Origin of the sequence: Microcoleus sp. BROC3 (genome assembly GCF_036702515.1) — a bacterium.
In the GTDB taxonomy this organism is placed as follows: Bacteria; Cyanobacteriota; Cyanobacteriia; order Cyanobacteriales; family Microcoleaceae; genus Microcoleus.
The window spans coordinates 1-82,863 of record NZ_JAUBTQ010000035.1; the positions used below are offsets into that span (position 1 = coordinate 1).

General features: G+C 45.2%; 68 protein-coding genes and 1 CRISPR repeat array. Of the genes, 37 read left to right on the top strand and 31 right to left on the bottom strand.

Features of this window, described 5'->3' with window-relative positions:
- The 8 genes from QUB30_RS21425 to QUB30_RS21460 form a co-directional block, all read left to right on the top strand.
- A partial coding sequence (locus QUB30_RS21425) for a response regulator (protein ID WP_333337237.1) occupies positions 1 to 234 on the top strand: 234 nt, incomplete at its 5' end.
- A gap of 138 nt (positions 235 to 372) precedes the next feature.
- The gene (locus QUB30_RS21430) at positions 373 to 1,200 is read left to right on the top strand and encodes a protein-glutamate O-methyltransferase CheR (protein ID WP_333337239.1); all 828 of its coding nucleotides are present in this window, start codon (positions 373 to 375) and stop codon (positions 1,198 to 1,200) included.
- Positions 1,154 to 1,879, top strand: coding sequence for a chemotaxis protein CheB (locus QUB30_RS21435; RefSeq protein WP_333337242.1), 726 nt, complete (start codon positions 1,154 to 1,156; stop codon positions 1,877 to 1,879). Before QUB30_RS21430 ends, QUB30_RS21435 begins: the two co-directional genes overlap by 47 nt.
- Positions 1,880 to 1,886: 7 nt before the next feature.
- The gene (locus tag QUB30_RS21440; RefSeq protein ID WP_333337244.1) at positions 1,887 to 3,989 is read left to right on the top strand and encodes a response regulator; all 2,103 of its coding nucleotides are present in this window, start codon (positions 1,887 to 1,889) and stop codon (positions 3,987 to 3,989) included.
- Positions 3,990 to 4,191: 202 nt separating this feature from the next.
- Positions 4,192 to 5,019, top strand: coding sequence for a type I methionyl aminopeptidase (map, locus tag QUB30_RS21445; RefSeq protein WP_333337246.1), 828 nt, complete (start codon positions 4,192 to 4,194; stop codon positions 5,017 to 5,019).
- A gap of 205 nt (positions 5,020 to 5,224) precedes the next feature.
- Complete coding sequence (locus tag QUB30_RS21450) at positions 5,225 to 5,917, top strand: response regulator transcription factor (protein ID WP_333337248.1); 693 nt, start codon at positions 5,225 to 5,227, stop codon at positions 5,915 to 5,917.
- 595 nt (positions 5,918 to 6,512) lie between these two features.
- Positions 6,513 to 6,872, top strand: a complete 360-nt coding sequence (locus QUB30_RS21455; protein ID WP_333337250.1) for a hypothetical protein — start codon at positions 6,513 to 6,515, stop codon at positions 6,870 to 6,872.
- Between the two features lie 495 nt (positions 6,873 to 7,367).
- The gene (locus tag QUB30_RS21460) at positions 7,368 to 12,554 is read left to right on the top strand and encodes an nSTAND1 domain-containing NTPase (protein WP_333337252.1); all 5,187 of its coding nucleotides are present in this window, start codon (positions 7,368 to 7,370) and stop codon (positions 12,552 to 12,554) included.
- A 71-nt stretch (positions 12,555 to 12,625) separates the two neighbouring features.
- Here the strand turns inward: QUB30_RS21460 and QUB30_RS21465 are convergent, their stop codons facing one another.
- Both QUB30_RS21465 and QUB30_RS21470 read right to left on the bottom strand, forming a co-directional pair.
- On the bottom strand, positions 12,626 to 12,898 hold the full coding sequence (locus tag QUB30_RS21465; RefSeq protein ID WP_332980082.1) for a type II toxin-antitoxin system RelE family toxin: 273 nt from the start codon (positions 12,896 to 12,898) through the stop codon (positions 12,626 to 12,628).
- A complete protein-coding gene (locus tag QUB30_RS21470; protein WP_333337254.1) occupies positions 12,885 to 13,097 on the bottom strand; it encodes a hypothetical protein in 213 nt (70 codons plus the stop codon). The genes QUB30_RS21465 and QUB30_RS21470 overlap by 14 nt, the downstream gene beginning before the upstream one ends.
- Positions 13,098 to 13,324: 227 nt before the next feature.
- Here QUB30_RS21470 and QUB30_RS21475 point away from each other — a divergent pair, with 227 nt between their 5' ends.
- On the top strand, positions 13,325 to 15,598 hold the full coding sequence (locus tag QUB30_RS21475) for an FdhF/YdeP family oxidoreductase (RefSeq protein WP_333337256.1): 2,274 nt from the start codon (positions 13,325 to 13,327) through the stop codon (positions 15,596 to 15,598).
- 29 nt (positions 15,599 to 15,627) lie between these two features.
- On the opposite strand, the gene QUB30_RS21480 is transcribed toward QUB30_RS21475, so the two are convergent.
- The 4 genes from QUB30_RS21480 to QUB30_RS21495 form a co-directional block, all read right to left on the bottom strand.
- A complete protein-coding gene (locus tag QUB30_RS21480) occupies positions 15,628 to 17,232 on the bottom strand; it encodes a M10 family metallopeptidase C-terminal domain-containing protein (RefSeq protein WP_333337258.1) in 1,605 nt (534 codons plus the stop codon).
- 167 nt (positions 17,233 to 17,399) lie between these two features.
- Entirely contained in the window at positions 17,400 to 17,624 is a 225-nt protein-coding gene (locus tag QUB30_RS21485) for a hypothetical protein (RefSeq protein WP_333337260.1), read from the bottom strand.
- Between the two features lie 323 nt (positions 17,625 to 17,947).
- Positions 17,948 to 18,109, bottom strand: coding sequence for a hypothetical protein (locus tag QUB30_RS21490; RefSeq protein WP_333337262.1), 162 nt, complete (start codon positions 18,107 to 18,109; stop codon positions 17,948 to 17,950).
- Between the two features lie 14 nt (positions 18,110 to 18,123).
- Positions 18,124 to 18,495 carry a glycosyltransferase gene (locus QUB30_RS21495; RefSeq protein ID WP_333337264.1) on the bottom strand — a complete coding sequence of 124 codons (372 nt, stop codon included), beginning with the start codon at positions 18,493 to 18,495 and terminating at the stop codon, positions 18,124 to 18,126.
- Between the two features lie 202 nt (positions 18,496 to 18,697).
- On the opposite strand from QUB30_RS21495, the gene QUB30_RS21500 reads away from it, so the two are divergent.
- The 3 genes from QUB30_RS21500 to QUB30_RS21510 all read left to right on the top strand — a co-directional run bounded on the left by QUB30_RS21500 (position 18,698) and on the right by QUB30_RS21510 (position 21,744).
- On the top strand, positions 18,698 to 18,823 hold the full coding sequence (locus QUB30_RS21500; protein ID WP_333337266.1) for a hypothetical protein: 126 nt from the start codon (positions 18,698 to 18,700) through the stop codon (positions 18,821 to 18,823).
- A gap of 91 nt (positions 18,824 to 18,914) precedes the next feature.
- Positions 18,915 to 19,196, top strand: coding sequence for a hypothetical protein (locus tag QUB30_RS21505; RefSeq protein WP_333337268.1), 282 nt, complete (start codon positions 18,915 to 18,917; stop codon positions 19,194 to 19,196).
- Positions 19,197 to 19,242: 46 nt separating this feature from the next.
- Positions 19,243 to 21,744 (top strand): protein kinase domain-containing protein, encoded by a 2,502-nt coding sequence (locus tag QUB30_RS21510; RefSeq protein WP_333337270.1) that lies wholly within the window; start codon positions 19,243 to 19,245, stop codon positions 21,742 to 21,744.
- 222 nt (positions 21,745 to 21,966) lie between these two features.
- Here the strand turns inward: QUB30_RS21510 and QUB30_RS21515 are convergent, their stop codons facing one another.
- On the bottom strand, positions 21,967 to 23,379 hold the full coding sequence (locus QUB30_RS21515; protein WP_333337272.1) for a hypothetical protein: 1,413 nt from the start codon (positions 23,377 to 23,379) through the stop codon (positions 21,967 to 21,969).
- 77 nt (positions 23,380 to 23,456) lie between these two features.
- Between QUB30_RS21515 and QUB30_RS21520 the strand changes: the two genes are divergently transcribed.
- A complete protein-coding gene (locus QUB30_RS21520) occupies positions 23,457 to 24,482 on the top strand; it encodes a hypothetical protein (protein ID WP_333337274.1) in 1,026 nt (341 codons plus the stop codon).
- 613 nt (positions 24,483 to 25,095) lie between these two features.
- On the opposite strand, the gene QUB30_RS21525 is transcribed toward QUB30_RS21520, so the two are convergent.
- Entirely contained in the window at positions 25,096 to 25,419 is a 324-nt protein-coding gene (locus tag QUB30_RS21525; RefSeq protein WP_333337276.1) for a TMEM14 family protein, read from the bottom strand.
- Between the two features lie 126 nt (positions 25,420 to 25,545).
- Here QUB30_RS21525 and QUB30_RS21530 point away from each other — a divergent pair, with 126 nt between their 5' ends.
- The 4 genes from QUB30_RS21530 to QUB30_RS21545 all read left to right on the top strand — a co-directional run bounded on the left by QUB30_RS21530 (position 25,546) and on the right by QUB30_RS21545 (position 29,162).
- On the top strand, positions 25,546 to 26,850 hold the full coding sequence (locus QUB30_RS21530) for an ATP-binding protein (protein WP_333337278.1): 1,305 nt from the start codon (positions 25,546 to 25,548) through the stop codon (positions 26,848 to 26,850).
- A 237-nt stretch (positions 26,851 to 27,087) separates the two neighbouring features.
- Positions 27,088 to 27,534 carry a tellurite resistance TerB family protein gene (locus QUB30_RS21535; RefSeq protein WP_333337347.1) on the top strand — a complete coding sequence of 149 codons (447 nt, stop codon included), beginning with the start codon at positions 27,088 to 27,090 and terminating at the stop codon, positions 27,532 to 27,534.
- A 107-nt stretch (positions 27,535 to 27,641) separates the two neighbouring features.
- On the top strand, positions 27,642 to 28,100 hold the full coding sequence (locus QUB30_RS21540; protein ID WP_445300527.1) for an acyl-CoA thioesterase: 459 nt from the start codon (positions 27,642 to 27,644) through the stop codon (positions 28,098 to 28,100).
- Positions 28,101 to 28,190: 90 nt separating this feature from the next.
- Complete coding sequence (locus QUB30_RS21545) at positions 28,191 to 29,162, top strand: putative 2-dehydropantoate 2-reductase (protein WP_333337280.1); 972 nt, start codon at positions 28,191 to 28,193, stop codon at positions 29,160 to 29,162.
- Positions 29,163 to 29,259: 97 nt separating this feature from the next.
- On the opposite strand, the gene QUB30_RS21550 is transcribed toward QUB30_RS21545, so the two are convergent.
- The 4 genes from QUB30_RS21550 to menA all read right to left on the bottom strand — a co-directional run bounded on the left by QUB30_RS21550 (position 29,260) and on the right by menA (position 33,855).
- On the bottom strand, positions 29,260 to 30,819 hold the full coding sequence (locus QUB30_RS21550) for a 2-succinylbenzoate--CoA ligase (RefSeq protein ID WP_333337281.1): 1,560 nt from the start codon (positions 30,817 to 30,819) through the stop codon (positions 29,260 to 29,262).
- A 69-nt stretch (positions 30,820 to 30,888) separates the two neighbouring features.
- Complete coding sequence (locus tag QUB30_RS21555; protein WP_333337284.1) at positions 30,889 to 32,004, bottom strand: o-succinylbenzoate synthase; 1,116 nt, start codon at positions 32,002 to 32,004, stop codon at positions 30,889 to 30,891.
- Between the two features lie 11 nt (positions 32,005 to 32,015).
- A complete protein-coding gene (gene menH / locus QUB30_RS21560; RefSeq protein WP_333337286.1) occupies positions 32,016 to 32,816 on the bottom strand; it encodes a 2-succinyl-6-hydroxy-2,4-cyclohexadiene-1-carboxylate synthase in 801 nt (266 codons plus the stop codon).
- Positions 32,817 to 32,958: 142 nt separating this feature from the next.
- Positions 32,959 to 33,855, bottom strand: coding sequence for a 2-carboxy-1,4-naphthoquinone phytyltransferase (menA, locus tag QUB30_RS21565; RefSeq protein ID WP_333337288.1), 897 nt, complete (start codon positions 33,853 to 33,855; stop codon positions 32,959 to 32,961).
- A 382-nt stretch (positions 33,856 to 34,237) separates the two neighbouring features.
- Between menA and QUB30_RS21570 the strand changes: the two genes are divergently transcribed.
- Positions 34,238 to 35,671 (top strand): isochorismate synthase, encoded by a 1,434-nt coding sequence (locus QUB30_RS21570; RefSeq protein WP_333337290.1) that lies wholly within the window; start codon positions 34,238 to 34,240, stop codon positions 35,669 to 35,671.
- Positions 35,672 to 35,726: 55 nt separating this feature from the next.
- Here QUB30_RS21570 and QUB30_RS21575 read toward each other — a convergent pair whose 3' ends face one another.
- Positions 35,727 to 36,026: an antibiotic biosynthesis monooxygenase family protein gene (locus QUB30_RS21575; RefSeq protein WP_332980051.1), complete on the bottom strand. Its 300-nt coding sequence runs from the start codon at positions 36,024 to 36,026 to the stop codon at positions 35,727 to 35,729.
- A 73-nt stretch (positions 36,027 to 36,099) separates the two neighbouring features.
- Between QUB30_RS21575 and menD the strand changes: the two genes are divergently transcribed.
- Positions 36,100 to 38,016, top strand: a complete 1,917-nt coding sequence (gene menD, locus QUB30_RS21580) for a 2-succinyl-5-enolpyruvyl-6-hydroxy-3-cyclohexene-1-carboxylic-acid synthase (RefSeq protein ID WP_333337292.1) — start codon at positions 36,100 to 36,102, stop codon at positions 38,014 to 38,016.
- Positions 38,017 to 38,060: 44 nt separating this feature from the next.
- On the opposite strand, the gene grxC is transcribed toward menD, so the two are convergent.
- Positions 38,061 to 38,375: a glutaredoxin 3 gene (gene grxC / locus QUB30_RS21585; RefSeq protein WP_333337350.1), complete on the bottom strand. Its 315-nt coding sequence runs from the start codon at positions 38,373 to 38,375 to the stop codon at positions 38,061 to 38,063.
- Positions 38,376 to 38,639: 264 nt separating this feature from the next.
- Here grxC and QUB30_RS21590 point away from each other — a divergent pair, with 264 nt between their 5' ends.
- Entirely contained in the window at positions 38,640 to 38,855 is a 216-nt protein-coding gene (locus QUB30_RS21590; RefSeq protein WP_190731630.1) for a hypothetical protein, read from the top strand.
- A gap of 174 nt (positions 38,856 to 39,029) precedes the next feature.
- On the opposite strand, the gene QUB30_RS21595 is transcribed toward QUB30_RS21590, so the two are convergent.
- Positions 39,030 to 39,881: a WYL domain-containing protein gene (locus QUB30_RS21595; RefSeq protein WP_333337294.1), complete on the bottom strand. Its 852-nt coding sequence runs from the start codon at positions 39,879 to 39,881 to the stop codon at positions 39,030 to 39,032.
- Positions 39,882 to 40,174: 293 nt separating this feature from the next.
- Here QUB30_RS21595 and QUB30_RS33935 point away from each other — a divergent pair, with 293 nt between their 5' ends.
- The 6 genes from QUB30_RS33935 to cas7d all read left to right on the top strand — a co-directional run bounded on the left by QUB30_RS33935 (position 40,175) and on the right by cas7d (position 45,582).
- Positions 40,175 to 40,279 carry a hypothetical protein gene (locus QUB30_RS33935; protein ID WP_445300528.1) on the top strand — a complete coding sequence of 35 codons (105 nt, stop codon included), beginning with the start codon at positions 40,175 to 40,177 and terminating at the stop codon, positions 40,277 to 40,279.
- A gap of 315 nt (positions 40,280 to 40,594) precedes the next feature.
- Entirely contained in the window at positions 40,595 to 41,107 is a 513-nt protein-coding gene (locus tag QUB30_RS21605) for a hypothetical protein (RefSeq protein WP_333080730.1), read from the top strand.
- Positions 41,100 to 41,360: a DUF433 domain-containing protein gene (locus tag QUB30_RS21610; protein WP_333080731.1), complete on the top strand. Its 261-nt coding sequence runs from the start codon at positions 41,100 to 41,102 to the stop codon at positions 41,358 to 41,360. Before QUB30_RS21605 ends, QUB30_RS21610 begins: the two co-directional genes overlap by 8 nt.
- The gene (locus QUB30_RS21615; RefSeq protein ID WP_333337297.1) at positions 41,357 to 41,737 is read left to right on the top strand and encodes a DUF5615 family PIN-like protein; all 381 of its coding nucleotides are present in this window, start codon (positions 41,357 to 41,359) and stop codon (positions 41,735 to 41,737) included. The genes QUB30_RS21610 and QUB30_RS21615 overlap by 4 nt, the downstream gene beginning before the upstream one ends.
- A gap of 87 nt (positions 41,738 to 41,824) precedes the next feature.
- Positions 41,825 to 44,557, top strand: coding sequence for a CRISPR-associated protein Csc3 (locus tag QUB30_RS21620; RefSeq protein ID WP_333337299.1), 2,733 nt, complete (start codon positions 41,825 to 41,827; stop codon positions 44,555 to 44,557).
- 11 nt (positions 44,558 to 44,568) lie between these two features.
- A complete protein-coding gene (gene cas7d / locus QUB30_RS21625; protein WP_333337301.1) occupies positions 44,569 to 45,582 on the top strand; it encodes a type I-D CRISPR-associated protein Cas7/Csc2 in 1,014 nt (337 codons plus the stop codon).
- Between the two features lie 40 nt (positions 45,583 to 45,622).
- Here cas7d and QUB30_RS21630 read toward each other — a convergent pair whose 3' ends face one another.
- Complete coding sequence (locus QUB30_RS21630) at positions 45,623 to 46,198, bottom strand: Uma2 family endonuclease (RefSeq protein ID WP_333337304.1); 576 nt, start codon at positions 46,196 to 46,198, stop codon at positions 45,623 to 45,625.
- A gap of 52 nt (positions 46,199 to 46,250) precedes the next feature.
- On the opposite strand from QUB30_RS21630, the gene cas5d reads away from it, so the two are divergent.
- The 6 genes from cas5d (at position 46,251) to cas2 (ending at position 52,147) form a co-directional block, all read left to right on the top strand.
- Complete coding sequence (gene cas5d, locus QUB30_RS21635; protein WP_333337306.1) at positions 46,251 to 47,000, top strand: type I-D CRISPR-associated protein Cas5/Csc1; 750 nt, start codon at positions 46,251 to 46,253, stop codon at positions 46,998 to 47,000.
- Positions 46,993 to 49,269: a type I-D CRISPR-associated helicase Cas3' gene (cas3, locus tag QUB30_RS21640; RefSeq protein WP_333337308.1), complete on the top strand. Its 2,277-nt coding sequence runs from the start codon at positions 46,993 to 46,995 to the stop codon at positions 49,267 to 49,269. The genes cas5d and cas3 overlap by 8 nt, the downstream gene beginning before the upstream one ends.
- Positions 49,270 to 49,272: 3 nt before the next feature.
- A complete protein-coding gene (gene cas6, locus QUB30_RS21645; RefSeq protein WP_333337310.1) occupies positions 49,273 to 50,106 on the top strand; it encodes a CRISPR-associated endoribonuclease Cas6 in 834 nt (277 codons plus the stop codon).
- 140 nt (positions 50,107 to 50,246) lie between these two features.
- Entirely contained in the window at positions 50,247 to 50,840 is a 594-nt protein-coding gene (gene cas4 / locus QUB30_RS21650) for a CRISPR-associated protein Cas4 (protein WP_333337312.1), read from the top strand.
- A 27-nt stretch (positions 50,841 to 50,867) separates the two neighbouring features.
- Complete coding sequence (cas1d, locus tag QUB30_RS21655; RefSeq protein WP_333337314.1) at positions 50,868 to 51,869, top strand: type I-D CRISPR-associated endonuclease Cas1d; 1,002 nt, start codon at positions 50,868 to 50,870, stop codon at positions 51,867 to 51,869.
- A 2-nt stretch (positions 51,870 to 51,871) separates the two neighbouring features.
- Positions 51,872 to 52,147, top strand: coding sequence for a CRISPR-associated endonuclease Cas2 (gene cas2, locus QUB30_RS21660; protein WP_333337316.1), 276 nt, complete (start codon positions 51,872 to 51,874; stop codon positions 52,145 to 52,147).
- Between the two features lie 251 nt (positions 52,148 to 52,398).
- A CRISPR array of direct repeats spans positions 52,399 to 60,578; the repeat unit is 37 nt; unit sequence GCCGCAATTAACCTAAATCCCTATCAGGGATTGAAAC.
- 196 nt (positions 60,579 to 60,774) lie between these two features.
- On the opposite strand, the gene QUB30_RS21665 is transcribed toward cas2, so the two are convergent.
- From QUB30_RS21665 to QUB30_RS21695, 7 genes are all read right to left on the bottom strand, one after another.
- Entirely contained in the window at positions 60,775 to 61,815 is a 1,041-nt protein-coding gene (locus QUB30_RS21665) for a tetratricopeptide repeat protein (protein ID WP_333337318.1), read from the bottom strand.
- A 457-nt stretch (positions 61,816 to 62,272) separates the two neighbouring features.
- Positions 62,273 to 63,046, bottom strand: a complete 774-nt coding sequence (locus QUB30_RS21670) for a BMC domain-containing protein (protein ID WP_333337319.1) — start codon at positions 63,044 to 63,046, stop codon at positions 62,273 to 62,275.
- A gap of 204 nt (positions 63,047 to 63,250) precedes the next feature.
- Entirely contained in the window at positions 63,251 to 63,907 is a 657-nt protein-coding gene (locus QUB30_RS21675) for a carbon dioxide concentrating mechanism protein (protein ID WP_333337321.1), read from the bottom strand.
- 406 nt (positions 63,908 to 64,313) lie between these two features.
- Positions 64,314 to 65,951, bottom strand: a complete 1,638-nt coding sequence (locus QUB30_RS21680; protein ID WP_333337323.1) for a ribulose bisphosphate carboxylase small subunit — start codon at positions 65,949 to 65,951, stop codon at positions 64,314 to 64,316.
- Between the two features lie 125 nt (positions 65,952 to 66,076).
- Positions 66,077 to 66,382, bottom strand: a complete 306-nt coding sequence (locus QUB30_RS21685; RefSeq protein ID WP_172186882.1) for a EutN/CcmL family microcompartment protein — start codon at positions 66,380 to 66,382, stop codon at positions 66,077 to 66,079.
- Positions 66,383 to 66,638: 256 nt separating this feature from the next.
- The gene (locus QUB30_RS21690) at positions 66,639 to 66,980 is read right to left on the bottom strand and encodes a carbon dioxide-concentrating mechanism protein CcmK (protein WP_006635058.1); all 342 of its coding nucleotides are present in this window, start codon (positions 66,978 to 66,980) and stop codon (positions 66,639 to 66,641) included.
- A 96-nt stretch (positions 66,981 to 67,076) separates the two neighbouring features.
- On the bottom strand, positions 67,077 to 67,388 hold the full coding sequence (locus tag QUB30_RS21695; RefSeq protein WP_006635059.1) for a carbon dioxide-concentrating mechanism protein CcmK: 312 nt from the start codon (positions 67,386 to 67,388) through the stop codon (positions 67,077 to 67,079).
- A gap of 623 nt (positions 67,389 to 68,011) precedes the next feature.
- Between QUB30_RS21695 and QUB30_RS21700 the strand changes: the two genes are divergently transcribed.
- Positions 68,012 to 69,886: an NAD(P)H-quinone oxidoreductase subunit F gene (locus QUB30_RS21700; RefSeq protein ID WP_333337325.1), complete on the top strand. Its 1,875-nt coding sequence runs from the start codon at positions 68,012 to 68,014 to the stop codon at positions 69,884 to 69,886.
- A 144-nt stretch (positions 69,887 to 70,030) separates the two neighbouring features.
- Here QUB30_RS21700 and QUB30_RS21705 read toward each other — a convergent pair whose 3' ends face one another.
- On the bottom strand, positions 70,031 to 70,606 hold the full coding sequence (locus QUB30_RS21705) for a Uma2 family endonuclease (RefSeq protein WP_333337351.1): 576 nt from the start codon (positions 70,604 to 70,606) through the stop codon (positions 70,031 to 70,033).
- Positions 70,607 to 70,770: 164 nt separating this feature from the next.
- Between QUB30_RS21705 and QUB30_RS21710 the strand changes: the two genes are divergently transcribed.
- The 3 genes from QUB30_RS21710 to QUB30_RS21720 all read left to right on the top strand — a co-directional run bounded on the left by QUB30_RS21710 (position 70,771) and on the right by QUB30_RS21720 (position 73,798).
- Positions 70,771 to 72,285 carry an NADH-quinone oxidoreductase subunit M gene (locus QUB30_RS21710; protein WP_333337327.1) on the top strand — a complete coding sequence of 505 codons (1,515 nt, stop codon included), beginning with the start codon at positions 70,771 to 70,773 and terminating at the stop codon, positions 72,283 to 72,285.
- A gap of 177 nt (positions 72,286 to 72,462) precedes the next feature.
- Complete coding sequence (locus tag QUB30_RS21715; protein WP_333337329.1) at positions 72,463 to 73,629, top strand: CO2 hydration protein; 1,167 nt, start codon at positions 72,463 to 72,465, stop codon at positions 73,627 to 73,629.
- 25 nt (positions 73,630 to 73,654) lie between these two features.
- Positions 73,655 to 73,798 (top strand): hypothetical protein, encoded by a 144-nt coding sequence (locus QUB30_RS21720; protein WP_333337331.1) that lies wholly within the window; start codon positions 73,655 to 73,657, stop codon positions 73,796 to 73,798.
- A gap of 179 nt (positions 73,799 to 73,977) precedes the next feature.
- On the opposite strand, the gene QUB30_RS21725 is transcribed toward QUB30_RS21720, so the two are convergent.
- The 4 genes from QUB30_RS21725 to QUB30_RS21740 form a co-directional block, all read right to left on the bottom strand.
- On the bottom strand, positions 73,978 to 74,697 hold the full coding sequence (locus QUB30_RS21725; protein WP_333337332.1) for a PHP domain-containing protein: 720 nt from the start codon (positions 74,695 to 74,697) through the stop codon (positions 73,978 to 73,980).
- 190 nt (positions 74,698 to 74,887) lie between these two features.
- Entirely contained in the window at positions 74,888 to 77,263 is a 2,376-nt protein-coding gene (locus QUB30_RS21730; protein ID WP_333337334.1) for a bifunctional serine/threonine-protein kinase/ABC transporter substrate-binding protein, read from the bottom strand.
- Positions 77,264 to 77,433: 170 nt separating this feature from the next.
- Positions 77,434 to 78,195 (bottom strand): ZIP family zinc transporter, encoded by a 762-nt coding sequence (locus tag QUB30_RS21735; RefSeq protein WP_333337335.1) that lies wholly within the window; start codon positions 78,193 to 78,195, stop codon positions 77,434 to 77,436.
- Positions 78,196 to 78,621: 426 nt separating this feature from the next.
- A complete protein-coding gene (locus tag QUB30_RS21740) occupies positions 78,622 to 79,860 on the bottom strand; it encodes a HetZ-related protein (protein ID WP_333337336.1) in 1,239 nt (412 codons plus the stop codon).
- 54 nt (positions 79,861 to 79,914) lie between these two features.
- On the opposite strand from QUB30_RS21740, the gene QUB30_RS21745 reads away from it, so the two are divergent.
- A complete protein-coding gene (locus QUB30_RS21745; protein ID WP_333337338.1) occupies positions 79,915 to 80,187 on the top strand; it encodes a hypothetical protein in 273 nt (90 codons plus the stop codon).
- Between the two features lie 189 nt (positions 80,188 to 80,376).
- Here QUB30_RS21745 and dtd read toward each other — a convergent pair whose 3' ends face one another.
- The 3 genes from dtd to QUB30_RS21760 all read right to left on the bottom strand — a co-directional run bounded on the left by dtd (position 80,377) and on the right by QUB30_RS21760 (position 82,721).
- Positions 80,377 to 80,832: a D-aminoacyl-tRNA deacylase gene (dtd, locus tag QUB30_RS21750; RefSeq protein WP_333337341.1), complete on the bottom strand. Its 456-nt coding sequence runs from the start codon at positions 80,830 to 80,832 to the stop codon at positions 80,377 to 80,379.
- Positions 80,833 to 81,009: 177 nt separating this feature from the next.
- Complete coding sequence (locus tag QUB30_RS21755; RefSeq protein ID WP_333337343.1) at positions 81,010 to 82,164, bottom strand: GTP-binding protein; 1,155 nt, start codon at positions 82,162 to 82,164, stop codon at positions 81,010 to 81,012.
- A gap of 125 nt (positions 82,165 to 82,289) precedes the next feature.
- On the bottom strand, positions 82,290 to 82,721 hold the full coding sequence (locus tag QUB30_RS21760) for a glycosyltransferase (RefSeq protein WP_333337345.1): 432 nt from the start codon (positions 82,719 to 82,721) through the stop codon (positions 82,290 to 82,292).
- Positions 82,722 to 82,863: the final 142 nt, after the last annotated feature.

Here is an 82,863-nt window from a genome sequence, read left to right on the forward strand (position 1 = left end):
GACATAAATATTGTGTTGATGGACGTGATGATGCCAGAGATGGACGGTTACGAAACAATGCAAGCAATTCGTAATATTCCTCAATTCGCTTCGCTGCCAATGATTGCTCTTACGGCGAAAGCTATGAAGGGCGATCGGGAAAAATGTATCGAAGCTGGGGCGTCTGACTACATTACCAAACCTGTTGATACGGAACAGTTGCTCTCGCTGCTGCGTGTTTGGCTTTATCGATGAAAGAAGTCATTAGTCATTGGTCATTAGTCATTAGTCATTAGTTAGCAGTTAACAGTCAGCAGTCAACAGTCAGCAGTCAACAGTTAGCAGTCAACAGTTAACAATGCCCCATGCCCAATTCCCACTTACTAATTTAAAATGCCCGAAAGCCATGAACTTGAAACAATCGAAATTCAACTCCTACTAGAGGGGCTATTTCGCTATTACGGATTTGATTTTCGCAATTATGCTCTTGCCTCTCTCAAGCGTCGTATTTGGAACACTATTCGCTCGGAACGGCTCACCACTGTCTCTGGACTTCAAGAAAAGTTACTCCACAATCCTGCCTGCCTAGACCGTTTCCTGCTGGACATTTCTGTTAATGTAACGACGATGTTTCGCGATCCCAGCTTTTACATTAGTTTCAGAAATAAAGTGGTGCCGGTACTGCGTACTTATCCTTTTATTCGGATTTGGCACGCTGGATGTTCAACGGGAGAAGAAGTCTATTCTATGGCTATATTGCTGCAAGAAGAAGGGCTTTATAACCGCTGTCGGATTTACGCTACTGACATGAATGAATTAGTTTTGAAAACTGCAAAAAGTGGTATTTTTCCGCTGAAACAAATGCAAGAATATACGCAACTCTACCACCAAGCAGGGGGCAAAAAAGCATTTTCTGAGTATTACACTGCTGCCTATGAGAATGCTATGTTTGGCTCCTCACTTAAAGATAACATTGTCTTTGCTCACCACAACCTAGCAACGGATACTTCTTTTAATGAATTTAATGTGATTTTGTGCCGCAATGTGCTGATTTATTTCAATTCACAGCTCCAAGAGCGGGTACACAAGCTTTTTTATGAGAGCCTGGGAATGTTTGGAGTTTTAGGATTAGGACATCAGGAGTCTCTGACTTTTACACCTTATGAAAAACACTATGAAGCAATTGAAAGCAGTGATAAACTGTACCGGAGAATTAAATAAAAGAAATTTTGAAATAGTGGTTGTTGGCACGTCTTTGGGAGGGCTACAGGCTCTGACAGTCCTGCTGGCAGATTTACCGCAAAGCTTTCCTTTGCCTGTAGTTATTGTCCAACACCGCCATAAGAGTTCTCAGAATAGGCTTAGTGAGTTTTTACAATACCAAAGCTCTCTCCAAATCACAGAGGCAGAAGACAAAGAGCCGATCGCACCGGGACGGGTTTATTTGGCTCCTGCTGACTATCACTTGCTCATAGAATCGCCCGGAGAGTGGGAGCAGAGCACGTATGAAAAGGACTTGATAGGATGGGGGAGCGCGGCAGTGCAACCAATCCACAATTCAAAATCCCCAATCCTCTGTCGCGGAAGTTTTACATTTGCACTATCAACTGAGGCTCCTGTCTGCCACGCGCGGCCCTCTATCGATGTGCTGTTTGAGTCTGCTGCTGATGCTTTTGGGGAGAAAGTTATTGGCATAATTTTAACGGGAGCTAGTTCTGATGGCAGTGAAGGGCTGGCCAAAATTAAAGCTGAGGGAGGATTGACATTTGTCGAGGAACCGGCTTCGGCTCTATGCCGGACAATGCCCGCGTCCGCGATCGCAAATGTTGAAGTAGACTGGATTTTACCCCTAGCTCAAATCGCTCCGTGTTTAGTCAACTTGCTAAGAATTAAAGATTAAAAAATTTATGAATCTGCAGCGCCCCGATCGAGTAAATGTCCTTTTAGTTGACGATCGCCCAGAAAATTTGGTGGCTCTAGAAGCTATCCTCAACAGCCCCTCTTATAATCTAGTACAAGCAAATTCGGGCGCGGAGGCTCTGAGATGTCTGCTTAATGAAGATTTTGCGGTGATTTTACTTGATGTGCAGATGCCGGGAATGGATGGGTTTGAGACGGCAACATTGATTCGCTCTAGAGATCGATCGCGATCGACTCCGATTATTTTTATCACAGCATTCAGCAGTAATGACACCCATGTTTTTAAAGGTTATTCTCTAGGTGCGGTGGATTACCTCTTCAAACCATTGGAACCGGAAATATTGACATCGAAGGTGCAGGTATTTGTGGAATTGTTCCAAAAAACAGTCGAGGTGAAGCGGCAAGCAACAGAGTTAGCTGCTGTTAATAATGAACTAAGTAAAAGTGAAGAGCGGTTTCGCACTTTGTGTGCTTGTTCGCCGCTGGGAATTTACTTAGCTGACGTGGAAGGCCGCTGTACTTACATGAATCCCCGCTGTCAAGCCATTTCCGGGTTAATTTTGGAGGAAAGTTTGGCGTCAGTTTGGCAGCGGTTGGTTCATCCAGAAGATCGCGATCGCGTAGTAGCAGATTTGTTAGCTTGGATTAAAGAAGGTCAGGAATGTTCAAACGAGTTTCGATTAGCTTATAACGAAAGTGTGCGTTGGATTAACGTGCAGTCGTCGCCAATGTTTTCGGATTTGGGAAAACTGATCGGTCACGTTGGCACGGTTAGAGATGTCACAGACCGCAAGCAAGCAGAGGAAGAGCGGGGCAGGCTAATCCACGAGCAGGTGGCGCGGCAGGAAGCTGAGAGAGCTAACCAGATGAAGGATGAATTTCTCGCCATTCTCTCCCATGAACTCCGTACTCCTTTAAATGCAATTCTCGGCTGGTCTAGGCTGCTTCGTGCCAAAACATTTGACCTAGAAACTATTGATAAAGCCCTAGAAACAATTGAGCGCAATGCTAAATCTCAAGCGCAACTCATTGAAGATATTTTAGAGGTTTCGCGGATTCTGCGCGGAAAACTAAATTTAAATATGCGTCCAATTCAGTTGGAATATGTGATTGAGATGGCAATTGATTCTCTGCGACCGCTAGCTGAGACAAAATCAATTGTAATAGAATGGGAAGGCAGCCAAAATATCGGTAAAGTTCTAGGCGATAGCGATCGCTTGCAGCAAATTGTCGGGAATTTGCTTTCAAATGCGATTAAGTTTACTCCTGAAGAGGGTAAAGTAGAGGTGCGGTTGGAGTTAGTTGGCGACGAGGCCCAAATTCAGATAATTGATAGCGGAATTGGTATTGCTCCTGATTTTCTGCCTTATGTTTTCGATCGCTTCCGCCAAGCTGATAGCAGCACAACTAGGTCTTACGGGGGTTTGGGACTGGGATTGGCGATCGTCCGTCATTTGGTGGAACAGCACGGTGGTAAGGTTGACGCAGAGAATAATCCGGGCGAGGGTGCAAAATTTACGGTTTCTCTGCCAGTTGCTGAGAGAAACGGGCAAGGTGCAGGGGATGATTGGTCCCAACTCAATGACGCGCCAGAGGCCCTCCCAACTCTTGCTAATGTGGAATTGCTGGTGGTGGATGATGATGATGACACGCGGGAGTTTTTAGTTACTTTACTGGAACAGGAAGGAGCTATGGTGCGATCGGCGACATCGGTGGCCGGGGCTCTAGCTGCACTGGAGAGTTATTGGCCGGATGTGCTGCTGAGCGACATTGGAATGCCGCAAGCAGACGGCTATGAATTGATCGCGCGGGTGAGAGAAATGGAAGTGCTGCGGGGTGGAAAGATGCCTGCGATCGCCCTGACGGCCTACGCGAGAGAGGAAGAGCGCCAGCAAGCGCTGGAAGCTGGTTTCCAGATGCACTTATGTAAACCTGTTGAGATAACTCAGTTAATTGCAGGAGTTGCTAACCTCGCAGGAATCATCAGAAATCCAGTGAGGCTAAAACCTGTTGAATCATTCAACTTAGCTCCAAGGGACTCGGCGGTTGAAACCGCGTCCGGTCAAACGAAGTCTGCCTCCGCAGACTAAGATATGAAGGGATTCTCACGCACTCAAAACTATTTCTCTCCCCCCAATCCCGTGCCGATTACTGAGAAAAATATTAAGCTAGCTTAAAGGACAAGCGATCGACAGCTCGGACAAGACAGTCGTTTTGGCCTAAAAAGCCGGATATTTGCCGTTTTTTGCTTTTACCTGCCGTCTAAGTACAAAATTACCTGACAGTCAATACATGAATATTTTTAGCAGTCTGCTTTCTGGGCCAACTCAAGCACCCCAAGTCAAAAAACAGCGTCGAGGCATTGAAATTAAGTCGGAACGCGAAATCGAAATTATGCGGCAAGCAGCGAAAATCGTGGCAACGGTACTCAAAGAAATTTCCCAAATGGTGAAACCGGGAATGACTACTGCTGATTTGGATGCTTATGCCGAAAAACGCATCCGCGAAATGGGTGCAACTCCCAGTTTTAAAGGTTATCACGGTTTCACGGGCTCGATTTGCTCTAGCATTAATAACGAAGTTGTTCACGGCATCCCCAGTCCCAAAAAAGTAATTCGGGCCGGAGATGTTCTTAAAGTAGATACGGGGGCATATTACCAAGGTTTTCACGGCGATTCTTGCATCACGATCGCAGTTGTGGAGGTGACACCAGAATCGGCAAAATTAATTAGAGTTGCAGAAGAAGCTCTCTATAAAGGTATCGAACAAGTGAAGGCAGGAGCGTATTTGCTCGATCTGGCTGGTGCGATCGAAGATCATGTCAAAAGCAACGGTTTTAGCATCGTTGAGGAGTTTACCGGCCACGGTGTCGGGCGAAATTTGCACGAGGAACCGTCGGTTTTCAATTTCCGCACGCGGGAAATGCCGAACGTGAAATTGCGAGCGGGCATGACATTGGCGATCGAACCGATTCTGAATGCGGGTTCTAAGTACACTCGGACGCTTTCTGACAAGTGGACTGCTGTAACCGTTGACAATGCTATGTCGGCTCAGTTTGAACATACTGTGTTGGTGACGGAAACCGGCTATGAAATTTTGACCGATCGTTCAAAAATTTAAGTCGAAGGGTTCAACAATAATGTTGAGTTTTGAGTTTTGAGTTTTGAATTAAAGATTTAATAAGTTTTTAATCGTTAGATCAAAACACAACTCAAAACTCTAGAGTTTAAAAACAATTTTTTAAGTTCCTTCGATGGATGGAGTGACAATAAGACTTAAATGCGGCTAAATTAAAAAATAGTGGTAAAGCGTAAGGGTAACAACTATGTCAGCACGATTATTATTGGTAGATGATGAACCGGGCTTGCGGGAAGCAGTACAAGCTTATTTGGAAGATAGCGATTTTGCGGTTGAGGTTGCCAGTAATGCTCGGGATGGATGGGAACTCTTGCAGCAGACTAATCCCGATTTGGTGATTTCAGACATTATGATGCCGCAGGTGGACGGTTATCAGTTTCTCAAGCAAGTACGGGAAGACCCTCGCTATAAGGCTTTGCCGGTGGTATTTTTGACTGCTAAGGGGATGACTGGCGATCGCATTCAAGGCTATCAAGCAGGCTGCGATGCTTATCTTTCTAAGCCCTTCGATCCCGACGAGTTAGTAGCAATAGTAACCAATTTGCTGGCCCGTCGCGCGGCTGCTAAGGAGACGAGCGAAATTGCTGAAAGTCCCGATATTGCTGCTTTGACAAGCCAAATGGCAAGAATTGAGTCTTTGTTGAGCGGGCGGAGTTCGATCGCCCAAAGTCCTTCGCCGATTAAAATTGATTTGACTCCGCGAGAACAAAGTGTTTTGGATTTGGTTGCTCAAGGTTTGATGAATAAGGAAATTGCCCGCCGCTTGGAAACTAGCGTGCGTAATGTGGAAAAGTACGTCAGCCGTTTGTTTAGCAAGACGGGTACTAACAGCCGTACTGAGTTGGTTCGCTTCGCTCTCGAACACGGCTTGACGAAATAGGAGTCCTCTCGACTTGGCTGGAGGCTCTGCCTCGCCCAGCAGCGTTACCAGGCTCTTCCTGGTAACGAGAATTATGCAACAACTTAGAAATGTTAAGATATAAGTATTGACAGATATTCGGTGGCTGTGGTATGTCACATCAGCTTGCTGGTGGCAGCGCGGGAGTGCCAAAACTGGTGTGCGATCGAACTTCTCACCCACTTTGCTTTGAGTCTGAGATTAACACTCGCAAAGGCTGGGGAATTACTTAACGGGAAAACCTGACTGTTTAAGAGTTTTCACGTAGTAAATAGAAAGGCAAACACTTGACCGGATATGCTCCGTTAAGCAAACTTGCCGCGAAGAGTCACAGATAAGGTTATATCCTGTGGAAAAACAAGCCACTATTAATTAATGAATCTGCTCAAAAACGGATACTTGCGAACTACAGGAGTGGGAAGTAGCCCACAATTTTAGACCATAGTTAAAGCTCTCAGATTCATCTGTGGAGGAAATCTAAGATCTAAAATCTAAAATCGACTGACTGCGCAGGAAAGTAGCCGCAGATGTTGAATGTATAGCAGCACCAAAGTTTAGTTTATACCAGGAGGATAGCATGAGGAAAATCAGGGCGCGACAAACGATAAGTGCCATAGTAGCACTGCCGATCGTACTAATAGCCAATACCACTCAAGCTTTTGCCGCTGATACCGGTCAGAAAATAGATCCAATTAAGAAAGTTTCGGATTTTGGCGATGAGCTTGATTTTGATATTGGCGCACCAACAACAATCAGCATTGAAGAAAGCGAGGATTGGGATGAACCTGATTTTGCAGCTACTTTAGATATGGAGATTAGTAAATTTATGACAAATAATCTTCAAGCTGTAATTGATGAGCCGCCGCCGATAGTTTATCTCAGTGCGGCCAGGGGCCAGTCAACCCGGGAATGCCGGATTTCTGGAATATGCGAATAACTGAATCGGATTTGTTGTGCGATTTTGGCGATGGCTGGGAGTCCCGCAAACAAAGACTCTTTGGCTGGCTAGAATTGGACCAATTATCAAAATTTCAGTAAAATCCGGTTGATTTTGCTGGGAATATGCGAATAACAGAGTATGTATTTTTTTGGGTATGCTTTAATGCGATCGGCTAAAATAATAAGTATGCAGGCTGAAATAAACTTAACTAATTGATAGTTCCCAGTGATTGGAAATCGCCCACAAGGGCAGAAATAAAATTAATCATGTGATTGTTCGCTGTGATTAGCAAACGTAAAAACGGGTAAAAGTAAACTTAAAGCAACCGTCAAAACGGTTAGGACGTTCTTAATTGCACTTTCCCCTGCCGTCGATTCCTTCCATCCGTTACACCCGTTACATCCGTTACATCCGTTAAAAAATCCGTTGCCGAACTTCCTTTTTTCGGCAGTTGACAGCACCTATTCTGAGAAACTTTTTCAAATATTAATTATGATTAATTCGCATTGCCAGCAAGACACCGCAGCACAGCAAAACAAAAGTTCGCTGCAAACTCTCTCCCGCACTCTGAGAATGTCTCAGGGGCAATTTTCGCTGATTTTGGTACGGTGCAATTACAGTGCGATGAAAGAGCAAACTGCGCGGCAATTGCGGGAAGAGTCTGGGATCGAGATTCGAGAAATTGTCCTCCCGGCATCGGTTAAAACTCTTTACACGACGATAGAAACCGAACTTTCCGGCAGCCACCCGTCAGCTTTAATGGTGTTTGGATTGGAATCGGTAATTGCGATAGATCGGGTGCTGACTTCTACCAACTACGTGAGGGAAGAATTTCGGAATAATTTTCCCTTCCCGGTGGTGCTGTGGGTGACAGACAAAATCTTAAAAAAACTGATTCGGTTAGTAACAGATATCGAGACTTGGACGACCACTGTTGAATTTGTGATCGGCCCAGACGACTTGGTGGATTTCCTGGGCAAAAGTGCCGATCGCATTTTTTCCAACATTTTAGAAAGCGGTAATTGGCGTTTAACTAATTCTGCCATTCTCGGAGCCAATTCTTTGAGTGAATTAGAGTCAGCTAGCCAAGACTTGCAAACTTGCAACATCAGATTAGAACCAGCTATTGAAGCGAGTTTGCAATTTATTCGCGGTCGGCACGAATATGCTTGTCACCGTATCCCGGCTGCTCTGGAATTGTATCAAAAAAGTCTTAACTTTTGGAAGTATCAAGTACCATTTATTGGAACTAAAACAGAATTTAGCGATTTGTTATTTACCGTTCACCCGGCACCGGTATTAGTGGGAATTCTGCTATTCCACATCGGGCTTTGCTACCGCTTTCAAGCAGAACGAAACCGCAGCGGCAACCGTCCTTACTGGACAGAAGCTAAGAATTATTTTCAGGAATGTATTGATGTTTTAGAAGGCGCTGGACAGTCGGATGCCGTTGGTATATTTATTAATCAACTAGGCGAAGTATTGCAGCATTTAGAAGATTGGGATGCACTCTGGAATTTAGCTATCAAAGCTCGGAGGTTACATGAAAATATGGAAAATTCAGCAGTTAATTTGGCTCAAGATTACGGCTTTTTGGCTAGAGTAGCCTTAGAGCAGAAGAATTGGCAAGGAGCGAAAGAATGGGCTTTAGTCGCTCTAGACGTTCTCAACTCGAATTTAGAAGCGATCGCACAGGGAACGCCTGTAAAGTCGCAGCATCAAGGCTTGTATCTGTTAATTTTAGCAGAGGCCCAGAGTCAGTTGGGTGAGGTGCAGGAGGCGATCGCGCATTTAGAGCTTGCTCGCTCGGAAACCGAACCTTGCTACAACCCGCAACTGTATTTACGGGTTTTAGAAATGCTGCGATCGCTCTATTTTCAGCGGGGAGAATATCTCGAAGCATTTCAAATTAAGCAAGATTATCGAGCGGTGGAACACACCTATCGGTTCCGAGCTTTTATTGGAGCCGGAAAGTTGCAGCCGCACAGAGAAGCGATTAATTCCGTTGCCGAAACTATTGTCGGCGCTGCTATTATTGCTGACGAAATTACGGCTTCCGGCAGAGAACAAGACCTCAATCGCTTGATATATAGAATGAACAATACCCCAGACAAACTGACAGTAATTTACGGTCAGTCTGGAGTTGGTAAAAGTTCAATTGTCACCGGGGGATTAGTACCGGCTCTCAAACAAAAAAAAATAGAAATGCGCACTGTTTTGCCGATAGTGCTGCAAGTTTACAACAACTGGCCGCGGGAATTGACCAGACAGTTATCTGCTGGTAAAGCTGAAATATTCGAGCCGGAAATTTCCGAAGCAGTAACAGTAGATTTTCCCGTAGATTTTCCAGTAGAAGCAGGCACAGCCACGGGAAATCTTATTTCGGGATTACACGGTGGCTCGACTGGGAATAATCAGGATCAAAGGGAGCAGTCACAGCCAGTAAAATTAATCATACAGCAACAGGCGATCGAATACGAAAACATTATCAAAGAGCTGCAAAGAAATTCCGAACATTTAGTGACTGTTCTGATATTTGACCAATTTGAAGAATTTTTTTTCGTGTGGAAAGAGCCAGCGGAAAGACAAATATTTTTTGATTTTTTGCGGGAATGCTTGAAAATAAAATATTTAAAAGTCGTCCTGTGTTTGCGGGAAGATTACCTGCACTATTTGCTGGAATTTTCCCGACCCAAAAACCAGACAGGATTCGTTAAAAATGATATTTTGGAGGACATTCTCAGCAAAAACATTCTGTTTTATTTGGGAAATTTTTCGCTGGGCGATGCGCGATCGGTAATTCGCACTTTAACTGAGCGAGCGCAGTTTTACTTAGAACCGGAGCTGATCGAAGAATTAGTCAAAGATTTAGCTGGAGAATTGGGAGAAGTCCGCCCGATCGAACTACAACTTGTCGGCGCTCAACTGCAACAAGAGAACATTAGAACTTTAACTCAATATCAGGAACTTGGCAACAATCCGCAACAAAAATTAGTCGAAAGGTTTCTCGAAGAAGTAATCAAAGATTGCGGGCCGGAAAATGAAGTGGCCGCGCGCCGAGTTTTGTATTTGCTGACAGATGAAGATGAAATACGTCCCCTAAAAACTCGCGCCGAATTAGCCTCTAATTTAGCGACATTTGCTGAAGCTGACAAATTAGATTTAGTATTAGAACTGTTAGTAAACTCTGGTTTAGTTTTTCGCTGGACAGAACTGCCAGCAGAGCTTTATCAGCTCGTTCACGATTATTTAGTTAGCTTCATTCGCCAGCAGCAAGAATTAGATAAAAAGGCAGAATTTGAGGAACTGCGAAAGCAAAACCAAATTAACCGAGATGAAATTGAACAAATTCGCAAAGACAGAGAGCAAGATGCTTTGCTGTCGGAAGCTAGAGACAAACAGTACCAAGCGGAAGCTCAACTTTACCAAACTCGGAGATGGCAATTGCAGGCGGCGGTTGTAGGAGTGCTTGTACTCGCAGGTGTTTCGGGGATGGCATTCGAGCAAGCAAAATTAGCAGAAAGCGCACGGCAGGAAGCAGAAACCAGTCGGACTGATGCCCTAAATTCGGCGTCGGAAGCTTTGGTGCTTTCTAATGAAAAAAACCAATTAGGAGTGTTGGGAAATAGTATCAAAATTGGTCGTGATTCTCTGAAAAGTACAGCGCTGCCTGCGGACACTAAAACTCAAATTGCAGAAAGACTCAGACAAGCAGTTTCCGGGGTGCAAGAACGCAACCGTTTCGACCAGCACAGCAAGTTTGTTTTGGATGTGAGTGTCAGTCCAGACGGCAATTCAGTTGCTTCGGCAAGTGCTGACAAAACTGTTAAATTGTGGAGCAAAGAAGGTAAGTTATTAAAAACTTTCAATCATCCCGATAGCGTGACGAGTGTTAGTTTTAGTCCCGATGGGAAAACGATCGCTACTGGTTGTGCCGATCGCACAATTAGAATTTGGCAAGTAGATAACGACAAAAGTGCGATTGGCATTTTATCCGGCCACCGCGATATCGTCACCAGCGTCAGTTTCAGTCCCGACGGCAAAACCCTAGCTTCCGCCAGTCACGACAACACCGTCAAAATCTGGAACCTTGCGAACAAAAAATTGCTGCAAACCTTAACCGGACACAAAGACTGGGTGCTCGGCGTCAGTTTCAGTCCCGACGGGCAAACAATTGCCTCAGCAAGTGTTGACAAAACTGTAAAACTTTGGAACCGAGAAAGTAAAACCCAGAAATTTAAAATTAATCCCAAAACATTAACCAAGCATTCTGGCATTGTTTACAGCGTTAAGTTCAGTCCAAACAGTCGAGAACTCGTCTCAGCAAGTGCCGACACCACAGCCAAAGTTTGGAACCGAAATGGTGAGGAAATCAGAACTCTCAAAGGACACAACGACGAAGTTGTCAGCGCGAGTTTCAGTCGCGATGGCGAAAAAATTGTCACCGGCAGTGCAGACGATACGGTGAAAGTTTGGAGTCGCAGCGGCACTTTGCTCAACACTTTTCGAGGACATCAAGACGACGTGAGGGCAGTGAGTTTCAGCGGCGACGGCACTATTGCTTCCGCAAGTAAGGACAAAATAGTGAAACTTTGGCAACCAGACAGCACTCCGCTGAATAAGATTTTATCGGGACACGGAGACTGGGTTTACAAAGTCAGTTTTAGTGCTGATGGCAAAACAATTGCTTCTGCTAGCGGGGACAAAACAGTGAGACTTTGGCACACTGACGGCAGTTTATTCAAAACCTTAGAAGGTCACAAGGATTCTGTTACCTGGGTGAGCATTTCGCCTGATGATAAAATTGTTGCTTCGGCCAGCGATGACAAAACGGTGAAAGTCTGGAATTTAAACGGGAAACTGTTAGATACTCTCAGCCACAGCGGCATTGTCAGAAGCGTGAGTTTTAGTCCAGACGGAAAGATAATTGCCGCCGCCAATGCCGATCGCAAATTGTACCTCTGGCGCTGGAACGGTGCTAAAGCAACTTTGCTTGCAAAACTCGATCACACCAATCCAGTAATTAGCGTTAGCTTCAGTCCCGACGGCAAAACTATTGCTACTGCTACCGCTGCTGAGGACAATGCAAGCGGAAAGAAAAAGGCTTTTGAAATTACCGGAGAAAAGAGAGTTTACCTCTGGCAATTTAACGGTTCGTCGGCGAAAATTCTGAAAACTCTCGACCACCGGGACAGCGTTAAAAATGTTAGTTTCAGTCCCGACGGGAAGACTATTGCTGCTGCTTGCGCTGACAAAAAAGTTTACTTGTGGGGGTTTGATGGAAAGGTGGCGAATTTAACTGAAAAACTCGACCACACCGATACTGTAGAAAGCGTGAGTTTTAGTCCCGACGGCAAATTGATTGCGGCGGCGAGTGGGGGAAATACTGTTAAACTGTGGGATTTTGACGGCAAGAAGGCGCTGCTATCGAAGACTTTGGAGTCGAGCGATCGCGTGTTGAGCGTTACTTTTAGTTCTGACAGCAAAACTCTGGCTTTTGCTAGTAGGGATAGGACTGTAATTCTGTTGCCTGTGGAGAATTTGGAACTAAATAATATCATTGCTCGCAGTTGCGAGTGGTTGGGAGATTATTTGCAGAATGACCCGAATGTTGCTGAGGGCGATCGGCTGCTTTGTCTTGGATTTGGGAAACAGGCGTTAAATAAGGGGAAGCGGTGAAATTGACAGCGGTAAGTTGCGGGCTGCACACCCTACATAATTATATTTTGCTAATTCTAATCAACATAATTTTATGGAAAAATTCTGTATATGTCTCGGCGGTGCGCTACTCGCTGACAAATTAAAGTTTTTGTCGGTGCATCAACTGTGAGTCCAATACGGTAGTCACCAACACGAATTTTATATTTATCTGGATAACCTTTCATTTTTTCCAGATATCCTAATGCAAAGGGATTGTCTGATTCTAAGAATTGAAAAACTATAGGTTCTATCCTACTTCTAATTTCAGCAGGTAAAGCAGCTAGTTCTTTGAGGAACCGATTTGTATATTCAACTTGCCACATTATTTTGTTTGATTGAGTTATAATACTTTAGTGCTTGTTCTTTTGATAATCTCTCATCACCTTCAGTTTCTTCTATAAGTTTAGTCAGACCATAGTTTTCCAAAATCTCCTCGATTTTCTCAAATTGTTCAAGGGGGATTTGAACAGCAATCGGCTGCTGATTTTCGTCGATTACATAACTTTTATGTAGTTCTAGCATTTTGTAGTCTTTATATCTGAGTATATAAATTATTATAATAGATACATTTTTTTTGTCAAGAGGCCATCGCGTCTGCCTGTCGAGTTGCTCAACCGATAGGTTAAACAAATCTATCTACTGGCTAATTGTGTTGGCAGTAAAATTGCGCTAAAATTCGACTGACAAGCTTAACCTTTTTGGCAATTCCCCACCGAATTAACCAGCAATCAAAACCCGAGGTAAACCGCATGGAAACCAATTCCCAAAATGTCCAACCAATCCCGCCCTTCAACGAGACAAACGAGGAAACACCAGAGATAGGTGGCGGTTTGCCCGTAATAGAATATTGGGCAGAACATACATTGTCCCCGGAAGGGCCGAAACTTTGGAAAACTTTGCTGCACAAAAGTGCTTGTTTGTCCTGTTCTTGGGGTACTGGCGGGCAGAAAGGAGGTTTTACAAATGAAGAGGGCGAAAAACTTCAGCGGTGCATGAAAAGCGTCGAAGCAATCTCCGCTGAAATCAAGCCCGCTATCTCAACTCAATTTTTTGAAAAGTATAGTATTGCAGAACTTCAGCAATTAACTTCAATGGAAGCCGACAGGTTGGGAAGGCTGAGTTTTCCGATGATTTTGCGGGCTGGTTCATCTCATTACGATCGCATTTCTTGGCAAGAAGTTTATCAAATTGCCGAAGCTGCGTTTCGCAAAACCCCCGAACGAGTCGCATCCTACAGTTCCGGTCGCTCTTCCAACGAAGCGGCTTTTCTGCTGCAATTGATGATGCGGGCGATGGGTTCCAATAACTTAGCAGATTGTTCCGATCTCTGCCACGCTCCCTCGACAACCGGCTTAAGCGAAATGTTTGCCACCCGCACTTCGGTAGTGAGTCTAGAAAACTTGAAGCAAGCAGATTGCGTCGTGCTCGCGGGCAGCAATTCTTCCTACAACCATCCCCGCTTGATGAACGAATTGATTAAAATTCGCGACAAAGGCGGTAAAATAATTGTAATCAATCCGGTGAGGGAAATCGGGTTAGTCAAGTTTGGTTCTCCGGCATTTCCTGTCAAGTCGCTCATCCCCGGTTCCGATATTTCATCGCTCTACTTGCAACCAATTCCCGGTAGCGATACGGCGCTATTTGTCGGAATTCAAAAGTCTGTAATCGAACAAGGATTGCTGGACGAAAAATACTTGCAAGCCTATACAGAAGGCTGGGAAGCAGTAGTCCAGCACGCCCGCGAAACCGATTGGGAAACTATTACTAAAACCTGCGGAGTTTCCCAAGCAGAAATTGAGGCAGCAGCCAAAATCATCGGCACTTCAAAGCGAGTTGTATTCGGTTGGGCGATGGGAATTACCCAACACGGTAACGGTGTAGATAACGTTTTCAGCATCGCCAATACAGCCTTGATGACAGGAAATGTCGGCAAAGAAGGGGCGGGATTAATGCCAGTCAGAGGACACTCAAACGTCCAAGGATTCGGCTCTATGGGCGTCACTGTCAAGCTGAAAAAAGAAATTCAACAAGCTTTAGAAAAGTTATTGAATCGTCCCCTCAGCTCTGTTAAGGGTTACGAAACTCGATCGCTCATTGAAGCAGCAGATGCAGGCAAAGTCGATACGCTGATCTGTCTCGGCGGCAACTTGTATGGGGCAAATCCAGATTCAAATCAGGCAAAAGGGGCTTTAGGTAAAATTGAAACTATTATTTACCTCGCAACTAAACCGAATTTAGGGCATTTTAGCGGATTGGCAAAACACAATACCATTGTGATTCCTGTACTGAATCGCTTTGAAAATCCCCATAAAACAACGGTGGAATCTGGCAATAATTTTGTGCGTTTAAATGATGAGGGCGAAACTCATCTCCAAAATTCGGATTTGATTCCTGAAGTTTATTTTTTGACCGAATTAGCCAGCAGAATTCACGGCGATTTTCCCGTTGATTGGCGCAAACTTCAAGACACAAAATACGTTCGGCAATTGATTGCGCAAACGATTCCCGGCTATGAAAAAATAGCGACAATTGATGAAACCCAAGAGGAATTTACCATCGGCGGTCGCATTTTTACAGAACCTAAGTTCCCTACAGAGTCTGGGAAAGCGAAGATGTTTGTCGCGCCTTTACCTAAGCTGAAATTACCGGAAGCGAAAGAGTTTGGAGTATCGGAATCAACACAGGGTATTGTTGTGGCATTGATGACGGGACGCAGCTATTCTCAGCATAATACTGTCGTCTACAAAATTGATGACAAATACCGGGGAATGCCGCACCGCAACTGCATTTTGATGAACCGCGCGGATGCAGAAAGCGCGGGTTTGCAAGAACATCAGCGCGTGACGGTGCAGGGAAATGTTGGCAAAATGGAAAATGTCGAGGTGATTTACGGGGCGGTTCGTGAGGGTGCTGCTTTGATGTTTTATCCGGAAGTTAATGTGATTTTTCACCCGGAGATTGAAAAGCGATCGGGCACGCCTGCTTACAAGCGCGTACCTGCTTTTGTTTATGCGGAAAGGTAAAAACAGAATACTACAGATACCTGCTTTCTTCAAGAATTGGGGGATGTAAACAACGTACTTGAAGTAATTAAAAAATCAGATTGCCCGATCGAACTTAACGCTATTCCCGGTAACAGCGCCAAGACTTGTCCGGTGCTGCCGATCCGAATTTCAGTATCGTTGCCTGAAGGTACGATCGACAGTTGCTCGAATCTCAAACCATCAACTAACACTAACAAATCCACACCATCAGCAAAATCAACAATCGTATCGGTACCCCCACCCAGCTCCAACACAATGCCATCGATACCGACACCGGTGATAATAGTATCGTTTCCCCGACCGCCCCGCAGCAAATCCGCCCCGCCCCCGCCAGTTAACACATCCATGCCTTTGTCGCCGTAAATATAGTCACCGCCTTCGCCACCGTCCAAACTATCGCTTTGCCGCCCCCCACTAACCGTGTCGTTCCCCGCACTGCCTAGAATACTGTTAGCTAATTCATTTCCAAGTACCTGGTCCTTCCCGGGCGAACCTACCAGATTTTCGATATCCGCGCCAAAAGCAATGTACGTGCCAAAGGTTTCAGTTGTATAAACCCGATCTCGATCGGCACCTAGCGCCACCTGCGAAGGTTGTAAATAGTAGCCCAGATATCCCAGAGCGCTCTTTGCCGTCAGCGGCTTACCCTGATTCATGTCCAAAGAATAAACGTTGTTGGCAGGCAGTGCCGAAAAGTCCAAAGTATCGCTGCCTCCGCCGTCCCAGATAGTTTGAACTGTATTGAAATTACTGCTGTCGAATTTGTAAACATTATTGTCACCGTTAAAATCGCTGCGGGCGCCGTAGAGATACTGCAATGCCCGGATGTCATAAGCCATCAAACTCCGGGGATTTTCGCCGTTGGGATCGCTAAATCTGGAATATGCGGCATTGTAGGACATGATCGTATTTCTCGTATTGTCCTTGTCAAACGGAAGATACGGAGCGTCTCCGGCGTTTCCTGTTAAGCCGCTGCCGGAGCCGTTGTAGTTGCCGGGGTGCTTCAAACCCATCGCGTGAGCGATTTCGTGAATTAAAGTATAGTAGCCAAAACTGCCGGGGCCTGAGGAAAAAGCTTTTGCCGGATCGTTTTCATAGAGCTTTTGGAGGTGGATGGCGCCCGCGCGCAACTGACCCGGATAACCACTGTAGGCATAGCCGTCAGCACCCGGCCCGTCAGAAAACATAATTCTGATGTTGCTTTGGGCCGAGTCTGGAACTTCTACAAAGTTGAGCGGCAAGACTGTGGCATAATTGTCCCGCAAGATTTGGCGGACATTCTGTTTGATGCGATCGTTAACTTCCTCAATATTGGTTTCGTTTCTGGATGCAAAATAACTGGCCGCGCTGTCAGCAGTCACAAAACTGTAGGTGATGGTGCCGCCGGGAGCGACGTTCCATTTGGCTGGCTGTCCGGAGTTTGCTCTACTTCTTGCCAGCAGACCATCAATATCGTTAGAGTTGCTGAAGGCGGAAGCTTGAGCGGCCGATCGTTCGGCGCTGGAATCTGAGGTTTGAGCGCGGCTGCTACAGATCGGGCAGCTATGTTTTGAAGCACCTTGCAACAAATCTGAATTGTTATTAGTTAAATCACTCAGAGTGTAAACAGACATGAGGTTCCTTCCAATTCGAGGCAAGAGGATGTTGATTAATATTATTAAATAAACAGATATGAAAGTCAATTCATAAAAATCATGACTTTGAAGTCATAAAAATCCTATTATAAATAAATGTTGCCCACAAACGATCGGTTGTCACGAATGATTTGAGCTTGCTGCTATTAACTCTTAATTTGCAAAGCTCTACCCCGCCAAGTCCATCCCCAACCTGTTTCAGTTTTAATCGCAGAGGCGATCGGCATCGCCGCCACTAACGCACCTCCCAAACCTCCTAACCACCAGTATTTCGTCGGACATTCAGAAATCTCGGCACCCAAGCGGCGCAAATTGTAATGCTGCCAAATTACAATTATGGATAAACAGATAGTTAACCAGGTAATTGGCAATTGGTAATTGGTAATTGGTAATTGTCAGAATTTCTGTGAAGTCGCCGTTAGCCAGCAAAATAGCTAATGCCAACCAGGGCATAGGATAAAGAAATAACATAATTGCAGCCATGTAAACCATCAAGCCCCAACTGCGGTTAGCGCCGAGATACAGATTTTTTTTCCGGCCTTCCCACAATGCGTTACAAGACCGATACATCCGCACGGATGCCAAATTTGAACCGGAATAAAGTCCGTGCTTTAAAGCCGCACGTTTGATGCGTCTGGCTAATTCCCCATCTTCCACAATGGGAGCCGGTAACTGCCTGGTTAACGCCGATTTTTTAGTAAGCAGATCGCCTAAATAACATGAATCGGCTACCTGCAAAAGCGCTGTCTGTTGTCGGATCGCTGACTGCGGTGAAGTCGTAGCAAACTGCTAGGTGATTGAACATTATCGGCTGCACCAACCACTGGGCAAAACATTCGCAAACCAGCGCTGGCATACAGGTGAACAAGTCTATTTTCTCGGTTTCGGCTGTTGCAATAGCGGTTTCGATTGTTTTAGGCGGGGGTCGTTGAGATGCTGTTGCAGGGTTTGGCCGATCGCCTTGGTGTCGTCTGTCGATCGATGGTCTACAATTAAAACTTCTAAGTTGTCCACAGACAGCGGTGTACTCTCCAAAAGGGCGATCGCGCAATCCCGAATTTTATCGGCTTCGTTGTATGCTGGTACGATTACCGAAACTTTAGGAAACTGCGCGACGGACTCCGGTGACAGCTTGACCGAACTTTTGTCGGTTCGAGGCGCATTTTTGACCGATAGACGCAAATTCTTAGTGTAAGCTCTACTTACAATGAGAGAAAAAATTAGCAGGGTTAACAATATCAAAGCGAACTGACCTCAAAATTTAGGTGCACAAATTGTCTCCTTAAATATTAAAAAATATTAAAACAAAAAGCTAGTCGATCGCCCGAAAAGTTATTTTGACCGCCTCTTTTGCTATAATTTGTGAGCATCTTTCGGCTCGGTCGCAGCGAGGGGCAAGACCCCTCACCTAGTCAGCGACCGAAAAGCCGAGGATAGATATCAGTTGTCAGAGGATATTGCAATGGGCGAATTTGTGACAGTCGATGTGTTGGCGGACGGGATAGCGATAGTTGGTGCTTTGGGTTTTTTATTTTTGGGATATCAAGCTTTGCAGATGTTGAAAAGATAAAGTATGTCAGAACTGAGATGTTGCACCATTGTCAAGAACGGGCTCTCCGGCCCGTTCCACAAAGAATGAGTTTTCTTGTGGAACAGGCATCTTGCCTGTTCCTAAACAAGTAATTGAGAATGGTGCAATATCTCAGTCAGAAGTCAGAAGTCAGAACTCAGAAGGAAAGAAGTCCGATGGAAGTCGTCCGATGGAAGTCGTCCGATGGAAGTCGGAAGAAGGAAAGAAAGAAGAAGGAAAGAAAGAAGAAGGAAAGAAACAACTATTCCGCATACCCAATGCCCAGTTTTGCCAATGCCCAATGCCCAGTTTTGCCAATGCCCAGGAACACCTCATTTACATGAAAAAGGCTATACAAGTGACCCAACAGTGAAACTGTTTCTTGCGAAAATCAACCAAAAAAAGGCTGCGTTATTATCATGGTGAGCCAACTTTTAGATGGACGCTATCAAATCATTGAAGTCATAGAAACAGGAGAATTTGGACAAACCTATCTGGCCAAAGATATTCGCCGTCCGGGCGAACCGCAGTGCTTTGTCAAGCACCTGCGTCCCGGTACCAGCGAACCGAAATTAATTAATACTACGCGCCGTCTTTTTCAAAAAGAAGCAGAAGTTCTAGAAAAGCTCGGTCAACACGACCAAATTCCTCAGTTATTCGCTTACTTTGAAGAAAATGAAGAATTTTTCTTAGTTGAATCCTTTGTTGCCGGTCACTCGCTATCAACCGAAATTGTACCGGGCAAACCTCTAACAGAAGAAAAAATGATTGCTTTGCTGAAGGAACTGTTAGAAATTTTAGTGTTTGTACACGGACAGGGAGTAATTCACCGAGATATTAAACCGGCAAATTTAATCCGCCGCTATTCAGACAACAAGTTAGTTTTGATTGACTTTGGGTCGGTGAAAGAAATTCACATCGCTCAAAGACAAGCGCCGGTAACGGTGCGGATTGGCACGCTGGAATATATGCCCATCGAACAATTTCAATACAACCCGCAACTCAACAGCGATATCTACGCTTTGGGAATGATTGGTATCCAAGCAATGACGGGTTTGCCCGCTTACGATTTGCCGAAACTGCGGGATTTGAAAAATTCTAATAAAGGCGAAATTGTTTGGCGGCATTTAGCAGCGTGTTCCCAAGCGCTGGCAGATGTTTTGGACAATATGGTGCGCTACGATTTTCGGGAGAGGTACCAGTCGGCGGCGGAAGCTTTAGCCGATTTGAGGAAAATTGGCGATCGCTCCCGGGCGCGGATTCCCAAGCTGACAATATATCGCGAAGAAGTCGATCGGCGCAGTAGCAGCCGGGGTGAAATTACAGTCGTCGGTCGGAGAATATTAGAAGAATTGCGCGTCAGTTTGGAATTGTTGCCAGAAGAAGCAGAGGCGCTCGAAGATGAGGTATTGAACCCTTACCGCAAATACAGGGAAAAAGGCGAACGCTACGAACAATCGCTGCAAGAAGCAATGCAGCAAGAATATCCGTTTTCTCTGGAAACTCGCGACGAGTTAAAACGTTTGCAGCAAGTTTTAGGACTTACCGACGAAGATGCCGCGAGAATCGAAGAATTAGTCGTTCCTAAATCTTTATTCGCTAAATTGTACAAGGCGATCTCCACAGTTTTGGAGGGACACCGCAACCTCAATGGGCCACCAGCCAGCAGCGCCACTGAACTGGGGTTGCAGGCAAGTCCGGCGGTATCCCCGCAGGTAAATCTGAACGGAAAAACCGATGTGTCGATCGCGATGGCAGCAACGATTGTCCCCAAAGAAACTCGCAAATTCAATCCTTATCTCGCCGGGGCAACAATTGCGGCTCTCTTAGCTGCGATCGGCGGAATTTACGGATATCTCAAGTTGCAAGAATGGCAGCAGCGAGTGCAGCAAGAATCCCAACAGCTCAATCAAATTGAAGCTCTTTATAAAGCCAGCAATTATGAAGGCTGCATCAGCCAAATACCAACAATTCCCAACACTTCCAGCAGCTATGCGTCAGCTCAAAACATACAGGAACAGTGCCAAGCAGGTCTGCGGTGGAAGAACGCTAAAGTCAAAAATTTCGCTCAGCATTCAGATGCAGTTGGGTCTGTTGCTTTCAGTCCAGACGGCTTAATGTTAGCCAGCGGCTCTAAAGACAAAACCATCCAAATTTGGGATTTAGCTACAGGCAAGTCGATCCGCACTTTTCCAGGAGATTCCTCCACCATTTGGTCGGTTGCGTTTGACTCAAACGGTACGAGACTTGCGACTGGAACAGGTTTTTGGAGAGTCATGCTGTGGGATTTGAAAACAGGGCAAGCGATTCGCAGTCTCGACCACACTGCTTCTGTTTGGTCTGTCGCTCTCAGCCCCGACGGACAGCTCGTGGCTAGCGGCAGCGGAGACAAAACCACAAAGATTTCAGATGCAGCAACTGGCAGTTTGATTCAGAATTTGCCAGACCATACAGATTTTGTTTATTCTGTTGCTTTCACTCCAGATGGAAAAAGTTTGGTTAGCGCTTCTAAGGATAAAAAAATTACAATTGTTGATGTAGCAACGGGGAGGTTGCTAAAAACTCTTGAGGGACACGGCGACCCGGTGAGGTCAATTGCTATTAGCCCGGACGGCAAGACAATTGTTAGCGGTTCCTACGATGAAACTATTAAAATCTGGAATCTCGAAAGTGGAGATTTAATTCGCTCTATCAAGGGACATTCTGACGATATTGTCTCGGTTGCTATCAGCCCGGACGGGAACTTTATTGCCAGCGGGAGCAAGGATAAAACTATTAAAATTTGGGATTTTGCTACCGGAGAATTGCTGAATACTTTGACGGGACATTCTGATGAGGTTTATGTGGTGACTTTTAGTCCTGACGGCACAACTATTGCTAGCGGTTCTAAAGACAATACTATTAAGTTGTGGCTGAGGTAATACCATTTTAGATTTTAGATTTTAGATTTTAGATTGGAATGACGGGAGCATCTCATATTTGTAAAAACACTTCTTCTGGCTCCTGCCTCCTGCCTCAAAACTGAGATTTCTAGCTTGGCTGCTTTCATTGAGATGCTCCGGTAATGACTTACTGCATAATGGTTTGGAGCTTCCCTACAGTTGCATCCTTTTGAGGAACTGGTGTAATTAGTCATCGGTCATTTAATTGCTGTAATTAAGCTCGTTTTTTAAGGCTTTGGGAAAGTGCCGAGAAGGTGTTTGTAATTCGTCCTCAGTTGGATAATTTTCATTTGAGTCGTCTCGGATTTGAAAAAAGTAGTAAAGGTTAGCCACAGTTAAATCGGATATTTCTTGCCAATTCGAGGTAGCTAAAGCTTGATAGCCCGTAGCGATCGCCTGCTGGCTGACATAAAATTCGTATCTCCGGCGGATTTCCGGCTTCAGGGCGAAGGCTAGCTGGTCGCGCAAGGATAAAAAGTGAGACTTTTGCTTTAAAGTTTCATAAAGTGAAACTTCCGCAGCTAATACCGCGAATTTAGTGTGCACGCTGCTTTTTAAATTATCGCCGTGGAGTTGATCTAAACTAGCTAATTGGTGCTGCTCTTTTCGAGACAAAGTTTGCATCCAATCAACCTCATTTTGCCAAAATTCTATTACACTTAAATCATGACCGAGAATCCTAGTAACTTCGGGAAATAAAAAATCTAGTTCTGATTCCGATTGACATTCTTTAACAACACTTAGAAGATCTTGACGAATTTTTGAGTGGAGTTCGAGCAGGCGATCGCTCACCGTATCGTAGGCCCGCTGCAACTGCAACGTGACGCCGATCGCCTGCTCGATCGCCCAAACACATTCCCTTTGCCGGAGTTGTCCGGCAGAACACAGCCCCTCCAACAAACTGGGATTGTCATAAATTTTTAAAGCCTCAAACAGCATATTCCGCCCGCTATTAATTTCGGAATTCCGAAGTTTTAAATCGGGCACTGTCAGGGCTGACTGGCAGCGTTTGACAGCTTTAGAAAAAATATCGTAACCGTTAACCAATTTCTGGCGGTGCATTTCAAAACTTGAGTCGTGAGCCACCTTAAAAATCTGCTGGATCACCTCTACTCCCCTATCTTTGAGGATGTGTCTGAGATCGATAAACCCGTCTTTAATTTTTAGTTTCTGGTGCTTTGCCTCTTCTCTAATTTTTAATACTTGGTTGAGGTTTACTGCTGACAAAACTGTACTCGATACAGCGCCAATACCCATGACTGCTGCAGTTGCTTGCATCACTGCCAAATTAATTTTCAGACAGTTAAGCATTCTGTATATTTTTTGAAACCCCTGATGAGTTTGAGCAACCTGCAACGGCGCTACTGTCACGTACACGGGAGCTACCAGCGGCTGTACGGGGCCGCCTCCGGCTAACTGTGCGAGCAATCCTATAACTCCGCGATCGCATAAAGTTCTACTTGTTGATTGATAAAAGATTTTTGCGATCTCCACAAACTCCCCTGTCACCGGATCTCTAGCTGCCGGGAGCAATTTTCCTGTTTTGGCTGCAGGCTGTACGAGGTTGCCACTATTGAGTCGCGCCTGAGTTGCAGGGGTGAATATATAATCCATGTTGTGGCTCAGTTTCCATTCAAAAAGGCAGATGTTTTGTATTGTATGCTGTTTAGGGAAACGAGAGATGAAAGGAAATGAATGAGTATCTCAAGGCATTCCAGGCTATTACCCAGTTTAGCGATCGATTGTTGGCAGACGAATATCAATCCGTGGAGATTAAACAGTCAGCTACCCAACTCAGTTTAGATGTGGAACCTTGTATTGAGGAAATTAAGCAATCTGCCATCAGACTCAAGGGGTTACTTCAGGTATGTTTCAAAGATGTATCTCAGGCTGAGGATGTCTGGAATAGCAAGCCGAGAATTGCTGGAGCATCTCCTGTTGATGTCTGGGAGCAAATTGGCGAACTAAGCGGATGCGATGTGAGAATTCGCAGTTTAGGAAAACAGGGCAAATATGATGCTGTTGTTAAAGTTCGCCAATCGTGGATCGACAAGACAACAAAGTTAAAAAATCAGTGGTTTTTGTGGGATAAAAACCATCAACTATTTCAAAAAGATATTATCGGTTTTTTTGAGAAAGATAATTTGCACAAAGAGTTGCGAAATGAAGTTGATTCCCAGGCAGAACGAGTGATTTTGATTGTGGAAAATGAACTAAATTTAATTTTTAAAGAATTACAATCTATTGATATAGAAAAAATTGAATTTTGTATTGAATGCTTCGACCTTAAGAGTCAATCGAGATTTAGAGAGCGAGTGCAATCCCTAGGCGGAGAGATTGTCTCGAAGTTTACGGAGCCACTGAAATATTTGCCGCCTTCTTATATGAAGACTTTTAAAGAAACGCTGAAAGAGCCTGTAGAAACTCTGGTTCACAAAAGCAAGATGGGAATCAGTTTGCTAGATTTTGAAGCATCTTGTAAAGTGATTGGGTCAATCATGGATAATTTGATTTTAGAAATTTTTGAGGAGCGCATGAGACTGGCAATTCAAACTGTTGAAAAAGCGATGAGGTTCTACAATGATTTTTTAGAGAAGCAGGCGCGGTACCAGCAAGAAACAGCCCAACAGCGAGCTGCGGAAAAAGATTGGAGGGAATACCAACGGCAGCAACTCATGGAAGTTCAGCAATATATTGATGCAGTCATCAATCATTAGTCATTGGTCATTAGTCATGGATATTTAATAAGCGGTAATTGATGTTTTAACTGCTAACTAATGACTCCTAATTGCTGAATTTACCCAAACAGTTCTTACGCAGAACCTCTATATTTAGGGTGCGCAGCGACCCACCTTAGCGCTTAGTAATTAGTAATTGGTAATGCAGGCTGATACCAAATCCGCCTTTAATATTCCTTGATTATTTAGTTTCTCGCTCGCTCGGAAGATAGGCAAATGTAGTGGCGGTTTTAACCGCAGAATCTGATAATTATACCAATTATTAAAAGTCGCATATCCCCACAGCGGACACGGCATTGCTGTGTCCCTACTCGCGTACTTGTCAGAAGTGGTATAAGTCATGAAAATAAAAATATTAGACTTGAGTTCAACCTACCACTCAAGGTTGGGGAGTCAATCTAAAATCTAAAATCTAAAATCTAAAATCTAAAATCTAAAATCGAATTACCAGACAGGGCATTGCCGTGTCCATACTGAATTTTCAAAATTAGTATAAGTCATGAAAATAAAAAAATTAGACTTTAGTTCAAGCTCCCAGTAAAGGCTGTGGAATTAATCTAAAATCTAAAATCTAAAATCTAAAATTGACTGACTATTGATATTGACCGCTGAGTTCGTAAACGATCGCGCCCAAAGACGCTAAGCTAGCTAAAATTAGCATTCCTGCCGGCATGAATTTTTGAGTTTTAACAAGGCGCACAATAAAAACTATTACTAAAACAGCGGAGATGGCTGCTGCTAATGTTAAACCCCAACTTTGTCCCATGAGTTGTGCGGTGCCGGCAAAAATTAGCAGCGAACCGCTAATCAAGCCCGAAATGAGCGAGGCTTGGCTTTTGGCCTTGATATAACCCATGATGCCGCCAACCAGTGTTAAAATGCCGTAGCCGATCGCCGCTGATGTCCCTAAATTCATTTTTAATCCTCCCGATTTCACTCTTTGCATCTAAATTTATACAGCGAGACCTGCAATTGCGGTCACAAATTGTTAGAAAATTTATTAAAGCCAGTCAGGATATGTAACTGTTATACAATTGCCATTATGTCAGCCCTAACTTCTGGTGCGATCGCCCAAATCCGTTACCTCCAGCGCCAAGCGGCATCTCTGCTGCTGTACCAATCAGTTCTCAAAAGCCCCGCAGGTCAAGCTTTTCTCGATTTGCTGCAAGCCCTCCACCACAGCGAAGTCAGCGGTTTGGAATGTCAGGTAGCTTACGGGAACTGGTTCAAAGTTCAGGCTGCTAAAAATCTGAGCTGGAAAGATTCTCTGATCGCCGAAATTCTCAAAGACGAAAACCCCTTTTCTCGCCGAGCACAGCAAACAGATTTTGCAAGTTTGCCCCCCGCGTTGGTGGAGGCAGCCCGACATGATTTACAAGTGCTGCAAAATATTTACGAATGCAGCAGCGAACAGTTGAGCAAGTGGGTGCGGGTAGCGGGTCAACTTGACGCAGTGCCTCCGATTTGGCATTCAGAAACTGTAGCAGAACAGGGAGATTTGCCTCTGCACGGAAAACTGGAAAAATGGTCGAGCGCTGCGGAATCTTTAGCCGTTTATTACCGACAGTTTGGCACGGGTTTGTTTGCCGAATATCGCGCTTTTGCGTGGCGGGGAGGGCAGTTTGCGAGTATTTCACATCCCGATCGCATAACTTTAAAAGAGTTGGTTTGCTGCGATTGGCAGCGGGATGCTCTGGTGAAAAATACGGAGTTTTTGCTAGCAGGTTATCCGGCTTTGCACGTATTGCTGTACGGGAGCCGCGGTTCCGGTAAGTCTTCTTTGGTGAAGTCGCTATTAAATGAGTTTGGATCTCGCAATCTGCGCTTGATTGAAGTATCTAAATCGGATTTGCAAGATTTGCCGCTAATTGTCGAGCAGTTGCGGGGAGTTCCTCAAAAGTTTATTATTTTTGTGGATGACCTTTCTTTTGAGGAAGATGACGATGCTTTTAAAGCTCTGAAAGTTGTCTTGGAAGGAAATGTCACTGCCCGCTCTCAAAATGTAGTAGTTTACGCCACATCTAACCGCAGGCATTTAATTCGAGAGTTTTTTGACGACAGGCCTCGCCCCCGCGATGGAGACGAGGTTCACGCTTGGGATACTGTGCAGGAAAAACTTTCATTTAGCGATCGATTTGGCTTGACTTTAACTTTTGAACCGGCCGATCAAAACACTTATTTAACAATTGTCCGACATCTGGCAGAACTTGCTGGAATTAAACTCGCTCCCGATGATTTGGAACACCGCGCTAAAGAATGGGCAACTCGCCGCAACGGGCGATCGGGCAGGACTGCGCGGCAGTTTGTTGATTTCCTGAAAGCAGATTTAGCCATTTCTGACAAGTAGAGCGGCGGCGCTGGGAGGGCGGGTTTTACCTGAGATATGGGAAGGTAATTCAGGATATGAATCAACCAGCCATTCCAGCGCCGACGGCGAAATAAAAATTCTTAATTTTTTCATAATTTTATTGATAACAAATAACTAACAAAATTTGATATAATTGTCGAAATCCCCAAACAAACCTCCCGAGCCAGAGCCGATCCTGACTCCATGAATCCACTACTAAATAATGAGGAAAATATCATGGGTTTATTTGATAGAGTATCCCAGACTCGCCAAGAAACGGAAGTAACGTTAGGGCCTGCCGAAGCATTTGCGGCGATCGCGCTAATTGCCGTAGCAGCCGACGGTTACATCAATGACAGCGAAAGCAAAGCGATTAGCATGACGCTATCTCGGATGCAACTGTTCCGCAGCTATCCCGATGACGTGATGAGAAAAATGCTCGATCGCCTGCTGATGATTCTGCAACGGCAAGGAGTTGAGGTACTGTTTAATGCTGCTTTGGCAACGCTTCCCGACGAACTTAAAGAAACAGTTTTTGCTGTCACAACTGATATCGCTTTAGCAGATGGCGAGGTTTCCGAAGAAGAAGAACAACTTTTGAACGATCTTTACAGTGCATTGGGGCTTTCCGAAGATATTGCCCTCAAGATTATAGACGTGATGTTGATTAAGAACAAAGGTTAAGAAAGAAGGGGGAGGAGTGAGGAGGGCGAGTTTTACAAGAGAAAAAATTAGTGCCTACTTACTTAGCTCATAACTTCTCCAAAGGTGCGGGTTTACCGATATGATGGTTGGTAAAATTTCGATCCAAATTGCGATCGCCGTTACTACCTCAAATGCCTTTCACTTACACCCGCACTGTTCGCTTTCAAGATACCGATGCTGCTGGAGTCGTTTACTTTGCTAACGTTTTGGCGATGTGCCACGAAGCTTACGAGGCATCTCTAGCAGCATCTGGAATCAATCTCAAAGCATTTTTCAGCAATCCCGAGGTTGCCTTTCCCATAATTCATGCTAGTGTAGATTTTTATCGCCCAATGTTTGCGGGCGATCGGCTGACGATTCAATTGACGCCCAAACAAGTTGCTGGCGATGAATTTGAAATTGCCTATCAAGTATTTTCTGAGGAAGTTGCAGGAAGAAGCGCGGCGAAAGGTCTTACTAAGCACGTCTGCATCAATGCAGTTAGCCGAACTAGAAAACAGCTATCTGAAGAATTGATGCAGTGGATGAAGAAATTTGATATCTGAGATTTCCGATTAGTTCTATCTTTAAATAATAGCAGGGAATGACAGTAAAATTTCAGTTTAGTCGATCATTATTTCTGAGTTTTTGATATTATGCCAAATCGCAATTATGCCATTGTCGGCACGGGAGCTTTAGGGGGATTCTATGGTGCTAGACTGCAACAAGCAGGTTTAGAAGTCAATTTTTTGCTACGCAGCGACTACGATCGGGTCAAAAAACACGGTTTGATTGTCGAGTCTCCTGAAGGCGACTTCATCCTCCCCCACGTCCGCGCCTACCACGACGCGCACAAAATGCCTCAGTGCGACGTAGTAATTGTAGCGCTGAAAACAACTCAAAATCACTTGTTGCCCAAAATTTTGCCTCCTTTATTAAAGGATAACGGCGCGGTTTTAGTATTGCAAAACGGATTGAATACGGAACCAGAAGTAGCTAAAATTGTCGGTGCAGAACGAGTGGTTGGCGGGCTGTGTTTTCTCTGTTCTTATAAAGTTGGGCCAGGTCACATCTGCCACCTAGATTACGGCACTATCACGCTGGGAGAATATGCTCAAGAATACAAACCAATCGGTATTACTAATAGAATGCACCAAATTGCTGGGGATTTTAAACGTGCTAATATTCCTATTAAAATGAGCGAAGATTTGCTATTATCAAGGTGGAAAAAGCTGGTTTGGAATATTCCTTATAACGGGCTGTCTGTAGTGTTGGATGCGAGAACTGATGAACTGATGGCTAATCCCGATACTCTGATTTTAGTCAAGGAAATGATGGGGGAAGTGGTAGCGGGAGCCAAAAGTTGCGATCGCATTATTCCCGATGACTTTATCCCACAGATGCTCGAACATACTCAGAAAATGAAGCCTTACCGCACCAGCATGAAAATCGATTATGATGAATCGCGGCCCCTGGAAGTTGAGGCGATTTTTGGTAATCCGATACGAATGGCGAAGCAAGCAGGTATTAAGTTGCCGCAAATAGAGGTACTTTACCGAATGTTGAAGTTTGTGGACGTTCAAAAGCAAGAAGCAGAGAGGACGAGAAAGCTGTTAGGTTTGGCGTAATTAGTCAGTTGGCTGTTGACTGTTGACTGTTGACTGTTGTCAGGAGTCGGAAATAAGCATGAGAAATTCTGCCTTCTGCATTGATTGCGCCTAATAATTATTGATATTTGATCGCAATTTCTTGCAATTGTTCTCGATTGACTTTGCCTTGAGAATTGCGCGGCAATTCTTCGACGATTACCCAAAATTTCGGCCTCTTAAACTTGCTCAACTTATCTTCTATTGCCGCTTGCAGATTTTTGACAGTGACTTCGGAATTAGCGGGAACATAGATAGCCGTAACGACTTGACCCCAATCTTTGTCTGGCAAGCCAATTACAGCAACATCCGCAACTAAATTAGTCGATCGCACAACGGCTTCAACTTCCGCCGGAAATACATTTTCTCCGCCTGTGATAATTTTGTCGCTGCTGCGTCCGACGATATTTAAGTAGTTATTTTTATCAAAAAATCCCAAATCGTCTAATTGGAAATATTCGCTATTGCCAAAATTTTTAGGATAATAACCCAACGCCAAAGATTTAGCATTTACCGTAATATTTCCGATTTGATTATCGCACAAAATATCGCCCTTTACACTGCGAATAGTTATTTTAGCGTGAGGTAAAATTTTACCTGAACTGTTATTGCCAGCGAGAAAATCTTGGGGTTTTAGTGTAGCAATTTGCGAGGCAGTTTCGGTCATACCGTAACTTGGCGCTAATTTGATTTGATAGTTTCTAGCTGTTTCTAAAAGTTCCGGCCAAGCGGGAGCACCACCCAAAAGTACGGCCCGAAACCGTCCCAGCCAATTAGCTGTATCTGGGTTTGGCAGCAGCCGTTGCAGTTGAGTTGGAACTAAAGAAATGAAAAATTCTTCGGGTTCGATATCGCTTTTGTTACCATTTTCTAATTTTTTAAATGGCTGAATAGCGAGTTTTCCTCCGGTAGTAAAGGAACGCATGAATTGCATTAAACCGCTGACGTGGTATAATGGCAAAACGCAGAAAGAGTTGATTTTTTCAACTTGAAAATATTGTTGAAAACCTTGCACTGATGCCGTTAGTGTTTCCCAAGTGTGCATGGCAAAACGGATTTTTCCTGAAGAACCACCGGTGGGAATCATGATTGATGGTAATGGGTAATTGGTAATTGGTAATTGGTGAGGGTTTTTATTTGGGTCCGTTGGAGATGCGCTTAATCTGAAATCTTGCACCATTCTCAAGAACAGGCAAGATGCCTGTTCCACAAGGAGTGAATTTGATTGTGGGGAGTAGGGGTTGGGCATCTTGCCCGACCCTAAAAGACTTATTGAGAATGGTGCAAGATGTGAGATTAATTGCATTTTCTTGAGATTTTCCAGTGCATTTTGCCCGAAAATTATGTCGGGTTGGACTAAATCAAAAACTTGTTGCCATTCTGATTTTACCCAGTTGGGATTGCAGAGAAAAATCTGGCATTTTGCGGCACAAGCGCTGATGAAACTAGCAAGAAATTGTACGGGTTCTGCTTCTGCTAGAAAAATTGTCTGCGGTGTTTGCTGTGGTTGATTTTGGGTGAATTGTTGAAATAGCCGATCGACAATTCGGGCAAATTCGCGACTATCACAACCGATAAGCCAATTATCCGACAAGCGATCCGCGATATCCAGGATATTTACTGTTAGATTTGTTGCCATAGATGCTTTCACCAAGTTTCTCGATTAAAAACAATTACCTAACCCCCTTGATTTAGTTGTGGGAGTAATCTAAAATCTAAAATCTAAAATCGAATCATTGTCGTCGAACCAGCAATCGGTGCCGAAGCCTAATGCTCTCTTATTTAAAGACAATTGTGTTGCTAAATTTAATGCTGCTTGTCTGCCGATTTTGGTTTCAAATACTGATGAGAAAACAGCGTCTATATTGTGAGTTTGACAAAATTTTTGCAGTTGAGATGGGGAACCAGCAATCGCAGGTTTAATGACGAAAATTCCCCGCCAGCCTTGGCTGTAGGACTCTTGAATGCGATCGAGGTTGGCTGCAGATTCATCAAGGGCGATCGTAGTTGCATAAATAGCATTCAATTCTACCATTTCCTGAAACTGTGTTACGGGCAGTGGCTGTTCCAAAAATTCAATGTCTGCAGAAAAATCGGGAGTTGCTTTTAACTTGTCGCAAGCTTCCAGCCATGTTTTAGCCTGCGAGTAACTGAGTCCCCCGTTGGCATCTAAGCGCAAAAATGCTTTTTCGCGATCGCACAAATTGTGCATTGCTTGGATTAGCTGCTGAAAAATCTTTAATTCTTGTTCAATTGCAGCCACACCAATTTTCCATTTAAACGTCCGATATCCCTCTAACCAAAGCACTTGCAAAGCCTGCAAAGCTGTTTCACCTGCTGGCAATAAACCGCTGAACCGATTTTTTTCTTCCTCATTCCCAACCTCTCTCCATTGGTGACTGCTTAAGACTGAACCAGCAATCAATCTCGATTTTAGGCGAAGTCTAGATACCCCTAAATCCCCCTTAATAAGGGGGACTTTGAGAATATTTCTTGTCCCCCCCTTATTAAGGGGGGTTAGGGGGGATCTAGAGTTTGATAGTGCTGACTCAAAGCCAAATTGACAAGCCGGCAATTCAGCGGAAATAGCAAAAATCATCTCTGATGAAATATTACCTGGCAACTGGTGACAAAAATCTAAAGCTTGCTCAAAACTTTCCGAACCAAACCAACTCAAAGGAGCAATTTCTCCCCAACCAATTTGACCATTCTCGTCAGTAAGTTGCAGGATAATTCCTTCGCGAAGATCCCAAATGCCGTGGCTTGTTTGCAGTGGGCGATTAAATTTTCGCTGATAAGTGCGAAACTCGAATTGATAAAGCATTTATTTTTTAGCTAATCATAAAATTTTCTCACAACTGATCCAAACTGATCGATTTTTTCAAAATGGATATTATGACCTGCTTTTGGTATAATTTCCAGAGTCGCGGCCGGACACAAGCTGGCCATTTCGGTATTTATAGTTGTAAATTTATCATCATATTCTCCCGCTAGCAAGAGGATGGGGATTTGATTTTGTGCCAGTTTTTCCCAGAGAGAGGGCTGGTTGCCGGTTCCCATATTGCGGAGTGATTTGGCTAACTCTAAAGGATTGTTTGCTAAGCGGGTTTCTATGAGTTTGTCGAAGTTGGGAGAGTTTTTTAAAGATTTGAATAAAGGGCGATCGTACCAGTAGAATAAAAAATCTTTAATGTTGCTGTTTTCCAGCTTTTGTGCTAGCTGTAAATCTGCTTCCAGGCGGTGCGATCGCTCTTTTTCTGTCTTCAATCCCGGCGAAGCTGACTCTAATACTACTTTCTCGAATCTTTCAGGAAAATGTAATGTCATGTAAAGTGCCAATCGCCCGCCCATTGAATACCCCAATAACAAACATTTGTCTATTTGTAAATCATCTAATAACTCGATTAATGCTTGGGCAGTATTTGACATATTGTAGCAACTTTTGTCGCCGTTGACTTGGGTTTTTCCGTGGCCGGGAAGGTCAACTGCTAAGCAGCAATAACTGTTAGAAAGTAAGGGAATCACCCTGCTAAAGTCTTGACTGCTGCCCGTGAATCCATGCAAAAATAAAAGTGTCGGCTGATTCTTGTTGCCAGTTAAGGAATAGTGAAAGTTATAATTATTAAATTTGTCCATATACAATTATACGATTCAATGTGAGGTACGGATTGCTGAATTAAAGAAGATTTTGAGAAGTCGCCCAACTCTGCCAACTCCACCAACTCCCTCAACTTAGCAAACCATACCTCCAATTTACCGGAATTTTCGATCGCCCGATCTACAAAACAAACCCCAACGCCAGCAGCAATCCGCTCGAAAAATGCAGCGTAACTGCGATAAATTTAGAGTTGCTGACCTTTGCCGGTTGGTCGTGATAGTCTGTGACATGGCGGCAAAGGTCGATCGCAAATGGCAAACTCCCAAAAATCAACAGCGTCCAAATTGGGAACATTCCCAAAGCCACAAATACCACAGTCAAAACATAAATGCTGCCGCACAACCACTGCAACAACTGGGCACCTTTTTTCGTACCGAGTCGAACAATTGGGGATTTTTTACCCGCCGCCAAATCGTCCTCAACTTGGTGAAAGTGAGAACAAAATAAGATGATACTCGTAGTAATTCCCACGATTGCCGACGCTGCAAAATTAGTGGCAGACCAAGTTTGAGTTTGACTGTAATAAGCAGCGGCGAAGGCTAGCGGCCCGAAGGTGAAAAAGCAAATAATTTCTCCCAAACCTTGATAGCCAAGACGAAACGGAGGCCCTTGATAAGTGTAGCCGAGAGCACAGCACAAAACTACTAGCAAAATTACTGTTGGGTCTTTTTGCCACCAGCTTATGGCGCAGATTCCCAACACTCCGACTGCTAAAAACAGGTTAGCCAGCCAGAAAATTAAAGCTTTATTTCCGGTTAAATTCACTAGGGAATGCGCTTTGTTTTTATCGATGCCTGTTTCCGAGTCAAATACATCATTGCTGAGATTCAGCCATGCTATAATCAAAATGGCTGAAATTAAAAATGTCGAAAAAATTGACCAATTAATCGTTTGAGTTTCGGCAAAAGCAATTGCAGTTCCTACTGAAATAGGAATCACCGCAACGCTGTACATGGGCGGCTTGATTGCCGCCAGCCACAATTTACTATTTGAACGTTCAATTAACTTTGTTGTCATCACACAAACTTGATTCAATTGATAGCAGCGTAGTAATTTTACAATTTTATTGGTGAACAAAGTCTACTCTCGATCGGGTTGAGTGCGCGGGGGGCATCCACACAGAGGCTGTGGCGGTACTCAAACAGCGCAAGTAGCCCGTCTGTAAACCTCTGCAGGGGTCGATCGACTTTTGCGAATTTTAGCCGATCGATCTTAAAGTTTTGTGTCTAAATGTTTCGCTCGATCGCCCGACGGGGGTTTTTTTCCCCAACAGAGCCCAAACAGGGAGGGAAACTCAAAAGGTCGTGTTTTGCGATCGCCCTCCCGTGCTTAGATCGAAATAGGGGTTTTAGCCGGACAAACCCACACTCTATCTGACAAATCTGCTATTCTCGCTTTCATGACAGTAATACCGCACCGCGCTAATCTCTTGCAAGACCGCAATCAACTGCATCAGTTTCTGTTAAATTGCCAGCAGTCTTTAACCGAAAAAGATCGCACAAAAATAGTTAGTATTTCTCAGGAAATTTATCCCCTCGATCCGCTAGCTGTACTGCAAGAGATTTCCGAACCTTGTCAGCGGCACTTTTACTTTGAAAAAAGAGACCCCATTGCCGGCAAAAGTTTTGCAATTGCCGCCCTTGATTCGGCAATCCATCTCACCGTAGCAGGAACCGATCGATTTGTGGCAGCTCAAAACTTTATTCGTTCAACACTTGCCAATACAATTACCATTGGTGCGGAACGCTTGCCATTTAGCGGGCCTCACTTTTTTTGTAGCTTTGCTTTTTTTGATGAGAACATTGCCGCTAATTCTTACTTTCCGCCCGCCACCATATTTTTACCAAAATGGCAAATTACCAGACAGAAAGATAGCTGCATTCTCGTCGCAAATGCCATCATAGAAAAAGATAGAAACGTTAAAAATATTGCTGAGAATATTTGGCAAACCTTTGATAAAATTGAATCTCGCAAATACCATAAACTAACAACTGCGATCGACAGTTCGATATCTTTGAAACAAATCCCCGTCAATGATGCAACTCAATTTAAAACATCAGTCAAGTCGGCTTTAGAATTGATCGCCTCTAAATATTTTAGTAAAATTGTTTTATCCCAAGCAATCAATGTGATTTCTCAAACCCCTTTCAGTTTAATAGATTCATTAAACAACTTGCGCCTCAGCTATCCAGATTGCTATGTATTTTCAACCAGTAACGGCAAAGGACAAAATTTTATCGGTGCTAGTCCAGAACGCTTAATTAGCATTCACAACAATCAGTTATTAACAGATGCTTTAGCAGGTTCAGCACCGAGAGGAAAAACTGAGGCGGGAGATGCGAAATTAGCCCAAGGATTGCTAGAGAGTGAGAAGGATATTCGCGAACATCAAGTTGTGATTGACTTTATTGTCGATCGCCTGTCTAAACTCGGCATAACCCCCAAATTTTCCCCAGTGCCCAGACTGCTGCAACTATCAAACATTCAGCATTTGTGGACACCTATAACAGCTCAAATTCCCCCTGATATTCATTTATTAAAGATTTTAGCTCAACTGCATCCAACCCCAGCGGTAGCGGGCGTGCCGAGAGATATTGCCCTCGAACAAATTCGCCGCTGCGAAAGCTGCGATCGCTCTTTGTACGCAGCACCCCTCGGCTGGATCGATCGCAGGGGAAACGGCGAATTTGCCGTCGGCATTCGATCGGCTTTAATCGACGGCGATCGGGCTATACTTTATGCTGGTGCTGGTATTGTTGCCGGTTCGGAACCAGAAAAAGAACTAGCAGAAATTCAGCTCAAATTACAACCACTTTTAAATGCTTTAGTCTAATAATTAAGCTAATTTGCAGGATCTAGAGTTGTCAAGTTAATTGATTGAGTCTGTGTTAATGTTTAATTTTCACCTCCTCAAAATGTTCTACGATGGGAAAAGGATCGTAAAAATGGTGAAGCATTCTTTTCCACTCTTGATATTCAGCGGAATTCCTAAATCTAATTGTATGAGCTTCTAAATTTTCCCATCTTACCAATAATAGATATTTTCCTTGAACTTCTGTGCAGCGATGAAGTTCGTGAGATAAATATCCATCTATAGACGATATCAGACTGGAGGCTTCTCTAAAAGCTATCTCAAAATCACCCTCACAGCCAGATTTGACATTAAGCACAACCGCCTCAAGAATCATAAAAATGTATCCTGACAATTATTTGAGTATAATATCCTAGCACAATACAGAGTTGAGCTACTCAGGTTTAGCAATGCCAATAGATTTTCGCAACACAAATACCGTCTGGGCTTCCGTATTAGCAGAAACTTTGCAGCGGTTGGGATTAACTACCGCCGTGATTTGTCCCGGTTCGCGATCGGCACCGCTAACAATAGCCTTTGCTCAAAACAAAAAACTAGAAACTATTCCCATACTCGACGAACGTTCAGCGAGTTTTTTTGCATTAGGAATTGCCAAAAAATCCTATTTGCCAACCGCACTAATTTGCACATCGGGAACCGCCGCAGCAAACTTTTATCCGGCGATAATTGAAGCCAGAGAAAGTCGAATTCCGCTGCTAATATTCACCGCCGATCGACCTCCAGAACTGCGGGACTGTCACGCCGGACAAGCGATCGACCAAGTGAAAATATACGGCAATTATCCCAACTGGCAAGCCGAATTAGCGATACCTTCTGCGTCCAGAGGAATGCTAGACTATCTGCGGCAGACGATCGTGTATGCTTGGGAGCGATCGCAATTTCCAACACCGGGCCCCGTCCACCTCAACATCCCGTTTCGCGACCCGCTTGTACCCGTTCCAGACATAGCCGTAGAAGCTTTAGAAACAGAATTTAATCCCGAAGATTTCTTTGCAGGATTAGAACCCATTTTCGCGGGAGAAAGCTCTACCCCCCCCAGCCCCCCCTTAACAAGGGGGGGAGAAGAAAGTACAGTGCAACAGTGGCAAAAGTGCAGCAAAGGGATTATTATTGCAGGCGTTGCACAGCCTCAATTTGCTGAAAAATACTGTAGTGCGATCGGCCAAATTTCCCAATTATTAAACTGGCCAGTTTTAGCAGAAGGACTATCCCCAGTCAGAAACTACGCCCAACTCAATCCTTATCTAATTTCCACCTACGATTTAATCCTGCGAAACCGCGAACTAGCAGATAAATTAACCCCAGAAATCGCCATTCAAATCGGAGACTTACCCACAAGCAAAGAACTGCGAAACTGGCTAGACAAAACCCAACCAAAACGCTACATAATCGACCCCAGCCACCACAATTTCGATCCCCTACACGGCAAAACAATTCACCTGCGAACCTCCCCAGAAAATATCGCAACTAATCTCGCAACTATATTAACTCAAGTCCCCCCCCTTATTAAGGGGGGGTTAGGGGGGGATCTAGCCACTGCTACCACTAATATCTCCCATCAAATCCCCCCCCTGACCAAGGGCGAGTCAACTCAAGTCCCCCCCCTTAGCAAGGGGGGGTTAGGGGGGGTTCTCACCTCTCCCTCAAACGAATACCTCCAACTTTGGCGTAACACCGAAACCCAAGTCAGACAAACAATAGACCAAAAACTATCCACAATTAACAACATAATCGAGCCCAAAGTTTCCTGGCTGCTTTCCCAAATTTTGCCACCAGGAACATCGATATTTATTGCCAACAGTATGCCCGTGCGAGATGTCGAGTTTTTCTGGAAGCCAAACAACTTAGAAATAAAACCTTTTGTCAATCGCGGCGCTAACGGGATAGACGGCACATTATCAACAGCGTTGGCAGTTGCTCACCGCAATCAAAGCAGCATCATGCTAACAGGCGATTTAACACTTTTGCACGATACAAACGGTTTTTTAATTAAAAATAAATTTGTCGGTCATCTGACAATCATATTAATTAATAACAACGGCGGCGGAATTTTTGAAATGTTGCCGGTTGCCAAATTTGACCCGCCCTTTGAAGAGTTTTTTGCCACGCCGCAGCAGATAAATTTTGCTCAGTTGTGTGCAACTTATGGGGTGGAACACGAGGTAATTGAGGATTGGGAACAGTTCAAACAAAAATTAAGTTTTTTGCCACATAGCGGGATTCGCGTCTTAGAATTGCAAACAGAAAGGCGCGCCGATGCTAAATGGCGGCAAGATAATCTAAGTAAATTTGCCAAAGATTTGTAAATTTGTAGGTTGAGCCGGTGGAAGGAAACCCAACCTACACTAATTTAAACTGCTGGTTGAGCTAGCAGCGGATCTAACTGTCCATCTCCATCGAGTTTGTGAATGTCATCGCAGCCGCCTACGTGTTGGTTATTAATGAAAATTTGGGGCACGCTGCGGCGTCCGTTAGCGCGATCGGCCATTGCATTTCTAGCGGCTTCGTCGCCATCAATTTTGTATTCCGTGAAATTTACGCCTTTCCACCACAGCAAAGTTTTGGCGCGGATGCAGTAGGGACAGGTTTGCCAAGTATAGATTTCCACATTGGCTTTGATGCGATCGGGCTTGCGGCCCAAAATGGGATTGAGAAAATCAAGCATTTTCGGTACAGGGGTAAAAATTAAACTGGTTGGGGGATTAACGATCATTTTAGCGAAATGCCGTCAGCCCCACGTCCTACCCAAAAATCGGCGCGGGATGAAATTGCCTGCAGCCACCTGTGACCCTGTGACCCAAGTCACAACTTTACTCTACTCGGATCACTTGCTTTCACCCTAGAGAATCACATTCGCGGCCTTATTAATATCACCGATCTTTTGAGGAAACCAGAAGATGATAAATATATCGAATTCAACCGCACTGCCATGCACCCCGTACAACTCCTCCCCGGCGCTATCTCTGAAATCCTCGCTTCTGTAACCGATACAGGCGTTTTGACTCTGGCGGATCGCTACGGTTTGATGGCCGCCACCTTCGATGACTCTCTGAATGACGAAGACAGAGGCTGTGTCAACCGCTTGCTGCGGGCGGTGCTCAGAGGCCGAGTGAAAGTAGTCAACGAACTTTCAGCAGCATTCTAATCGGGATTTGAAGTTTTGTTCTGAAGGCAAGGTGAGTCAGCGGTAGATGAAAATAGTGGAAACTCAGGCAGGAGTGGAAACAGCGGTAATTTGAATTCGATTTAAAAGTTTTCTCCTCTAACTCAACAACGGTTTTTTTGTCAAAGCAGCCTTTACCGGCTGCTTTTTTTTGATCTAATCGCGGATTTCGAGGTTGTACTGGCGGCAGAGGTCGATCAGTTCTTGTTGGAAGCGATCGCGCACATTCTGGGGCGAGACAATCACGCAGTCTTTGCCGTACCGAAACACCTCTCGGAACAGCCAGAATCGGCTGGATACCCGCTTCACTACATGGCGCACGTCTCCCACCATTTCATTTTCCACATCTTCATCCGGTTTGAATTCATAGTTCCCAGCCAATCCTCTCAAAAAGTGTAAGTGTAATTCTAGATAGTCTATGGTTTCGCGCCATTTTTCACTTGCAGGTAACAAGTTAACAATTTTGTCTAAGCGCAAACACCGATTGTGAGCTAATTCCGGGATTTCTCTGGAGTCAGCATCGTCGCACCAGATTTCTAGGTACAGGCGCTTGTCGTAGAGGCGAATTTTGGCACTGCGGGCAGTAAATTCGCTCACTTTGTCTTTGCCTGACTGGTAAAACAGCCTGAACGGTTGGCGATCGTCAATCAGTTGATTGAGTCGAAGCCGCCACGCTTCGGCAGTTTGGTTGACTTGTTCGAGCAACTTTTGCCGGAAAGGGGTTTCTAGATTGGCTTTGTCCAAAAGTAATGCCATGACGATCTGGGCGGCTTCGACTTCGCCAGAGTCGTTGAGGAATTTGACGGCTTTGTTCAAGGATTGTACCTGCACTGAATTGAGGGTAAAGGGTTCGCCCACTTCGATTTTTTGTTGGGCGATCGCGACCAATAACCCAGATACACTGGGACTTTTGCCCCACTTGATACCGAGGCGAAGGGCGATCGCCTCTAGCTGCTCTTTGGTTCCGGCAGGAATTGACAGTGTAATTGTCTCTTTTTTGCGGATCATCAATAAAGTATAAGTATATACTTGACAAATTTGGTTTTAGATGCCACTATAATTATAGTGCAAGTACAAACCATAGACCTAACAAAGGTTAACTATGCTCCAAATTTCTCCAAAGCTGACTGAAATTCAGGAAATTGCTTCGCAGCTTCCCGATCGACTTCCTTATCAGTAGTCGAACAACTGGCAAAAGATTTACAGGCTGAGTTTCCAGGTATTAGTGGATTTTCGACCCGTAATATCTGGAATAGCGCAACTTTTACACCACGTACAGTCAAAATGAAAAACTGCAACCAATGGTTGCAGAAATTGGTTGGACGCACAATTTAGTCATTCTGGAGAAGTGTAAAGACGATCTAGAAGGGGAGTTTTATCTCCGCATGGCGCACAAGTTTGGATGAACAAAAAAGGTTTTGCCTATACGCCTTTTCATTGATATCAGCGATATTCAGCGTAGTGGATATGTTGAAAAGATTGAGGAGAAAGGGTTTTGCCCGACATCATAAGGCGACAGCGTTTCAATCCCTGAGAGGTATTTAGGTATTTCTACCAGTGCAGCACTGAACTGCAACCTTTCTCCATAGATATAGGATACACGATTTTGCTCGCCCGTCAAACTCAAGGCTACAGCAAGGCGCGTATCATAAGGCTACAGCAACAACTTGACATTTCACTGGAGAGGATGGCACGATGGGAACAACCTCAACAGACTTCTTATGGATATTCATCTCAACGACAGCGACATCTCTCAGATGCCTGAACTGCTAAGGACTTCGTTTCTCGACTGGCTGCCTCAATACCTGAAGACAAATACGTTACAGCCCGAAGTACCAGTTCGCCAGCAGTCCAGTCAGCCAGAGACATCACCGACTCAGTTAACTCTCGATTTGGCACTTGCCAGTCAGACTTCAGAGGAGAAAGCAGACAACTCCCGTGTCAAACTAACTCAACTATTTGATGCCGGTATCACCAAGCGAGGAATGCCTGTGCGAGTCAAACTGAAGCGGCCTGTGGCAAAAAAGTTAGGTCGTGAGTATATCAATAGCCTGGAAATCTCTATCAGAGGAACCATTGTTTACGACGGAGAAGATTTCGATCAACCGAGTCCATTGGCAGAAAAACTAAATGGCAGTTCAGCTAATGGTTGGGACTACATCGAGGTTAAGAAAAATGACCAGTGGATTTGTTTAAAGGAATTACGTGAAATCTGGAGGAAGACCAATGACTAGAGATAATCTACTGTCCCGAATTTCGATCGATCCAAATATCTGTTTTGGAAAACCTTGTATTCGCGGCCATCGGATTTGGGTTTCCCTAATCCTTGACTACCTAGCTGGAGGAATGGCTGTTGAGGAAATTCTAGAAGCATATCCCAGCATAGAAAGAGAAGATGTATTCGCTTGTATTGCTTATGCTGCTGAAGTAACGCGAGATTATTATGCCGAAATTCCATTAGGAAAAAAGGAGGAAGCAGCAACGTGAAGCTAAAACTAGATGAAAATGTCGATGTTCGCGTTATCACCTTTTTACGTTTGGCAGGGCATGACGTAGAAACAGTCGTAAGTGAAGGTTTGACTTCAGCACCCGATGTGGAACTTATTAATGTTTGCCATCAAGAGGAAAGATGTTTAGTTACTGCCGATCGCGGTTTTGGCAATCGAATGCGGTTTAATCCATCTGAGTATGCGGGAATTGTTGTAATTCGGCTAACGCCTCGTGCCAATTTTACCGAGTGGAGAGAAGCAATAGAAACATTAATTCTCGGATTACAGCAAGCAGAGGTTTTTGGGAAATTGTGGATTATTCGACAGGGTGCAATTCAGGAATATCAACCCATTGAACCAGAGGAAACAGAATAATGCAAAGTATGAAAATTGAAGAATTACTCCAAACAAAAAGAAGAGATTAAACTTTTTCGTATTCAATGAATTTATTAGGGCGAAATTATGTCAATCAAAAATTCGCTTTTTGACGAAGAACCTCAAACTTTAGACCACCGCTACTTTAGGGAAATCCGTCCGAAACTGTACGAACTGCATACCAATCACGCACAGTATGGCACCCGCCAAGGACGCACCCTTGCCGAACACCTCGATTCGGCTTGTCAGTTCGTTTTAACGGTTAGCAAAATTGCCGGAGTTCCCGATGACAAACGCGCTTGTATTCTGGCCGCGACTGCCGTTCACGATTTGAATAAGCTGACAGATAAAAATGATAAACGGAACGTTAAAGCATTAGCACGCGATCGCCCTTTTTTGCTACAACAACTCGATCGCGCCTGCGTTACCCAATTCGCCCAAACCGAGTCCGAACTCGAACTCGTCCGCCGCCTGATAGAACGCCATTCTGGCCACAGCGCCAGCGATGGAATGCGTTTTTTGCCTGAAGACCCCAATATTAAACGTTGGGCCGCGATGTTGATTGGGGGCGACTTATTTGACTTAGGAATTGAGGAAAATAAGCGCATTCGCAAAGTTGAAACCGAGTTAACCGTTGCATTGCAGCGTGACAGTAAGTTGTTTCATGTCACTCTTTCCGAAGACCGAGGTTATTTAACTTCACTGTTGCTGTCAGCTTGTGAAGAGGTTTTGCACGATCGCAATTTGCATACTTTGGCGATCGATCCCAACGGTCAAATTTTTGTCGGAGCAGCCTTTCCCGACGGCGATTTAAGCCCAATCATTGCTCAAAAATGGCAAAAAAAGATCGATCGCGTCTTTAGCAGCAACGTCGAACAACTCGTGAACGCCACCAAAGACGGCATCAAAATCGACCCGCAAGCCATCCAACAAAATCCCGAAGCAACTTTAGACGAAGTAGATAAGTTACTGGTAAAAAAAGCCAGCGGTTACAAAGTCGAAAAAGTCGCCAAGGATATTGACAAATATGGCGGAGATGCTGGAGAAAATGCCGTTACCGCAGCCGCTGCTGTCGGCTTGCATCCAGTTTCCAATGCCGATGAATTTGCCATTTCAGAAGGACTAAAAACCGCTTACCTCAGCTATCGGGCCGCCGAACTCAGCCCCAAGGAGGTTTGGGATCGAATTGCAACGCAAGTCGGATTATCCCCAGAACAGCGGGCAGCATTGGAACCGTTTAACGCGCAGTACGGACGCTGTTTGTTTGCGGCCAAATCCATCGAGGGCGATCGCGAACAGAAGTTAGAAAAGGTATTTGCCACCTTAGAAGACTCATTTCAACTGCGCGCTAAAGCCGAAGAGGTAGACGTATCTGAAGAATTGGTAAATGCCGTTCGACAACTGCTCAACTTTTCCACACCAGCCAATTGGCAAGGCTTTAACGAACTCACAGCCTACATTGAAGCTAACCCGCGCCAGCGCTGTTCCTTGGGGACGACTTCGCTACAAATCGGCGAATTGAGTTCCCCAAAAATGCCACCGGGAACCAAAGTCCAAGCTTTTTCCAATCGCCTTCCCGGCGGCATGATTGCTGAACCCAAACGGCGGGCAGATAACTTATCGGCATTGGGTTATCAGTTGATGGCGGTTGGTGCAAATTTCCCGAACTCTGTCAAACAAGACCCGCTATATCTTCACTTTGCCCTGCCAAAAGGATCGAGTGTTGAACTCAGAACAATTTGGCAAAATTTTCTGAGAAATACCGCAGCCAAGAATGAAGATGGGACAGTAACAGTTGACGAAATTAAACTTTACCGCGAAAACGAGATAGTTTTTCAATCCAATAAGATGGTTGGCTGGGCACTGCCAAAACGTCCTGAATTTATTAACTCAACAGTGACTATTCCCGTGCTGTGGGGAGAAGTTAATAACTCGGTGGCGTTGCTAAAATCGCTCAGATTGGCGTTGGAAATGAGTTTGGAATTTGAGTTTGGTTTTCCCTTTGTTTTGGGTGCCAATCTGGAAGTCGAACCAACTTGGGATTTTTTCGGAAAAGTTGAGGGAATTCCGTCATCTTTGCAGCCACTATTAGGCAGCGGCCAGTATCGGCGAAACGGTCATTTATCCAAGGAAGAACGGCGCACTGCAGTCACGGCAGAGCAAGTTTTAGAACGGCTGCGCTGTATCGGAAAGCTAGCAATTTCGGTGGCAAGTATTCAGAAAAAAGATGACTGTTTGTATGACTTGGCGCGGGCGGCAACTCGTCCCCTGAGTTTCTATTACGTCCTGCTGCGCTGGCTGCTGCGGGAACAAGATGACCCCAATTTGGAGGCAGTTTGGTCTCGGATAAAAGAACCTTTGAATACTTTATTGGAGAGTTTGATGTCAGAAGAACACGAAGTAATTAAACAGTACATGATGGAAGCTGCACAAATTGCCGCCCAGTATAACTTACGGGGAAGTTCGTATAAACGTACTTCCCAAACAGAACCTTTTACCGCTTTCTTACAAGCGGTGAGATCCCGAAAACCTCATATGTCTTGGGATGTTATTTTTGCTGCACTCATCCAAGAGTATCGCATTCGCTTGGCAAGAATTCTAAAACAGTCACAAATCAGTCAAGAGCGGGAGGAGCAAATTAAAAATTACTATCACGTCCTGAGAAAGCTTTTTCAAGAAGTTTATCATGAACGGGCTGACCGCTTATTGATCGATCGCAAAACTCTTGAAGCTGCTTACTTATTCTTTGTTAAAGAAGCACAGAAAGAATCAAAAACTGAATCAAAAACCGAATCTGAATCCACATCTGCAAACAACTAGGAGAATTGAAAATGTCGATCGCAAAATTGCAACCCTTCCTCGCACCTAGCTACGAAAACTTCCCCAAAGGCCGCACCATCGGGATTGTTGTCCTTCGTACCACGCAATCGGAAACCATTTTTCGGACAGAGGGAACGGGCGAACCGATGTGTAATGAATACGTGCAAGCTGGCATTGAAGATACCGAATCAATTCCTCGGTTGGTGATGACAAAACGCAAACAAGTTGCACCGGAACGACGGAAAGGACGAGAGTTTTTGCGATCGCACAATCTTCTCTATACTGCAAAAAACGATGCAATTTGTGCTCTCAATACCAATGCACCTTGTGAAATGTGCGTTGATTGCTTCCTCTACGGCTTCGCAGCGGGTGGAGAAGGGGCGCAAAAAAGCAGGGTGTGGACAGAGGATGCCTTTAGCGTGTTGCATTCGACAGAACTAATTGCCGATCGCACCATCAATGCTATCTTTGAAACCGGAACGATGCGCGATGAAAAAGGTAACGCTTCGACGGCCCTCAATACCAGCGAATACATCAAGCCTGGGGTTCACTTCCTCGATATTGTCACCCTCAAAGATGTCACCGCTGACGAACTGCGCTACACCTTCGGCAACATTTTATTAACAACTCGTTACGGTGCCGTTTCCAGCCGCGTCGGACGCATGGACAATCAAATTCTCGGTGTATTTGGCGGCATTGCCGAACTGCCGAGTTCCCTAGAATTGGTACAAGGAATTTATGACAAGCTGAAAGCCAAAAATACGGCCCTAGAACATCCTTTAAAAACCGCATCTTTAGTAGATGCAACTCAGGAAATAATCGGCACTTGGACAAATAAACGAGGCATTTCGATGCAGCTTTCCCCAGCAGAATGTGACGCGCTGATTGCCGATGTCGATCGCCATTGGTCACTACCGGAACAAGAAACCTTCCTCAAACGCCTCGATGAATCCTATGCACCTTGGCGGAAAGTGAAGAGTGAGGGAGGTGGGAAGAAAGGAAAGGGTAAAAAATCAGAAGAATAGCGATTGTAGGAAGGGCGAAAGGCTTTCGCCTTTCCTGCAATTACGAAACAGGAGAAAACTCTACATCTTCATACAAATCCTCGATCGCACAAGAAAAGTCAATACTAGCTAGATGAATTGTATCTCCTGCTATATGCGGATAGAGAATCCACTGTCCGAACTCGTTGCGGCGAAAAACATCGACTTGGATGCGAGTTTGGCTGATGAGGACATATTCTTGCAGGGTTTCTAAATTGCGGTAATCTGCAAATTTGTCCCCGCGATCGAATGCTTCTGTTGTCTCAGATAAAACTTCCACAATCAAACAGGGATAGCGCAAGAAATTGCTAAACTCTCTGTCCCGACGATCGCAAGTAACCGCAATATCTGGATAGTAATAGGTGTTAATCGTCTCAATCCGAACTTTGGTATCGGAAAGGTAGGGCAAACATCCGCTCCCACGCAAACGATTTCTTAAGAGCGTACCAAGATTTACTGCAATCAAGACGTGAGTATTACTTGCCCCTGCCATTGCGTACACATCGCCCTGCCTGTATTCATGTTTAACCGAATTGGTTTCCTCTAATTGCAGATACTTTTCTGGAGAAAGATAGCCTGAATTTTGACGGGCAACCATATTCTTAATCCATCCTTCTTAATTTATGACTCAAAACCCATCCAACTCCATTTTGACACATTCCACGGCACGCTTAATCGAACTCTGGTGCGCCGAACCTGTGTTTTTTGCATCGCGAGAATTGTCCGATACTTACTATACCGAAGGGGCGATCGGCAATTATGCACTAGCCTATGCTTTAGGCTGGGCGCGATCGCCCTATCGCCTCACCGGACAAGACACCAGCAGACCTCGGTATATAGAAGATTTAACGCCCCTTTCCGGTAATAGCTATATCCTCCCCGCATGGCCTGCTGGCGGTACTTTATCGTTCCGATTTGAGCGGTTTAACGCCCTTTCTGACTCCTATTGGTATGCGATGACAAATAACAGAGTGGCCACAGCGCGCGAAGATTTACCCCTCAGTAGAACGGGGAAAAAACCCAGTACCTATCGCCCTAGCAACTTCCCGCAAACAGGGCGATTGCGAGTTATCGAACGGGGAAATCGGTTTCAAACTTTGGTATTTGGCGATCGCGAATTGCCCGAATATATTCGCGTCGGCAAATTTACCAGCAAAGTCCGCGTTGAAATCGTGAAAAAACTCGATGTTGTGCAACTTCCGAGGGGCGATTATCGCTGCAATACTTATCTCAGCGCCGCCGACTTACCTGCAAATATTGAACTCCTCGCTTTCGACTTAATTTCGATGCCGCCCGCATCGTTATTGAAAAATCTTTCGTTTCGCGGTGAGGCGCTGCAAGCCGGCAATTTCATTCTCCCAGCTAACATTGAATTTTGTGGTGGAAATAACAATGGATAATCTGAAAATTAAACTCGAACCAGCAAGCATTTCTGCCTGCCCCCAATTGCCTCAACCATTGGAATTTATGGGACAAGCCTTGCAGCATCAAGTCGATGTTTGGGAAGCTGCCAAAAATAATGATATCATTCTTGACCTCGCACCGACGGGAACGGGAAAAACAAAAGCCGGATTGAGTGTTTTACTGCACAATTCTCAGCGCAATGCTATTTATATTGCGCCAACAAATGCCTTAATTGACCAACAAACTGAAGCCGCCGAAAAATTTGTTCGGGATGCTGGTTTACCTCATATCGTAAAAGCTGCTTCTGCTAGACAAGTCCATTCCTGGCCAGACGATCGCGTTGCGAAACGTTCAGGGGAAAAAATCTATAATGTTTTGCGCGAACCTGCAACTATTTTTCCCGAATGCGGTGGCGGTAGACCAATTTTGCTGGTGACCAACCCGGATATTTTCTACTACGCTGCATTTTTTCAATACGATCCAAAGGATCGCGGAAATATTGCCAGTGAATTTTACAGCAGTTTCTCGACTGTAATTTTTGATGAATTTCACCTATATGATGCCAAACAATTAGTTAGCTTGTTTTTCTATCTCGCTTTATCTAAAGAGTTTGGCTACTTTCAGTACAATCGAAAAATTGTTCTCTTGACGGCAACGCCAGAACCTGCTTGTGAAGAAGCCCTAAATGTCTTAGGAAAAAATGGGGTAAAAATTGCTCGAATTGACGGTAAGAGTCAAATTAGTTATCTACGTCCTTCTCAAACTGAAGTCAATCTAGAAATTCGCAAGCAGGTTGATAAAGAAACTACGATCGCAGAAATTGTCCAAGAAGTTCTGCGGCGACTCAGAGAAAATCCTGACCAAAATGGGGCAGTAATTCTTGATGCCAAAGATACCCTAGGCCGCATTTCTGACCAATTGCGCGATCGGGGATTTGCCGATTTCTGCGGGCGGATTACGGGGGATACACCCAAGGAAGAACGCCCGCTGGCCGCCCAAAAACAAGTGATTCTAGCTACGAGTACCGTCGATGTGGGCTTCAACTTCGATCGGGAGAAAGAAACACCCCGGCAAAATCTCGATTGGTTGATTTTTTCCACGCGCGATCGCTTTTCATTCTGGCAGCGCATCGGGCGTGTCGGAAGGGTTTTAGGGAGAACGCAAACCGAAATTCCTTCTGAGGCGATCGCCTATTTACCCGATCGCGCTTGGGAACAAGGCATCGAACAACTTGACTGTTCCGGTGGACGCAAAACCCTGACGGAAATGTTAGAAAGTCTAGACTGCATGAAGCGTCCCTTTCTCGACATTTACTGGCGTTCCGAAGCTTTTCTAGAAATTGCCAAACCCTTACTGGAACTGGAAACTTTGCTGGAAAATTTGCCCGAAGCAAGTTTAGTTATGCAGCTTTATCAAACCATGCAAATAGTCTTGGGAGGCAAGCGAGATTGGAATTCTTATCGGCGGCGGATGAAGGTATTGCAAGGTGCCGAAAATGTAGCCAAGTCTACTATCAAACAAATTCAAAAAGAGTGGCAATACATTAAAGGTGGTCAAAACTGCGTCATCAGTTTTATGCAAGCAAACTATCCAGAAGATTGGGCAGAAATCGATTCGGGGAGAAAGTCAATCGAATTAGTTGAGGAAAAAATCCGCAAAAACCAAAAAGTCGCCGAAGAGTTGAAAGAATACGCGACAATTCTCAAAACCAGTTATGCGCCACTTTTCAAATTTCGAGAAAGCTTGTTTGAAAATGTCAAAATTTATGACCCCAAAAACTTTTTACTCGATGAAGTCGGCGAAACCAATCTCGATCCGATTCACCTGCTGAGATTTTTTGAATTTGCCTCAGATGAAAATGGGATTGTGCTTACCCATCGCGCCACCGAAACTTACGGACTCAAATTTGCCTTGCAAGTTGCAGATTTAGAAGATTTTGCGAACAACTATCTTTGCAAACTGTATGCTTTTAAAAATTGTACGATCGAACGGACGATCGGCGATAACGTCCGTCCCACAGCGTTAATTTCCCAGCTTACACCGCCCTTAATGCCCGGTGTCATTGTCCGAGAACACCGCAAAAATCGCTGGGCAATTCTCAAACTCAGAAAACAAGGAATCGAATGCTATCCGATTACGGTCAAAGATAGCTTTGCTAACGAACAAGAATATACATTTTTTCCAAGTTTATCGGGAATTTTGGCGATCGCCTCCGCTGGCATTGCCTTAAGATGTCCTGACAATCAAGAATTCTGGGTAGTTTAAATTATGCCGCACAGCCTCGTCCTCAACATCCTCCCCCTGGCCCCAATTCCCCCCGGATACCTCACCGGAAGACACCTGCACGCCCTCTTCCTCACCCTCGTGAGCTCCGTTGACAAAAAACTCGGCGATCGCCTCCACGATGCCACCGCCCAAAAATCCTTCACCCTCAGCCCTTTGCAAACTAAAAAATGCCCTTTCAAAAAACACCATTTCCTGCAATGGGAACACACAGAACCGATTCCAGAACATACCCTCTGTTGGTGGCGGATTACTCTGCTTGATGACACTCTATTCGGCAAATTAACTAATCTTTGGCTGAATCTCAATCCCTCGAAGCCGTGGCATTTGGGCCCCGCCGATTTGATGATTACTAAGATTCTGGGAACGCCCCAAGTAGATCAGCCTTGGGCTAATGCTTGCGATTACTCTCAATTGTACGATCGCGCTTCGGAAACTAATCGCTTAATTGCCTTCAGTTTTGCGACTCCTACTACCTTTCGACAGGGAAAATTTGATTCGGTGATTCCTACTAGAGACTGCGTTTTTAACAGTCTCCTCAGTCGCTGGAATAAGTACAGCCCGATCGCAATTCCCGATCAGTCATTCGATGCACTTTTTTCGACTTTTGTCAATATCAAAAGTGAAAAATTGACTAACTATCAAAGCGATTTTGTCGGCATGGTTGGGGAGGTTAGTTATCGGATTTTGGGAGATGTGGAGCCTTTAGCGATTAAGCAAATTAACGCTTTGGCTGATTTTGCTGTTTACTGCGGGGTGGGGAGGAAAACTCCGATGGGGATGGGAATGACTCGGCGGATTGTTGTTAATAAGAGTTAAACGGATTTTGAGGGCGGGCAAGATGCCGGAATTCCAGGGCGGGCAAGATGCCCACCCCACAATAACACTAAACTCTTGTGGAACAGGCATCTTGCCTGTTGCTAATTCCAATTACTAATCTCCTACAAATCATCAAAACTATGAACGATTTTGATTACATTTCTATCGCATCTCTCAACCAGTATTCTTACTGTCCTCACCGCTGCTGGCTGATGTTTTGTGCGGGTGAATTTGCGGACAATCAGTATACCATAGAAGGGACGAGTTTGCACGATCGCGTCCACACGATGGGCGAGATTAATCGCGATGAAACTTGGCAGGTTCGGGCGATTTGGCTGAAATCTGAGCGCTACAAACTGATTGGGAAATCGGATTTGATTGAGTCGGCGGAGGGTGAGATTTATCCGGTGGAATACAAGCGGGGACGGAAGGGGGAATGGGATAACGACGAGTTGCAAGTTTGCGCCCAAGCGCTTTGTTTAGAGGAGATGACGGGGAAAACTATTGCGACTGGATATGTGTATTACGCGCAGTCGCATCAGCGGCAATCAGTGGAGATTTCTGAGCAATTGAGACAAGAAGCGATCGCCACTATCACCGCTATCCAAATTTTGCTGCAAACAGGCAGTATGCCTCGACCTAATTATAGCAAACGCTGTCAAGGTTGCAGCCTTTATCAGCAATGTTTGCCGCACGCTGCTGAGAAAGTCCTGCGCTATCAAGAAGCTAATTAATCCAAACTACAAATTTAGGAGTCAATCATGGGAACACTGTACATCAATCAAGATGATGTGTTTATTGGCAAAACAGATGAACGGCTGAATGTCAAGGCAAAGAATCAAATTTTACAAGATGTGCCTTTGATTCATTTAGATGGAGTGGTGATTTTGGGACGGGCGACTATTTCCCCGGCGGCGATCGCAGAATTGCTACAACGGAAAATTCCTCTGACTTTTATCACCGATACGGGTCACTATTTGGGCAAGCTGGAACCGGAATTAAGTAAAAACATTTTTGTTCGCAATGCTCAGTGGAAAGCGGCGGGGGAAACTCCCCAAGCTATTCATGTTGTCCGGGGTTTTATTCGGGGTAAATTGAAGAATTATCGCACCAGTTTATCTCAAACTCAGCGGGAACATTCGGAAATCAATTTAGCTTCGGCAATTATGCAGATTTCCAATGCGATCGCCAAACTTGACAAAACTGACAATATAGACTCTTTGCGCGCACAGGAAGGTGCTGGAAGTGCGGCATATTTCAGGGTTTTCAACCAATTAATTCGTGCCGAAGGTTTTGTGTTTCAACCGCGACACCGCCCAGCTACCGATCCGGTGAATTCTTTGATGAATTTTGCTTACACGCTGCTGCGTCACGATGTGCAAAGCGCGATTAATATTGTGGGATTTGACCCTTATTTAGGATACCTTCACCTGCAGCGCTACGGCCGCGTGGGTTTAGCGTTTGATTTGATGGAAGAGTTCCGCCCTTTGGTAGCTGACAGTATCATTTTGAATGCGATTAACCGCCGGATTCTGACGCCGAATGATTTTACTGTGGAACCTCTGAGTAATGTGGTGCGACTGTCGGAAACGGGACGGAAAGAGTTTCTGAAGTTGTATGAAAAGAAAAAGCAATCTGAGTTTAAGCATCCTGTTTTGAAACGCAAGTGCACCTATCAAGAAGCTTTTGAAATTCAAGGGCGGCTGTTGGCGAAATATTTGATGGGCGAGATTGACAAATATCCACCTTTAGTTTTGTACTAGATATGCACGTTCTGATTTCTTACGATATTTCGGAAGACAAGCGCCGGACAAAGATTCACAAAATGCTCAAGTCTTACGGGCAGTGGATGCAGTACAGTGTGTTCGAGTGTGCTGATTTGAGCGAGACTCAGTATGCTAAGTTGCGATCGCGCCTGAACAAAGTCATCAAACCCAACGAAGACAGTATTTTGTTTTTTCCGCTGTGCGCGTGCTGTCAGGGTAAGATCGAACGTATTGGTGGGGTAGTGCCAGTCGATCGTACAATATTTTTTGCCTAGTTTCCGTGAATCGGTAGGTGTTAAAATAGGGGTATCAAATTTTTCGGCTCAAACTCATGTCCAGCAAGAGTTTGATGCCCCCAGTCTGAAAAAACGATTCACGGAAATTGTGAAAGCTTTACAGGATAAGGTTTTGGAGTGAGGAAGAAGAATTTGCTATTGACAAGTCAAAGGCTGGGATGGTACTTTTGTTTTAGATTCACGGAACTGAACCTTGAAAACCAAATACAGCAAGGCTTGTGGAACGGGCGGCCGCAATTAACCTAAATCCCTATCAGGGATTGAAACGGCTGCAATTGTTGCAATGCTATGAAAGCCTTTGTGCCGCAATTAACCTAAATCCCTATCAGGGATTGAAACACAAATTGTTACCCTCAGTTGCGGTAACAAAAAGCCGCAATTAACCTAAATCCCTATCAGGGATTGAAACGGTGTTGGCTTTTTGGGTGGAGAACCAAAACCTAAACTAGCCGCAATTAACCTAAATCCCTATCAGGGATTGAAACTTCGCCGCTGCTCAACTGCCAGCCGTGCTCGATAGCGCCGCAATTAACCTAAATCCCTATCAGGGATTGAAACATAAATTGGACAAATATTCTTGCTAACCTTTTCCCGTGCGCCGCAATTAACCTAAATCCCTATCAGGGATTGAAACGTCAATTTCACTAAAAGCAGCGCTCACTGTCCCGGTGCCGCAATTAACCTAAATCCCTATCAGGGATTGAAACCGGAAACATTCCCCCCGGAGAATTTTAACCTATGAAAATTGGCCGCAATTAACCTAAATCCCTATCAGGGATTGAAACAAAAATCAATTGCTGCCATTGTCGGGCTAACTCGAGCCGCAATTAACCTAAATCCCTATCAGGGATTGAAACGAGGCAAAACATTTGTATGATTTCATCTAACAGTTGCCCCATGCCGCAATTAACCTAAATCCCTATCAGGGATTGAAACGATCTGTGAGACTTGCTATTGCGCGATGCTGTGTAAAGCCGCAATTAACCTAAATCCCTATCAGGGATTGAAACTTTACCGTACCGCCGAGTTTTTGCCCGTTTCGGGCCGCAATTAACCTAAATCCCTATCAGGGATTGAAACTTTGAATTAATGGCAGAAAACCAACTAGAAAACACTAAAGCCGCAATTAACCTAAATCCCTATCAGGGATTGAAACTTTTCCTTAAATTCAATTAGCAACCGTCGTTCTTGAAGCCGCAATTAACCTAAATCCCTATCAGGGATTGAAACTGGAGAGAAAGTGCCGCTGATGTGGGGGTGGCTGGCCGCAATTAACCTAAATCCCTATCAGGGATTGAAACAATACGTCAACGCTGCAAACTACCTGCTAAATCTTTACTCAAGCCGCAATTAACCTAAATCCCTATCAGGGATTGAAACAGTTGTGGTGTCGGTTTCACAGGTTGCCGCATTTGATGCCGCAATTAACCTAAATCCCTATCAGGGATTGAAACCGGCAAGCGGTCTATGAATAGCTTCACGCATCGACCGTTTGCCGCAATTAACCTAAATCCCTATCAGGGATTGAAACATGCCGCCCTTAAAGCACAAGTTGAAGAGCTGTTGGCCGCAATTAACCTAAATCCCTATCAGGGATTGAAACTTTCCCAAACTGACAACAACGTATACCCTCAATTTTTCTGCCGCAATTAACCTAAATCCCTATCAGGGATTGAAACTTTGGAGGAGTAGCTCTGCAAACACTGCAAAAGCTAGCCGCAATTAACCTAAATCCCTATCAGGGATTGAAACACGCTTCTTCATAGTTTTATTTCTGGGGATTCACTCTAGGCCGCAATTAACCTAAATCCCTATCAGGGATTGAAACGAAACGGTGTCAAAGACCCTATTCCGAGCAAGCGCCGCAATTAACCTAAATCCCTATCAGGGATTGAAACGTCGTCTTTGTCGGGCAAGCCGAGGTGGTGTTCGCGGAACGAGCCGCAATTAACCTAAATCCCTATCAGGGATTGAAACATTCATAAGCTGTTGCTGCGGGATTTGGAAACCTCACGCCGCAATTAACCTAAATCCCTATCAGGGATTGAAACAGACCTGAAATTACAGCGCAGACAATCGCGATCGAGCCGCAATTAACCTAAATCCCTATCAGGGATTGAAACCCAAGAAAGCAGCGGCGATTTGCAAAAATCGAAAGTGGTGCCGCAATTAACCTAAATCCCTATCAGGGATTGAAACTCTCGCCCTGATGTCAAATCACGCAAGTTGGCAATTGACGCCGCAATTAACCTAAATCCCTATCAGGGATTGAAACTTGAATAGCCAAAATTAGACATCCGGCACTAATCATCGCCGCAATTAACCTAAATCCCTATCAGGGATTGAAACTGAAGTGTAGGAAGTAATTTAATGAACTTAGACTCAGAAGAGCGCCGCAATTAACCTAAATCCCTATCAGGGATTGAAACATTCTATATGTGTTGGCTTGGTATTCATTATGCTATGGCCGCAATTAACCTAAATCCCTATCAGGGATTGAAACTGATTTTTGCCCGCCAGATGCCGCGCCTGGAGCGGTAGATAGCCGCAATTAACCTAAATCCCTATCAGGGATTGAAACTACGATTTAGAATTCACAGAACAGACGGAGGCCGAGCCGCAATTAACCTAAATCCCTATCAGGGATTGAAACCAGCTATCGGAGAAATGCGCGACCGAAAAAACGTCGCCGCAATTAACCTAAATCCCTATCAGGGATTGAAACGGGCCAGGTACGCACTAAATGACATTGATGCGCGCCGCAATTAACCTAAATCCCTATCAGGGATTGAAACCGATGGGCTGTCGATAATGCCTTTCGGCACAAATGGCCGCAATTAACCTAAATCCCTATCAGGGATTGAAACATAGAATACAAATAATCTGAGTGACAAACTCATCTAGCCGCAATTAACCTAAATCCCTATCAGGGATTGAAACCAGCAAAAGCGATCGGGAATTCCCCCAATAATTAAGCCGCAATTAACCTAAATCCCTATCAGGGATTGAAACCAAGGAATTGTGCAGCATTGCAAAATCTAAGCCGCAATTAACCTAAATCCCTATCAGGGATTGAAACAGATATTACACCTATTCTAGTGGTTCAGGAATAGCCGCAATTAACCTAAATCCCTATCAGGGATTGAAACAAATCCTTGGCTGACAGACCGTAACAAAAGGGAATACACGCCGCAATTAACCTAAATCCCTATCAGGGATTGAAACATTCCCGCAAAAGGACCGCCGTTTCCGCTGTTGAAAGCTGTGCCGCAATTAACCTAAATCCCTATCAGGGATTGAAACCAATTTTTGCTGGGTTAAAATCCCTTGCTCGCGGCCGCAATTAACCTAAATCCCTATCAGGGATTGAAACTGCTGCTGTTGCGGAATTTGAGAGAAATTTGTTAGCCGCAATTAACCTAAATCCCTATCAGGGATTGAAACTTTGGCGCTTCTGTGCCTTACCCTGCTAGGGCTAGCCGCAATTAACCTAAATCCCTATCAGGGATTGAAACTTGATCCGTGCCGATATCGATCGACCCGCCGATCGGCCGCCGCAATTAACCTAAATCCCTATCAGGGATTGAAACATTCCGGGGACTAAACTTACTCCTGTAGGCAATCGCCGCAATTAACCTAAATCCCTATCAGGGATTGAAACGTAGACATTGAGACGCCGATCAATCACTGTCTCGAAAAGCCGCAATTAACCTAAATCCCTATCAGGGATTGAAACTTGCAACCGTAGCGCCTTTCACTAGCGGATCTAGCCGCAATTAACCTAAATCCCTATCAGGGATTGAAACCTAGGGTTGCTGTTATGTAAGAACCCAATCTCCAGCGCCGCAATTAACCTAAATCCCTATCAGGGATTGAAACTCGCTTTTGTACTCGAAGCAGAATTTTTACGCGCAAATGGATACAAGCCGCAATTAACCTAAATCCCTATCAGGGATTGAAACAATCCGGTGGTCAAGGCTGAACTGAGACCGATGCCGCAATTAACCTAAATCCCTATCAGGGATTGAAACTAAAGTAGCTTGTTCAAAACCCATGCCAAAAGCATCAGCCGCAATTAACCTAAATCCCTATCAGGGATTGAAACGGTGCTAATAACTGAATGGTTGCTTTTGCAGCATCGGCCGCAATTAACCTAAATCCCTATCAGGGATTGAAACAAATGGCTAGAAGCGCAGCAAATTAAACTCACGGCCGCAATTAACCTAAATCCCTATCAGGGATTGAAACATATTTAATTTCTAATGATGTATAGCCTAGCGAAGCCGCAATTAACCTAAATCCCTATCAGGGATTGAAACTGAGAATGTAGAAGATGAGGAGCGGCCAATCGAGAATCTAGAGGCGCCGCAATTAACCTAAATCCCTATCAGGGATTGAAACGATTTCCGCCTGCTTTTTGCTGGAAAAACCCAGCATTGCCGCAATTAACCTAAATCCCTATCAGGGATTGAAACGTTTGAGCGTTTCTTTTTCCATCTTGCTTATCTGCCGCAATTAACCTAAATCCCTATCAGGGATTGAAACTCTTTTTTCGTAATACAGGCCAGAAAATGCGACTGATACCGCCGCAATTAACCTAAATCCCTATCAGGGATTGAAACAGCTCAAAAGCTCCATCTTGAACCGCTCTGCATCCATGCCGCAATTAACCTAAATCCCTATCAGGGATTGAAACATATAATTGTGATGGCTCCTACTATGCGCTGCATACTACACGCAAGCCGCAATTAACCTAAATCCCTATCAGGGATTGAAACTTTGTAGTCCAGCCGAGCACTGGACTTATTTTTCACGCCGCAATTAACCTAAATCCCTATCAGGGATTGAAACACAGCGGATTTTATATCAAGGATCTTGGCGGCAATTTAGAGCCGCAATTAACCTAAATCCCTATCAGGGATTGAAACCTACCTTGCCAGCAGCTTCCGGCGACTGGCTAGAACTGCCGCAATTAACCTAAATCCCTATCAGGGATTGAAACATACAGACCAGAATAGGCGACTGATACCCGCACTATCGCGCCGCAATTAACCTAAATCCCTATCAGGGATTGAAACGCGATCGCAAAGTTTCCACTTCGGCGCAAATTTTGCCGCAATTAACCTAAATCCCTATCAGGGATTGAAACGTAGTTAGGCAAATGTCTTTTTGGCGAAAATCGGTGAGGCCGCAATTAACCTAAATCCCTATCAGGGATTGAAACTCTACCACACGTCCAATGACTGCATTCAAAATTGCCAATGGCCGCAATTAACCTAAATCCCTATCAGGGATTGAAACATATAATCTTGAGCCGATCGAATCCCTATCCCGCAAGGCCGCAATTAACCTAAATCCCTATCAGGGATTGAAACTTTCGCAGCGGCAACGCTGAAGGGCCGTACACCAGCCGCAATTAACCTAAATCCCTATCAGGGATTGAAACTTTGAGCACATATGCGGATGAGGGGGGATAACCCTGTGTGCCGCAATTAACCTAAATCCCTATCAGGGATTGAAACACCTTGCCCTCCAGCAACTAAAAAAGCATTTGCTATGTCAAGCCGCAATTAACCTAAATCCCTATCAGGGATTGAAACTTGTGGGGGCATTTTAACGCATCCTACCCGGAAGGCCGCAATTAACCTAAATCCCTATCAGGGATTGAAACGTAGAAACTAAATTATTCAGCGCATCAGCGGGAGTAGCGCCGCAATTAACCTAAATCCCTATCAGGGATTGAAACGAATCTAGTTCTTGGGTAATTTCGGTAGCAGCATCGCCGCAATTAACCTAAATCCCTATCAGGGATTGAAACTATTACCAGACTTTAATTAATCTTCCTTCGGGAGGTAGCCGCAATTAACCTAAATCCCTATCAGGGATTGAAACGGGTCTAGCCAGCGCTTGGGAACTTCAAAAGGGAAAGCGCCGCAATTAACCTAAATCCCTATCAGGGATTGAAACGTATCAACTATGTCGCCAACTTTGAAAACTTCCTTTGCCGCAATTAACCTAAATCCCTATCAGGGATTGAAACAAAATCAAAATAAATGCCAAAATCTTTAGAACCTATATGCCGCAATTAACCTAAATCCCTATCAGGGATTGAAACAGCGTGATAAATACCTAAATAAATTTTTTGACCTTCGCCGCAATTAACCTAAATCCCTATCAGGGATTGAAACACTGTGGCTGGCGGCACGGCCGGAGCGGCAACAATTACAGCGCCGCCATTAACCTAAATCCCTATCAGGGATTGAAACCAATCCAGCTAGCATTCCATAAGGATGTTTTTTAGGTGTGTGCCGCAATTAACCTAAATCCCTATCAGGGATTGAAACTAATCAGCAGACGCTAAATCCATTGATTGAAGCGCCGCAATTAACCTAAATCCCTATCAGGGATTGAAACAAAGTAACGGGTGCGGTGCGAACATCAGTCAAACCTGCCGCAATTAACCTAAATCCCTATCAGGGATTGAAACTTACGATCCGTGGAATGATGCAAGAGCTGATGAATGCCGCAATTAACCTAAATCCCTATCAGGGATTGAAACTTCCATCGGCGACATTTCTGAGCCTTGCCCTTGCTGCGAGCCGCAATTAACCTAAATCCCTATCAGGGATTGAAACCGGCGATCGCCTTATAATCCATCCCATCGCCCACAACTTCACAGCCGCAATTAACCTAAATCCCTATCAGGGATTGAAACTTCGGCAACTCCACTGCTGGAGCCGCGCGCATCAAGTGCCGCAATTAACCTAAATCCCTATCAGGGATTGAAACACCCGCGACGGTATTTCTGACGCTCCCAAGTTTTCCAGCCGCAATTAACCTAAATCCCTATCAGGGATTGAAACAGGATCTGATTCAGGAAAGCGCAAGCCCTGAGATGCCGCAATTAACCTAAATCCCTATCAGGGATTGAAACGAGTCTATGCCAGAAGAAGCCACAAAACAAGAAATTGCGCCGCAATTAACCTAAATCCCTATCAGGGATTGAAACGAGTAGACCAGATCGTTCCCGTGCCATAACAGCAATTATGCCGCAATTAACCTAAATCCCTATCAGGGATTGAAACTTTTTGCTAGCAACGGAGCTTGAGGTATTTCATGCCGCAATTAACCTAAATCCCTATCAGGGATTGAAACTTGGATTAGCTAGGGCTTGGTTGATGCCCGCGATCGCCTGCCGCAATTAACCTAAATCCCTATCAGGGATTGAAACCGTACTTCTAGTGGACACTCAGAAGAGTGGTATTTACCAGCCGCAATTAACCTAAATCCCTATCAGGGATTGAAACGATTCCAAGCCAATCAAAGTGGTGCGACAGCCGGGAGAGCCGCAATTAACCTAAATCCCTATCAGGGATTGAAACGCTGAAGTTCTTCATTAGCGCGGCGAAGTCGCTCGCCGCAATTAACCTAAATCCCTATCAGGGATTGAAACTTAAGCGCGCAATCCGCCGAAACAAAACGCGGATAAAGCCGCAATTAACCTAAATCCCTATCAGGGATTGAAACAAACAGCTATTACTTACTGGAAAAAGCCGATAGTATGCCGCAATTAACCTAAATCCCTATCAGGGATTGAAACACCGACAATATTTCGGTAGCCAAAGTTCGGGCAGAGCCGCAATTAACCTAAATCCCTATCAGGGATTGAAACTCAAAAAGACTTAGAGACGGTTGTATACTCACTAGCCGCAATTAACCTAAATCCCTATCAGGGATTGAAACGCGATCGCATCTGCGCCCATTCTCTGAGTACAGATGGCCGGCCGCAATTAACCTAAATCCCTATCAGGGATTGAAACTGATTGCCCATCTTTCCGCTGCGAATAAAAATGAAGCCGCAATTAACCTAAATCCCTATCAGGGATTGAAACAGCAGCAGTCAGCGGCCGCCGCAACGCTGCCGCATCCGGCAGCCGCAATTAACCTAAATCCCTATCAGGGATTGAAACGAGGATAAATCCGAAGTAACTTCCTGGTTTGTCGGCCGCAATTAACCTAAATCCCTATCAGGGATTGAAACTGTAGGCATTTCAGGATTTGGTAAACCCTGATTATTCTCGCCGCAATTAACCTAAATCCCTATCAGGGATTGAAACTCAGATTACCAGTCTACAAAACAGAATAAACACCGCCGGCCGCAATTAACCTAAATCCCTATCAGGGATTGAAACTGATTATTTCTATATTGAGAACGGGGAATCATACAAAGCCGCAATTAACCTAAATCCCTATCAGGGATTGAAACGAAGTGGTTACAAGCAAGCTAAGCGACGAATTTTGCCGCAATTAACCTAAATCCCTATCAGGGATTGAAACCGGCGGCAAGGGCAGAGAGATATTCAACTCGCTTGGGCCGCAATTAACCTAAATCCCTATCAGGGATTGAAACTTCTGTGACCTACATCTTGGAGTATAAGATGTAGGGTGCGTGACTGTGAATAGATTGGGGCTTGTGTAGAACGCTTCAATCATCACACACAGTAACTTGCTCGTGCAGTGCGAGCATCCGGCTGGGGAAAAGAGCGCTCACAAGTGCAGTGCGATCGTCCCAGTCCCACTCAGACAAAATATGACTGCCGACTCATTCAATCATTGAGAAACTCACCTTCACAGATAATAGAGTCTCTGTTCTCCAAATCTTCTTGATTCCAGACCGCGTTTAATGCTGCCGAACTTAAGGAAGTTGACATGGTATTTAAGGTTGTGTTGTAGTATTCGACAGCATTATTAAGTTCTACCTGTGGCGCTTCCTTAAAGTACGAATTAATATCAGGCGTGCACCGCTGTGCCTGGTAGTATAAATAAGATTCAGCATTAATGCACATTACGTGGTAAAAATCCTTATTTGCTGCCTCTACATCTCCAAGTTTATACAGCGCTAAACCCCGGTTGAGATAAGCTTTAACATAGTTCGGATCGAGTTCCACTGCTTTGTTAAAGTCTTCAATTGCAAGCTGCATTTGTTTTAATTTATAGCGAACGCAACCTCTGTTATAATACGCATAAACATTTTTTGGATCGATGCCGAGTGCAGTGTTGTAATCGGCGATCGCCTGCGTATTGTTTCCTAATTGGTGATAAGAGAGACCGCGATTTATGTAAGCTTTGATATATCTAGGATTTAACCGCAGCGTTTCGTTAAAGTTCTCCGTTGCTGCCTCTTTTTCTCCCAAAAGGTAGTAAGCGCGCCCCCGGTTATAATAAGTTTTATAATTGTGGGAATTGATAGAGAGAGCTCGATTGTAGTCTTCAATTGCTTCTTCGTAATGTCCTAAATTAGCAAGTACGAGTCCCCGGTTGTTGTAGATAGCGTGGCTGTCAGGCTTACTTGCTAAAGCGCAGTTGAGATCGTCAATGGCTTTGTCGTGTTCTCCCAGATGGCGCCAAGCATTGCCTCTATTCAAGTAAGCCTCAAACAAATTAGGATTGATATCTAGTGCTTGGCTGAGGTCTGCGATCGCCTTTTGATAGTCTTTCATGTAATAGTAAACCAAGCCGCGATTGTTATAGGCTTTGGCATCGGCGGGATTGACTTGCAATATCCGATCGAAGTCCTCAAGTGCCGCTTCGTAGTTTCCTCTCTTGGCCCTGTGCAAACCGCGTTTGTAAAATTGTTTGAGGTTCATAGGTCAACTTTCAGGATTGCTTGATTCTGGGGTTGATTCTTGTGCAGTCAGTGTTGAGTTCGAGAGGCCCTAATCTGTTGAAAGAGCATCCACTCGCAACCAGAGTCACTCTTGACTGATTCTAGGCAATCTACCGGAAACAGGATTTTATGTTTATTTTAACAGCAGTTAAATCCTGTTGAAAGAGCCTGCACCTCGCCTGGATTTAGTTCGTCAGTTCGATTCTTTACCCGATCGACTTTCGCTTAAAAGTCTAGTTTTACTTGGTGCTCTGTATCTCTGGATGCGGCTGCGACCGGCTCGATCGCCAAATTAAGTTTGAGACAGCTACTCAGTATAAATTGTTGCCAGCAGTACCACTGAGTAAAATTTATATCTTTTTAATAAACTTCGTCTCAGTATTTGCAGCACGTCTCTACAAACTTTTGTTGCCTAATTACCCATTACCCATTACCAATCACCGATTGATTTCCTCTTCCACATAAACAGTCAATTTCTCCAAATCTGGAAGTTCGATCAATTCTTGTTCCTTTTCCTTAACCGACACCGGCATCATCACTGGTTGACGCTGCTCAATCCAGCAACTTGCCAGCGGTAAAGTTTGTTCCAAATCTTCCAAAGGCCTGGGAATTACCATCACCGCGTTCAACTCGCCAATTCGCTCAGCTTCGTACATCCCGGCTTCTACGGCTACTGCTACATCTGCAACTGCACCGCGAATAATTGCCGTACACAAACCTGCTCCAATTTTCTCGTAAGCTGCCAAGTGTACGTCTGCTGATTTGAGCATAGCATCGCAAGCACCGACCATTGCCGGAAATCCCCGCGTTTCCAGCAAACCGATCGCCTGATTGCTCAGCCGAGAATAACTGCCGCTTTCCGACAGTTGAGTCAGGCGAAAGCCGATCGGCAAAACCACTTCCAAATTAGCCAAAGGTCTAGCAATCACCAACTTAGAAACAAACTGCCCGAACTGTTCGGCTGTTTGAGCTCCAGCTTCCACAGCCAAGCGCACATCGGAAATTCGGCCGCGGACGATCGCCGTACAGTGACCGGAACCAATTTTTTCGTATCCTACTAAAATCACTCCTGCCGACTTCAGCATCATGTCAGCAGTCCCGACAATTGCCGGAAAACTCTTGGTGGATACCAAACCCAAAGCAGTGTCTTTGAAGTATTCCTGGCGCTGCGATCGCTCTTGGTGACTGTTACGATCTGTTTGTCCGTCCATCTTCTATTACCCTTAGAAACTTCCCAAAATAAAAATTTGTTGATAGTTTTAGTTTGTCAGATGAGAAGACAGACTGCACAAGCTGTAAGACACAGATTTCTGCTGCAAGGCATTAAAAAGTGCTGGGCGACCAATAATATTAGATTACCTATTGATATTTCATCTTTCTGCCTTCAGCATAGCTGCCTTTTGCCGAAAAAACGACTACCCGGAACCGCCCGAGAGAGTTTGACCGTTTTCCTCCGATCGACTAAAAGCTTGTCGGTGTGGAAACAGCGTCCCCAGCAGCCGATTGATGTGATCTTGGCCGTACAAAATAGTTGGCGTTTCCCCTGGTTGGGGGGATTGCTCTGCGGCGGATTCGGGCACTGCTTCGGGAGTCTGCGGCGACGTTTGAGGATGTGTTTGGGGGGGTTCTGGCGGCTCGATCGGTCGATCGACTGGTGGCGTAGTGGCAGAGGGGGTTTCCGGTGCTGCGGTTGCTTCTGGGGTTGCTTCTGGGGTTGCTTGGCGGCTGGTATCTCCGATTAGAGAACCGGCCGGCAAAATTTCCCTTTGAGCGATACAAGGGTCGATCAGCGTCGTCCCCGCGCCTATACAGGCATTTGCCCCGATCGTTCCCCCACCTACCACCAGCACCCCTGCACCCAGAATAACGCCCGCTCCGATTTCCAGATTACCTTCACGGGCGTGAAGGATAACTCCCATGCCGATACACGCACCGGCGGCGATCGAAATCCGGCTGCCCGGATCTGCTTGCAGGATTGCTCCTGGGGCGATCGCCGCACTCTCATTCACAACTACATCGCCACTCATCAAAATCTGAGAGTTGCTACTTAATTGCAGTGGCGATACATACATTCAACTTCACCATGAAAGGAGCTATGATTTTAGATACAAAGACTTTAAATTATGGGTTTTCTCGACTGCTATGGCAAAAGCAAGAAAGAAGAAGGCTTTAGTTATCTATGAGAGAAGTCAGAAGCAATCGACCGCATGGGAAAAGTGCAATTAAGAACATCCTCACTGTCGGGCGCGGTTGCTGTAAATTTAACCAGGTCAATCTAAGAAACGAGAATTTACTATGTTGAGAAGCTTGATGCTTTAACGTTGTTTTCTAGAAAGTTTCACAAGATTCTAGATTTTGACCAAGAGTTCTCAATCGAGCTTTTTAACTATCTCAAATCCAACTTCAATCCGCTTGGGTTTCTCCCGTGGGCCCCAGCGCGAGGACTCAACGGGAGAAACCAGCTAATTACCTAGCAAATTAAGGTCGTTGGATAATCTCTTCTAGCACCCGGCGCTTGGCTTTCGAGTCGATACCCAGCAAGCGGACGTACTCGCCGCTGTGTTCTTTGAGACAGCTTTCGAGGGCCGAAATAACTTCGGATTCGCGGTTGGAAGAGATCGGCGCGCAACTGCTCCAAGAACCGGTGCGGAAACGGCGCGCGTCGGCGTGTTCCGTGCCAATTTTGTAGCCTTGGGAAAGCAGGTTGCGGATTTGGTCGATCGTCTTGCCGGTCAAACTTCCGCTGCTCGCCGAACCAGTCGAAGCTGCTTTGTATCCCGATGTTGCAGCCGGCTTAGCCGATTGAGCAACTGGGCCGTCGGGACGCTGAATAATTTCTTCAACCACGCGCCGCTTCGCTTTCGGGTCAATGCCGATCAAGCGCACGTACTCGCCCGGGTACTGGTTCATCACATCTTCCAAAGCGGCGATCGCCTCAGATTCATTTCTCACTTGCAGCGAAGCCCCGCTTTGCCAAGAACTGGTGCGGAAGCGGCGCGCGTCGGCGTGTTCTGTCCCCACCTTGTAGCCTTGAGCTAGCAAGCCGCGAACCTGAGCCACTGTTTCGGCACTCAATTTGCCGCTTGACACTGAACCGCTATTGTGGTATGAAGCTTGTTGTGCAACTTTACCGTTAGACTTGTGAGTTTGCGCGCCGTTAGAACCGTTAGAGCCGTTGTCTCCCGGTCTTTGGACGATTTCTTCTAGTACGCGGCGCTTGGCTTTGGTGTCAATTCCGATCAAGCGGACGTATTCTCCTTCGTGCTCGGCCATGCAAGCTGACAAAGCCGCGATCACTTCTGAATCGCGGGTTGAGGAAATCGGGCCGCAAGTACGCCAAGAACCGGTACGGAAGCGGCGTGCGTCGGCGTGTTCGGCTCCCACGCTGTATCCTTGGGCTAGTAAATTGCGGATGCTATCGGCAAGAGTTGAACTCAATTGGGTGCCGGCATGGGTAGAATATTTGGTTTGAGTCATATTTGGGTTTTTAGTTTGCTCGTTGCGAATTGGTGCTAGACAGGCGATGTTCTCAGCGCAGCGATAACCCGTTCTCAGAGCGTCATTGATGCCGATGACATGGGTCGCAAATTGAACGTCAGAATCTAGAACGTCAGGCAAGCGATCGGCTTGCTTCTGATTAGTGATGATGGCTCCCGAAGGTACGTACTTACCGGGGGGAATCTCCACATCTTTAATTAGTACGTGCATCATGACAATGCAGCCGTTGCCCACTCTGGCATTGAACACCGTAGAGCGAAAGCCGATAAAGCAGTCGTCGCCCACGTACGCAGGGCCGTGAATTAAACTCATGTGGGTGAGGGAAGTATTTTTCCCCACCCACACAGAATAGGATTTGTCGTCGTCTCCTGTGACTCGGCCTTGTTCTAGACCGTGAATCACTACTCCGTCTTGAATGTTGCTTCCTTCTCCAATATAAAAAGGAGTGCCTTCATCGGCGCGGATAGATGTCCCGGGGGCAATCATCACATTAGAACCGATATGCACATCCCCAATAATGTTAGAAAAGGAATGTACGAAGGCGGTATCGTGAATTTTCGGCTCAGCCAAGTTTTTCGACCAAGGCGTCGGGGGAGCCGCAACGTTGCGGACTGCCATAAATTAAGTTCTCCTAAGCTGAAAAATCTTTTTGTTAGTTGTTAGTTGTTAGTTGTTAGTTGTTAGTTGTTAGTTGTTAGTTGTTAGTTATTTTTCCACTAACTGCTAACTGCTAACGGTTGCAACTAGCGGTACGGGTCGTCTTTTTTACTGTAAATGAGGCGGTTTTCTACATTGACAGTATCTATAATGCCTACTACTAGAGCATCGATCGGACGGTTTTCACTTCCGGGCGCGATCCGGGCTGCGCTGCCTCGGGTTACTAAAACCCATTCATCTATACCAGCGCCCACACAGTCAGCGGCTACCTCATAGCCGGGAACTGGTGAACCTTCCTCATCGATGAATTGCAGCAGGAGAAATTTCGATCCTCTCAGCGTCGGCTCTTTTTGGGTACTGACAACTGTGCCGAGAACTTTGGCCATTTGCATTTTAGGTAATAGGTAATTGGTAATTGGTAATTGTCATTGTTTACAATGTCACTTGTTTTTTTTTATTAGCTCTGTCCGATGTCCGGTGTCGGTTTTTTAGAGCTTCGTCTAGTAACTAATGACTCATGACTCATGACTCATGACTAATAACCAATATCCCATGCCCACCTCAATTAAAAATTAAAAATGCTAAATCAAAAACATCGCGATTTTTAATTTTTAATTACCAAACGCCCCTAACAGCCAAGAGCCTATCTTACGATCTGTTGAGGGGGCGAATGCCGCTGACGCCTTCACGGAACTGTTCTACAGCTTCTGTGTAGCGAATGGGCAACACGTACTCTAAGTTTTCGTGAGGGCGGGCGATAATGTGGGTGGACATCACTTGTCCGCCGTTAACGCGCTTCACTGACTCTACTCCGGCGGCGACGGAAGCTTGCACTTCCGAGACATCTCCTCTTACAATGACCGTAACGCGAGCGCTACCGATTTTTTCGTAGCCTACCAAGGTGACGCGGGCTGCTTTGACCATCGCGTCAGCGGCTTCTACAACTGCGGGGAAGCCTAAGGTTTCGATCATGCCAACTGCAATTGCCATTGGTTTTACTCCTGATTGAATATTTGGGGAACTAAACTGTTAATTTTTGAAGTTCGCACAAATTTTCGTTTTACGAAATTTTTGTGCGCTAAGAACTTAGTAGCCTCGGAACTGTTCTACTGCTTCTGTATATCGAATCGGCAGAACGTATTCTAGGTTTTCGTGGGGGCGAGCGATGATGTGGGTAGAGACGACTTCTCCGCCGTTCACCCGCTTGACGGATTCCACTCCGGCTGCCACAGAGGCTTGGACTTCCGACACGTTGCCGCGCACAATTACTGTGACGCGGGCGCTGCCGATTTTTTCATAGCCCACGAGGGTAACGCGGGCAGCTTTGACCATCGCATCGGCAGCTTCCACAACAGCGGGAAAACCTTTTGTCTCAATCATTCCCACGGCAATTGACATTTTTGAATCTCCTTTGAGGATTAGCGGAATTACCGTTACAAATCTTTGAGAAATCTAAAAATTTGGACGGGGAGGCCCACATTCTTTAGTAATGCTGTGTAAAGCTTCCTATCCTTTAAGAATAGGGGAAGCTGTCCACCTTGACAATATAAACTAACATCATAATGTTTAATAACAAAAATTAAATTTTTTTATGTTACTTCAAATAATTTAATATTTATTTAATAATCTTAATATTGAGATGAGTAGATGTCGGCGGCGATCGGGGAGTCGAGTAAGTAAAAATACCTTTAAAGTAGAGTTCGGTAGGTGAAGTCGGCGCTTCTCAGTGTCGGAAAACTTGGGGATTTCAAAAGGGGGATCGCGGGGAAACTGGCAAAAAAGGCAGTCTTGGCCGATCTGCGGGCGTTTTTTTCTTTGAGTGCCGAGCCTAAAAATTCTTTAATTTTATATGGAGAGAATTTTCAGTTTTGATGCTTTAATGTATAGTGAATCTTGAGTGCAAATTATTTTGCCAGAACTATACGATCGAGTTTAGTCAAAGTTTTAGGGTATCGGGCGATCGCCCGCGACTGTTTTTGTATGAAGGCAGCCGGTAATTTGAAGTTTAAGGGATAGATTAAATGACTCAATTTCTCCTCCAAGCCTGTTGGTGGGTACCTTTATATGGCTTAATAGGCGCAATTTTAACTTTGCCGTGGTCTACGGGTACCGTTCGCAAAACAGGCCCGAGACCTGCAGCTTACTTCAATTTGCTGATGACGGTGTTGGCTTTCCTGCACGGGTCAGTTATTTTTACAGCGACTTGGGATCAACCGCCCCAACAGTTGCTCGTCCACTGGGTGCAAGCAGCAGATTTAGATTTGTCTTTTGCAATAGAAATCTCCACCGTCAGCGTGGGAGCAATGGAGTTAGTTAGTGTTCTGAGTTTGCTAGCACAAATTTACGCTCTAGGCTACATGGAAAAAGACTGGGCGCTAGCTCGATTTTTTGGGCTGATGGGTTTTTTTGAAGCGGCAATTAGCGGCATTGCCATTAGCGACTCGCTGCTTCTAACTTACGCTTTGTTGGAAGTGCTGACGCTTTCAACTTACTTGCTAGTCGGGTTTTGGTACGCTCAACCGCTGGTAGTAACAGCCGCTAGAGATGCGTTTTTAACCAAGCGTGTAGGAGACGTGCCACTGCTGATGGGAGTAGTGACGCTTTCAACTTTAGCAGGAAGTTTGAATTTTTCCGATTTGGAAACATGGGCTGAAACTGCAACTTTGTCTCCTGTAGTCGCGACTCTTTTAGGTTTGGCTTTAATCTCCGCACCTACGGCCAAGTGTGCTCAATTTCCCTTCCATCTATGGCTCGACGAGGCGATGGAAGGGCCCAACCCGGCTTCGATTATGCGGAATACGGTAGTTGTAGGCGCTGGGGCTTATGTTTTGATTAAACTTCAGCCTGTTTTAGCGCTGTCGCCGATCGCCGACGGGGTGCTGGTGGTGTTGGGTGCGGTGACTGCGGTTGGCGCTTCCTTGGTGGCGATCGCCCAAATCGACCTCAAAAGAGCACTATCGCATTCTACCAGCGCTTCTATGGGTTTGGTGTTTATCGCCGTGGGGCTAAATCAAGTTGACATTGCTTTGCTGTTGCTGTTCGCGCACTCGATCGCCAAGGGCTTATTATTCATGAGCGTAGGGTCAATTATTACCACAACTAACACTCAAGATTTAACAGAAATGGGTGGGTTGTGGTCGAAGATGCCTGCCACGACTACGGCTTATTTAGTAGGCGCTGCGGGGATGGTGGCGCTGTTGCCTCTGGGCAATTTTTGGGCGATGCGCCGCTGGCTCAACGGTTTTTGGACGGTGCCTTTGTGGTTGGTAATTGTGTTGCTTTTGGTTAACGGTTTGACGGCGCTAAATTTAACTCGCATATTCGGTTTAGTGTTTGTCGGAAAACCGCAGCCGAAAACTCGCAGAGCTCCAGAAGTTGGTTGGCAGATGGCTTTGCCAATGGTAATTTTGACGGTGATGGGGCTGTTAGTGCCTTGGATGTTGCAGAAGTGGCAACTGTTAATTAGTTGGAGCGGGCCTTGGGCGGAAACGGGAGATTTTGATGCTTTAAATTTGCTTTTGAAGACGCTGGATACGCCGCTGTTGATTTTATCTGGGTTGATTGGCTGTGCGGTTGGGGTGGCGATTTATTGGTACGGGGTTTTACCTCGACCGATACGGCTACCTGTTCCGGTTTTGCAGGATTTGTTTGCTTACGATTTTTATATCGATCGAGTTTACCGCTTGACTGTCGTTTGGGCTGTGGCTTCTATTTCTAAAATCAGCGCTTGGACTGACAGGTATTTGGTGGACGGGGCGGTTAATTTGTTCGGTTTGGCGACAATTTTCAGCGGCGAAGGGTTGAAGTACAGCGGCACCGGTCAGTCGCAGTTTTATGTGTTGACTATTGCGGGGGGGGTTGCTGTGTTGCTGGCGTTGATTATTTGGCAGTTTTAAACCGCAGAGGTTGGCAGATGAACTTTTCGGGGTTTGTCTGCTTTTTGTCTGATGTTATTTAATTTTAAACCGCAGATGAGGGGAGATGAACGCAGATGAACGCAGATGATTTTATTCTGGGTTTTTCTGCTTTTTTATCTAATTTTACTCAAACTCGATCGGCCACAATTCGGCAACCCGAACTTCCCAACCGGGCAAAAGTTCGGGAATTGAAATCATGTCGCCGTCTCTCAATACCACTGGCTCGGCTGTCGGAGTGTAAATTGTTACTGTGCCCTTGTCAGGGTCGATTAATATCCCTACTTTGGCTCCGAGTTCGATGAATGATAAAATTTTTTCTCGCAGGGGTTGGAGGCGATCGGACTGAGATTTGATTTCTACAACTAAGTCGGGAACGAGTTCGGCAAAATACCTTTTACTTTGCTTGAGGCGATCGGCTACCACAAACGAAACGTCCGGTGCTGTAAGATTTGAATTGGGGAGAATAAACCCGCCGCTGGACTCGAAAACTCGTCCGAGTTTGCGGGGTTCGACCCAGTTAAGCAAAAGTCTGCCAAACTCAAGTCCAATTTCGCTCGATACAATGTCTGATGGGCCCGTAACGATAATCTTCCCGTCTACCAGTTCGAGTTGGTAGTCTAGATGTGCTTCCGAGAGTATACCTTGCAGTTTTTCCAAGTCGGCAACGGTGAGGCGGGTGGAAGGAGAACCGGATTTAATTTGCAAATCTTATCGATCTGTAAGACTTGAGGTCATAGGAGGATTCCAGAGACATTTGAATCTATGTTAACAAGAAAATCAGCCGATCGCTTTTATATGTAGTTGCTTTGCGTTAATGTTAAATATAGCTCTAAATACTGTGTAACAAAGGAAAGTTTTAATTGATGCTCAGTGCTTTAATCTGGATACCTATTTTGGCGGCGGCTCTGATTGGACTCTGGCCCGGTGCGATTAGTTCTAAGATTGTTCGGAATGTCGCGATCGCCATTGCGGGTATAACTTTTATACTCTCGGTGATTTTGGCAGTTCAGTTTGATACCAGTACCAGTCAGTTGCAGTTTTCGGAATTTATTCCTTGGATAGATGTTTTGGGATTGAATTACAATCTCGGCGTTGATGGTTTGTCTCTGCCTTTGGTAATTTTAAATACTCTGCTGACAGGGGTAGCTATTTACGCTACGGATGAGTCGATCCGCAGACCTCGACTTTATTATTCTTTGATGCTCTTAATTACCGGCGGGGTAACAGGGGCTTTTTTATCTCAAAATTTGCTGCTGTTTTTCCTGTTTTTTGAGGTAGAATTGATTCCGCTTTACCTGTTAATTGCGATTTGGGGAGGCGAGCGCCGGGGTTATGCTGCTACTAAGTTTTTAATATATACTGCATTTTCGGGAATTGTGCTGCTGGCTGCTTTCTTGGGGACTGGTTGGCTTAGCGGTGCTTCTAGTTTCGATATGGTTGGTTCAGCGGGCGCATCGCATTTGGCAGGAGGATTGCCATTGCCTTTGGTAAGGCAAATTGTTTTGCTGGCAGGGGTGTTGCTGGCTTTTGGGATTAAGATGCCTTTAGTGCCTTTTCATACTTGGCTGCCGGATGCTCACGTAGAAGCTTCGACGCCGGTTTCGGTGCTCCTGGCGGGGGTGCTTTTGAAACTGGGAACTTATGGGATGCTGCGCTTTGGTTTGGGTTTGTTTCCGGATGCGTGGGCGGTGGCGGCGCCGATTTTGGCGAGTTGGGCGGTGGTAAGCGTGCTTTACGGGGCGAGTTGCGCGATCGCCCAAAAAGATATGAAAAAAATTGTAGCTTACAGTTCGATCGCTCACATGGGCTACATTTTGTTAGCTAGCGCCGCAGCTACTCCGATTAGTATCTTGGGAACTGTTTTGCAAATGGTTAGCCACGGTTTAATTTCGGCGCTGCTATTTTTGAGTGTCGGTGTTGTTTACAAAAAATCGGGCACCCGCAACATCGATGTGCTCAAAGGTTTATTCAATCCCGATCGCGGTTTGCCGATGATTGGCAGTTTAATGATCCTCGGCGTGATGGCAAGTGCCGGCATTCCGGGTTTGGCTGGATTTATTGCTGAATTTTTGATGTTTCGGGGCAGTTTGCCAGTGTTTCCCGTGCAAACTTTCCTCTGCATGATCGGCACTGGTTTGACTTCAGTTTACTTTTTAATTATGGTCAACCGCGCCTTTTTCGGCCGCCTTTCGGATTTGGTGGTAAATTTGCCGCAAGTCCGCTGGCGCGATCGCATCCCTTCGCTGATTTTAGCAATAATTATCGCAATCATGGGAGTGCAGCCGGGAGTTTTAGTTGCTTTGAGCGAAAAAACTGCGATCGGAATGGTAGCTAATGTGCCACCCCAAGTTAAAGTGATTGCTCAAAACTTGAAATAAAATATGAACTAGGTTCGTAGTGAGGAATGCAAGTCCTCTCTTAACAGCTTTTAGTCCATAGGTTCGTAGTCAGGAGTGCAAGTCCTCTCTTAAGAGCTTTTAGCCCATCATTAAAGGACTTTAGTCCTTACTACAAACCTATTTCTTCGTTCTTCCTTCTATTCAGGCTTAATTAAAATGACAAGTACCGTATTAAAACCATCTTCTCATCCCCTATCCGCATACATTGACATCTTGGAATCAGGCAAAGCTTTGCTTCCTGAATCTACGGAAAATGTGGTTGAAGTTGTCGGCGTGCTGAAAAGTTATGGTATTGTTTTAGATGCCTATTCTCGGAATCTCAATTATATTGCAGAAGAACAGTTTTTAGTGCTTTTTCCGTTTTTTAAATATTTCAACGGAGATGTGACTCTGCCCAAATTAATGCGCTATTTGTGGCACGATCGCATTAATTTTGAGTATGCTGAGTATTGCATGAAAACAATGCTTTGGCACGGCGGCGGGGGTTTGGACAGTTATTTGGATTCCTTGGAATTTAGCAGTTTGGTCGAAAAAGCGATCGCAGCTAAATTGAAAGGCAATTTTTTCATGCAGGCACTAAACAAAACCTTTCCCGATTTTTTGCCGGAACAAGTGCGGATGCTGGCTTACTACACAGGTCTCGGTCAGTTTTGGCGGGTAATGAGCGATTTGTTTATGGACTTATCTGATTCCTACGATCGAGGGGAAACTAAGTCTATTTCTGATGTAGTTGATTTTGTCAAAGCCGGTTTAGTCGCCGCGGCCAGCCTACCGATTACCTACAGCGTCAAGATTGGCCCTCAAGTCTACGATATACTGCCAGCGACGGCTAATTTGACATTTTTACCAGATGTAGCCGTGCCTTATGTAGAGGCTGTTTTCTTTCGGGGCACTGCGTTTTTTGGCACAGTTTCATACAATGCTCAAGCTCATCAAATCCCGGAAGAACAAAGAGAATTTGCCTACGGGGCTTTGTTTGCTGACCCTTTACCGATTGGAGGTGCAGGGATTCCGCCAACTCAATTGATGCAAGATATGCGGCATTATTTGCCGGAGTATTTGCACGAAGTTTATCGCACTAGCTGTCGGGGTGAAGACGATGTGCGGGTGCAAATTTGTCAGAGTTTTCAAAAGTCGATGTTTTGCGTGACGACGGCGACTATTTTGGGTCTAGCACCTCATCCAATGAATACATCTGATTATGAGGAAAGAAAGGCTAATCGGGCTTATTTGGAAGGTTGGATGGATCGATTTGGGAATTCTCGCTTGGATTGGGCAAATCAGCCAACTAACAGGGCCTGTCAGTTGTTCCCCGAACGGTAGAATGGCGACTGGTTTTTAGGGCGAAATGTCTCTAGGAGTTGCAAAAATATTACCAGCTTTGGTGATTGCTTTCCTTTGGATTGCGAAAGCTAATGCTGGCGATCGCCATGATATCACGTCCAGTGAAATAGCCGTTATCAGGCAAGTAGTGAGGACTGAAGTCCTCTGATTTTTATGAGGACTTCAGTCCTCACTACAAACCAATTTTATAGTGGTAGTTTTAGCGGACATGATATGACATGGTGAACAGCTTGTTTTCGGGTCATTGGGATTGCTTTCATAAGAGATCGCTCCGCTAACGCTTAGGCTGGCAATGACAGGATAAAGCACTTGTTATTTCCGAACTATTTAGATCCGGACTAGAAGACTCAAACCGTGAGAGTCAGTTCCGCAAGTTCCAAGCAAACCATAAGTTTCTGCTAAATCTTTGACTAAAGCAGTTTGTATGGGACTGGGTTTCCAAGGATTGGGATTACCGTAAGCATAGTAAATTTCTACACCGTCAATGCCGAAACGGGCTGCTTCTGGGATTAGTTTATCTGCAGTCGATCGATACCTGCAAGGATGTGCGAGAACTGCTAAACCTCCTGCTTCATGAATAGCTTCAATTACCCTGGCTGCTGGATAATTAGCGCTGCCTTCAGTACCTTTACCTCGCAAGTAAGGTTGGAGACTGGGATGTTGCGGATCGAAGGCGTAAGCGAGAATGTGTACGTCGTTGTTGAGCAATTCGGCATTAATTTCAGCACCCGTCCATAGAGTTGGTGCTGCGATGTTGTTCTTGGGATGGTTTAATTTCCAATTATCCAACCAAATTTGAGCTTGCTCGTAGCCTTTGGTGCTGTGGTGGTCTGTAATAGCTAAGCCTTTGAGACCGATCGCGATCGCTTGTTCCATCACTTTTTCTGACTGCGATCGCCCGTCAGAGTTAATTGTGTGCATATGGAAGTTGTAGGAACCGGGACAGCTATCGGCATCAATTGTCTGCAAGACTTTTTTGAGTGCTGAGATATTTTGGGCTTCAGGTTTGAGACTAGAATCGGGGCAGTGAGCGAGATTGACAGTCATAAGGGTTTCTATAAAAAAAACTAGCCTTGTTTAATATATCCAATAAATTGATATGTTGCACCGAGCGCGATAGTCGCAATAGCGATTTACCGTGGCGCGGGGGCGGGTTTATGAGATTATTGATTTTAGGCAATTATGGTTGGTAAAACCTGCCTCTACAGGTTTGTTGAGAATGGCACAAGATATTAGTTCAATCGCATTTTAAACCGGCGGCGGCGGCTGTGGGAAATTCGATCGGCACAAATGTAACTCCAAACTGTTCTCTAGAACACGGCACAATATGCGCCAGTCGTTTAGGAGGGTTTTTCCGATTTCCAGTCTTCGGGTCAAACTCAATTATACCCGTGGCTCCTTCGGCTTTAAAGTTGGGATCGGCTAAGGTTTTTTGCATTCCTTCGCGGCTGGGTTCTGGCTGCATTTCTAGGGCTTTAATCAGCGTCCGGGCGGCATCGTAGGTTAAAGCCGATCGAGTATTGACCGGGCCTCCCCACAATTTTTCAGCGTTTTGCGGAAATTTTTTGTCAAAACTTATTAACGGATGCCAAAACACGGATACGCCCAGTTTTTCAACAGACTTTAGCTGTTTTGCTACTTCTAACGTTCTCAGCTCGTACAGAGTCCAGGGCCCGACAATCCAATTGCGATCGCCATTAGCTTTAATCATTTCGATCGCATTTTCTACGGAATTAGTTACTTGACCGTCTGGAAAGACGGCTATGGCTTTTATTCCGGCTTTCTCAACTTCTTCGAGCGCTGCTTCTGCGTTGAAATCATTTTTGGATAAGTTATTATAATTTCTGAGTCTAAAAGTTTGGCCTCCTTTGGCTTCAAATTGCTTGGTGAATTGTTCCCACAAAGAATAGCTGAACGGACTGTCGGGATTGTAAAAAACTGCTACTTTTTTTGTGTTTACGCTCAGCAATTGATTTACTAAACCTTCAGCTTCTATGCTAGTTGTCGGAGCAGTCCGAAAGAAAAATTTTCTAGGTTTGCGCGTCAGTTCTTCTGTTGTGCTTCCCGGAGAAAGGGCGACCAGTTGATTTTGATTGTAAATATCTACGGTTTCCACAGTCATGTCGCTGGTATAGTGTCCGATGACTGCTAGAATATCGGGCTGAGCAACCAGATAATTAGCCCTTTGAACGGCGTAGGATTTGATATTTCCATCATCAGCAATGATAACTTTGAGACCTTTTTTCCTAATAGCTTTTGGTTCTATAAAGCCTTGACCGGGAAAATCTTTATTGTTCTCATTTGCAGCCAGAAGACCTAAATTAACTTCGGTTTGAGCTTGAGCAATGCCACGGAGCAGTTCTTCGGCTAAATTTGCGTTGAGGATGCTGCCGTCCTGATTTCGACGGATAGGGACAACAATTGCGATCGTGTAATATTCTGCATTTATTGCCTTTAGCAGAGCATTGTTAATGTAAATTAAAGTTTCTGGATCTCTGCGGTCTTCCCGCCAGGACTGTTTGAGCAATTTTAAAGCTTCGGGATAATTTGAGTCGGCAAACTCATTAATTCCCCTTTGTTTTGACCACAGGGCGGAGGTTTGCACTAAGAGTTTTTCGCCGGAACTTACACCATCGGCGGAGGGTATAGCCACCGTTGGTTGCGCGGAAATTCTGGGGATTAGCGGGGAAACTCTGGGGATTAAAAATACGATCGCCAATGCAGCGCCCAGTCCCGCAAATCCTAACAGCAGCCAGCGAAAATTCGAGCGATCTTTCCCTAGTTTCAAGGCTTCCAACACTTCAGTAGCAGATTGGTAGCGCTGCTGAAAGTTGAAACGCACCATTGTATTTAAAATATTTCTGAGACGATCGCTAAGGCGATCGGATGTTAAATGTTCCCATAGAAATTCGCAATTATCGGGGTCTTGCGGTAGATTTCTGGGAGACCGCCCCGTGAGAGCTTGGATGGCGATGATTCCTACTGCGTAAATATCATTGTAGGGTTGCGGGACAGACCGGGGATTGTATTGTTCCGCAGGCATATAACCGGGAGTACCTATCGCCTGCGATAATATTTCACCTGTAGAGTTAGCCGTAAAAGTGCTGATTTCTGTGACCGCTCCAAAATCAATCAGAACAATTTTACGATCTTTTGTGCGCCGCATTAAGTTATCAGGTTTAATGTCGCGGTGAATAACATTTGCTTGATGAATAGAGTTTAATATTTCTAATATTTCCCATAAAAAGGTCCTTGCCTGTGCTTCCGTCCACTGCTGACCCTGAGCGAGTTCTTGACTTAGGCGAGTTCCTTCAATGAATTCTAGAACTAAGTAAAAATTGCGATTTATCTCAAAATGATCGAAGAATTGGGGAATGCGCGAGTTATTGCTGAGAGTCTGCAAAGCGTTAACTTCCATTTGAAATCGCCTCGTGGCTCTTTCCAATACCTGGGGATTTTCGGATTCAGGAAAAGGAATTTCCTTGATGGCGCACGGGGGATTTCCGGGGTTTTGTATATCTTGAGCCTTGTAGGTTCTAGCAAATCCTCCCTGTCCTAATAGAGCGATGATTCTGTAGCGTCCGGCCAGTATCTCTCCGGGATTGAGACACATAAATTTTATAGTTCCTTGTGGAGGTGCGATCGTTGATGTTGATTATAATCTTTTTTGTTGCCAGATACAGCTTGGCAACATATCAAATTCGTCTTTGTCTCTATCAAAAACACTATAACTCTCAGCAATTCGCAATTCTACATTAGTGATGATCGATCGCTAATTCCCAATTATCTTTCCCCTAACTTGCTGAGTACAAAAGCAGCTAAAAAACCGCAGACAGTAATTAGTCCTGCAAAATCGTGAGTTTCCTCGAATGCTTCGGGAATCATAGTATCTGAGATCATTGCTAAAATACCCCCTGCTGCTACGGCGGTAGTGGCGGCTATTACTTCCCCAGAAAAGTGGCTGAAAACCGCATATCCTAACAATGCTGCGATACCGGAAATAACTGCGATCGCGCCCCAAACTCCAAAAACGTAACCGATCGATCTCCCTGCTTTTTTCATGCCGGCGGCGCTGGAAAGTCCTTCGGGAATGTTGGAAAGGAAAATTGCCGCTACTGTCACCCAACTGACAGCGCCTCCAGAAATCATGCTGACGCCAACGACGATCGACTCCGGTATCCCGTCTAACAGCGCGCCGAGGGCTATGGCTAATCCGCCACCGCCTGACTCTGTTTTAGCTGGGTGCAAAGCGCCCGATCGCTTGCGGTGTTTTGCTCCCTGTTGATTCAAAAACCAATTGGCGGCTGTGTAGACAGCAGCGCCCCCCAAAAAGCCGATCGCCGTCGAGTCGAAACCGCCGCGCTTGTAAGCTTCATCCATCAGTTCAAAGGATAGCGCTGAAATCAGCACACCAGCGCCAAAAGCCATAATTGTCGCGATCGCGCGCTGAGGAATGCTCGCAAAGTAACCCACCGCCGCTCCCAGTAGCAGCGCCGAACCCCCCACTAAACCCCAAAATCCTGCCTGCAACCACACTGGAAACATCAGCCACACCTCAGAGGAAAATTTTTTATGCCCGCTGCAAAATTATATAGTTTTAATTGCGGGCCGACAGCGGATACAGCATTTCTCAACCGAGCGAGGTACTGCCTCTTTAGCAAGCAATTTCCAATGACTAATGACTGATAACTAATAACTAATAACTAATAACTAATAACTGATGACTGATGACTAATAACTGATAACTGATGACTGATAAAAACAAATTCCCCAGCATAACCGGGGAAGGGAAAATTTTATAAAAAGTAATGTTGTTTTAATAAATTGAATTTGCCAAAAAGCGGCGATAAATTAGTAGCAGCCCTTGTTAATTTGAGAGCGGACGCCGGGGCGGGCATTCCTGTGCAGGTGCCGCACCCGATCGCATTTTCCAGTCTCAAGAAAACAGTTGCATTCATATTTGAGTACCAATTAAGCTTGGCTGCTGTTGCGAGTCTGGCTAGCCAGCTCCAACAGTTGCGCCCAGCGTTTTTGGACTTGTTTGGGAGTGCATTTGAGCGCGGTGGCGATCGCCTTGTCGCTTTCTTGATTCCGCTTCATTTCTAACAGTTGCTGCATTTCCGGCGAGAGTTGAGCGCGAAATGCTTCCCATTTATCAGAAGTCATTCCCAGCTTTTGATCGACATCAGCACCCAGCCATTCGTGCACGAGTTGCCAATTTTGAGTGCGGGCAAATTTTTCGACGTGGTACTTAAACCGCTGTTGCAAGTAGTCGCGCTGGCGGGAAGACAAACCGAGCACGCGGTCAATTTCCGAAGCCGAAAGGTCTTGCAATTTTAAAGTTAAGTAATTCACGCATTCTGGCTGATTTTGCGATTCCAGATAGGCGATCAATTCCGAGACTACTCGATCGCGCAGCACTGCATCAGCCGGATCGACAGTTTCCGATACCATTTGCTCGCGCACTTGTTGCAGCGCCGGAGAGCGGCTGTACATTTCCGCCTCTTCTCCCTTGCCGGATTCTACAGCCATTTCAATGTCGATCGCAGTTTCCGGAGGCTGGCCCTTGGCAAATCCTTGAGCGCGCAACACGATCAGGCGCTGGCGGTTGCGGCCGGGCAAACCGATTTGGCGCTTGGCGTAGTGTTCGGTGAAAGCCATGTACTCAGCCAATTCTAGCTGGGTGCGGGGCTGGTAGGTGGCATCGAGTTGGTGTTCGCGGCGGAAAGCGCGCAGAGATTCGATGTAAAAGCCTTGCAAAAAGTCTTCAATCATGTTGTAGCGAGCTTGGAAGTTCAAGTTCGATCGGAAGGAAGCAACATGGCGGTAAACCATCGCCGCGAGGTGGGAGTGCAGTTCGACGCGGCCTTGTTTGGAACCGAGGCGGTAGTATTGCAGGATTTTTTGCAACCGGTGCTCGGCCAAGGTGATTTGCCAAGCTTCAACTTCGCCGGAAATTTGGATGCGATCGCTTTTTTGGCAAATCCGTTCGACTTCCTTAGCAATCCGCATTGCCACTGCTTGAGCGCTGCGGCTGGCAGTTTTCATTTCCCCTTGCAATTCTTTGAGGGCGAAGTCAGCCAAAGCGAGGATATCGATGCTGGAAACAGTATTGATTTCGGCGTTTGGTTCGCCAACCGTGGCCGGAATGCAGTTGAAGCTAGAAGCGGTGTTGCAGTTGACGGTGTTGGTGGCAGTTTTGAGAGTCATGGCGTTTATCGGGTAGTAGCGCACAGCGTGCGAGGACATTTCTCAGAGAGTGAGGTGGCAGTTGCTGGCGGTTTCGCTTGCTGTGCTGATTCAACTCTCTATACATTGAATGTTACGGAAGTAGAGATAACCGCAGTGATGCCAGTGTTCCACTCTCTCATGCAACAGTTTTTGGCTGCTGAATCTGATTCTAAGCGCTGGCTGTGGAAGATTGGTTTTATTGCCATTAAAGCCTTACTGTACAAGCATTCTGAGCTATTGGGAAGGTGGGGCGATCGCTCTTTGAGATCGGGGTGCTCCGAGGCCGCTGAGTGGACGATTTACTAACTGGCTATTTGAGGCGGTTTTGGGCGATCGAGATTCTGGAATCGAGACTTGGCAGAGTGTAGCGAACTGCAATGTATTCTGAAGCTACGGCACAGCAGTTAGGAAACCCGGTTAATCTGAAAATTTGATCTGATCGAAGAAAGAAGAAGGCAGAAGGAAGAAGCACAGAGAGCTTTGTTTGCAAACAATTCACGCTGATTCTTTATCTAATACCAAAGTCACCGGCCCGTCATTATCGATCGAGACTTGCATCATCGCTCCAAACTGCCCTGTTTCGACTTTTAAGCCGCTCTGGCGCAACTTTTCGACAAATTTCTCATAAAGAATTTCGGCTCGTTCAGGAGCCGCTGCTCGATCGAAGGAAGGTCGCCGACCTTTGCGACAGTCGCCATAGAGCGTAAACTGACTGACAACCAGCAACTCGCCGCCGATGTCCTGTACGGACTTGTCCCAGCGGCCCGTATCCCCGGCCGAGTCTGGAAACAAACGCAATTCTAGGCATTTGCGAGCCATCCAATCGAGTTCTGCTTCGGTGTCGGTGTCTGCAATACCTACAAGCAAGTTAAGTCCGCGGCCAATTTTGCCGACAATTTGACCTTCAATTTCGACTTGAGATGATTTTACTCGCTGGATGATGACTCGCATTGGAAATTAGAAATGCTTAAATTTAAAACTAAAAATCAAAAGGTAAACTTCCCTTTTTAATAGGAATTATGAAAAGAAACCCGGTTGCTCGGATAAATCTCGGTTTTGACCGCGAAGTCTCGACGAAAAAACCGGGTTTCTAGCCAGCGCACGTCTGTTCTGTTTAATTTTCAACCTTTAGTTTTTCCCAAAACCTTTGCCGCGATTGGTTGAAGGCATACAAAGACAGTTTTCGAGTTGCGATCGCAAAGTCTCGGTATCCAAACCCTGACCGATGAGAACAAGCTGGTTTTTCCGCTCACCTTTCCACTGGTCGTCATCCATTGAAAATCGCTTGCCGCTCAAGTGGAAAATATGCCGTTTGGGACTTTCTTCAAACCACATAATTCCTTTCGCGCGAAACACGTTTGTTGGCAGTTGGTTGTCTAAGAAATATTGAAATTTCCTCAGAGAAAACGGCTTGTCGCTCTGGAAAGAAATTGAGGTAAATCCGTCATTTTCTAAATGGTGTGAGTGGTCGTGACCGTGATGGTCGTGATGGTCGTGATGGCCGTGGTCGTGACCGTGATGGTCGTGATGTTCGTGGTCGTGATGTTCGTGATGTTCGTGGTGGTCGTGGTCGTGATGTTCGTGGTCGTGATGTTCGTGACTGCTAGGAGTTTCTTCAGATTGGAAATATTTGTCAGATTCAAACAATCCGACGCTGAGGACTAGCGGTAGGGGAACTTGCGATTTTACCGTTCGCAGAATTCGAGCACCTTCTTTGACATCGCGAATCTTAACTTCCAACAAATCTAAATCTGCTTCTTCAACCAAATCTGTTTTGTTGAGGATAATTATATCGCCGTAAGCTATTTGACTGTAAGCTGCTTGAGAGTTGAACAAATCTAAGCTGTAGTTGGCTGCGTCTACTACTGTAACTATCGAATCTAGACGAGTCAGGTCGCGCAGTTCTGTGCCTAAAAAAGTCATTGCTACTGGCAGCGGGTCGGCGAGTCCGGTTGTTTCGACTACTAGATAATCGAGATTTTCTTGACGTTCCAGAACTTTGTAAACTGCATTAACTAAATCTTCATTAATTGTGCAGCAGATGCAGCCGTTGTTCAGCTCAACCATGTTGTCGTCGGTGGTGACAATCAGTTCGTTGTCGATGCCGATTTCGCCAAATTCATTGACCAAAACTGCTGTTTTCAAACCCTGCTGGTTGGTCAGGATATGGTTGAGCAGGGTTGTTTTGCCGCTGCCGAGAAATCCTGTAATGATTGTAACGGGCAATCCGTGTTTGGGAGCGTCCATCGCCAGTTCTGTTTCGGACTGAGTTGTAGATTGCATAGCTTGAATGTCAAATAAGGTCTGAAGCTTCAACTTGTTGCTTTTATTGTATCTTATATTAATTCCGAACAGCGCCCTGCAAGCGCTAATTATCGGAAGTTACCAACTATGCGATCGCACCCTGTTTAATTTGGCGATCGAATTGTTGGCAAAAGTACCTCTAGGAGTTGGTCTGCAACGTGTTTCCAGGTAAACCCAGCCGCTACAGATTTGGGGCCTGCTTCGCGAGAGCGATCGCACAAGTCCGGCTGTTCTATAATATTTTTCATTAAGGCGATCGAATGTTCTAAATCTGGCATCAGGCGAAATATCGGCTGACCGTTAGAAGTACCTTCTTGAAACGTACTTTCGACGTGCCAAGCAAAATCTGGAGTTGTAAAATCATCCGTCGGGCCGCCTTTAGTGCAGATGATCGGCAAGCCACAAGCAATTGCTTCTAGTGCTGGCAAATTGAAGCCTTCTGCTAAATAAAGAGATACGTAGGCATCGGCGGCTTGATAAAGTTGAGCCATTTTTGCAAAAGACAGTGTTTCTCCTATGTAAGCCATGCGCGGCAAAACTTTTTCTGCTTCGTCAAATGTTAGTTCCTCTATGTTTTGAGCGATCAGAGAATCAGACTCATATATAGCAATCCTAAATCATTTGTGAATTTCTTACTCCCTCCCCGCGGGTTCGGGGAGGGTTGGGGTGGGGTAAAAA

What these genes read in the sequence shown, in the direction of transcription:
- QUB30_RS21710 (WP_333337327.1), top strand. Translation starts at nt 70,771, where the DNA reads ATGCTCAGTGCTTTAATCTGGATACCTATTTTGGCGGCGGCTCTGATT.
- QUB30_RS21440 (WP_333337244.1), top strand. Translation starts at nt 1,887, where the DNA reads ATGAATCTGCAGCGCCCCGATCGAGTAAATGTCCTTTTAGTTGACGAT.
- menD (WP_333337292.1), top strand. Translation starts at nt 36,100, where the DNA reads ATGCCAATAGATTTTCGCAACACAAATACCGTCTGGGCTTCCGTATTA.
- QUB30_RS21675 (WP_333337321.1), bottom strand. Translation starts at nt 63,907, where the DNA reads ATGTATGTATCGCCACTGCAATTAAGTAGCAACTCTCAGATTTTGATG.
- QUB30_RS21535 (WP_333337347.1), top strand. Translation starts at nt 27,088, where the DNA reads ATGGGTTTATTTGATAGAGTATCCCAGACTCGCCAAGAAACGGAAGTA.
- QUB30_RS21690 (WP_006635058.1), bottom strand. Translation starts at nt 66,980, where the DNA reads ATGGCAATTGCAGTTGGCATGATCGAAACCTTAGGCTTCCCCGCAGTT.
- QUB30_RS21575 (WP_332980051.1), bottom strand. Translation starts at nt 36,026, where the DNA reads ATGATTCTTGAGGCGGTTGTGCTTAATGTCAAATCTGGCTGTGAGGGT.
- QUB30_RS21430 (WP_333337239.1), top strand. Translation starts at nt 373, where the DNA reads ATGCCCGAAAGCCATGAACTTGAAACAATCGAAATTCAACTCCTACTA.
- QUB30_RS21520 (WP_333337274.1), top strand. Translation starts at nt 23,457, where the DNA reads ATGAATGAGTATCTCAAGGCATTCCAGGCTATTACCCAGTTTAGCGAT.
- QUB30_RS21725 (WP_333337332.1), bottom strand. Translation starts at nt 74,697, where the DNA reads ATGACTGTCAATCTCGCTCACTGCCCCGATTCTAGTCTCAAACCTGAA.
- cas4 (WP_333337312.1), top strand. Translation starts at nt 50,247, where the DNA reads ATGAACGATTTTGATTACATTTCTATCGCATCTCTCAACCAGTATTCT.
- QUB30_RS21680 (WP_333337323.1), bottom strand. Translation starts at nt 65,951, where the DNA reads ATGGCAGTCCGCAACGTTGCGGCTCCCCCGACGCCTTGGTCGAAAAAC.
- QUB30_RS21735 (WP_333337335.1), bottom strand. Translation starts at nt 78,195, where the DNA reads ATGTTTCCAGTGTGGTTGCAGGCAGGATTTTGGGGTTTAGTGGGGGGT.
- QUB30_RS21510 (WP_333337270.1), top strand. Translation starts at nt 19,243, where the DNA reads ATGGTGAGCCAACTTTTAGATGGACGCTATCAAATCATTGAAGTCATA.
- QUB30_RS21555 (WP_333337284.1), bottom strand. Translation starts at nt 32,004, where the DNA reads ATGCTTTATCAATTCGAGTTTCGCACTTATCAGCGAAAATTTAATCGC.
- QUB30_RS21665 (WP_333337318.1), bottom strand. Translation starts at nt 61,815, where the DNA reads ATGAACCTCAAACAATTTTACAAACGCGGTTTGCACAGGGCCAAGAGA.
- map (WP_333337246.1), top strand. Translation starts at nt 4,192, where the DNA reads ATGAATATTTTTAGCAGTCTGCTTTCTGGGCCAACTCAAGCACCCCAA.
- QUB30_RS21455 (WP_333337250.1), top strand. Translation starts at nt 6,513, where the DNA reads ATGAGGAAAATCAGGGCGCGACAAACGATAAGTGCCATAGTAGCACTG.
- QUB30_RS21620 (WP_333337299.1), top strand. Translation starts at nt 41,825, where the DNA reads ATGTCAATCAAAAATTCGCTTTTTGACGAAGAACCTCAAACTTTAGAC.
- cas1d (WP_333337314.1), top strand. Translation starts at nt 50,868, where the DNA reads ATGGGAACACTGTACATCAATCAAGATGATGTGTTTATTGGCAAAACA.
- QUB30_RS21755 (WP_333337343.1), bottom strand. Translation starts at nt 82,164, where the DNA reads ATGCAATCTACAACTCAGTCCGAAACAGAACTGGCGATGGACGCTCCC.
- cas7d (WP_333337301.1), top strand. Translation starts at nt 44,569, where the DNA reads ATGTCGATCGCAAAATTGCAACCCTTCCTCGCACCTAGCTACGAAAAC.
- QUB30_RS21610 (WP_333080731.1), top strand. Translation starts at nt 41,100, where the DNA reads ATGACTAGAGATAATCTACTGTCCCGAATTTCGATCGATCCAAATATC.
- cas6 (WP_333337310.1), top strand. Translation starts at nt 49,273, where the DNA reads ATGCCGCACAGCCTCGTCCTCAACATCCTCCCCCTGGCCCCAATTCCC.
- QUB30_RS21670 (WP_333337319.1), bottom strand. Translation starts at nt 63,046, where the DNA reads ATGGACGGACAAACAGATCGTAACAGTCACCAAGAGCGATCGCAGCGC.
- QUB30_RS21550 (WP_333337281.1), bottom strand. Translation starts at nt 30,819, where the DNA reads ATGGCAACAAATCTAACAGTAAATATCCTGGATATCGCGGATCGCTTG.
- menA (WP_333337288.1), bottom strand. Translation starts at nt 33,855, where the DNA reads ATGACAACAAAGTTAATTGAACGTTCAAATAGTAAATTGTGGCTGGCG.
- QUB30_RS21630 (WP_333337304.1), bottom strand. Translation starts at nt 46,198, where the DNA reads ATGGTTGCCCGTCAAAATTCAGGCTATCTTTCTCCAGAAAAGTATCTG.
- QUB30_RS21595 (WP_333337294.1), bottom strand. Translation starts at nt 39,881, where the DNA reads ATGATCCGCAAAAAAGAGACAATTACACTGTCAATTCCTGCCGGAACC.
- QUB30_RS21470 (WP_333337254.1), bottom strand. Translation starts at nt 13,097, where the DNA reads ATGCTAGAACTACATAAAAGTTATGTAATCGACGAAAATCAGCAGCCG.
- QUB30_RS21460 (WP_333337252.1), top strand. Translation starts at nt 7,368, where the DNA reads ATGATTAATTCGCATTGCCAGCAAGACACCGCAGCACAGCAAAACAAA.
- dtd (WP_333337341.1), bottom strand. Translation starts at nt 80,832, where the DNA reads ATGCGAGTCATCATCCAGCGAGTAAAATCATCTCAAGTCGAAATTGAA.
- QUB30_RS21530 (WP_333337278.1), top strand. Translation starts at nt 25,546, where the DNA reads ATGTCAGCCCTAACTTCTGGTGCGATCGCCCAAATCCGTTACCTCCAG.
- QUB30_RS21480 (WP_333337258.1), bottom strand. Translation starts at nt 17,232, where the DNA reads ATGTCTGTTTACACTCTGAGTGATTTAACTAATAACAATTCAGATTTG.
- menH (WP_333337286.1), bottom strand. Translation starts at nt 32,816, where the DNA reads ATGGACAAATTTAATAATTATAACTTTCACTATTCCTTAACTGGCAAC.
- QUB30_RS21730 (WP_333337334.1), bottom strand. Translation starts at nt 77,263, where the DNA reads ATGTGTCTCAATCCCGGAGAGATACTGGCCGGACGCTACAGAATCATC.
- QUB30_RS21715 (WP_333337329.1), top strand. Translation starts at nt 72,463, where the DNA reads ATGACAAGTACCGTATTAAAACCATCTTCTCATCCCCTATCCGCATAC.
- QUB30_RS21525 (WP_333337276.1), bottom strand. Translation starts at nt 25,419, where the DNA reads ATGAATTTAGGGACATCAGCGGCGATCGGCTACGGCATTTTAACACTG.
- grxC (WP_333337350.1), bottom strand. Translation starts at nt 38,375, where the DNA reads ATGCTTGATTTTCTCAATCCCATTTTGGGCCGCAAGCCCGATCGCATC.
- cas3 (WP_333337308.1), top strand. Translation starts at nt 46,993, where the DNA reads ATGGATAATCTGAAAATTAAACTCGAACCAGCAAGCATTTCTGCCTGC.
- QUB30_RS21720 (WP_333337331.1), top strand. Translation starts at nt 73,655, where the DNA reads ATGTCTCTAGGAGTTGCAAAAATATTACCAGCTTTGGTGATTGCTTTC.
- QUB30_RS33935 (WP_445300528.1), top strand. Translation starts at nt 40,175, where the DNA reads ATGGTTGCAGAAATTGGTTGGACGCACAATTTAGTCATTCTGGAGAAG.
- QUB30_RS21700 (WP_333337325.1), top strand. Translation starts at nt 68,012, where the DNA reads ATGACTCAATTTCTCCTCCAAGCCTGTTGGTGGGTACCTTTATATGGC.
- cas2 (WP_333337316.1), top strand. Translation starts at nt 51,872, where the DNA reads ATGCACGTTCTGATTTCTTACGATATTTCGGAAGACAAGCGCCGGACA.
- QUB30_RS21450 (WP_333337248.1), top strand. Translation starts at nt 5,225, where the DNA reads ATGTCAGCACGATTATTATTGGTAGATGATGAACCGGGCTTGCGGGAA.
- QUB30_RS21545 (WP_333337280.1), top strand. Translation starts at nt 28,191, where the DNA reads ATGCCAAATCGCAATTATGCCATTGTCGGCACGGGAGCTTTAGGGGGA.
- QUB30_RS21465 (WP_332980082.1), bottom strand. Translation starts at nt 12,898, where the DNA reads ATGTGGCAAGTTGAATATACAAATCGGTTCCTCAAAGAACTAGCTGCT.
- QUB30_RS21685 (WP_172186882.1), bottom strand. Translation starts at nt 66,382, where the DNA reads ATGCAAATGGCCAAAGTTCTCGGCACAGTTGTCAGTACCCAAAAAGAG.
- QUB30_RS21695 (WP_006635059.1), bottom strand. Translation starts at nt 67,388, where the DNA reads ATGTCAATTGCCGTGGGAATGATTGAGACAAAAGGTTTTCCCGCTGTT.
- QUB30_RS21570 (WP_333337290.1), top strand. Translation starts at nt 34,238, where the DNA reads ATGACAGTAATACCGCACCGCGCTAATCTCTTGCAAGACCGCAATCAA.
- QUB30_RS21590 (WP_190731630.1), top strand. Translation starts at nt 38,640, where the DNA reads ATGCACCCCGTACAACTCCTCCCCGGCGCTATCTCTGAAATCCTCGCT.
- QUB30_RS21490 (WP_333337262.1), bottom strand. Translation starts at nt 18,109, where the DNA reads ATGCCAGCGCTGGTTTGCGAATGTTTTGCCCAGTGGTTGGTGCAGCCG.
- QUB30_RS21605 (WP_333080730.1), top strand. Translation starts at nt 40,595, where the DNA reads ATGGATATTCATCTCAACGACAGCGACATCTCTCAGATGCCTGAACTG.
- QUB30_RS21515 (WP_333337272.1), bottom strand. Translation starts at nt 23,379, where the DNA reads ATGGATTATATATTCACCCCTGCAACTCAGGCGCGACTCAATAGTGGC.
- QUB30_RS21740 (WP_333337336.1), bottom strand. Translation starts at nt 79,860, where the DNA reads ATGACTCTCAAAACTGCCACCAACACCGTCAACTGCAACACCGCTTCT.
- QUB30_RS21475 (WP_333337256.1), top strand. Translation starts at nt 13,325, where the DNA reads ATGGAAACCAATTCCCAAAATGTCCAACCAATCCCGCCCTTCAACGAG.
- QUB30_RS21435 (WP_333337242.1), top strand. Translation starts at nt 1,154, where the DNA reads ATGAAGCAATTGAAAGCAGTGATAAACTGTACCGGAGAATTAAATAAA.